The following is a 115,343-nucleotide window of genomic DNA, read 5'->3' as shown; positions in this document are numbered from 1 at the left end:
GACGCCCGCTTCAAGGTGAACCCGCCGCTGCGCCGCGACGAGGACGTGCTCGCCCTCCGCGAGGCCCTCGCCGACGGCACCATCGACATCGTCGCCACCGACCACGCGCCGCACCCGGTCGAGGCGAAGGACTGCGAGTGGGACGCCGCGGCGTTCGGCATGGTCGGCCTCGAGAGCGCGCTGAGCGTGGTGCACGCCGCCGTCGTCGAGGACGGGCGGATGAGCTGGTCCGACGTCGCGCGCGTGCTCTCCTCCGCCCCCGCCCGCATCGGCCGGCTCGACGGCTACGACCGCGGCCTCGCCGTCGGGGCCGTCGCGAACGTCGTGCTCTACGACCCGGAGGCGCGACGCCGCTTCTCCGTCGAGGACCTGCGCGGCCGCAGCGGCAACTCCCCGTACCTCGGTCGCGAGCTGCCGGGCCGCGTCGTCGCCACCCTCCACCGGGGCTTCCCGACCGTGCTGGACGGCGAGCTCGTCGACGCGGCGGTCGTCGCCGCCTCCGCGAAGGCCTCCCGTGGATAGGGCCGCGATCACGATCGTCATCGCCGCGGTCGTCGTCCTCGTCTTCGTCGGCATGCTGCTCTCCTGGCGCGCGCGGCGCCGCAGCTCGGCCGCCCTCGCGCCGGAGCCCGTGCCCGCGTCCTCGCTGGGCGCCGAGGTCGAGCGCGTCGACCTCCCGTACGTGGCCACGACCCGCTTCGAGCAGCCGCTCGAGCGTGTCGTGCTGCCGGGGCTCGGCTTCCGCGGCAACGCGGTGCTGCGCCTCCACGAGCGCGGCGTCGTGATCGCCCCCGTCGGCGAGCGCGAGACGGTGATCCCGGCCTCCCTCCTGCGCGGAGCGGGCCAGGGCAGCTACGTGATCGACCGCGTCGTCGAGGAGGGCGGCCTGCTCGTGATCTCCTGGTCGCCCCGCGGCGACGAGACCGTCGACAGCTACCTCCGCGTGGCCGAGCCCGCCCTCCGGGCGCACCTGGTCGCCGAGCTGCAGCGCCTCGCCGGCCCCCGTTCCTCCCCCTCCCACCCCGGAGCCGCCGACGGCGGCCCCGACACGACCCAGAAGGGCTCCTAGTCCGTGCCAACGACACGCCTCAGCACCGAACCCACCGCCGTCCTCGTCCTCGAGGACGGACGACGATTCCGGGGACAGGCCTACGGCGCCCGAGGCCGCACCCTGGGCGAGATCGTCTTCGCCACCGGCATGACCGGGTACCAGGAGACGCTGACCGACCCGAGCTACGCCGGCCAGATCGTCGTGCAGACCGCGCCTCACATCGGCAACACCGGGACCAACGACGAGGACATGGAGTCGCGCCGCATCTGGGTCGCCGGCTACGTCGTCCGCGACCCCTCCCGCGTCGTCTCCAACTTCCGCGCGCAGCGCTCCCTCGGCGACGACCTGGAGACCGACGGCATCGTCGGGATCTCCGGCGTCGACACCCGGGCGATCACCCGCCACATCCGCTCGGCCGGCTCGATGCGCGCCGGCGTGTTCTCCGGCGAGGACCTCGCCCTCCCCGAGGAGGAGCAGCTCGCGCTGGTCCTCGGCGGCCGGCAGATGCAGGGGCTCAACCTGTCCTCCTCGGTCTCGACCGACGAGCAGTACACGGTGCCCGCCCGCGGCGAGCGCGTCGGCTCGGTCGCGGTCATCGACCTCGGGGTGAAGACCTCGACGGTCAACTACCTCGCGGAGCGCGGCTTCGACGTGCACGTGCTGCCCGAGTCCGTGACCGCCGAGCAGGTGCTCGCGCTCGACCCGTCCGCGCTCTTCTTCTCCAACGGCCCCGGCGACCCCGATGCCTCGGACCGCCACGTCGAGCTGCTGCGCACCACCCTGCGCGCCGACCTGCCGTTCTTCGGCATCTGCTTCGGCAACCAGCTGCTCGGGCGCGCTCTCGGCTTCGGCACCTACAAGCTCCCGTTCGGCCACCGCGGGATCAACCAGCCCGTGCTCGACAAGCTCACCGGCCGCGTGGAGATCACCTCGCAGAACCACGGGTTCGCCGTGGACGCGCCGATCGAGGGCGAGCTGGACTCGCCCGAGGGCTTCGGCCGCGTCGAGGTCAGCCACTACTCCCTCAACGACTCGGTCGTGGAGGGCCTTCGCTGCCTCGACATCCCCGCCTTCTCGGTGCAGTACCACCCGGAGGCGGCGGCCGGCCCGCACGACTCCAACCACCTCTTCGACCGCTTCCGCGAGATGGTCGTGCAGCGCACGGCCGGGCGCGGGGCCTCGGAGCCCACCGACATCCCCACGACCAGCAGCATCGGAGAGCAGAAGTAATGCCGCGCAGGGAAGACATCCAGAGCGTCCTGGTCATCGGCTCCGGCCCGATCGTCATCGGACAGGCCGTCGAGTTCGACTACTCCGGCACCCAGGCCTGCCGCGTGCTGCGTGCCGAGGGGGTGCGCGTGATCCTCGTCAACTCCAACCCGGCGACGATCATGACCGATCCCGACTTCGCCGACGCCACCTACGTGGAGCCGATCACGCCCAAGGCGATCGAGGCGATCATCGCCAAGGAGAAGCCGGACGCCATCCTGCCGACCCTCGGCGGGCAGACGGCCCTGAACGCGGCCATCCAGCTGCACGACCTCGGGATCCTCGAGAAGTACGGCGTCGAGCTCATCGGCGCGAGCTTCGAGGCGATCAACCGCGGCGAGGACCGCCAGATCTTCAAGCAGCTGGTGCTGGACGCGGGCGCCGACGTCGCGAAGTCCTACATCGCGCACACCGTCGACGAGGCGATCGAGTACGCCGAGGACCTGGGCTACCCCCTCGTCATCCGCCCGTCGTTCACCATGGGCGGCCTGGGCTCCGGCTTCGCCTACACCCGCGAGGAGCTGGTGCGGATGGTCGGCGACGGCCTGCACCAGAGCCCCACCACCGAGGTTCTCCTGGAGGAGTCGATCCTCGGCTGGAAGGAGTACGAGCTCGAGCTCATGCGCGACACGGCCGACAACACGGTCGTCGTCTGCTCGATCGAGAACGTCGACCCCGTCGGCGTGCACACGGGCGACTCGATCACCGTCGCACCGGCGCTGACCCTCACCGACCGCGAGTACCAGAAGCTGCGCGACATCGGCATCCGGATCATCCGCGACGTGGGCGTGGACACCGGCGGCTGCAACATCCAGTTCGCGATCGACCCGGCGGACGGCCGGATCATCGTGATCGAGATGAACCCGCGCGTCTCCCGCTCCTCCGCCCTCGCCTCCAAGGCGACCGGCTTCCCGATCGCCAAGATCGCCGCGAAGCTCGCCATCGGCTACCGCCTGGACGAGATCCCGAACGACATCACCAAGGTGACGCCGGCGAGCTTCGAGCCGACGCTGGACTACGTGGTCGTGAAGGTCCCGCGGTTCGCGTTCGAGAAGTTCCCGGCCGCCGACAAGACGCTGACCACGACCATGAAGTCGGTGGGCGAGGCGATGGCGATCGGCCGCAACTACGCGCAGGCGCTGCAGAAGGCGCTCCGCTCGCTCGAGAAGCGCGGCTCGTCGTTCCACTGGGGCGCGCAGGAGCGCTCGGTCGAGGAGCTCCTCGAGATCGCGAGGACCCCGACCGACGGCCGCATCGTCACCGTGCAGCAGGCGCTGCGCCTGGGAGCCACGGTCGAGCAGGCGTTCGAGTCCACGAAGATCGACCCCTGGTTCCTGGACCAGATCGTGCTGATCAACGAGATCGCCGACCTGGTGCGCGAGCACGACGGCCTCGACGCCGGACTCCTCCGCCTGGCGAAGGACCACGGCTTCTCGGACGCGCAGATCGCCGAGCTCCGCGGGCTCGACGAGGCGGAGGTCCGCCGCACCCGCTACGCGCTGGACGTGCGCCCGGTCTACAAGACCGTCGACACCTGCGCGGGCGAGTTCCCGGCGCTCACGCCGTACCACTACTCCTCGTACGACGAGGAGACCGAGGTCGTCGCCGCCGACCGCCGCAAGGTCGTCATCCTGGGCTCCGGCCCCAACCGCATCGGCCAGGGGGTCGAGTTCGACTACTCCTGCGTGCACGCCTCGTTCGCGCTCTCGGACGCGGGCTTCGAGACGATCATGATCAACTGCAACCCCGAGACGGTCTCGACCGACTACGACACCTCGGACCGCCTGTACTTCGAGCCGCTGACTCTCGAGGACGTGCTCGAGGTCATCCACGCGGAGTCGCAGTCCGGCGAGCTCGTCGGCGTCGTCGTGCAGCTGGGCGGCCAGACGGCGCTCGGGCTCGCCGCGGGCCTCGAGGCGGCCGGCGTGCCCATCCTCGGCACCACCCCAGCGAACATCGACCTCGCGGAGGAGCGCGGCGCGTTCTCGCGGATCCTCGACGAGGCGGGGCTTCTCGCTCCGCGCAACGGCACCGCGACCGACCTCGACGGCGCCCGTGAGGTCGCGGTGGAGATCGGCTACCCGGTCCTCGTCCGTCCGTCGTTCGTCCTCGGCGGGCGCGGCATGGAGATCGTCTACGGCACGCCCCAGCTCGAGGACTACTTCGAGCGGATGGCCGGCGAGGGGATCATCGACGAGGCGCACCCGCTGCTGGTGGACCGCTTCCTGGACGACGCGATCGAGATCGACGTCGACGCGCTCTTCGACGGCGAGCAGCTCTACATCGGCGGCGTGATGGAGCACATCGAGGAGGCCGGCATCCACTCCGGCGACTCGGCGTGCACGCTCCCGCCGGTGACGCTCGGCCGCCGGCAGATCGACCAGGTGCGGGAGGCGACCCTCGCGATCGCGCAGGGCGTCGGCGTCCGGGGACTGCTGAACGTCCAGTTCGCGATCGGCCAGGGCGTGCTCTACGTGCTCGAGGCGAACCCCCGGGCCTCGCGCACCGTGCCGTTCGTGTCGAAGGCGCTGGGCATCCCGCTCGCGAAGGCCGCGTCGCGCCTGATGGTGGGCGAGACCATCGCCGCGCTGAAGGCCGAGGGCCTGCTGCCCGAGCGCGACGGCTCCGACGTCCCGATGGACTCTCCCATCGCGGTGAAGGAGGCGGTCCTGCCGTTCAAGCGCTTCCGCACCAAGGAGGGCCAGATCGTCGACTCGCTGCTCGGGCCCGAGATGCGCTCCACCGGCGAGGTCATGGGGATCGACCGCGACTTCCCGCGCGCCTTCGCGAAGAGCCAGGACGCCGCGTACGGCGGCATGCCGGCGAGCGGGACCGTCTTCATCTCGGTCGCCGACCGCGACAAGCGCTCGATCGTCCTGCCCGCGCTGCGCCTGCGCCAGCTCGGCTTCGACATCCTCGCGACCGAGGGCACGGCCGAGGTGCTGAACCGCAACGGGATCCAGGCCCGCGTGGTCCGCAAGTACAGCGAGACCGCCGAGGGCGACGCGCCCTCCATCGTCGAGCTGATCGCCCGCGACGAGGTCGACGTGGTGATCAACACGCCCAGCGGAGGAGCGACCCGCGCCGACGGCTACGAGATCCGCGCCGCCGCGGTCGCCGCGGACAAGCCGCTGTTCACCACGATCGCCCAGCTCGCGGCCGCGGTCGCCTCGCTCGACGCGGCGAACGAGCCCTTCGAGGTGACGAGCCTGCAGGACTACGCCCTGCGCCGCGCGGAGCGCACCGCGTGAGCGGCGGCGCGGCGGGCACCGCCTCCTTCGGCTCGCGCCTCGAGGCGGCGTTCGCCGCGCACGGCCGGCTCTGCGTCGGGATCGACCCGCACGCGTACCTGCTCGACGCGTGGGGCCTCGCCGACGACGCGGCCGGGCTCGAGAGCTTCGGCCGCACGGTCGTCGAGGCGGCGGCCGGCCGTGTAGGCGTCGTCAAGCCGCAGATCGCCTTCTTCGAGCGGCACGGCTCGGCGGGCTACGCCGCGCTCGAGCGCGTGCTCGCCGACGCCCGCGAGGCCGGACTGCTGGTGATCGCCGACGTCAAGCGCGGCGACATCGGCACGAGCGTCACCGCCTACGCCGAGGCGTGGCTCCGGCCCGGCTCGCCGCTCGAGGCGGACGCCATGACCGCCGCGGCCTACCAGGGGCTCGGCTCCCTCGAGGGGATGCTGACCCTCGCGGAGGAGGCGGGCAAGGGCGTGTTCGTCCTCGCAGCCACCTCCAACCCCGAGGCCCGTCCCGTGCAGCGCGCCCTCGTGCAGGACGGCGGCCGGGCGGGATACACCGTGGCACGCGCGGTCGTGGCGGACGTGGCATCCTGGAACGACGCTCACGCTCGCGCGTCGATCGGCTCGGTCGGCGTGGTGCTCGGCGCCACGGTCGCCCTGGGCGACTTCGGCATCGGCATCGACGAGCCGCTGCACCCCGCACTCCCGGTGCTCGCGCCCGGCTTCGGCCACCAGGGCGCGGCCGTCGCGGACGCGCAGCGGCTGTTCGGCGCGCTGAGCGCCGCCACCATCGTCAGCGAGTCGCGGAGCGTGCTCGGCGCCGGCCCCTCGGGGATCGCGGCCGAGATCACCCGCCGCGCGACCGACATCCAGGAGACCCTTGTCCGCTGAAACCGTCAGCCCCGATCCCGGCGCCTCCTCGCGCCCGGAGGCCGTGCGCCGTCCCTCGCCGCCCGAGGTCGACCGCCGCGCCGCCTCCGAGGCCGCGATCGCGGCGCGCCGTGCCCGCGCCGCCGTCAAGAAGGCCGTCGCCGCCGGACGCCGCCCCGCGACCGCCGTGCTCGCGGCGGCCCAGGCCGAGCCGCTCGGAGTCGAGGGGCGGATGCGCGTCAGCGAGCTGCTCCGCGCCGTGCCCGCGCTCGGCGTGGTCAAGACGCCCCGGGTGATGGACCAGCTGCGGATCGCCGAGTCGAAGCGCCTCGGCGGGCTCGGCCGGCGCCAGGTCGAGGGCCTGGCGTCGTTCCTGGAGGAGCGGGAGTCGCGGCAGCGCCGCCCCGGCCGCAACCGCCTGCTCGTCCTCGCCGGTCCGACCGCGGTCGGCAAGGGCACCGTGTCGACCTACATCCGCGAGAACTACCCGGACGTCCTGCTCTCGGTCTCGGCCACCACCCGGGCCCCGCGTCCGGGCGAGGTGGACGGCGTCAGCTACTACTTCGTCGACGACGCCGAGTTCGACCGGATGGTCGCGGCGGGGGAGTTCCTCGAGTACGCCGTCGTCCACAACGCTCACCGCTACGGCACGCCCCGCGGCCCCATCGACGCCGCGCTGGAGCAGGGCCGGCAGGTGATGCTCGAGATCGACATCCAGGGTGCCCGCCAGGTGCGCGAGCGGATGCCGGACGCGCGGCTGGTCTTCCTCCTGCCGCCGAGCTGGGACGAGCTGGTCCGCCGCCTGGTCGGCCGCGGCACCGAGAGCGCGGAGGAGCAGGAGCGCCGTCTGGCCACCGCGAAGGTGGAGCTGGCCGCGCAGGACGAGTTCGATTTCGCCGTCGTCAACAGCACCGTGCCCGAAGCGGCCCGCGAGGTCGTAGAATTGATGTCGCCTCGTGCCGACGGCGCGCCCGCTGACCCGGGCCGCTGAGACCGGGCCACCGACCACCTCCGGGCCGACGCCCCGGGTCCCACCGGGCACACGCCCCTCGGAGCCCGCGCGCCGTGTTGCTCCGGAGCCGCAGATCGGCGCTGATGCGCCTGCAAGGAGACACCCATGGCCAACAACCTCGGCATCATCGACCCGCCCATCGACGAGCTCCTCTCGAAGGTCGACTCCAAGTACGCGCTGGTGATCTTCGCCTCCAAGCGCGCCCGCCAGATCAACGACTACTACGCCGACCTCCACGAGGGCAGCCTGTTCGACAACGTCGGCCCGCTGGTCGACTCCACCATCGACGACAAGCCCCTCTCGGTCGCACTGCACGAGATCAACGAGGACAAGCTCGTCGCCAAGCCCCTCGCCGAGTAGTCCCCTCCGGGTGGGCTCCTCTCTCGAGGCCGGCCGACGGCTCAACGTCGTCGTCGGCATCACCGGCGGCATCGCCGCGTACAAGGCCGTCGGAGTCGTCCGCGCGCTGGTCCTCGCGGAGCACGACGTGCACGTCGTCGCGACCGAGGCCGCGCTGCGCTTCGTCGGCAAGCCCACCCTCGAGGCCATCTCGCGGAACCCGGTGCACACCGAGCTCTACGAGGGCGTCGCCGAGGTCCGGCACGTGGCCATCGGCCAGGCCGCCGACCTCATCGTGATAGCGCCCGCGACGGCGCACACGCTCGCCAAGCTCGCCGCCGGCCTCGCCGACGACCTGCTCGGCAACACGGTGCTCGCGAGCACCGCCCCGCTCGTGGTCGCCCCCGCGATGCACACCGAGATGTGGGCGAACGCCGCCACCGTCGCGAACACGGCGGTGCTCCGCTCCCGCGGCGTGCACGTCGTCGGCCCCGCGGTCGGCCGCCTCACCGGCGCCGACTCGGGCCCCGGCCGCATGGAGGAGCCCGAGACGATCGTGGCGGAGGCCCTCGCCGTCCATGCCCGCTCCGCCTCCGCCCGCCGCGACCTCGCGGGCGTGCGCGTCCTCGTGACCGCCGGCGGAACCCGCGAGCCCCTCGACCCGGTGCGCTTCGTCGGCAACCGCTCCAGCGGCAGGCAGGGCGTCGCGCTCGCGCTGGCCGCTGCGGCCCGGGGCGCGGAGGTCACCCTCCTCGCCGCGAACCTCGACGTGCCGGCGCCGGAGGGCGTCACGGTCCTCCCGGTGGGCACCGCGCTCGAGCTGCGCGAGGCCGCCCTCGCCGCGGCCACCGGCGCGGACGTCGTGATCATGGCCGCGGCCGTCGCCGACTACCGGCCCGCCGCGGTCGCCGACGCGAAGATCAAGAAGGAGCAGCAGGGCGACCGTCTCGTCCTCGAGCTCGTCAAGAACCCGGACGTCCTCGCCGAGATCTCCGCCTCCCGGCGGGAGGGGCAGATCGTCGTCGGCTTCGCCGCGGAGACCGAGCCGGACCGGGACGCGATGCTCGCGCTCGGCCGCGCCAAGATCGCCCGCAAGGGCTGCGACCTGCTCGTCCTCAACAGGGTGGGCTGGGCCGAGGGCTTCCAGAGCGACAGCAACGCCGTCGTGGTCCTCGATCGGGCCGGCGATATAGTTGGCGAGGCCTCGGGCAGCAAGGCGGAGGTGGCCGATCGCGTCCTCGACGCGGTCGTGCGCTAGCCCCGCCGGTCCGCCCGCCCAGGCGCCGATCGCCTGCCGCCCGGCATCGCGCCCGCCAGGCCACTCCCGGTACGAACGACCCCGGTCCGCACGAGCCGGGACGAGAAGAGAAGCATGACCTCCGGTCCCCTCCGCCTGTTCACCTCCGAGTCCGTCACCGAGGGCCACCCGGACAAGATCTGCGACCAGATCTCGGACCGCATCCTCGACGCCCTGCTCCGCGAGGACCCGCACAGCCGGGTCGCCGTCGAGACGCTGGTCACGACGGGGCTCGTGCACGTCGCGGGCGAGGTCTCCACGAGCGGCTACGTCGAGATCCCCAAGATCGTGCGCGACACGATCGTCGAGATCGGCTACGACTCCTCGGAGAAGGGCTTCGACGGCCGCTCCTGCGGCGTCTCGGTCTCGATCGGCCAGCAGTCGCCCGAGATCGCGGCGGGCGTCGACACGGCGCTCGAGGTCCGCTCCTCCGAGGCGGGCGAGGACGCCTTCGACCGCCAGGGCGCGGGCGACCAGGGCCTGATGTTCGGCTTCGCGACCGACGAGACCCCCGAATACATGCCGTTGCCGAGCTGGCTCTCGCACCGCCTCGCCGAGCGCCTGGCCGCCGTCCGCAAGTCGGGCGAGCTCGACTACCTCCGACCCGACGGCAAGACCCAGGTCACCATCGGCTACGACGGCACGACGCCGTCCACCATCGACACCGTCGTCCTGTCCACCCAGCACGCCGAGCACGTCAGCACCGAGACGATCCACGCGGACATCGCGGCGCACGTCATCCGCCCCGTCCTCGAGACGGTCGACCTCGACTCCTCCGCCGTGCGCCTGCTGATCAACCCGACGGGCCGCTTCGAGATCGGCGGCCCTCAGGGCGACGCCGGGCTCACCGGCCGCAAGATCATCGTCGACACCTACGGCGGAGCGTCCCGCCACGGCGGCGGCGCGTTCTCGGGCAAGGACCCGTCGAAGGTGGACCGCTCGGCCGCCTACGCCATGCGGTGGGTCGCCAAGAACGCGGTCGCCGCGGGGCTCGCCTCGCGGCTGGAGGTGCAGGTCGCCTACGCCATCGGCAAGGCGGCCCCGGTCGGCCTCTACGTCGAGACCTTCGGCACCGGCACCGTCTCCGACGAGACGATCACCGAGGCGATCCGCTCGGTCTTCGACCTGCGCCCGGCCGCGATCATCCACGCACTCGACCTGCTCCGCCCGATCTACGCGCAGACCGCGGCCTACGGCCACTTCGGCCGGGAGCTCCCCGACTTCACCTGGGAGCGCCTCGACCGGGTCGACGACCTGCGCTCCGCCGCGGGCCTCTCGTAGCGGGCGCGGCGGCGATGGCGACGAGCGGAGCCGTCGCGCGCGTGCTCCTGGACTCGCCCCTCCCGCAGCTCGACCGGCTCCTGGACTACGCGGTGCCGGAGGCGCTGCGCGGCGAGGTGGTTCCCGGCGTGCGCGTGCGGGTGCCGTTGCGGACCGGAGGCCGGATCGCCGACGCGTTCGTCGTCGAGACGGGGGAGGGGACCGAGCACGCCGGAGCGCTCAGCGGCATCGAGGAGCTGGTCTCGCCGCTCGTCGTGCTGACCCCGGAGGTCTGGGCCCTCGCCCGCCGGGTGGCCGACCGCGCCTCCGGGGGCGCGAGCGACGTGCTGCGCCTGGCCGTGCCGCGCCGCCACGTCCGCGTCGAGAAGGCGCGACTCGCCGCGGGTCCCGCTCCTGCGGCGCCCGCGGTCGAGGCGGGCGGCGTGACGGGCTACCCCGACGCCTCCTTCGTTGGACTCGCCGAGGGGGCCCGGCTGGCGGTCGGCGCCGTGCCGGCTCCGGTGAGGCTCGACTCGGGCGCGTGGGTCGGCGGCTGGGCCGTCACGCTCGCCGAGCTCGCCCGGGACACGCTCGCCGCGGGCCGCGACGCGATCCTGGCCGTCCCCGACTACCGCGACCAGGAGCAGCTGGAGCTCGCTCTCGCCGCCCTCGTCCCCGCGGAGGCGGTGGTGCGCCTCGATGCGCGGCAGAAGGGCGCCGAGCGCTACTCCGCCTTCGTCCGCTGCCTCGATCCCGGGCCGCGGGTCGTCGTCGGCAACCGCTCCGTCCTCTACGCGCCCTCCTCCGCCCTCGGCCTGATCGCGCTCTGGGACGACGGCGATCCGCTCTTCGCCGAGCCGCTCGCGCCCTACGCGCACGCGCGCGACGTCGCCCTGGTGCGGCAGGAGCAGAGCGGCGCCGGCCTCGTCCTGCTCGGCAACACGCGCACGGTCGAGGTCGAGCGGCTCGTCGAGATCGGCTTCGCGACCGAGGTGGAGCCGCGGCCGAGCCGCCGCCCGCACGTCGTGCCGACCGCCCAGCAGTGGGCGGCCGACGAGCACGACGCGGCAGCGCGCATCCCCTCCTCCGCCTGGCGGGAGGCGCGGAAGGCCCTCGACTCCGGTCCCGTGCTGGTCCAGGTCGCGCGCCCCGGCTACGCGCCGGTGGTCGCCTGCGCCCGCTGCCGGACCGTCGCACGCTGCAACCGCTGCCAGGGTCCGCTCGGCGTGCACTCCGAGGGCGGGCGGCCGAGCTGCGGCTGGTGCGGCCTGATCGCGGCCGACTGGACCTGCTCCGTCTGCCAGGCGACGGCTCTGCGCCTCGTCTCCCTCGGCGCGGGCCGCACCGCGGAGGAGCTCGGACGCGCCTTCCCGGGTGCCAAGGTGATCGTCGCCGACGGGCAGCGCCCCGTGCTCACCCTCCCCGACGAGCCCGCGCTCGTCGTGGCCACGCGCGGGGCGGAGCCGCGGGCCGACGGCGGCTACCACGCCGTCCTGCTGCTGGACGGCGAGCGGATGCTGGCCCGCGAGAGCCTGCGGGTCGCCGACGACGCGCTTCGCACCTGGTCGAACGCCGCGGCGCTGGCCCGCCCGGGCGCGCCGGTCCTCCTGGTCGGGGTCGGCGGTCGGCTCGCGACCGCCCTGGCGACCTGGCGGCAGGCCGAGTACCTCCGGGCCGAGCTCCAGGAGCGGCGCGCTCTGCGCTTCCCGCCCGCGGTGCGCCTGGCCACGGTGAGCGGCGACGCGCACGCGGTGGAGGAGGCGCTCGACGCGCTCGACGAGGACGACCGGCACGAGGTCCTCGGTCCTGTCGGGCTCGAGGACGGCTCCGTCCGGGCGATCGTCCGGTTCGACTACGCTCGCGGTGCGGATGTGGCCGCGCGCCTCCGCTCCGCCGTGATCCGCAACGCCACGCGCCGTCGTCGCCCGCCGACCACGCCCGGCCGCTTCCGGCCGGCCCCCCGGCTCCGGGTCCGTCTCGACGACCCCGACATCCTCTGACTCCCCAGGAGACCCCCGTGCGCCTCGTCTTCGCCGGCACGCCCGCCGCCGCCGTTCCGACCCTCCGCGACCTCGCCGCCTCCGCGCACGAGGTCGTCGCCGTGGTCACCCGGGAGGACGCCCCGGTGGGCCGCAAGCGCGTGCTCACCCCCTCGCCGGTCGCCGTCACGGCCGAGGAGCTGGGGATCCCGGTGATCCGGGCGAACCGCCTCGACGAGGACGTGACCGACCGGATCGCGGAGCTCGCCCCCGACCTCGGCGTGATCGTGGCCTACGGCGGCCTCGTCCGGCAGCGCCTGCTGGCGGTGCCGCGCCTGGGCTGGATCAACCTGCACTTCTCCCTGCTGCCGCGCTGGCGCGGGGCGGCTCCCGTCCAGCGGGCGCTGATGGCGGGCGACACGCGGATCGGCGCGAGCGTCTTCCAGCTGGTCGCCGAGCTCGACGCCGGTGACGTGTACGCCGAGCTCGCCGTCGACGCGGGGGAGCGCACCGCGGGCGAGCTGCTGACGGAGCTGGCCGGGAGCGGCGCCGGCCTCACCCTCGGCGTGGTCGACGCGCTGGAGGAGGGCACGGCCGTCGCTACTCCGCAGGCCGGAGAGGCGACCCCCGCTCCCAAGCTCGACGCCGCGGACGGCCGGATCGACTGGAGCCTCCCGACCGCGCGGGTCCTCGCGCTCGTGCGCGGAACGACTCCCGAGCCCGGAGCCTCGACCGCGGTGGGCGACGCGCGCCTCAAGGTGCTCGCGGTCCGCGCGGCCGAGGGGGACCTCGCTCCCGGCGTCGTCCGCCTCGACGCGGGGCGCGCCCTCGTCGGCACCGCGGACGGAGCGGTCGAGCTGGTCACCGTCCAGCCCGCCGGCAGGACCCCGATGGCCGGCGCCGCCTGGGCCCGCGGCCTGCGCGAGAGCACGGTGCTCGCATGAGCGCCCGTCGCGAGGCCGCTCCCGCCCGCCGGGTCGCCTACGACGTCCTGCTCGCGGTGAGCGGGTCGGACGCCTACGCCAACCTGGTCCTGCCCGCGCGGATCAGCGCCGCCGGCCTCTCGCCCGCCGACGCGGGACTGGCCACCGAGCTCTGCTACGGCACCCTGCGGATGTCCGGCTACTACGACCGCGTGATCGCCCTCGCGGCCGGCCGGTCCGTCGAGAGCATCGATGCGCCCGTGCTCGACGCGCTGCGCCTGGGCGTGCACCAGCTGCTCGCGACCCGCGTGGCCCCGCACGCCGCGGTGAACGAGAGCGTCGCGCTCGTCGCGGCCGGCTCCTCGCGGGGAGCGGTGGCCTTCGCCAACGCCGTGCTGCGCGCGGTCTCGCGCTCGAGCGCCGGCGAGTGGCGCGAGCGGGTCTCCGCGGCCGCGGTCTCCGGGGACGACCGGATCGCCGCGCTGAGCTCCCACCCCGTGTGGATCGTGCGCGCCCTGCGACGGGCGCTGGCGGCGGAGGGGGCGGCCGACGAGCTCGACGCGCTGCTCGCCGCCGACAACGCGGCTCCGCGCGTGAACCTGGTGGCTCTGCCGGGCCTGGCGTCTCCCGGCGAGATCGCCGACGCCGAACCCGACCGGTTCTCGCCGGTCGGCATGACCAGCACCGGCGGCGACCCGGAGGCGTTCCCCGCGGTGCACGAGGGCCGCGTGCGCGTGCAGGACGAGGGCTCCCAGCTCGCCGCTCTGGCGCTCTCCCGAGCACGGCCGGTCCGCCCGGGCGAGCGCTGGCTCGACCTGTGCGCGGGACCCGGCGGCAAGGCGGCGCTGCTCGCGGCGGAGGCGCGCGCAGGAGGGGCGGCGCTGCTCGCCAACGAGGTGGTTCCGGGCCGCGCGGGCCTGGTGCGGCAGGCGCTGGCCGCCGTCGATCCGTCGGTCGAGGTGCGCACCGGCGACGGGCGCGACCTGGGCGACGAGCAGCCGGGATCGTTCGACCGCATCCTCCTCGACGCGCCGTGCACCGGTCTCGGTGCGCTGCGGCGTCGGCCCGAGGCGCGCTGGCGCAAGTCCGCGGCCGACGTGGAGCCGCTGGCCGCCCTCCAGGGCGAGCTGCTCGACTCCGCGGTGAGGGCTCTCGCTCCCGACGGCCTGCTGGCCTACGTGACCTGCTCGCCGCACCTCGGCGAGACCCGGCGCGTGCTCGCCCTCGCGCAGGAGCGGCACGAGCTCGAGCTCGTCGACACGCCGGCCGCGCTGCGCGCGGTGACGGCGGACCCGCTCCCGCTGCCGGAGGGCACCCTCCACGTGCAGCTCTGGCCGCACCGACACGGCACCGACGCCATGTTCGTCCAGCTCCTCCGCCGCCGGCCCCTCGAGGCGGCGTCCGGAGACGCCTGACCCCTCCGGAGCGGGAACGCGCTCGGCCGGGCGGACGCGGAGGACGCTCCGATCTAGGCTGGAGGCATGCCCGCACGGATCAACCCCAGCATCCTCTCCGCCGACTTCGTGAACTTCGAGGCCGAGCTGCAGCGCATCGCCGGAGCCGACCTGGTGCACGTCGACGTGATGGACAACCACTTCGTGCCGAACCTCACCTTCGGGCTGACGATGGTCCAGCGCCTCCAGGACGTCTCGCCCCGGCCGCTCGACCTGCACCTGATGATCGACGACCCCGACCGGTGGGCCCCCGACTACGCCGAGACCGGCGCCTACTCCGTGACCTTCCACGCCGAGGCCGCGCGCGACGCCGTGGCACTCGCGCGGCGCCTGCGCGAGATCGGCTCGCGGGCGGGGATCGCGCTCAAGCCGGGCACGATGGTGGACGACTACCTCGACCTCCTGCCCGAGTTCGACCAGGTCCTCGTGATGACGGTCGAGCCCGGCTTCGGGGGCCAGTCCTTCATAGAGGAGACGATGCCCAAGCTGCGGACCCTCCGGAACGTGGTGGACCGCACCGGGCTCGACGTCTGGCTCCAGGTCGACGGCGGGATCGCTCCCGGCACGATCGAGATCGCAGCGGAGGCGGGAGCCGACACCTTCGTCGCGGGCTCCGCGGTCTTCGGCGCGGACGACCCGGAGGCCGCGATCGCGTCGCTGCGCGAGACGGCGACCGCTCACCTGCACCGGCACTGAGGTGGCCCGCGCCCGGCCGCCGTATAGACTTCCCCGGTGAAAACTTTCGACGACCTCTTCGCTGAGCTGGGCGAGAAGGCCGCCGCCCGTCCCGAGGGTTCGGGCACCGTCCGCGAGCTCGACGCCGGCGTGCACTTCATCGGCAAGAAGATCGTCGAGGAGGCCGCCGAGGTGTGGATGGCCGCCGAGTACGAGGGCGACGAGCGCACCGCCGAGGAGATCTCGCAGCTGCTCTACCACCTGCAGGTGCTCATGCTCGCCAAGGGACTGACGACGGCCGACGTCTACCGGCATCTGTGAGCCCCGCCCCGCTCGCCGGGGTGCGCCTCCGCTCCGCGCCGTCGCGCCCGCACGCTCCCCGAGGAGCCGTGCCGCCCCCTGAACAGCCGTCGAGTCATGAAGGACATCCCGTGACCACCACCCCCGCCCCGGCGCTCCTGCGCGTCGCCGTCCCCAACAAGGGCTCCCTCTCGGAGACCGCCGGTCAGATGCTCGCGGAGGCCGGCTACACCGGCCGTCGCGACCCGAAGGAGCTGCACGTCGTCGACGAGCGCAACGGGGTGGAGTTCTTCTACCTGCGCCCGCGCGACATCGCCACCTACGTCGGCTCCGGCGCTCTCGACGTCGGGGTCACCGGCCGCGACCTCCTGATCGACTCCGGCTCCGAGGCGCGCGAGATCGCGAGCCTCGGCTTCGCGAACTCCACCTTCCGCTTCGCCGGGCCCGCAGGCCGCTACGACGAGCTCGCGCAGATCGACGGCCTCCGCGTGGCGACCAGCTACCCGGGCCTCGTGGGCCGCTTCCTCCGGGAGCACGGCGTCGAGGTGACGCTGATCCGCCTCGACGGCGCGGTCGAGTCCGCGATCCAGCTCGGCGTCGCCGACGTCATCGCCGATGTCGTCGAGACCGGCACCACGCTCCGCAAGGCCGGCCTCGAGATCTTCGGCCCGGTCATCCTGGACTCGACCGCCGTCCTGGTCTCCGCCGCAGGGGAGCCCGAGGGCATCCCGGTGCTGCTGCGCCGCCTGCAGGGCGTGCTGGTCGCCCGCGAGTACGTGCTGCTCGACTACGACTGCCCCGTCGCGCTCCTGGAGAGCGCCACGGCGATCGCCCCGGGCTTCGAGTCCCCGACGGTCTCGCCGCTGCACGACGCCGAGTGGGTGGCCGTCCGCGTGATGGTGCCGCGCGCGGACATGAACCAGGTGATGGACCGCCTGTACGACCTGGGCGCCCGCGCGATCCTGGTCACCTCCATCCACGCCGCGCGCCTGTAGAGGGGGAGCCGATGAGTCTCGCCGTCCGCGTCATCCCCTGCCTCGACGTCGCCGCCGGCCGCGTCGTGAAGGGCGTCAACTTCCAGAACCTGCGCGATGCGGGCGACCCCGTCGAGCTCGCCCGCCTCTACTTCGAGCAGGGCGCCGACGAGCTGACCTTCCTCGACGTCACCGCCACGGTCGACGACCGCTCGACCACCTACGACGTGGTGCGGGCGACCGCCGAGCAGGTCTTCATCCCGCTCACGGTCGGCGGGGGCGTGCGCAGCGCCGAGGACGTCTCGCGACTGCTCGCGCACGGCGCCGACAAGGTGGGCGTCAACTCCGCCGCGATCGCCCGGCCCGAGCTCCTCGGCGAGATCGCCGACGTCTTCGGCGCGCAGGTGCTCGTGCTCTCGCTCGACGTCAAGCGGAGCGACGCCACGGCGTCCGGCTTCGTCGTCACCACTCACGGCGGACGCCGCGAGACCGAGCTCGACGCCCTGGCCTGGGCGGCCGAGGCCGTCGAGCGCGGCGCCGGGGAGCTGCTGGTCAACTCCATCGACGCCGACGGCACCAAGCAGGGCTTCGACCTCGAGCTGATCGCCGCGATGCGCGAGCTGAGCTCCGTGCCCGTCATCGCCTCTGGAGGCGCCGGTGCCGTCGAGCACTTCGCTCCGGCCGTCGGCGCGGGGGCCGACGCCGTGCTCGCCGCCTCCGTCTTCCACAATCGCGAGCTGACGATCGGCGACGTCAAGCGCTCGCTCGCGGCCTCCGGGATCGAGATCCGATGACCCCCGCCGAGCTCGACGCCGTCCTGGACCGCGCCGCCTTCGATCCGACCGGGCTCCTGCCCGCGATCATCCAGCAGCACGACACCCGCGAGGTGCTCATGATGGGCTGGATGGACCGCGAGGCTCTCCGGCGCACCCTCACCGAGGGCCGCGTCACCTTCTGGTCGCGCTCGCGCCAGGAGTACTGGCGCAAGGGCGACACGTCCGGGCACGCGCAGTACGTGCGGGGTGCCGCCCTCGACTGCGACGCCGACACCGTGCTGGTCCAGGTCGAGCAGATCGGCGCAGCCTGCCACACGGGCGAGCACGCCTGCTTCGACGTCGACCCCCTCGTGCCGTTCACCGGCCTCGGCCCGGCGGAGTGAGCATGAGCGGACGGCGGCTGAAGTACACGGCGATCCTCGGGGTCGTGCTGCTCGCCGCGCTCGAGCTGACCGCCTCCACCCAGACCTGGTCCACGCTGACCCTGGCCGCGATCGAGGGGGAGGGCCAGCGGATCGACGTGGCCGGGACCGTCGCCGCGCCCGCGCTCTCCGCCCTGGCGCTCGCGGGCCTCGCTCTCGCCGCGGCCCTCGCCATCGCCGGCCCCGTCTTCCGGATCGTGCTCGGTGTGCTCCAGGCCGTCCTCGGCGCCTCGGTGGTGCTCGCGGCCGCGACGGCACTGGGCGACCCCGTGCGCGCCGGCGCCTCGCTGGTCACGGAGGCGACCGCCATCGCGGGGGAGCAGTCCGTCGCCGCGCTCGTGGCCTCGTCCTCCGCGACGGCCTGGCCCGTCGTCGCCCTGGTCTGCGGCGTGCTCACCGCGCTGCTCGGGATCGGCGTCCTCGCGACCTCGCGCCGCTGGCCGGGAGCGGCGCGGAAGCGCGCGTCCCGCTTCGAGCCCGCCGACGGCTACGGCCACGGCGCGTCGACCGTGCAGACGGACGACGGCGACATCGACCCGGTCGTCTCGTGGGACGAGCTCTCGCGCGGCGACGACCCCACCTCGGGCCGCTGACACCGGCCGGGGTCGTGTCCGGCGGTCCGGCATCCCCGCCTCCTGCAGGCGGCTGCACAGGCGAGTCCGGGGCCGGGCGCTCAGGCGCCTCACGCTAGACTGCTCTGGTCCCGATGCACCCCCAGGAGGAGACCCATGAGCACCGAGCACGACGACGACAACCACGGCCACTCGCCCGCAGCGTGGACGGCCGTCGTCATCATGCTGGTCGGATTCACGATCGGCACGATCGCGTTCTGGTTCGACGTGCCCCTGGTGGTCTGGCTCTCGGCCGGCCTGGTCGTGGTGGGTCTGCTCGTGGGCATGGGCATGGCCAAGGCGGGCTACGGCGTCAACGGCGCGAAGGCGAACCCGAAGGCGCGCGCCTAGGTGCTCGCCGACCTCACCGCCGGCGCCCTGGCCGACGCGGCCCGGCGCCGCGAGAGCGCCCCGCTCGAAGCCGTCGAGCGCCGCGCGCTCGCCCAGGCGCCCGCCCTCGACGCCCTGGCCGCTCTGGCCCCCGCCGAGCGCGTCAGGATCATCGCCGAGGTGAAGCGCGCCAGCCCGTCGCGCGGAGCCCTCGCCGACATCCCCGTCCCCGCCGAGCTGGCCGGACAGTACGAGCTCGGGGGAGCGAGCGCGATCAGCGTCCTCACCGAGGAGCGCCGCTTCAAGGGGTCCCTCGCGGACCTCGAGGCGGTCCGCGAGCGCGTGTCGATCCCCGTCCTGCGCAAGGACTTCGTCGCCGAGCCGTACCAGGTCCTCGAGGCCCGCGCGGCCGGAGCCGACCTGGTCCTCCTCATCGTCGCCGCGCTCGAGCAGCCCCTGCTCGCCGAGCTGCACGCCCTCGTGCTCGAGCTGGGGATGACCCCGCTCGTCGAGACGCACTCGGCCGACGAGCTCGAGCGGGCCGCCGACCTCGGCGCGAGGCTCATCGGCGTGAACGCCCGCGACCTCTCCACCTTCCAGCTCGACCGCGACCTCTTCGGCCGCCTCTCCGAGCGCTTCCCCGACGACGCGGTGAAGGTGGCCGAGTCGGCCGTCCTCACCGCCGACGACGTCGCGCACTACCGCGGCTCCGGAGCCGACGTCGTCCTCGTGGGCGAGGCTCTCGTCACCGGCGGCGACCCCGTCTCCACCCTCGCCGGCTTCCTGGCGCACTGACCACTCCGATAGGCGGTACCCCCATGGCACTCCGGGATGAACTCGGCCCCTACTTCGGCGAGTTCGGCGGACGCTACGTCCCCGAGTCCCTCGTCGAGGCCCTCGACGAGCTGAGCGCCGAGTACGAGCGCACGAAGGTCGACCCCGCGTTCGCGGCCGAGCTGATGGAGCTGCACCGCAGCTACACCGGCCGTCCGTCGATCATCACCGAGGTGCCGCGGTTCGCCGAGCACGCCGGCGGAGCGCGGATCATCCTCAAGCGCGAGGACCTCAACCACACCGGCTCGCACAAGATCAACAACGTGCTGGGCCAGGCGCTGCTCACCAAGCGGATCGGCAAGACCCGCGTCATCGCCGAGACGGGAGCGGGCCAGCACGGCGTCGCGACCGCCACGGCCGCCGCCCTGTTCGGCCTCGACTGCGTGGTCTACATGGGCGAGGTCGACACCGAGCGCCAGGCCCTCAATGTCGCCCGCATGCGCCTGCTCGGCGCCGAGGTGATCCCCGTGACGACCGGCTCGCGCACCCTCAAGGACGCGATCAACGACGCGATGCGGGACTGGGTGACGAACGTGGGCACCACGAACTACATCTTCGGCACCGTCGCGGGCCCGCACCCGTTCCCGGCCCTCGTCCGCGACTTCCAGAAGATCATCGGCGAGGAGGCGCGCGAGCAGGTCCTCGAGCTCACCGGCTCGCTGCCCACCGCGGTCACCGCCTGCGTCGGCGGCGGCTCCAACGCGATGGGGATCTTCCACGCCTTCCTCGACGACCCCGAGGTCCGCCTCGTCGGCTTCGAGGCCGGCGGCGACGGGATCGAGACCCCCCGCCACGCGGCGACCATCAGCAAGGGCCGCCCCGGCGTCCTGCACGGCGCCCGCAGCTTCCTCCTCCAGGACGAGGACGGCCAGACCGTCGAGTCGCACTCGATCTCGGCCGGCCTCGACTACCCGGGCATCGGCCCGGAGCACGCATGGCTCTCGAGCATCGGCCGCGCCGACTACCGCGCGGTCACCGACTCGGCCGCGATGGACGCGCTCATGCTGCTCAGCCGCACCGAGGGGATCATCCCGGCGATCGAGTCCGCGCACGCGCTGGCCGGCACGCTGGAGCTCGGGCGCGAGCTCGGCCCCGAGGCCACCATCCTGGTCAACCTCTCGGGCCGCGGCGACAAGGACATGACGACCGCTGCGCACTACTTCGGCCTCATGGACCAGGGCGCGGTGCAGTCGTGAGCGGCCGCGGACCGAGCGTCGCCGAGACCGTCCGGCGCCGGAACGAGGAGGCGGCGGGCGCCCTGATCGGCTACCTCCCCGTCGGGTTCCCCGACCTGCCGACCAGCATCGACGCCGCCGTGGCCATGGCGGAGAACGGCGTCGACGCGATCGAGCTCGGTCTGCCCTACTCCGATCCGGTGATGGACGGACCCGTCATCCAGGAGGCGACCCAGGCCGCCATCGCGGGCGGCTTCCGCCTCCGCCACGGCTTCGAGGCCGTCCGCGAGATCCGGGCGCGCGTCGACGTGCCGGTCCTGGTGATGACCTACTACAACCCCGTCCTGCAGTACGGGGTCGAGCGCTTCGCCACTGATCTGGCCGAGGCCGGCGGGTCCGGCCTCATCACGCCCGACCTGATCCCGGACGAGGGCGCCGAGTGGCTCGCCGTCTCCGAGCGGCTCGGACTCGACCGCGTGTTCCTCGCGGCGCCGTCCTCGACGGACACGCGCCTGCGCCAGGCCGTCGACTCGAGCCGTGGATTCGTCTACGCGGTCTCGACGATGGGCATCACCGGCGCGCGCACCGACGTCGACTCCGCGGCCCGCACCCTGGTCGACCGCCTCCGCGCCGCCGGCTCCGAGAGCGCGTGCGTCGGCCTGGGCATCTCAACCGGCGAGCAGGTCGCCGAGATCCTCGCCTACGCGGACGGCGCCATCGTCGGATCCGCCCTGGTGCGGGCGCTGGCGTCCGGCGGGGTCGACGCGGTCGCCGAGACCTCCCGCGGCCTCGCCGAGGGCACCCGCCTGCGCTCCGCGCGCTGACACCCTCCCGCTACAATCGGGATGCCCACCGGGGCGCGGCAGAGCCGCGCCCGGGGGACCCCCTCCTTCGAAAGGTCGAGTACCGGTGTCCGTACCGCTGAGCATTCCGAGCCCCCCCGACGCGTGGAGTCAGTACGACCTCACGATCGGCACCTTCACGCTCGCGATCCACACCTACGCGCTCTGCATCCTCGCGGGGATCATCGTGGCGACGATCATGACGAACCAGCGCCTCAAGCGCCGCGGCGCGGAGCCGTGGGTCGTGCTCGACATCATCATCTGGGCCGTGCCGCTCGGCATCGTCGGCGCCCGCGCCTACCACGTGCTCACCCACCCCGGCGACTACTTCTACGACGGCGCCGACCCGTGGGAGGTCGTCCGCATCTGGAACGGCGGCAACGCCATCTTCGGCGGGCTGATCGGAGGCGCGGTCGGCGCGTTCATCGGCTGCCGCTGGACAGGAGTGCGGTTCTGGACCTTCGCCGACGCCCTCGCCCCCGGCATGCTCGCCGCGCAGGCGCTCGGGCGTCTGGGCAACTGGTTCAACCACGAGCTCTTCGGCCTGCCCACGACCCTGCCCTGGGGCCTCGAGATCGAGACCACCAACCCGGCCTTCCCCGTCGGCCTCCCGGCGGGCACGCTCTTCCACCCGACCTTCCTCTACGAGATCCTCTGGAACGTCGTCGGCATCGCGGTCATCCTCCTGCTCGAGCGCCGTCTCAAGCTGCAGTGGGGCACCGTCTTCGCCGCCTACCTGATCTGGTACGGGATCGGCCGCGTCTGGTTCGAGTCCATCCGGATCGACCCGAGCGAGTTCTTCTGGGGCATCCGCACCAACGTCTGGGCCGCGCTCATCGCCGTGGTCATCGGCCTGGTCCTCGTGGTGATCCAGAAGCGCGAGCACCCGGGCGCCGAGCCCTCGGCCTACCGGCCGGGTCGCGAGTGGACGCCCGCTCCGGCTGCGGTAGAATTCGAGGACGTCGAGTCCGACTCCGACGACACCACCACCCCTGCTTCCGGCACCGACGCCGAGAAGCCGGCGGTCTCCCGCACCTGACGGAGGTCGCGGAGCCTCCGCGACCGCCTCCCGGGTGCCCGACACCTCCACGACCGCCCCATCGCGGCGCAGCCACGAGCGCTGCCGCGGGCGGGTCGTCGTGCAGGCACCGCCGGCGGCGCGCGACGCTCGCGCCACGGCAGAACCCTGCGGCCCTCCCGATCGGGGAGCCGCTCCTCCTCCACCACCGCGGGCCAGTGACGTCCCGATCAGCCATCACCCCCGTGAGGACGGTTCCCATGGCCTCCGCCCAGCCCTCGACCCCGGCCCGCGCCGTGCCCTTCCTGGGCATGCCGCCGGCGCAGGGGATGTACGATCCGGCCGCCGAGAAGGACGCGTGCGGTCTCGCGATGGTCGCCACCATGCGCGGCACCGCCGGCCACGACATCATCGACGCCGCGCTGAACGCGCTGCGCAACCTCGAGCACCGCGGCGCCGTCGGCTCCGACGCGGGAACGGGCGACGGCGCGGGGATCATCACGCAGATCCCGGACGAGTTCCTCCGCGCGGTCGCTCCCTTCGAGCTCCCGCCGCTGGGCCAGTACGCGGTGGGCAACGCCTTCCTCCCGGTGGACGTGTTCGAGCGCGAGCGGGTCAAGTCGACGATCGCCGACATCGCCCGCGAGGAGAACCTCGCCGTGGTCGGCTGGCGCTCCGTGCCCGTGCAGCCCGACGAGATCGGCACGCTCGCCCGGGCCGCCATGCCGGCGATCGAGCAGCTGTTCATCCGGAGCGAGCTGACCGACGAGAGCGGCACGCCCCTCTCCTCCGTGCGCCTCGACCGTCTGACCTTCCGCCTGCGCAAGCGCGTCGAGCGCGAGCTCGAGGTCTACTTCATGTCGCTCTCGAGCCGCACGCTCGTCTACAAGGGCATGGTGACGACGCTCCAGCTGGAGCCGTTCTACCCGGACCTGTCCGACGAGCGCTTCGCGTCGAAGCTCGCGCTGGTGCACTCCCGGTACTCCACCAACACCTTCCCGTCGTGGCCGCTCGCTCAGCCGTTCCGGATGATCGCGCACAACGGCGAGATCAACACGGTGCAGGGCAACCGCAACTGGATGCGCGCGCGCCAGTCGCAGCTGAAGAGCCGCGAGCTGGGCGACCTGGCCCCGCTGTTCCCGATCGTCTCGCCCGGCCGCAGCGACTCCGCCTCGTTCGACGAGACCGTCGAGCTGCTCAACCTGGCCGGCCGGTCGCTCCCGCACGCGGTCATGATGATGGTGCCGGAGGCCTGGGAGAACCAGGACGGCGCGCTCGACCCGAAGCGCCGCGCGTTCTACGAGTACCACTCGATGCTCATGGAGCCGTGGGACGGCCCGGCCGCGATCGTCTTCACCGACGGCGAGCTCGTCGGCGCCACTCTCGACCGCAACGGGCTCCGCCCCGGCCGCTACGTCGTGACCGACGACGGGCTCGTGGTGCTCGCCAGCGAGATCGGCGTGCTCGACATCGACCCCGCGAAGGTGGTCCGCAAGGGACGCCTGCAGCCCGGCCGCATGTTCCTGGTCGACACCGAGCAGGGCCGCATCGTCGAGGACGAGGAGATCAAGGGGCAGCTCGCCGCCTCCGGTCCGTTCGAGGAGTGGCTCGAGAAGGGCCGCATCAACCTCAAGGACCTCCCCGAGCGCGAGCACATCGTGCACACGCCCGCCTCGGTCAACCGCCGCCAGCGCACCTTCGGCTACACCGAGGAGGAGGTCCGCCTCCTCCTGCTGCCGATGGCGCGCGCCGGTGCGGAGCCGCTCGGAGCGATGGGCTCGGACACCCCCGTGGCCGTCCTGTCCAAGCGCCCCCGCCTGCTCTTCGACTACTTCACGCAGGCCTTCGCGCAGGTGACGAACCCGCCGCTGGACTCGATCCGCGAGGAGGTCGTGACCTCGCTCCGCCTGGGCCTCGGCCCCGAGCGCAACCTGCTGACCGCCGGTGCCGAGCACGCGCGCCAGGTCGTCCTCGACTTCCCGGTCATCGACAACGACGAGCTCGCGAAGATCCAGCACATCGCGCCGCGCCCGCTGAGCCACATCACCACGACGATCCGCGGCCTGTACCGCGTCGACGCGGGACCCCGCGCGATGCAGGACCGCATCGACGAGATGTGCGACGAGGCCGACGAGGCCATCGCCGCGGGAGCGCAGTTCCTGGTGCTCTCGGACCGCGACTCCACCAAGGACCTCGCGCCGATCCCCTCGCTGCTGATGCTCGCCGCCGTGCACCACCACCTCATCCGCACCGAGAACCGGATGCGAGTGGGGCTCGTGGTCGAGGCGGGCGACGTCCGCGAGGTGCACCATGTGGCGACGCTCATCGGCTACGGCGCCTCCGCGGTCAACCCGTACCTGGCGATGGAGACCTGCGAGGACCTCGTCCGCAGCGGCATGCTGTCGGACGTCTCGCCGGAGAAGGCCGTGAAGAACGTGATCAAGGCGCTCGGCAAGGGCGTGCTGAAGATCATGTCCAAGATGGGCATCTCCACCGTGTCGAGCTACGCCGGGGCGCAGACCTTCGAGGCCGTCGGCCTCAGCCAGGCGTTCGTCGACCAGTACTTCACCGGCACCGTCTCGAAGCTCGGCGGCATCGGCATCGACGTCGTCGCCGAGGAGAACGCCGCGCGTCACCGCGCCGCGTACCCCGAGGACGGCGCGATCGTCGCGCATGAGCGCCTGGCGGTCGGCGGCGAGTACCAGTGGCGCCGCGACGGCGCCCCGCACCTGTTCAACCCGGACACGGTGTTCCGCCTGCAGCACTCGACGCGCAACCGCCGCTACGACGTCTTCCGCGAGTACACGAAGATGGTCGACGACCAGGCGAGCTCGCTGATGACCCTCCGCGGCATGTTCAAGCTCGACACCGCGGGGCGCACGCCGATCCCGATCGACGAGGTCGAGCCGGTCGAGGCGATCGTCAAGCGCTTCTCGACGGGCGCGATGAGCTACGGCTCCATCTCGCCGGAGGCGCACGAGACGCTCGCGATCGCGATGAACCGCCTCGGCGCCAAGTCGAACACCGGCGAGGGCGGCGAGGACACCGAGCGGCTGCTCGACCCGGAGCGCCGCTCCGCGATCAAGCAGGTCGCCTCGGGCCGCTTCGGCGTCACGAGCATGTACCTCACCCACGCGGACGACATCCAGATCAAGCTCGCCCAGGGCGCCAAGCCCGGCGAGGGCGGTCAGCTGCCGCCGACGAAGGTGTACCCGTGGATCGCGCGCACCCGGCACGCGACCGCCGGCGTCGGCCTGATCTCGCCGCCGCCGCACCACGACATCTACTCGATCGAGGACCTCAAGCAGCTGATCTTCGACCTCAAGCGGGCGAACCCGTCGGCGCGCATCCACGCGAAGCTGGTCAGCCAGTCGGGCATCGGAGCGGTCGCCGCCGGCACCGCGAAGGCCCTCGCCGACGTGATCCTCGTCTCGGGTCACGACGGCGGCACCGGCGCGAGCCCGGTGAACTCGCTCAAGCACGCGGGCACGCCCTGGGAGCTCGGCCTGGCCGAGACCCAGCAGACGCTGATGCTCAACGGCATGCGCGACCGCGTGGTCGTGCAGGTCGACGGCCAGATGAAGACCGGTCGCGACGTCGTCATCGGCGCGCTGCTCGGAGCCGAGGAGTTCGGCTTCGCGACGGCTCCGCTGATCGTCGAGGGCTGCATCATGATGCGCGTCTGCCACCTCGACACCTGCCCGGTGGGCGTCGCGACGCAGAACCCGGAGCTGCGCCAGCGGTTCTCCGGCAAGCCCGAGTTCGTCGTCAACTTCTTCGAGTTCATCGCCCAGGAGGTGCGCGAATACCTCGCGCAGCTCGGCTTCCGGAGCGTCGACGAGATCGTCGGCCACCGCGAGCTGCTCGACGTCGACCAGGCGATCGAGCACTGGAAGGCGAGCGGGCTCGACCTGACGCCGATCCTCGTCGGACCGGTCTTCACGGCGGAGGAGCCGCGCCGCCACGGCCGCGCGCAGGAGCACGAGCTCGAGCACCACTTCGACAACGAGCTGATCCGCCTCGCGGCGAACGTGCTCGACCACCGCGGCACCGTGCGGATCGAGCGCGAGATCAAGAACACCGAGCGCGCCGTCGGCACCATGCTGGGCCACGAGGTCACTGTCCGATTCGGCGAGAACGGCCTGCCGGCCGACTCCATCGTCGTGTCGCTCCGCGGCTCGGCCGGGCAGTCGCTCGGAGCGTTCCTCCCCGCCGGCATCACGCTGCGGCTCGAGGGCGACTCCAACGACTACGTCGGCAAGGGCCTCTCGGGCGGCCAGATCGTGGTGCGGCCGGACCGCCGCAGCACCTTCGACGCCTCGACGAACGTGATCGCGGGCAATGTGATCGGCTACGGGGCGACCCAGGGCACGATGTTCATCCGCGGGATGGTCGGCGAGCGCTTCCTGGTCCGCAACTCCGGCGCCACCGCGGTGGTCGAAGGAGTGGGCGACCACGCGCTCGAGTACATGACCGGAGGCCTGGCGGTGATCCTCGGCGAGACCGGGCGGAACCTCGGCGCCGGCATGTCGGGCGGCACGGCCTACATCCACGGCCTGCGCCGCGAGCTCGTGAACCGCGACGCGATCGCCTCCGGCGAGCTGACCCTCTCCGAGCTCGGCAGCGCCGACGTGGAGATCCTGCGCGATCTGCTCGAGCGGCACGTCGCGGAGACCGAGTCGACCCTGGCCCAGGGGATGCTCGACGATTTCGACGGAACGGTCTCGCGTTTCGTCAAGGTACTGCCCCGCGACTTCGCCGCGGTGCTCGCGACGCGCGCATCCGCTGTGGAGGAGGGGCTCGACCCCGACGGCGACGTCGTCTGGGGACGGATTCTGGAGGTGACCGGTGGCTGATCCCAAGGGGTTCCTGAAGGTGCAGGACCGGGAGCTGCCCAAGCGGCGTCCCGTGTCCGTCCGCCTGATGGACTGGAAAGAGGTCTACGAGCAGGGCGACTCCGCCGTGCTGCGCCGGCAGGCGGGCCGCTGCATGGACTGCGGCATCCCGTTCTGCCACAAGGGCTGCCCGCTGGGGAACCTGATCCCCGAGTGGAACGACCTGATGTGGCGCGGCGAGGGCCGCCAGGCGATCGAGCGCCTGCACGCGACGAACAACTTCCCGGAGTTCACGGGCCGGCTCTGCCCGGCGCCGTGCGAGTCGTCCTGCGTGCTCGGCATCAATCAGCCCGCCGTCACGATCAAGCAGATCGAGGTCTCGATCATCGATCAGGCCTTCGGCAACGACTGGGTGCAGCCGCACCCGCCGGAGCGCCTGACCGGCAAGACCGTCGCGGTCGTCGGCTCCGGCCCGGCGGGGCTCGCCGCCGCTCAGCAGCTCACCCGCGCCGGGCACACCGTCGCGGTCTACGAGCGCGACGACCGCATCGGCGGCCTCCTGCGCTACGGGATCCCGGACTTCAAGATGGAGAAGAAGCACCTCGAGCTCCGCCTGAACCAGATGAAGGCCGAGGGCACCCGGTTCCGCGCGGGCGTCGACATCGGCTCCGACATCACCTGGGACGACCTGCGGGCGCGCTACGACGCGGTCGTGGTCGCCACCGGCGCTCTCGTGCCGCGCGACCTGCCGATCCCGGGGCGCGACCTCGACGGCGTGCACTTCGCCATGGAGTACCTCGTGCAGTCGAACCGCGCGATCGCGGGCGACCGCGTCTTCGAGCAGATCTCGGCCGAGGGCAAGCACGTCGTCGTCCTGGGCGGAGGCGACACCGGAGCGGACTGCATCGGCACCGCCCACCGCCAGAAGGCCGCGTCGGTCACGAACCTGGCGATCGGGCAGCAGCCGCCGTCGCAGCGCCCGGACAGCCAGCCCTGGCCGATGGACCCGACCGTGTTCGAGGTCTCGAGCGCCCACGAGGAGGGCGGGGAGCGGATGTTCCTCGCGTCGACCGTGGAGTTCCTCGCGAACGAGGGCGGCGAGGTCCGCGCGGTGCGCGTGGCCGAGACCGAGTACCTCGATGGGCGCCGCGTCCCCAAGGCGGGCACCGAGCGCGAGATCCCGGCCGACCTGGTCCTGCTCGCCCTCGGCTTCACCGGCCCGGAGGCGGACCATCTCGGCCGTCAGCTCGACGTCCCCTTCACCGAGCGCGGCAACGTCGCGCGCGGCGACGCCTTCGAGACCTCCGTCCCCGGCGTCTTCGTGGCCGGCGACGCCGGGCGCGGCCAGTCCCTGATCGTCTGGGCGATCGCGGAGGGCCGCTCCGTCGCGGCCGAGGTCGACCGCTACCTCGAGGGCACGACCCAGCTGCCGGCGCCGGTCGGCCCCAACGACCGGGGCTTCACGCTCTAGTCCCCGGGACGCGATAGTCTCGGCCCGCCAGCAATCAGCTCACCCTCCCCGCTAACGACGCGCCTCCGGGCGCAGAACAACGGAGCACCCCCTCAATGAGACGAGCGAAAATCGTCGCCACCCTCGGCCCGGCAACGTCGTCGTACGAGACCATTCGTGCGATCATCGACGCCGGCGTGGACGTGGCCCGCATGAACCTCAGTCACGGAAGCTACGACGTCCACGAAGGCATCTACCGCATCGTGCGGAAGGCCGCGGACGACGCCGGGCGCGCGGTCGCGATCCTCGTCGACCTGCAGGGTCCGAAGATCCGCCTCGGCAAGTTCGAGGGCGGCCCGTACGCCCTCGCCGAGGGCGACGTCTTCACCATCACCACCGAGGACGTCCTCGGCACGCGCGAGCTCTCGGGCACCACGTTCAAGGGCCTCCCGGACGACGTGAACCCGGGCGACATGCTCCTCATCGACGACGGCAAGGTCGCTGTCCGCGTCACCGCCGTCGAGGGGCCCCGGGTCGTCACCGAGGTCGTCGTCCCCGGCAACGTCTCGAACAACAAGGGCATCAACCTGCCCGGTGTTGCGGTCAACGTCCCCGCCCTCTCCCAGAAGGACGAGGACGACCTCCGCTGGGCGATCCGCCTCGGCGCCGACATCATCGCCCTCTCCTTCGTGCGCAACGCCAGCGACATCGAGCGCGTGCACGAGATCATGGCGGAGGAGGGCCGCAAGGCTCCCGTCATCGCCAAGATCGAGAAGCCGCAGGCGGTCGACAACCTGCAGGAGATCATCGACGTCTTCGACGGCATCATGGTCGCCCGCGGCGACCTCGGCGTCGAGCTGCCCCTCGAGGCGGTGCCGATCGTGCAGAAACACGCCGTCGAGCTCGCCCGCCGCTGGGCGAAGCCGGTCATCGTCGCGACCCAGATGCTCGAGTCGATGATCGAGAGCCCCCGCCCCACGCGGGCCGAGGCCTCGGACGTCGCGAACGCCATCCTCGACGGCGCGGACGCGGTCATGCTCTCGGGCGAGACCAGCGTCGGAGCCTGGCCCGTCGTCACCGTGCAGACCATGGCCCGCATCGTCGAGTCCACCGAGGAGCACGGCCTGGAGCGCATCCCCCCGCTGGGCAGCAAGCCCCGCACCCAGGGCGGATCGGTCACGCTGGCCGCCGCCGAGGTCGCGGAGTTCGTCGAGGCGAAGTTCCTCTGCGTGTTCACGGAGTCGGGCGACTCGGTCCGCCGCATGACGCGCCTGCGCCACGGCATCCCGATCATCGGCTTCACCCCCGAGCCGGCCGTCCGCCGCCGCATGGCGCTGAACTGGGGCGTCCAGTCCTTCGTCACGCCGCGCGTCAACCACACCGACGCGATGTTCGCGCAGGTGGACGCGGTGCTGCTCCGCGAGGGCCTCGCCCAGGCGGGCGAGACCGTGGTCGTCGTCTCCGGATCGCCCCCCGGGCGCGCCGGCACGACGAACGACATGCGGGTGCACATCGTCGGCTCGTCCAGCTCGGCCGACAGGGCCGAGAACTGGGACCACTGAGTCCAGCACCCCCGGAGGGCCCGGTCGCGCGAGCGGCCGGGCCCTCCGGCGTTCCCCGGCGGTCCGCGTGGCGGGACGCGCCTCCGCGGGCGGATACCGTGGACCCATGCGACTCGGCGTGCTCGACATCGGCTCCAACACGGTCCACCTGCTCCTCGTCGACGCGCACCCCGGCGCCCGCCCGGTGCCCTACCGCTCGCACAAGCGGAGCCTCGCTCTCGTGGCGCACCTCGACGAGGCGGGGGAGATCACCGAGCGTGGCCAGCGCGAGCTGATCGCGTTCGTGATCGAGGCCGCCGAGGTCGCCCGCGAGCACCGCGCGGAGGACCTGCTGGCGTTCGCGACCTCGGCGATCCGCGAGGCCGGCAACGGCGCGGCGGTCCTCGACCGGGTCCGCGCCGAGACGGGCGTGCACCTCCAGGAGCTCGGCGGCGAGGCGGAGGCGTCGGCCACCTTCCTCGCCGTGCGCCGCTGGTTCGGCTGGGGCGCGGGCTCGATCCTGGACCTCGACATCGGCGGCGGCTCGTTCGAGCTCTCGATGGGCGTGGACGAGGTGCCCGAGCTCGCCGTGTCGGTCCCGCTCGGAGCGGGGCGGGTGACGCGGGACCTGCTGGTCGGCGATCCCGCCTCGGCCACGAGCGTGAAGGCCGCCCGGCGTCACGCCCGCGAGGTGCTCGCGGAGCCCGTCCGCGGCTTCCTCGCCCTGGGGCGCCCCGACCTGGTCGCAGGCACGTCGAAGACCTTCCGGTCTCTGGCGCGGATCACCGGCGCCGCTCCGAGCGCCGCCGGTCCGCTGGTGCGCCGCGAGCTGCACCTGGTCGACCTCCGGCTGTGGTCCGCCCGCCTCGCCGCGATCAGCGCGGCCGATCGCTCAGCGCTGCCCGGCGTCTCCGCTCTGCGGGCTCCGCAGCTGCTCGCGGGCGCTCTCATCGCGGAGGCGGCCATGGACGCCCTCGGCATCGAGACGCTGGTGATCTGCCCCTGGGCCACCCGCGAGGGGCTGATCATCCGCCGCTTCGAGCTGCTCGACGCGCAGATCCAGCGTGCGGACGTTCAGCTCAGCGCGATGCTGTAGGACAGCGACCGCCGGCCGCCCGGCTCGAGGACGATCTGGCGCGGCTTGTCGACGATGTCGCCGTCCCAGCCCTCGGGGGTCGGGACGCTCCGCCACGGCTCGAGGCAGACGAACGGGGCCCCGACGGGCTTCCACACGCCGACCACGTCGAAGTCCCCGGTGTCGACGACGATCGCGCGGGCGGCGCCGTCGGCCTCGAGCCGGAGGGTCCGCCGGCGCGGCTCGTCGAAGATCATCACGCCCTCCTCGAAGTGCGCGTCGTCCACTGTCAGGACCCCGTCCTCGAGCGGCGCCGGGTGGCGCGCCTCGAGCAGCAGGTTCTCCGGAGCGCGGCGGTACCCCTCCGGCTCGGGCTGCGCGAAGCGGATGCGGTGCTCGCCGCGGCCCTCGGGCAGCGGCAGCGCGAAGGCCGGGTGGTTCCCGAGCGAGAAGCCCAGCGGAGAGGGACCCCTGTTCTCGACGGTCTGGGTGATCCGGAGCGAGGCGCCGGTCACGGCGTAGGCGATGAGGAGCGTCCAGTCGAAGGGGAACACCGCGCGCGTGGCGTCGTCGCTCCGGAGCCGGAACACCGCCTCGTCCGCCGAGACGCCCGCGAGCTCGAAGACCCGGTCCCGCGCGAAGCCGTGCTGCCCCATCCGGTGGTCCGCGCCGTCGTGGTGCAGCGTGTCGCCGGGGAGGCGCCCGATGATCGGGAACAGGACGGGAGCGTGCCGGCGCCACTCCGGGCCGGCCTGCCACAGGTACTCGCGGCCCTCGTCGTCGCGGAGGGACGTCATCTCGGCCCCGGCGGTCGTCAGGGCGAGGCGCAGGCTCTCGCGGCCGAGGGTGAGGACGGTGGGCGCGGGGGAGTCGCTGCTGGTCATCCTCCGATTCTGCCCGTCACGGGGTGCGGGCGGGGGTGTCGGCGGCGCGTGGCAGCATGGGGCGGTGCCTCCCGAGTCGACCCCCTCCTCCTGGCGCGCCCGCGTCGGCGAGCTCAGCGGACCCCCCGAGGCCGAGTCGCCGACCGTCCTCACTTCGATCGGGCTGCAGTTCGAGCTGCGCCGGCTGGTGCGCCGGGCCGACGATCCGTGGCGGGCGCCGGCGAGCGAGCGCGTCACGGCGAAGACCTACGACCCCGACGAGCGCCGCGACCACCGTCTGGCCACCCGCCCCGCCGTCCGTGGGCGCGGGGGCGCCTGGAACCGCACCACCCTCACCTGGAAGTCGCTGAACTTCCAGACCCACCGGCTCTCGCTCGACCCCGCTCACCAGCGCTGGTTCGCCGAGTTCGCGGCTCTGCACCGCGCCACGCGCACAGTCCACCTCGGGCAGGACCCCGACTGGATCCACCTCGACGACTACGAGAGCCCGCTGCTCTGGCGGCTGCTCGAGCAGGCGCAGGCCGTCGGGATCCCGCTGCTCGCCCCGGAGAAGGGCGCGGTCCGCCTCGTCGGTCCCGCCCATGTGGCGGTGACGGTCTCGGCGGAGGCGGGAGGCCTGCGGCTGCGGCCCGTCCTGCGGATCGACGGCGCGGAGCACTTACCGGAGTCCGCGCGTCCGGTCGCCCGGCACGGCGTCTACGCGGTCGAGGGCGGCGATCCGTCCTCGCTCCTGCTCGCGCCCGCGTCCCTGCCCTTCGACGACGAGGAGCTGCGGCTCCTCGACCACCCCGAGGAGACGGAGGTCCCGGCGGAGGACGTGCCCGAGTTCGTCGGCGAGCACCTCCCCGCCCTCCGCGGCCGCGTCGCGGTGCGCGAGGAGGGCGTCGACCTCGTCCTGGACGATCCGGAGCCCCCGCGCCTGGTCTGCACGGTCTCGTTCGAGCCGCGGCGCGCCGTCAGGGTGGGCTGGCACTGGCGCCGCTCGCCCGATCGCGCGGGCGAGCTCGACGGCACGGCCGACGCGGCTCTCGAGCGCGCGGTGCTCCGCCGGGTGCGCTCGGTGCTCGGCGAGGCCGGGTCCGCTCTCGTGCCGGAGCCGGGGACGAGCGCGGTCCTGCGCGGGGCCGAGGCGGCGGTGTTCGTGGTGGAGCAGCTCCCGCAGCTGGAGGGGATCGGCGGGGTCCGGATCGAGCGCGAGGGCGCGGCCCCGGACTACCGCCTGCTGACCGGACCGCTCACGCTCACGATCACCGCGGTCGACACCGAGAGCGCCGACTGGTTCGACCTCGGCGTCGTCGTGACCATCGGCGACGCGACCGTGCCGTTCCTGCCCCTCTTCCGCGCTCTGGCCGCGGGCGGCGACCGCATCCGCCTGGTCGACCACTCCTACCTCTCGCTCGCGCACCCCGGCCTCGACCGGCTCCGGGAGCTGCTGACCCGGGGGGACGAGCTCGAGGAGTGGGAGACGGGACCGCGGCTCGGCCGGCACCAGGCCGGGCTGTGGAACGAGCTGGAGGAGCTCGCCGACGAGAGCGTCCCCTCCGACGCGTGGCGCGCCGTGCTCGACTCCGCGCTGGCCGCCGGGTCGCCGGAGGACGTGGAGCCGCCGGAGGGCCTGACCGCCCGGCTGCGTCCGTACCAGCGGGCGGGCTACGCCTGGCTCGTGCACCGCCTCCGTCACGGGCTCGGCGGGATCCTGGCCGACGACATGGGCCTCGGCAAGACCCTGCAGGCGCTGGCCATGATGCTCGACGCGGTCGAGGAGGCGGGCCGCGCCGGGATCCGCCGCGCGCCGTTCCTCGTGGTCGCCCCCACCTCGGTCGTGCCGGGCTGGCGCTCGGAGGCCGAGCGCTTCGCGCCCGCCCTGCGCGTCCACGTCGTCGCGAGCTCGCGGGAGGGCGCGCTCGACGCGATCCCGGCCGACGCGGACGTGGTCCTCACCAGCTACGCGGTCCTGCGCCTCGGCGGCGAGCGCTGGGCGTCGAGGACGTGGTCGGCGCTGATCCTCGACGAGGCCCAGTTCGTCAAGAACCCCGCCTCGCAGACGCACCGGGCCGCCCGCGGGGTCGGCGCGCCCGTCACGCTCGCGCTCACCGGCACACCGCTGGAGAACTCGCTCGACGAGCTCTGGGCGGTCCTCGCACTGGTGGCGCCCGGGCTCCTGCCGCCGCTGCGCCGCTTCCGCGAGGAGTACACCCGGCCGATCCTGCACGCGGAGGCGCCCGTCGGCATCGCCTCGCCCGATCTGTCCGAGGGACGGACCGTCAGCCACACCGAGGGCGCGCGCCGCCGCCTCGAGAGACTGCGCCGGCGACTGCGTCCGTTCCTGCTCCGCCGCACCAAGGAGGCGGTGGCGCCGGAGCTCCCCGAGAAGCAGGAGCAGACGATCGAGGTCGCGCTGACGCCCGCCCACAGGGTGCTCTACGACGGCTACCTCCAGCGCGAGCGGCGGAAGCTCCTGGGCCTGGTCGACGACCTCGACCGGCAGCGCTTCACGGTGTTCCGATCGCTCACCCTCCTGCGCCTGCTCGCGCTCGACGCGTCCCTGGTCGACCCGGCCTACCGGCACGTCCCGTCCGCGAAGCTCGACGTGCTCGTCGAGCAGCTCGACGACGTGATCGCGGAAGGCCGTCGGGCCCTCGTCTTCAGCACCTTCACCTCGTACCTGGAGCGGGCGGGGGAGCGGCTGCGTCGGCGCGGCATCCCGTTCGTGCAGCTCGACGGCTCCACGCGGGACCGCGCGGGAGTGATCGAGGAGTTCCGCTCGGGAGCCGCGCCCGTCTTCCTGATCAGCCTGAAGGCGGGCGGCACCGGGCTCACCCTCACCGAGGCCGACCACGTCTTCATCCTCGACCCGTGGTGGAACCCGGCGGCCGAGGCGCAGGCCGTCGACCGCGCGCACCGCATCGGCCAGGAGCGGCGGGTGAACGTGTACCGGCTGGTGGCGACGGACACGATCGAGGAGAAGATCGTGCGCCTCCAGGAGCGCAAGGGCCGCCTCAGCACGGCGGTGCTCGACGAGGGCGAGCTCTTCGCCCGGGCGCTGTCGGCCGACGACGTCCGCGAACTGCTGGCCGAGTGACCACGGCCCCACGAAGGGTGACAGAACGGCCAGCCGCGGCCCAGGATCCGAGCGCACACTGAGCGGATGAGACGCCGCCGCCCCCGCCCCCGCGCCGACTGGATCGTCGCCCTCGAGAAGGGCGACGACGCCGGGCTCTTCGGACCGGGCAGCGCGGTCTGGGCGGTCAACGGCGGCCTGCCCACGATGATCGCCGGAGTGCGGGCTCTGCTCATGCAGACCCTCCATGCCGGAGCGATGGCCGGTGTGCACGACCACTCCCGCTACCGCGAGGACCCGATGGGCCGCCTCGACAACACGGTCCGCTGGGTCCTGACCACCAGCTTCGGCGACACCGCCGCGGCGAGCGGAGCGGCGCGCTGGGTGACCGGCGTGCACGAGCGGATCGTCGGCTCCTACGAGGACGCCGGCGGGCGCGAGCGCTCCTACTCGGCGCAGGACCCCCGCCTGCTGCTCTGGGTGCACGACGCCTTCACCGACGCGTTCCTCGGCGCCCACGAGATCTGGGGCGGACGGATCCCCGGCGGCCCCGACGCCTACGTGCGCGAGTGGGCCGCCTCCGGCCGGCTGCTCGGAGTGCAGGATCCGCCCGAGAGCGTCGCGGAGCTCCGCGCGCAGCTCGCCGGATTCGCGGGCGAGCTCAAGCCCGACGCACGCGTGCACGAGGCGGTCGGCTTCCTCCGCGACATCCGGCTGCCGGGCGAGGCGGGCGTGGTCTACCCGCTGCTGTTCGCCGGCGCGGTCGCCTCGCTCAGCCCCGAGGTGCGGAGGCTCCTGGGCCTCCGGCGCCCGTGGTGGCCCGCGATCACGGCGAACCGCCTGCTGTTCGTGTTCCTGGGCCGGTATCTCGGCCGGGTCTCGCCGAGCGAGCAGGCCGCGATCGACCGCATCGCCGGCCTCGACCAGGTCCGCACCGGCGCCTGACGCTCTTCCCGTACACCTGTCCGGGAAGTGGTAGACTGACGTCGATGACTCCCGCCCGCCTCGCCTCCGTGCCCGCGGCGGAGTCCCCCTCGGCGCTCGGCTCCGCCGATCCGCGAGCCCGGCGCACCCGCCGCCGCGTGTTCGACGCGGTCGAGCGGCTCGTCATGCAGAGCGACGGCGAGAGGGCCGAGGGCATCGCGGTGAGCGACATCGTGCGCGAGGCCGGGATCAGCCGCAGCTCGTTCTACGCCCACTTCGACGACGCGGCGGGAGTCGCCTCCGCGCTGCTCCGCCAGGACCTCGTGGTCGCCGACGTCGCCGAGGGCGATCCCGCCGACCGCTCCGGAGCCGACGCCCTGCAGCGCGGCTACTCGCGGCTCGTCGAGCGGCTGGTCGACCGCCACGCCTTCCATGCCCGGCTCCGCGCGCGGGCCTCCGCCCGGGTCGCCTCCGACGACGCCGTGCTCGACACGGCGCTCGCCCTGCACCGCGAGGTGCTCGCCCGGGTCGACGTCCCCGCAGCGGTCGACCCCGAGCTCACCGCGGTCTTCGCGGCCGGCGGCGTCCTCTCCGTGGTCGGCGCCTGGCTCGCCGGCTCCCTCGACGGCACCGACGAGGAGCTGGTCGAGCACCTCGTCGCGCTGCTCCCGGCCTGGCTCGCCGCGGCGCCGCTGCGCCCCCTGGACTCCTCACTCCCACCACGCCCCACGACGAAAGGCACGACATGATGACATTCGAGGTCGGCGAGACCCTGGTCTACCCGCACCACGGAGCGGTGACGATCACCGGGCTCGAGAAGCGCTCGGTCAAGGGCGTCGAGAAGACGTTCATGACGATGAACGTGCACACCAGCGAGCTCACCATCACCCTCCCCGTCGAGAACGCCGAGCTCGTCGGCGTCCGCGAGATCATCGACGACGCCGGAGTCCAGGCGGTCTACGACGTCCTGCGCAGCGACGTCGCGGAGGAGGCCAGCAACTGGTCCCGCCGCTTCAAGGCCAACCAGGAGAAGATGGCCAGCGGCAGCGTGTACCGCGTCAGCGAGGTCGTCCGCGACCTGTGGCGCCGCGAGCAGGCGGGCGGCGTCTCGGCCGGCGAGAAGCGGATGCTCCTCAAGGCGCGTCAGATCCTCGTGTCGGAGCTCTCGCTCGCCCTGAAGGGCACCGACGAGGAGGCCTCGGCCAAGCTCGACGAGGTCCTCGCCTCGGCGATCTGACCCCGCGTCGCGGCGGGTCGGCTCACTCGGGCCGGCACGCCGCGATGATCCTCGCGGCGACCTCGTGCTGCGAGGCGGAGCCGTCGATCCGCACCAGGAGCTCGCGCTCGTCGTAGACCTCCGCCAGAGGAGCCGTCTCGCGCTCGTAGACCTCGATCCGGTTCCGCACCACCTCGGGGTCGTCGTCGGCGCGGTCCTGCTCCTGCGCCCGCACGTGCAGCCGTTCGAGGACCACGTCCGCGTCGGCCGTCAGCAGCACGACGCACGAGAGCGGCGTGCCCCGCTCCTCGAGGAGCTCCGCCAGCGCGTCCACCTGGGCGAGCGTGCGCGGGTAGCCGTCGAGGATGAACCCGTCCCGGGCGTCCTCCTCGGCGATGCGCTCGGCGACCAGGGCGTTCGTCAGCTCGTCCGGCACGTACTCGCCGGCCTCCACGAGCGCCCGCAGACGCCGTCCGAGGTCGGTGCCGTCGGCGACGTGCGCGCGGAACAGATCGCCGGTGGAGATCGCCGGCACCCCCAGCTCGCGCGACAGCACGGCCGCCTGGGTGCCCTTGCCCACGCCGGGCGGGCCCATCATGATGACGCGCATCGCTCGTCCTCCTCGGTGTCGTCAGGCGATGCTAGCGGTGCGGAGCGGGGTGGCCGGTGCACACCGCGCCCGTAGGCTGGCGGGACGAGCCGAGGAGGAGCGATGCCCGCAGCACCCGGGGCCGAGCAGGCCGCCGCCGATCTGGCCGCGCTCCTGCGCGAGGTCTCCGCCGAGCTCGACGCCCGCGGCATCGCCGACCAGGCCGTCGCCGAGCTGCGGACGCCGCGCGCGATCCTCGGCTTCCGCCGCAAGCCGGTGATGGCGCCGGTGACCCGCGCGTGGCGCCTCGGCGTGGTGCTCCTCGGACGCGAGGGCGAGCTCCTCGCGACGGGCTCGGTCACGCGTGCCGTCGCTCCGCTGCACGCCAACAACCAGTCCGAGTCGCAGGAGGCGCGCCGCGAGATCCGGCGCGCCGCCTTCGACGGTCCGTTCCAGGAGGGCGAGATCGTCAACTACGGCTGGCGGCGCCTCGCACTGGACGCCGCAGCGCTCGAGTCGGGCCAGGAGCCGCTGGCCCTGCGCGGCTCCGAGGTGCTCGTGCGCTGGGCGCCCGGTCTGGGCGAGCAGGGACTGATGCCGCTGCGCCGGTACCTGGCCGACCGCCTCGACCTCCTCGAGGCCGACTAGCGCCGGGTCACTCCTCCTCGGCCACCGGGTGGAACCACGGCGGGTAGACGGCGACGCGGGGAGAGGCGTCGATGCCCTCGAAGAGAGCCTTGACGCGGTTGCGGGCGGCGACCGACGCCACGCCGACCGTCGCGACGCCCTCGAGCGGGAAGCGCTCGGGCACGAGCGCCTCGGCGCTGCGCAGGGCCGGCTCGTCGACCAGGAGGCGCGCGAAGGTGCGCACGAGCGCGTCGCCCTCGGTGAAGCGCGTGAGGACGTGGGAGGCGTCGCCGTCGCTCAGGACCGGGGCGGAGGCGAGCGAGCCCACCAGGACGACGTACTGCGAAGCGGTGGTCTCGTGGGCGCTCGGCGACCAGTGCGGAGCGACCCGCTCGCCGCGCAGGTCGGCCCAGAGGGCGGCGTCGGGGGAGAGGAAGAAGGGCACGAAGCCGGCGACGCTGACGCCGTCCTTCACCTGCACGGCACGGCGGTGCTCGCGGGTGGTCTCGGCGCTGACGTCGATCGCGGGGCGCTCCTGGAGCTGCTGGTCCGCCAGGATCGCGCCGGCGGTGACGATCGCCTCGAGGTTGTCGAGGTGGGTGACGTGGTAGATCCGCTGCGCGGCGATGTCGACCTTCGGCAGGGGCTTCTCGCGCGCCGTGCCGCGGGCGGCGGCACGGGCGGTGGCCGCACGGGAGGTCCCGGGCACGCGCGCGGGGGCGCGGGTGGCACGGCCGACCTGCTCGGGGAGCTTCTTCGGGGTGCAGACGTCGCAGAGCGCGATGTCGAGGCCGTGGATGCATTCGGTGGGCACTCTGGATTCCTTCTGCGCGCGGGCTCGGGGTTCCGCCGCAGGGACGACGTTACGCGACCGGGGCCCTCGCGCGTCCCGGCGGCGGGGATCTGCGGAGCCGCGGCGTCCGCCCGGGCATCCTCTGGGAGGCGCCGGAGCACCGCTCCCCGCCGCGTAGCGTGAGCGGGATGAAGCGCGTGCCGCCCGCCGAGGGCCAGGAATCCGTCTGGGACTACCCGCGACCCCCGAGGGTCGAGACCACCACCGAGCACGTGGTCGTGCGGCTGGGTGGCGTCGTCGTCGCCGAGACCCGTGACGCTCTCCGCGTCCTCGAGACGAGCCACCCTCCCGTCTACTACCTCCCCGTGTCCTCGTTCGCGCCCGGGGCGCTCGAGCCCGCGCCCGGCCGCAGCATCTGCGAGTTCAAGGGCGCGGCCTCCTACCTGACCGTGCGCGGGGGAGGAGGAGCGGTCGCGGAGGCGGCGGGCTGGACGTACCCCGAGCCGATGGCCGGCTTCGAGGCCCTGGTCGACACCGTCGCCCTCTACCCCGGCCGGATGGACTCCTGCACGGTCGACGGCGAGGCGGTCCAGCCGCAGCCGGGCGACTTCTACGGCGGCTGGATCACCTCGCGCGTGGTCGGTCCGTTCAAGGGCTCGCCGGGCACGATGTTCTGGTGAATCAGACGGGGGAGGGCGGACCGAGCGGGTCCTGGACGAGGACCGCTCGTGCGGCGTCGATCCCCGAGGCCTCCAGCGTCCATTCCGGCCGCACCAGGGTCTCCGGTGTGACGCGGAACCGCAGCTCCTCGACCGACATACCGTCCGGACCGACGATCCGGTGCGTCCCGTTCGGCCGGTAGCCGAGGGCCTCCGAGACCCGGATCGAGCGGGTGTTCCAGGCGAGAGCGGCGCTCTCGGCGACCTCGGCTCCGAAGTGGTCGAAGGCGAGGAGGAGCACGGCGGCGCGCATCTCCCGCCCGAGGCCGCGGCCCTGCGCCGAGCGGGTGAGCCACGAGCCCGAGGTCAGGGTGCGGGTGGCGGCGAAGGACTCGGCGACCACGTCCTGGCAGCCGACGACCCGGCCGTCCTCGACCACGGCGAACGCGACGCGCCACGACTCCCGCGTCGTCTGCGCGCGCTGCGACCAGTGGAAGCGGGCGAGCTCGCCGGGCAGGCGCTCCGCCGGCGCCTCGGCCCAGGGGGAGGGGAACGGCGAGCGGCCGCTCTCGTGCACGCCCGCGAGGGCTGCCTCGGCGAGAGGGCCGAGGTCGGCGTCGCGGACCGGATGCAGCTCGAGCCGCGGCGTGCGCAGCTCCAGCGAGAACAGGGGCCAGGGGTCGGTGCTCATCCGACGACGCTAGCGAGCGGAGGCGCGCACCGCGCGACCAGGCGGGTACCGGTGGTGGGACTCGAACCCACAAGCCCTCTCGGACAGAGCATTTTGAGTGCCCCGCGTCTGCCATTCCGCCACACCGGCTCATCACCAGCCCGTCGAGAATACCGTAGGCTCATCGGCGTGACTGACCAGGAACCCTCGTCGACCGCACCCCGTCGGGTCGTCGTCGCCGAAGACGAATCCCTCATCCGCCTCGACATCGTGGAGATCCTCCGCGACAACGGCTTCGAGGTCGTCGGCGAGGCCGGCGACGGCGAGACCGCTGTGGCCCTCGCCACCGAGCTGCGCCCCGATCTCGTCATCATGGACGTCAAGATGCCCCAGCTCGACGGCATCTCGGCGGCCGAGCGCCTCTCGAAGGCGCACATCGCGCCCGTCGTCCTGCTCACCGCCTTCAGCCAGAAGGAGCTCGTCGAGCGCGCCAGCGAGGCCGGAGCGCTCGCCTACGTCGTGAAGCCCTTCACGCCCAACGACCTGCTGCCCGCGATCGAGATCGCCCTCTCGCGGTACGCCCAGATCCTCACCCTCGAGGCCGAGGTCGCCGACATGGTCGAGCGCTTCGAGACCCGCAAGCTCGTCGACCGCGCCAAGGGCCTGCTCAACGAGAAGATGGGGCTCACCGAGCCCGAGGCGTTCCGCTGGATCCAGAAGGCCTCCATGGACCGCCGGCTCACCATGCACGACGTCGCGCAGGCGATCATCGAGCAGCTGAGCACGAAGAAGGCCTAGCGCGAGGCCGGGCCCGAGGGCCCACGGCCTCAGGGCCAGAGGCGGGTGCGCTCCCACGGGGAGCCGCCCGCCTCCGTCGTTCCCGGGCGGTACTCGAGACGGGTGTGATCCTGCTCCGGCGCGGTCGAGCCCTGCCAGAACTCGATGCGCTCGGGCACGACGCGGTAGACGGCCCACTCCCGGTCGAGCGTCGCGGGCGAGCAGCCCACGGCGACGCTGGTCTGGAGCGTGACGAGGCCGAAGTCCTGCGCGCTGCGCATCGGCTCGCTCTGGCGTCCGACGAGCAGGGCGGTGCGAGCGGCCTCGGAGCGGCGGCGGAAGTCGTCGGCCGACTCCTGCGCGGAGGCGCGCTCGACCCGGCCCTCGACCCGGACCTGACGGCCCTGGACCGGCCAGAAGAAGGTCAGCGCGGCGTGCGGGTTCTCCTCCATGGCGCGTCCCTTGGGGCTGGTGGCATGGGTGGAGAACGCCCAGCCCGCCTCGTCGATCTCGCGCAGCACGAGCACGCGCGCCGAGACGGTGCCGTCGTCGGAGGCGGTGGAGAGCGTGGCGCCGTGGGGGAGGAGCTGGCCCGCGTCCTTCGCCTCCTCGAGCCACTGCGCGAACAGCTCGAGAGGATCGGCCGGAGCCGCCTCCGCATCGAACGAGGGCAGCTCGGAGGGCATGGACGGGAGGCTCTTGAGGAGATGGCGAAGGCTCATCCGCTCAGTGTCGCCCTTCGGGCACCACCGGGCACAGTCGCGCGCCGTCGCTTGACAGTGCCGCTCGCCGCGGTGCCGGGTCCCCGAGCGTCGCGGCCGACCGGTCGATCTCGTGTCGCTCGCAGGCGCGGGCGGTCCCGACGGCGGTCGCGGTCCTGGGCGCGGTCCTCGCGCACCGCTCCCGCGAGGGGGACCCGTCCGCTCCCGTCAGCGGGCGTCGCGGATGATGTTGGTGATCCGCACGGTGGAGAGGCGGCGCCCCTCCTGGTCGCACACGACGATCTCGTGGGTGGTGAGGGTGGAGCCCAGGTGGATCGCGTCGCAGGTGGCGATCACGAAGCCCGAGTGGACCGACCGGCTGTGGCTCGCGTTCAGCTCGATGCCCATCGCCAGGCGGCCCGCGCCGGCGTGCACGTTCGCCGCGATCGAGCCCATCGACTCGGCGAGCACGACGTGCGCGCCGCCGTGCAGGATGCCGACCGGCTGCCGGTTGCCCTCGACGGGCATCGAGGCCACCGAGTGCTGCGGGGTGAGCTCGTGCCAGAGGATCCCCATCCGCTCGGCGAGCTCGCCCATGCCGCGGCCGATCCCGGCGACCAGGTCGAGCGCGGGCGGGCGGATCCAGGCGGTCGTGGTGGGGGTCGGCTCGGTCACGTCGCTCCTCGCGCTGGAGCCTCGGAGCGGCCCTGACCGGCGGGCGCGAGCGGGCCGATCCGGTGTCGGAGGCGCTGTGTAGTCTGGCCCTGTGTCAGATCCGGAACAGCCTACCCTCCTGCTCGTCGACGGCCATTCCCTGGCGTTCCGGGCGTTCTACGCGCTCCCGGTCGACAGCTTCCAGACCCGCGAGGGCCAGCACACGAACGCCATCCACGGCTTCCTCTCGATGCTGATCCTGCTGCTGAAGAACGAGAAGCCGACCCACCTCGGCGTCGCGTTCGACATCTCCCGCTACTCGTTCCGCACCCGCGAGTACCCGGAGTACAAGGGCACCCGCGGCGAGACGCCGCCCGAGTTCAAGGGCCAGGTCCCCCTCCTCGAGGAGGCGCTGCACGCCATGAACATCCGGACCGTGTCGAAGGAGGACTTCGAGGCCGACGACATCCTCGCGACGCTCGCGCGCCAGGGGGCCGAGGCCGGCTTCCGCGTGCTGGTCGTCTCGGGCGACCGCGACACCATCCAGCTGGTGACCCCGGACGTGACCCTGCTCTACCCCTCCACCCAGGGCGTCTCGCAGCTCACCCGCTACGACCGCGACAAGGTGTTCGAGAAGTACGGCGTCGAGCCGCACCAGTACCCCGAGATCGCCGCCCTCGTCGGCGAGACGAGCGACAACCTGCCCGGCGTCGACAAGGTCGGCCCCAAGACGGCCGCGAAGTGGGTCAACCAGTACGGAACGGTCGCCGACATCATCGCCCACGCCGACGAGATCAAGGGCGTGGTCGGCGAGAAGCTGCGCGAGCAGAAGGAGAACGCGCTCCGCAACCGCCGCCTCAACCGGCTGGTGACGGACGTCGAGCTCCCCCTCGGCCCGCACGATCTGACGCGCCGTCCGATCGATCCCGACGCGGTCCGCGAGATCTTCAGCCGCCTCGAGTTCAAGACCCTGCAGGAGCGGGTCCTCACGATCGCCGCGGAGGAGGGCGTCGACGGCGCTGCCGCGGCCCTGGCGGGCGACGTGGTCACGACCTCCGCACCCGCCGTCCGCACCCTGGTCGACGAGGAGCTCGCGCACTGGCTCGACCGCGTGTCGGCGAAGGGCACCGCGCCCGTCGCCGTGCAGGTCCTGCTCGGAGCCGGCGGGCTCGAGGGTGTGGGTCTCGCGGTCGAGAAGGAGACGGCGTTCGTCCCGTGGGCCGCCGAGCGGCCCGACTACACCGCGCTCGAGCAGTGGCTGGCCGGGCCCGCCCCCAAGTACTTCGCCGACGCGAAGCCCCAGATCAAGGCGCTGCGGAGGGCCGGACTCCCCGTCGCGGGGCTCGCGTTCGACACCCGCGTCGCCTCCTGGCTGGTGCAGCCCACCGGGCACCCGGCCACGCTCGCGGCGCAGGTCGCGCAGCACCTCGACGAGGCCATGGCGCAGGGCGACCCGAACCAGCTGGTCCCCACCGTCGAGCCGATGGGGCCCGCCACCGAGGCCTGGTACGCGTACCGGCTCGTCGCTCCGCTGCGCGAGCGGCTGGGCGAGGGGATGCTCTCGGTGCTCGTCGACATCGAGCTGCCGATCGTCCAGGTCCTCGCGACGATGGAGCTCACCGGCGTCGCGATCGACGCGGACGTGCTGGCGCGCCTCCGCGCCGAGCTGACCGTCTCGGCCGCCGACCTCGCGAGCCGCGCGTTCGCCGAGATCGGCCACGAGATGAACCTCGGCTCGCCCAAGCAGCTGCAGCAGGTCCTCTTCGAGGAGCTCGACATGCCGCGCACCCGGGCCACGAAGACGGGCTACACCACCGACGCCTCCGCCCTCGCAGACCTGCAGGAGTCCCACCCGCACCCGTTCCTCGGGCTGCTCCTCGAGCACCGCGACGCGACCAAGCTCAAGCAGATCATCGAGACGCTCGAGAAGTCGGTCACCGCCGACGGCCGGATCCACACCAGCTACGACCAGACCGGCACGGCCACCGGCCGGATCTCCTCCAACGACCCGAACCTGCAGAACATCCCCGTCCGCAGCGAGGTGGGCCGCCGCATCCGCACCGCCTTCGTCCACGGAGCGGACGCGAGCACCCTCCTCACCGCCGACTACTCGCAGATCGAGATGCGGATCATGGCGCACCTCTCCGGGGACGCCGGGCTGATCGAGGCCTTCCACTCCGGCGAGGACCTGCACCGCTTCGTCGGATCGCGGATCTTCGGCGTCGATCCGGGCGACGTCACCTCGGCCATGCGCAACAAGGTCAAGGCGATGTCGTACGGCCTCGCCTACGGCCTGAGCGCCTTCGGCCTGTCGAAGCAGCTGCGCATCTCGAGCGCCGAGGCGAAGCAGCTGATGACCGACTACTTCGTCCGCTTCGGCGCGGTGCGCGACTACCTCCGCAGCGTCGTCGAGCAGGCCCGCGAGACCGGCTACACCGAGACGATCTTCGGTCGCCGGCGTCCCTTCCCCGACCTGCAGAGCGCGAACCGCGTCCTCCGCGACAACGCCGAGCGGGCGGCGCTCAACTCGCCGATCCAGGGCTCGGCCGCCGACATCATGAAGCGGGCGATGATCGGCGTGCAGGCCGACCTCGACGAGCAGGGGCTCGGCTCGCGGATGCTCCTCCAGGTGCACGACGAGCTCATCTTCGACGTCGCCCCCGGCGAGGAGGAGCCGCTCGAGGCCATCGTCCGCGGCCGGATGGCGGGAGCCGCCGACCTGAGCGTCCCGCTCGAGGTGCAGGTGGGCCACGGGTCCGACTGGGACGTCGCCGCGCACTGAGCCGGCCGCAGCGCACTGAGCCGGCCGCAGCGCCTGGCTAGGCTCGGAGGCATGAGCACCGACACCCCCCGCGAGCCCACCGCCGTCGACGCCGTCGCCGAGCGCTGGGTCGACACGCTCGTCGACCTCGACCCCACCCTCGGCACCGCGATCGGACGCAGCGGCGCGAACGGCCGTCTGGGCGACTACTCGCCGGCCGGTCTCGAGCAGGCCCGGGCGGCGACCGCCTCGGCCCTCGCCGAGCTCGAGGCCGCCGACCCCGTGGACGACGTCGACCGCGTCACGGCCGCCGACCTCGGCGCCGAGCTCCGGCTCTCCTTGGAGGGGCACGACGCCGGTCTGCCGCTGCGGGACCTCAACGTGATCGCGTCCCCGGCGCAGGAGCTGCGCGACGTCTTCGACCTGATGCCGACGGACGAGGTCGCCGACTGGGAGGCGGTCGCCGAGCGGCTGCTGGCCGTGCCGGCCGCCCTCGAGGGCTACGCGGAGACCCTGCGCGAGGGGATCCGCACCGGCGTGGTCCCCGCCCGCCGCCAGGTCGAGCTCGTCGCCGAGCAGGCGCGGAAGATCGCCGCTCCCCGCGGGTTCTTCGCCGAGCTGGCCGCGGAGGCCGCTCCCGCCGCCGGATCCCTGCCCGCGTCGCTCGCTCAGCGACTGGAGGACGGCGCCCGCCGCGCCTCGGCCGCCTACGGGTCGCTCGCGCAGTTCCTCCGGGGCGAGCTCGCCCCCGCCGCGACCGAGCAGGACGCCGTCGGCCGGGAGCTGTACGCGCTGCACTCCCGCCGCTTCCTCGGCGCTGTCGTCGACCTCGACGAGACCTACGAGTGGGGGATCGAGGAGCTGGCCCGCATGACGTCCGAGCAGGAGGCGATCGCGCGCGAGATCCTGCCCGGCGCCTCCGTCGCCGAGGCGATCGCCCACCTCGAGGCGGACCCGGCCCGCACTCTGCACGGCGTCGACGCTCTGCAGGCCTGGATGCAGGAGACGAGCGACCGCTCCGTCCGCGAGCTCGCCGGCACCGCCTTCGACATCCCGGAGGAGGTGCGCCGCCTCGAGTGCAGGATCGCGCCGACCCAGGAGGGCGGCATCTACTACACCGGTCCGAGCGACGACTTCTCGCGCCCGGGGCGGATGTGGTGGTCGGTCCCGGCCGGAGTCACCGAGTTCGCCACCTGGCGGGAGCTGACCACGGTCTACCACGAGGGCGTCCCGGGCCATCACCTGCAGATCGGCCAGGCCGTCCACAACCGCGCCCGCCTCAACACCTGGCGCCGTCAGCTCGCCGGGACCTCCGGCCACGCCGAGGGCTGGGCGCTCTACGCGGAGCGGTTGATGGAGCGCTTCGGCTACCTCGACGACCCGGCCGACCGCCTGGGCATGCTCGACGGCCAGCGGATGCGCGCGGCGCGCGTCGTGCTGGACATCGGCGTGCACCTCCAGAAGCCGATGCCGGGCTCCGGCACCGTCTGGACCGCCGAGTCGGCCCTCGACTTCATGCGGGCCAACGTGAACATGGACGACGCGTTCGTGCGCTTCGAGGTGAACCGGTACCTCGGCTGGCCGGGGCAGGCTCCGTCCTACAAGATCGGGCAGCGGATCTGGGAGCAGCTGCGCGACGAGGCGGAGGCGCGCGAGGGCGCCGCGTTCTCGCTCGCGGCCTTCCACCGGAGGGCGCTCGACCTCGGCGGCGTCGGTCTCGACACCCTCCGCTCCTCCCTCGCCGGCTGACTCCGGAACCCGCGCCTGGACGGGCGCGGCGAGATTGCCGTGCGCCTCCCGGGGCGTCTAAGCTGGGGTGTCACATCTGTGGCGCCGCCGTGCCCGCGGCGCGCGAGGAAGGCCGGTCCTCCGGCCGGCCGAGCGCGGCTCCCGGGCCGGAGGCACATCCCTCACCACCGCAGTGGTCACCACTCCGCCGAGCCGCGAGGCCCGCGGGCGGCCGCCGCCCGAGACCCATCCATCCTGGAGCATCCCTTAATGACAACCGCAACGACCGACAAGGCAACCAAGCAGGTCGCGATCAACGACATCGGGTCTGCTGAAGACTTTCTTGCCGCGGTCGAAAAGACTCTGAAGTTCTTCAACGACGGAGACCTCATCGAAGGCACCGTCGTGAAGATCGACCGCGACGAGGTCCTCCTCGACGTCGGCTACAAGACCGAGGGCGTCATCCCCTCGCGCGAGCTCTCCATCAAGCACGACGTCGACCCCTCCGAGGTCGTCAACGTGGGCGACAGCGTCGAGGCCCTCGTCCTCCAGAAGGAGGACAAGGAGGGTCGCCTGATCCTGTCCAAGAAGCGTGCGCAGTACGAGCGCGCGTGGGGCGACGTCGAGAAGATCAAGGAGTCGGACGGCGTCGTCACCGGCTCGGTCATCGAGGTCGTCAAGGGCGGTCTCATCGTCGACATCGGCCTCCGCGGCTTCCTCCCGGCCTCGCTCATCGAGCTGCGCCGCGTCCGCGACCTCACGCCGTACCTCGGCCAGGAGATCGAGGCGAAGATCCTCGAGCTCGACAAGAACCGCAACAACGTGGTCCTGTCGCGTCGCGCGCTCCTCGAGCAGACCCAGTCCGAGAGCCGCACCACGTTCCTGAACAACCTGCACAAGGGTCAGGTCCGCAAGGGCGTCGTGTCGTCGATCGTCAACTTCGGCGCGTTCGTCGACCTCGGCGGCGTCGACGGTCTCGTCCACGTCTCCGAGCTCTCCTGGAAGCACATCGAGCACGCCTCCGAGGTCGTCGAGGTGGGCCAGGAGGTCACCGTCGAGATCCTCGAGGTCGACCTCGACCGCGAGCGCGTGTCGCTCTCGCTCAAGGCGACCCAGGAGGACCCGTGGCAGGTCTTCGCCCGCACCCACGCGATCGGACAGGTCGCGCCGGGCAAGGTCACGAAGCTGGTCCCGTTCGGTGCCTTCGTCCGCGTCGCGGACGGCATCGAGGGCCTCGTCCACATCTCCGAGCTGTCGGGCAAGCACGTCGAGCTCGCCGAGCAGGTCGTGTCGGTCGGCGAAGAGGTGTTCGTCAAGGTCATCGACATCGACCTCGACCGTCGCCGCATCTCCCTCTCGCTCAAGCAGGCGAACGAGAACGTCGACCCCGAGGGCACCGAGTTCGACCCGGCGCTCTACGGCATGGCCACGGAGTACGACGACCAGGGGAACTACAAGTACCCCGAGGGCTTCGACCCCGAGACCAACGAGTGGCGCGAGGGCTTCGAGTCGCAGCGCGAGGCCTGGGAGCTGGAGTACGCCGCTGCTCAGGCGCGCTGGGAGGCCCACAAGGCCCAGGTCGCCAAGTCGCAGGAGGAGGCGGCCACCGTCTCCGAGGGCGTCTCGGTCGGCGCCGGCTTCACCAGCGAGTCGACCACCGGCGGCACCCTCGCCGACGACGAGTCGCTCGCCGCGCTCCGCGAGAAGCTGTCCTCGAACAACTGATCGCGAGCACATCGCATCGAACGGCCGGTCCCCTCGGGGGCCGGCCGTTCGGCGTTCCGGGAGACGGCGCTGGGTAGGGTGGCCGGGTGCATCTCGTCGCCCTCACCGGAGGCATCGCCTCGGGCAAGTCCACCGTCGCCCGCCGTCTCGCCGAGCACGGAGCGGTGGTGGTCGACGCCGACGTCCTCGCGCGCGAGGTCGTCGAGCCGGGGGAGCCGGCGCTGGCGGCGATCGCCGAGCGCTTCGGCCCGTCCGTGATCCGCGCGGACGGCGCGCTCGACCGTCCGGCGCTCGGCGCGATCGTCTTCTCGGACGCGGCGGCCCGCGCCGACCTCAATGCGATCACCCATCCGGCGGTGACGCTCCGCTCGCAGCGGCTGTTCGCGGAGGCCGCCGAGGCGGACCCGGACGCGGTGGTCGTCTACGACGTCCCCCTCCTGGCCGAGGGCCGTGGAGCGGGGGAGTTCGACGAGGTGGTCGTCGTACACGCGCCGCAGCACCTCCGCATCGAGCGTCTCGTCGCCCTCCGCGGACTGACCGAGGAGGAGGCACGTGCGCGGGTCTCGTCGCAGGCGAGCGACGAGGAGCGCCTCGCCCTCGCCGACGTCGTGATCGACTCCTCCGGCACGCTGGAGGAGACGCTCGCTCGGACCGACGCGCTGTGGGAGCGGCTCGCCCGCTGACGGTCCCTCCCCGACACCCGCCCTCGTGACCGAACGGCCCGGCCGGAGAGCGCACCCCCGTTCGCCGCCAGCGCACGCGCCGTCCGGTGTCGGTTGTCGCGGCTACGCTTCGAACCATGGAGCCAACCCGTGCCGTGCACCCGTTCGAGGTCATCAGCGAGTACAAGCCGAGCGGTGACCAGCCCGGCGCGATCGCCGATCTGAGCGCCCGCATCAACGCCGGCGAGACCGATGTCGTCCTGCTGGGCGCCACCGGGACCGGCAAGTCCGCGACCACGGCCTGGCTCGTCGAGGCCGTGCAGCGCCCCACGCTCGTGCTCGCGCACAACAAGACCCTCGCCGCGCAGCTCGCCAACGAGTTCCGCGAGCTGTTCCCCAACAACGCCGTCGAGTACTTCGTCTCGTACTACGACTACTACCAGCCCGAGGCCTACGTCCCGCAGACCGACACCTTCATCGAGAAGGACAGCTCGGTCAACGCCGAGGTCGAGCGGCTGCGCCACTCCACCACGAACTCGCTCCTGAGCCGCCGCGACGTGATCGTGGTGTCGACCGTCTCCTGCATCTACGGCCTCGGCCAGCCCGAGCAGTACCTCGAGGCGATGGTGGCGCTCCAGGTCGGCCAGCGGGTCGACCGGGACCGCCTCATCCGCAAGTTCGTGTCGATGCAGTACGCGCGCAACGACGTCGACTTCGCCCGCGGCACCTTCCGGGTGCGGGGCGACACGATCGAGATCATCCCGATGTACGAGGAGCTCGCGATCCGGATCGAGATGTTCGGCGACGAGATCGAGGCGCTCTACACGCTCCACCCGCTCACCGGCGACATCGTCCGGAAGCTCGACTCCGTGTCGGTCTTCCCCGGCTCGCACTACGTCGCCAGCCAGGACGTCATGCACCGTGCGATCGACACCATCCAGCAGGAGCTCGAGGTGCGCCTGGCCGACCTCGAGAAGCAGAACAAGCTCCTCGAGGCGCAGCGCCTGCGGATGCGCACGACCTTCGATCTCGAGATGATGCAGCAGATCGGATTCTGCTCCGGCATCGAGAACTACTCCCGCCACATCGACGGCCGCGAGTCGGGCGAGGCCCCGCACTGCCTGCTCGACTACTTCCCGGACGACTTCCTCGTCGTGATCGACGAGTCGCACGTGACGGTGCCGCAGATCGGTGCGATGTACGAGGGCGACGCCTCCCGCAAGCGCACGCTGGTCGAGCACGGCTTCCGCCTGCCCTCGGCGATGGACAACCGGCCCCTGAAGTGGGAGGAGTTCAAGTCTCGCGTCGGCCAGACCGTCTACCTCTCGGCGACTCCGGGCCGCTACGAGATGGGCATCGCCGACGGCATCGTCGAGCAGATCATCCGCCCGACCGGCCTGATCGATCCCGAGATCGTCGTCAAGCCGACGAAGGGCCAGATCGACGACCTGCTCGAGGAGATCAAGCGCCGCACCGAGCGCGACGAGCGCGTGCTCGTCACGACGCTGACGAAGCGCATGGCCGAGGAGCTCACCGACTTCCTCACGGAGGCCGGCGTCCGGGTCCGCTACCTGCACTCCGACGTCGACACCCTGAGGCGCGTCGAGCTCCTCTCGGAGCTGCGAGCGGGCGTGTACGACGTCCTGGTCGGCATCAACCTGCTGCGCGAGGGGCTCGACCTGCCCGAGGTCTCGCTCGTGGCGATCCTCGACGCCGACAAGGAGGGCTTCCTCCGCTCGTCCACGTCGCTCATCCAGACGATCGGCCGTGCGGCGCGCAACGTCTCGGGCGAGGTCCACATGTACGCCGACAAGGTGACGGACTCGATGCGGCTCGCGATCGACGAGACCGACCGCCGACGCGAGAAGCAGGTCGCCTACAACCTCGACCACGGCATCGACCCGACGCCGCTGCGGAAGAAGATCGCCGACATCACCGACGCCCTCGCCCGCGAGGGGGCCGACACCGCCAAGCTGCTCGCCGGGCGCGACGCCAAGAAGAAGAGCCCGACGCCGAACCTGCGCCGTCAGGGTCTCGCCGCGAACGGCGGCAACGACCTCGAGGCGATCATCTCCGACCTCAACGGGCAGATGCTCCAGGCGGCGGGCGAGCTCAAGTTCGAGCTCGCGGCCCGGCTGCGGGACGAGGTCCAGGAGCTCAAGCGCGAGCTCCGCCAGATGGAGAAGGCCGGGCACCTGTCCTGATCGGGGGCGCTGATCCGCAAGGGGAGGGGCCCGCGGATCAGCGCCCAGCGAACGCCACGGGCGATGTCGGTGGCTCCGCATACACTTTCGGAGTGTCGATCCTGAACGCCGTTACGGACCCCTCCTCCACCCCCTCTCCCTCCTTCCACCGCTTCGTCTCCTCGCTCGACGAGTCGTCCTCGAAGCTGGTGGTGAGCGGCGCGCGGGTGCACAACCTGCAGAACGTCGACCTCGAGATCCCGCGCGACTCGATGGTGGTGTTCACCGGTCTCTCGGGCTCGGGCAAGTCCTCCCTGGCCTTCGACACGATCTTCGCGGAGGGCCAGCGGCGCTACGTCGAGTCCCTCTCCGCGTACGCCCGCCAGTTCCTCGGGCAGGTGGACCGGCCGGACGTCGACTTCATCGAGGGCCTCAGCCCCGCGGTCTCGATCGACCAGAAGTCGACGAACCGCAACCCGCGCTCCACCGTCGGCACGATCACCGAGATCTTCGACTACATGCGTCTGCTGTGGGCGCGCATCGGCGTCCCGCACTGCCCCATCTGCAGCGAGCGGATCTCCGCGCAGACCGTGCAGCAGATCGCCGACCAGCTGATGGAGCTCGAGACCGGTACCCGCTACCAGATCCTCAGCCCCGTCGTCTCCCAGAAGAAGGGCGAGTTCGTCGACCTCTTCAAGGAGCTGACCGCGGGCGGCTACTCCCGCGCCATGGTGGACGGGAAGCTCGTCCAGCTGAGCGAGCCGCCGGTGCTCAAGAAGCAGTACAAGCACGACATCTCCGTCGTGGTCGACCGGCTCGTGGCCGGCCCCGACATCCTCGGGCGCCTCACCGACTCGCTCGAGACGGCCCTGCGGCTCACCGACGGCATCGTGCAGATCAACTACGTCGACGGCGAGGGCGACGGCGCCTGGACCACCTACTCCGAGAAGCTGTCCTGCCCCAACAACCACCCGATCTCGCTGACCGAGATCGAGCCGCGGACCTTCTCCTTCAACGCGCCCTTCGGCGCCTGCCCGGAGTGCTCGGGCCTCGGCACGCGCATGTCGGTCGACGACGAGCTGCTGCTCGGCGACCCCGACCTGAGCATCGCCGAGGGCGTCATCATCCCCTGGACCACCCAGGGCAAGGGCTTGTTCCAGTACTACGAGAAGCTGCTCGACGGCCTCTCCCGCGACCTCGGCTTCACGCTCACCACCCCGTGGAAGCGCCTCAGCACCGAGGTGCAGCAGGCCGTCCTCCACGGCGACAACTTCGAGGTCAAGGTCAAGTGGAAGAACCGCTACGGCCGCGAGATGAGCTACACCTCGGGCTTCGAGGGCGTCGTGCCCTACATCGAGCGCCAGTTCGTCCAGGCCGAGACCGACGTCCAGCGCACCCGCTGGTCCGAGTTCCTCCGCGAGGTGCCCTGCCCCGTGTGCAAGGGCTCCCGCCTGAAGCCGGAGGTGCTCGCCGTGCTCGTGCACGGGGCGAGCATCGCGGACGTGGCCGACCTCAGCCTCGGCGACGCCCAGGACTTCATGAGCCGGCTCGAGCTGACCGACCGCGAGGCGCACATCGCCGCGCAGGTGCTGCGCGAGATCCGCGCGCGCATCGACTTCCTCATCGAGGTCGGGCTCAACTACCTCAACCTCTCGCGCGCCGCCGCCTCCCTGTCGGGCGGCGAGGCGCAGCGCATCCGCCTGGCGACCCAGATCGGCTCCGGGCTGACCGGCGTGCTCTACGTGCTCGACGAGCCGAGCATCGGCCTGCACCAGCGCGACAACCGCCGCCTGATCGACACCCTCATCAAGCTGCGCGACCTGGGCAACACGCTGATCGTGGTCGAGCACGACGAGGACACCATCCGCACCGCCGACTGGATCGTCGACATCGGCCCGGGCGCCGGGGTCAACGGCGGCAAGGTCGTGCACTCCGGCTCCTACGAGTCGCTGCTCGAGAACACCCACTCGCTCACCGGCGACTACGTCTCGGGCCGCAAGGCGATCGAGGTCCCGAAGAAGCGGCGGAAGATCGACCGCAAGCGGATGATCAAGGTCGTCGGGGCGAACGCCAACAACCTCCGCAAGGTCGACGCGGAGTTCCCGCTCGGCACGTTCGTCGCGGTCACCGGGGTCTCCGGCTCCGGCAAGAGCACCCTCGTGAACGACATCCTCTACCGCGTGCTCGCCAACCAGCTCAACGGCGCCCGCAAGGTGCCGGGCAAGCACACGCGCGTCACCGGCCTCGAGAACCTCGACAAGGTCGTGCACGTCGACCAGAATCCGATCGGCCGCACGCCGCGCTCGAACCCCGCCACCTACACGGGCGTGTTCGACCGCATCCGCAACCTCTTCGCCGAGACCACCGAGGCGAAGGCGCGGGGGTACCTGCCCGGCCGCTTCAGCTTCAACGTCAAGGGCGGCCGCTGCGAGGCCTGCTCGGGCGACGGCACCATCAAGATCGAGATGAACTTCCTGCCCGACGTCTACGTCGCGTGCGAGGTCTGCGGGGGAGCGCGCTACAACCGCGACACCCTGACCGTGCACTACAAGGGCAAGAACATCGCCGAGGTGCTCGACATGCCGATCGCCGAGGCGGCCGACTTCTTCGAGCCCATCACGGCGATCCACCGCTTCCTCCGCACGCTGGTGGAGGTGGGCCTCGGCTACGTCCGCCTCGGGCAGAGCGCGACCACGCTCTCCGGCGGCGAGGCGCAGCGCGTCAAGCTGGCGACCGAGCTCCAGCGCCGCTCCAACGGCCGCAGCGTCTACGTGCTCGACGAGCCGACGACGGGCCTGCACTTCGAGGACGTCCGCAAGCTCCTCCTCGTCCTCAACGGCCTGGTCGACAAGGGCAACACGGTGATCACCATCGAGCACAACCTCGACGTCATCAAGTCGGCCGACTGGCTGATCGACATGGGTCCCGAGGGCGGCGCCGGCGGCGGACAGGTGGTCGCGGTGGGCACCCCCGAGCACGTGGCGAAGGTCGAGGGCAGCCACACCGGCATGTTCCTCGCCGAGATCCTCGGCTGACGCGAGCGAGAGGCATGGCGCAGACAGTCGACTTCCGGCCGAAGCCGGGTGAGATCCCGACCCTCCCGGGCGTGTACCGCTTCACGGACGCCCGGGGGCGGGTGCTCTACGTGGGCAAGGCCAAGAACCTCCGCGCGCGGCTGAGCAACTACTTCGCCCCGCTGCCGAGCCTGCACGAGCGCACCCGGCGGATGGTCACCTCGGCCTCCGGCGTCGAATGGACCGTCGTCGGCACCGACGTCGAGGCCCTGCAGCTCGAGTTCACCTGGATCAACGAGTTCGATCCACCCTTCAACGTCAAGTTCCGCGACGACAAGTCCTACCCCTACATGGCGGTGACGCTCGGCGACGAGGCCCCGCGGGTGATGGTCACGCGGAACGCCAAGATCAGGAAGGCCCGCTACTTCGGGCCCTACCCCAAGATCTGGGCGATCCACGAGACGATCGACCTGATGATCAAGGCGTTCCCGATCAGGACCTGCAACGACTCCAACTACAAGCGCGCCATGCAGAGCGGCAAGCCCTGCTTCGCGTCGCAGATCGGCCGCTGCGGCGGGCCCTGCTCCCACCGCGTCACCTTCGCCGAGCACCGCGAGATGGTCGACCGCTTCGTCGCCTTCATGGGCAGCCACGACCGCCGGATGATCGGCGAGCTCGAGAAGGAGATGCGCGAGGCCGCGGCGGCGATGGAGTACGAGCGCGCGGGGAAGCTGCGCGATCAGGCCGCCGCCCTCGACGCGGTCCTCGCCAAGAGCGCGGTCGTGCTCAAGGACAACGTGGACGTCGACCTCTACGCGATCGTCCACGACGAGCTCGCCGCCTCCGTGCAGCAGTTCCGGGTCCGCGGCGGGCGCATCCGCGGCGAGCGGGGCTGGGTCGTCGACAAGGAGCTCGACATGAGCACGGCGGAGCTCGTCGACACGGCCCTCCAGGCCGCCTACGAGACCGGCGACGTCCCGCCCCGGGAGGTCGTCGTGCCGGAGCTGCCCGAGGACACCGAGGCGCTCGAGGAGTGGCTGAGCGGACTGCGCGGCACGAACGTGCGCCTCCGAGCGGCCCAGCGCGGAGACAAGGCCGCCCTCCTCGAGACGGCGACGCAGAACGCGAAGCACTCGCTGATGCTCTACAAGACCCGCCGCTCCGCCGACTTCACCGCTCGGACGCAGGCTCTGGAGGACATCCGCGACGCCCTCGGCATGAGCGAGGCGCCGCTCCGGATGGAGTGCTACGACGTCTCCCACCTCAGCGGCACCAACATCGTCGCCTCGATGGTGGTCTTCGAGGACGGGCTCGCGCGGAAGGACCAGTACCGGCGGTTCTCCATCGCGGAGTCGACGGACGACACCGAGTCGCTGTACCAGGTGCTCACCCGCCGCCTCGCCTACCTCCGCGAGCCGGTCGAGCCCGCGGCGGTCGACCCCGAGACCGGCGAGGCCAAGCGGCGCAAGTTCTCGTACCCCCCGCAGCTGCTGATCGTCGACGGCGGCCAGCCGCAGGTCGCGGCGGCGCAGCGCGCGCTCGACGAGTCCGGGGTGACCGGCATCACCCTCTGCGGGATCGCCAAGCGCCTCGAGGAGATCTGGCTGCCGGACTCCGACTTCCCCGTCATCCTGCCGCGCAACAGCGATGCGCTCTTCCTCTTCCAGCGCATCCGCGACGAGGCGCACCGCTTCGCGATCACCCACCAGAGGACGCGTCGCAAGCGCGACATCTCGTCGCAGCTGGCCGAGGTGCCCGGGCTCGGAGGCACGCGAGTCCGCGACCTGCTGAAGCACTTCGGATCCGTCGCCCGGCTCCGCGAGGCGGGCGAGGCCGAGATCGCCGAGGTCAAGGGGATCGGCCCGACGCTGGCGGGCGCGATCCACGCGCACCTGCATCCGGACGGGTCCGCCGTCGGGGGCACGCCCTAGGCTGGAGGCCCGCGCTCCGGGGGAGAGCGGCCGGTGCCCGGCACCGAGGACACGAGCAGACACGAGCACGGAGAGCGCATGAGCACGGAGAGCGAGCAGCAGGACGTGCTGATCGTCACGGGGATGTCCGGAGCGGGCCGGTCCACGGCCGCGAACGCGCTGGAGGACCTCGGCTGGTACGTCGTCGACAACCTGCCGCCGCAGATGCTGCGCCCGCTGGTCGACCTGGCGCAGCGTGCAGGGGACACGCTGCCGAAGATCGCGGCGGTCGTCGACGTCCGCGGACGCGACTTCTTCGAGGACCTCGGCGACATCGTCCGCGAGCTGCGCGCCGGGGTCGACCTCCGAGTGGTGTTCCTCGAGGCCACCGACGCCGCGCTCGTCCGTCGCTTCGAGCAGGTGCGCCGTCCGCACCCGCTGCAGGGCCGGGGGACCCTCCTCGACGGCATCTCCGCCGAGCGGACGCGCCTCGCTCAGCTGCGGGAGTCGGCCGACATCGTCATCGACACCTCGGACCTCAACATCCACCAGCTGGCCACCAGCATCACCGAGCGCTTCGCCGAGGCCGGCCGCGCGGGCCTCCAGGTCACGGTGATGAGCTTCGGCTTCAAGTACGGGCTGCCGACGGACGCCGACATGGTGGCCGACGCGCGGTTCCTGCCGAACCCGTACTGGATCCCTGAGCTGCGTCCGCACACGGGTCTCGACGAAGAGGTGAGAGACTACGTGCTGGCCCAGCAGGGCGCCGAGGAGTTCATCGACTCCTACTCCCGGGCCCTGCGCCCCGTGCTCGACGGCTACCAGCGCGAGAACAAGCGCCACGCGACCATCGCGATCGGCTGCACGGGAGGCAAGCACCGCTCCGTCGCGGTCGCGGGCCGTGTCGCGGCCCGTCTGGCCGAGCTGCCGGGCGTCGCCGTCAATGTGGCGCACCGCGACCTCGGCCGAGAATGATCCCCGCGCGCTCAGCCGCGCACCCGACGTAAGGAAGACTCCGTGGCCCTCACCGCAGACGTCAAGGGCGAACTGGTCGCGATCGTCTCGCGCAAGAACACCGTCCGTGCCGCCGAACTGGCGACCATCCTCCGCTTCTCCGGAGGACTGCACATCATCTCCAACCGCCTCGCGGTCGAGGTCGAGCTCGACTCCGCCCCGCTCGCGACCCGCGTGCGCCGCGACCTCGCCGAGCTGTACGGCGTCCGCAGCGAGGGCAGCATCGTCTCGGCCGGCGGATCCCGGAGGACCACGAGCTGGCTGGTGCGCGTCGTCGAGGGCGGGGACACCCTCGCCCGGCAGACCGGCCTCCTCGACCAGCGGGGCCGGCCCGTCCGCGGCCTGCCCAACCGCCTCACGACCGGCTCCCGCGAGGAGCTCGCCGCCCTGTGGCGCGGCGCCTTCCTCGCCCAGGGCTCGCTGACCGACCCGGGCCGCTCCGCGGCGCTCGAGATCGTCTGCCCCGGCAACGAGGCGGCCATGGCGATCGTCGGAGCCGCCGGACGCCTGGGAGTCCAGGCCAAGTCCCGCGAGGTTCGCGGCGTCCACCGGGTCGTCATCCGCGACGGCGAGAGCATCAGCGCGATGCTCACCCTGATGGGCGCGACCGCGACCGTCGCGAGCTGGGAGGAGCTGCGCCAGCGCCGCGAGGTGCGGGCGACCGCGAACCGCCTCGTCAACTTCGACGACGCGAACCTCCGCCGCTCCGCCCAGGCCGCCGTCGCGGCGTGCGCCCGTGTCGAGCGCGCGATGGAGATCCTGGGCGACGACATCCCCGAGCACCTCCGCTACGCCGGGCGCCTGCGCCTCGCGCACCGCGACGCGAGCCTCGACGAGCTCGGCCACCACGCCGATCCGCCGATGACGAAGGACGCCGTCGCCGGCCGCATCCGCCGCCTCCTCGCGATGGCCGACAAGCGCGCGTCCGACCTCGACATCCCGGGCACCGACGCGAACCTCCCGGCCGAGCTGCAGGACCTGTAGGCCCGGCCGCACGGCGCGCCCCGCCCGGCGAACGCTGAGTGTCTCCTGGTCGAACAGCGCAAGCCCTCCGAACGCGGTGGGGCCCCCTCGCTAGACTGATCAAGTCGCTCAGGACACTCCCGGCCCTCCTCCTCCGCCTCGCGGAGGACGCCGAGACGCCGGCGGGTCGCACGGGAGCGACGACCACGAACAGGAGATCGCACATGGCTGACTACACGCTCGCCGAACTGCCCTACGACTACTCGGCCCTCGAGCCGAACATCAGCGGGCGGATCATGGAGCTCCACCACGACAAGCACCACGCGACGTACGTGGCCGGGGCGAACACCGCCCTCGCCTCGCTGCAGGAGGCTCGCGACAGCGAGAACCTCGCGAACGTGAACAAGCTCCAAAAGGACCTCGCCTTCAACCTCGCCGGTCACGTGAACCACACCGTGTTCTGGAACAACCTCTCGCCGGACGGCGGCGACAAGCCCGTCGGCGAGCTCGCCGCGGCCATCGACGACAACTTCGGGTCGTTCGACAAGTTCCGCGCCCACTTCACCGCCTCGGCCCTCGGCATCCAGGGCTCCGGCTGGTCGATCCTCGCCTGGGACTCGCTCGGCGAGAAGCTCATCATCGAGCAGCTCTACGACCACCAGGGCAACCTCGCCGCGGCGACCGTCCCGGTCCTCCTCCTCGACATGTGGGAGCACGCCTTCTACCTCGACTACGTCAACGTGAAGGCCGACTACGTCAAGGCGTTCTGGAACATCGTGAACTGGGCCGATGTGTCCGCGCGCTTCGAGAAGGCCCGCGAGAAGACTTCGGGCCTGCTGCTACTGTCGTAGCGATCTCGGCGTCCCGGGCCCCGCGCCCGGGACGCCCTGTCGTCGGCTTCCACCCCTCCACTGCACCGTCGAGGTGCCTTTCCTCACCAGGAGATATCTGTGTCCGTCAAGATCGGCATCAACGGCTTCGGCCGTATCGGCCGTAACTTCTTCCGTGCAGCCCTCGCCAAGGGCAGCGACCTCGAGATCGTCGCGGTCAACGACCTCACCGACAACAAGGCCCTCGCGCACCTCCTGAAGTACGACTCCATCACGGGCCGCCTCGACGCGACCGTCGAGCTCGACGGCGACCGCATCGTCGTCAACGGCAAGCCGATCATCGTCCTCGAGGAGCGCGACCCCGCGAACCTCCCCTGGGGCGAACTGGGAGTCGACGTCGTCATCGAGTCGACCGGCCGCTTCACCAAGTCGGAGGACGCGCGCAAGCACATCACCGCGGGTGCCAAGAAGGTCATCGTCTCCGCTCCCGCCACCGGCAGCGACGTCGCGACCCTGGTCCTCGGCGTGAACGAGAACACCTACGACCCCGCGACGCACGACATCATCTCGAACGCGTCCTGCACCACGAACTGCCTCGCGCCGCTCGCCAAGGTGCTGCTCGACAACTTCGGCATCGAGCGCGGCCTGATGACCACGGTCCACGCGTACACCGCCGACCAGAACCTCCAGGACGGCCCGCACAGCGACCTGCGTCGCGCCCGCGCCGCCGCCGTCAACATCATCCCGACCTCGACCGGTGCCGCCAAGGCGCTCGGCCTGGTCATCCCGGAGCTCGTCGGCAAGCTCGACGGCTACGCCCTCCGCGTCCCGGTCCCGACCGGCTCGATCACCGACCTCACCGTCGAGCTGACCAAGCCCGCCACCGTCGAGGAGATCAACGCGGCGTACAAGGCGGCCTCCGAGGGAGACCTCAAGGGCATCCTCAAGTACACCGAGGACCCGATCGTCTCGAGCGACATCGTGACCGACCCGCACTCGTCGATCTTCGACGCGGGCCTCACGAAGGTCATCGGCAGCCAGGTCAAGGTCGCCTCCTGGTACGACAACGAGTGGGGCTACTCCAACCGCCTCGTCGACGTCACCGAGTTCGTCGCCGGCAAGCTCTAAGGGCTGCGCGCAGTGACGCTCCGCACTCTGGACTCACTGGGCTCCCTCGCAGGCACGCGCGTCGTCGTCCGCTGCGATCTGAACGTCCCCCTGAAGGACGGAACGATCACGGACGACGGCCGCGTGCGCGCGTCGGTGCCTACGCTCCAGCGTCTGGTCTCCGAGGGCGCCCGAGTCGTGGTCGTGAGCCACCTTGGGCGCCCCGAGGGGAAGCCCGAGGCGAAGTACAGCCTCGCTCCCGTCGCCGCCCGCCTCGGCGAGCTGCTCGACGCTCCGGTGGCCTTCGCCGGGGACACCGTCGGGGAGGCGGCCTCGGCCGCCGTCGACGCCCTCGAGGACGGCCAGGTCGTCGTCCTCGAGAACCTCCGGTTCAACGCCGGCGAGACGAGCAAGGACGAGGTCGAGCGCCGCACCTTCGCCGAGAAGCTGGCCGCCTACGGCGACGCCTTCGTCTCCGACGGGTTCGGCGTCGTGCACCGCAAGCAGGCGAGCGTCTACGAGCTCGCCGAGCTTCTCCCCAGCGCCGCCGGCACGCTGATCGCGGCCGAGCTCGAGGTGCTGGAGCGGCTCACCGAGAAGCCCGAGCGCCCCTACGCGGTCGTCCTCGGCGGCTCGAAGGTCTCGGACAAGCTCGGCGTGATCGAGCACCTGCTGCCGAAGGTCGACTCGATCCTCATCGGCGGCGGAATGCTCTTCACCTTCCTCAAGGCCCAGGGCCACGAGGTCGGCGCCAGCCTGCTGGAGGCGGACCAGGTCGACACCGTGCTCGGCTACCTCGCGAAGGCGAAGGAGCTGGGCGTGGAGATCGTCCTGCCGACGGACGTCGTCGTGGCGTCGGAGTTCGGCCCCGACGCCGAGCACCAGGTCGCCTCGGCCGACGCGATCGAGGGCACGCCCTTCGGTGAGAAGGGCCTCGGCCTCGACATCGGACCGGACACCGCCGCGCACTTCGCCGAGATCATCGCGGCGTCCGAGACGGTGTTCTGGAACGGCCCCATGGGCGTCTTCGAGCTCGAGCCGTTCGCGGCGGGCACCAAGACCGTCGCCCAGGCGCTCACCGAGGTCGACGGTCTCAGCGTCGTCGGCGGAGGCGACTCCGCCGCGGCCGTCCGCGCCCTCGGGTTCCGCGACGACCAGTTCGGCCATATCTCGACGGGAGGCGGAGCGAGCCTCGAATTCCTCGAGGGCAAGCGCCTCCCCGGACTGGAGGTCCTCGGATGGTAGACACCGCCGCCCGCACCCCGCTCATCGCCGGCAACTGGAAGATGAACCTGGACCACCTCCAGGCCATCGCCTTCGTGCAGAAGCTGGCGTGGAGCCTCAAGGACGCCGATCACGACTTCGACGGCGTCGAGGTCGCGGTGTTCCCGCCCTTCACAGACCTCCGGCCCGTGCAGATCCTCGTCGACTCGGACAAGCTGCCGCTCAAGTACGGCGCGCAGGACGTCTCGAAGTTCGACAGCGGCGCCTACACCGGTGAGATCTCGGGTCAGTTCCTGAAGCAGCTCGACTGCGACTACGTGATCGTCGGCCACTCGGAGCGTCGCACGCTCCACGGCGAGACGGACGCGGACATCGCCGCCAAGTCGGCTGCGGCCGTCAATCACGGCGTCGCTCCGATCATCTGCGTCGGCGAGACCGCGGAGGACCTCGAGAAGCACGGCCCGTCGGCCGTGCCGGTCGCCCAGTTGAAGGAGGCCCTCACCGGCCTGCCCGCGGACGCCGACCTCGTCGTCGCCTACGAGCCGGTATGGGCCATCGGCTCCGGACAGGCCGCGACGCCCGAGCAGGCCCAGCAGGTCTGCAAGGCGCTCCGCGGAGTCGTCGCCGACGTCCTCGGCGCCGACACCGCCGCGAAGACCCGCATCCTCTACGGCGGCTCCGTGAAGTCCGGCAACATCGCCGGCTTCATGCGCGAGCCCGACGTCGACGGAGCACTCGTCGGAGGCGCCAGCCTCCAGGTCGACGAGTTCGCGGCGATCGCACGATTCCGGAACCACGTCGGGGTCTGAGCTGCTGCGACGAGAGGGCGGGCCCATCGGGCCCGCCCTCTCGTCGTCCACGCCGCTCCCTGCGCGGCGTGGCGCGGTCGGCTTCGCGACGGGGCGCGGTTCCGGGAGCGGGATGCGTCCGGCTACGTCGATCCGCTGGAACGCGGATCACCGGTTCGCCTCGGAAGATCCCACACCGGCTTCGCGCGTTGGCCGGTGCGGGGCTGTCGGCTCGTCGCGGGGTGTCGTCCGAGAGCGCGGCGCGTTCGGCTCGATCGATCCGAAAGTGCGTGGATCACAGGCTCGCGGTCCGGCGACTGGAGAGGTTGTCGAGGGCACCGCGACGAGGCCACCCGCTGCGCCCCTCGACGGACACTCGTATACATCGCCCCGAACACGGGACGACGCATTCCTCGCGGATTCGCAGGCGCCGTTATACTCGTCGGGGCGCGCAACGCGCCAGAACTTCGAAAGGTACCGCGTGGACATCCTCCAGGTCGTGCTCCAGGTCATCCTGGGCATCACGAGCCTCCTGCTCACCATGCTGATCCTGCTCCACAAGGGGCGCGGCGGCGGTCTGTCCGACATGTTCGGGGGCGGAGTCACCTCCAACCTCGGCGCGTCGGGCGTCGCTGAGCGCAACCTGAACCGCATCACCGTGATCCTGGGCGTCGTCTGGCTGGCCTGCATCGTGGTGCTCGGACTCATCACCAAGTTCACCACCGGAGCATAGGGGTACTCGCAATGGCATCAGGCGGCAGTGCAATCCGCGGTTCGCGCGTCGGCGCAGGACCCATGGGCGAGCAGGACCGGGGCTTCCACGCGGAGCGCGTCGCGGTCTCCTACTGGGACGCTCTCGGCAATGAGACGGTGCGCCACTTCTCGGCGGCCCTCCCCGAGGACGAGATCCCCGAGGTGATCGACTCCCCGCAGTCCGGTCTCCCCGCGGGCCGCGACCGGGCGAACCCGCCCCAGGTCGCGAAGACCGAGCCCTACAAGACGCACCTCGCCTACGTGAAGGAGCGCCGCACCGAGGCCGAGGCGGCTCAGCTCCTCGAGGAGGCGCTGCAGCAGCTGCGCGCCCGACGAGGCACCGCGACCCCGTCCTGATCCTCACCGGACGACGAACGACGGAAGGCCCGCCCCCTCGGGGGCGGGCCTTCCGTCGTTTCCGGACCGTGCTCAGTAGCTCGGAGCGATGAGCGACTCGGGGACCTCGGCCGCTGCCTCCTGGTCGACGAAGAACACCGTGCGCTTGCGACCGAACGCGCCCGACGCGGGCACCTCGTTCGTGCTGGCACCCGCGAGCGCGAGACCCAGGGCCGAGGCCTTGTCGGCGCCGGCGAGCACCATCCAGATGCGGTCCGACTGGTTGATCAGCGGCAGCGTGAGGGTGAGGCGCTCGGGCGGCGGCTTCGGAGAGTTGCGGACGACGAGGACGCCGGGCGTCGTGGAGCGGATCGCGGAGCGCTCGGGGAACAGCGACGCGATGTGCCCGTCCGGCCCGACGCCGAGGAAGGTGATGTCGAAGCGCGGGTAGTCGCGCCCCTCGGAGGCGTGCTCGCGCAGCTCCGCGTCGTAGGCAGCGGCGGCGCCGTCGAGGTCCAGGCCCTCGTCCGAGGCCGGGTAGGAGTGCACGTTCGCCGCCGGCACATCGAGGACGCTGAAGAGGTCCCCGGCCTGGACGTCGTTGCGGTCCTCGTGGCCGCGGGGCACCCAGCGCTCGTCGCCCCACCAGAAGTGCACGCGCGACCAGTCCACGTTGCCGGCGGCGGAGGAGGAGCCGATCTCCTTGAGCGTGGCGGCTCCCATCGTCCCTCCGGTGAGCACGACGTTCGCCGAACCCAGGTCGTCGAGGACGTCGATCGTCTTGGTGAGGAACCGGGCGGCGACCGAGCCGGCGAGGGTCTGCTTGTCGCGGTGGACCAGCACGCGGCGTTCGGTGGTCATCTCAGGGGACTCCTTCGGGTTCGGGTGCCGATCGGCGGGGTTCGGCTCCGTGTCGGGAAGCTCTGAGGTGCGGGCGCCCTGGACGGGCGCCCACACCTCAGGAGGCGCTGCGGGCCTCGGCCTTCTCAGTGAGCATGTCGACCCCGCGCGAGATCACTTCACCGTACAGGTCATCCGGGTCGAGTCGGCGCAGCTCCTCCGCCAGGCAGTCCCGGAGGCTGCGGCGGGGGAGCGAGATGTCGTGGACCGGCTGATCGGGCTGAGTGAGCGTCGCGACGTTGGGCACCGAGCGCTCGAGCTCGATCACTCCGGAGTCGCGGATGAGCCGCACGCCGTGGATCCCGCTGGACCCGGTGGCGCTGATCGTGAGCTCGTGGTCGACGGGGATGTCGAGCTCGAGCTGCAGCCAGGCGGCGAGCAGGATCGTCGAGGGCGAGTCGGCCGCGCCTGAGACCTCGACGGCCGTGATCGGCTCGTAGGGCGGCTGGTCGAGCACGGCGGCGAGCTGCGCGCGCCAGAGGGTGAGGCGGGTCCAGGCGAAGTCGGTGTCGCCGGGGGCGTAGGTGGAGGCGAGGTGGTGCAGCGCGTCCGCCGGGTTCGACTGGGCCGACGCGTCGGTGATCCGCCGGGTGGCGATCCGGCCGATCGGGGACGCGGAGGCGTTGTCCGGAGCGCTGTTCGGCCACCAGGCCACGACGGGGGCGTCGGGGAGGAGGAGGCCCGTGACCAGGCTCTCCTCGTCCTCGGCCGCGTCCCCGTAGGGACGGAGCACGACGACCTCGCTCGCGCCGGCGTCGCCTCCGACCCGGATCTGCGCGTCGACCCGCGCCGTCGCGTCGACCGGGACCGTGGTGGTGCCGTCGTCCTTCGAGACCACGATGACGCGCATCGGGTGCTCGCGGGACGCGTCGTTCGCGGCTTCGATGGCCTCCTCCTCGTGACCCCGGGAGGTCGCGATGATGAGGGTGAGGACGCGGCCGAGGGCGACGGCGCCGCCCTCCTCGCGGATCTTGACGAGGGTCTTCGAGACCTCGCTCGTCGTGGTGTCGGGCAGATCGACGATCATGGACGCCTCCAGGTGCGGCCGTCGCGGGCGAGGAGCTCGTCGGCGGAATCGGGGCCCCATGTTCCGGGGCGGTACTGCTCGGGCTGGCCCTGCGTGGCCCAGAACTCCTCGATCGGGTCGAGGATCTTCCAGGACAGCTCGACCTCCTCGTGCCGGGGGAAGAGCGGCGGCTCGCCCAGGAGGACGTCGAGGATGAGGCGCTCGTAGGCCTCGGGACTCGCCTCGGTGAACGCGTGGCCGTAGCCGAAGTCCATCGTCACGTCGCGCACCTGCATGCCGGCGCCGGGCACCTTCGAGCCGAATCGCATGGTGACGCCCTCGTCGGGCTGGACGCGGATGACGAGCGCGTTCTGGCCCAGCGACGTGGTCTGGCTCTCGGCGAAGAGCTGCTGCGGTGCCCGCTTGAACACGACCGCGATCTCGGTGACGCGGCGGCCGAGGCGCTTGCCGGCCCGCAGGTAGAACGGCACGCCGGCCCAGCGTCGGGTGCCGATGTCCAGGCGCATGGCGGCGTAGGTCTCGGTGGTCGAGGTGGGGCTCATGCCGTCCTCCTCGAGGAAGCCGAGCACCTTCTCGCCGCCCTGCCAGCCGCCGGCGTACTGCCCGCGGGCGGTCGCGGTGGAGAGGTCGGCGGGGAGGCGGACGGCCGCGAGGACCTTCTCCTTCTCCGCACGGAGGTCGGCCGCGTCGAACGAGATCGGCTCCTCCATGGCGGTCAGGGCGAGCAGCTGCAGCAGGTGGTTCTGGATGACGTCGCGCGCCGCTCCGATGCCGTCGTAGTAGCCCGCGCGCCCGCCCACGCCGATGTCCTCGGCCATGGTGATCTGCACGTGGTCGACGTAGTTCGAGTTCCAGAGCGGCTCGTACATCATGTTGGCGAAGCGGAGGGCCAGGATGTTCTGGACCGTCTCCTTGCCGAGGTAGTGGTCGATCCGGAAGACGGAGTCGGGCGGGAAGACCGACTCGACGACGTCGTTCAGCTCGCGGGCCGTCTTCAGGTCGCTGCCGAACGGCTTCTCGATGACGACGCGGCGCCACTGGCCGTCCTTCTGCTCGGCGAGGCCGGAGCTGCGCAGCTGCTCGGTGACCTGCGGGAAGGACTTCGGGGGGATCGAGAGGTAGAAGGCGAAGTTGCCGTTCGTGCCGCGCTCGCGGTCGAGGTCGTCGACGGTCGTCTTCAGGCGGGCGAACGCCTGGGGGTCGTCGAACTCGCCCTGCACGAACCGGATGCCCTGCGCGAGCTGCGCCCAGACCTCCTCGTGGAACTCGGTGCGGGCGTGCTTCTTCACGGAGTCGTGGACGACCTGCTCGAAGTCCTGGTCGTCCCAGTCGCGCCGGGCGAATCCGACGAGGGCGAAGCCGGGGGGCAGGAGGCCGCGGTTGGCGAGATCGTAGACCGCGGGCATGAGCTTCTTGCGGGAGAGGTCGCCGGTCACGCCGAAGATGACGAGGCCGCTGGGCCCGGCGATCCGGTTCAACCGGCGGTCGAAGCTCAACCTCAGCGGGTTGAACTCGGGGGTGATGTCCACAGACATGTGCAGTGTCCTTCTGTGTGCCGGTGGGACCGGCGCACTGCTATCGGTGAGGGAGGGGGAGGAGCGGGCGGGCCCGGCTGCTGCCCCGGGAAGTGGTCGCGGGACGACCGCGGGCACGCCGCCGCGCGCTCGAGAGCGCAACGGCGGCGTGCCCGTCGGATCAGGTGTTGAGGGCCTCGAAGAGCGCCTCGAGGTCGGCCTCGGGGTCGGTCAGCGTAAGGGTCAGCACCGGCCGGCCGTGCTCGGCGAGCACGCTCGCGTCGCCGGCGGCCTGCGCCAGGATGAGCTGGCCGAAGGTGAACGGGCTGTCCGGGATCTCGAGGTCCACGTCGGAGCGCTCGGTGATCTGGAGGAACACGCCGGTCGGGGCCCCGCCCTTGTGGTACTGCCCGGTCGAGTGCAGGAAGCGCGGGCCCCACCCGAAGGTGACGGGGCGCTGGGCCTGCGCGGCGAGGAGGTCGCGCACGCCCTCGAGCTGCGGGAGCGCGAGGCGGTCGACGTACGCCTGGATCGAGACGTAGCCGCCGTCGCCCAGCTGGGCGAGGAGGCGGTCGACAGCGGCGGCGACGGTCGAGACGCCCTCGGTGACGCTGCTGCTGCCGGTGACCTCGATGCCCGCGTCGGTGAACGCGGGCGCCTCGGGCTCGGGGCGCTTCTCGAGCAGGGCCCGGGTCGCGACCTTCGCCGACTCGACGTCGGGCTGGTCGAACGGGTTGATGCCCATAAGGCGACCCGCGACGGCGACGGCGTACTCCCACGTCAGCATCTGAGCGCCGAGCGAGCCGGAGAGGAGGATCTCGCCCTCGTGGCGGTCGCGCGGGAACAGGTGCAGCGCCGTGGCGTCCTCGACCAGGCGGACGACCTGCACGTCGGGCAGGTCCTCCGAGAGCTCGGGGGCCAGCGTGCCGAGGACGACGGGGAGGATGCCCGTGCCGTCCTTGCCGGTGGACTCGGCGATGAGCTGCTCCGCCCAGTCGGCGAAGCCGACGATGTCGGTCCCGTCGGCGACGATCGCGAGCTTGTCGCGGCGCGGGCTGGTCGCGGCGATCGCCGCTCCGAGGATCAGGCCCGGGTTCTCGGGGGAGTCCACGGCGAGCCCGAGGGAGGCCTCGGCCGCCTCGTCGAGGAGGGCCTCGATGTCGGCGCCGGCGAGCCCGGACGGCACGAGGCCGAACGCGGAGAGCGCCGAGAAGCGCCCGCCGATGTTCGGGTCGGCGTTGAACACGCGGTAGCCGGCCTCGCGGGAGGAGGTGTCGAGGGGCGAGCCCGGGTCGGTCACGATGACGATGCGGTCGAGCGGATCGATGCCCGCCTCCGTGAACGCCTTCTCGTAGGCCTTCTTCTGGCTCGCGGTCTCGACGGTCGAGCCGGACTTCGAGGAGATGACGACCGCGGTCGACGCGAGCCGGTCGTTCAGGGCGGCGAGCACCTGGCCGGGCGCCGTCGAGTCGAGCACGGTGAGCTCGACGCCGGCGGTGCGGGTGATGACCTCGGGCGCGAGGGAGGAGCCGCCCATGCCGCCGAGGACGATGTGGTCGACGCCCTTGGCCTGGAACTCCTCGCGCAGGGCGAGGATCTGGGGGATCAGGGGGCGGGAGACGGTGGTCGACTCGGTCCACCCGAGGCGCTTGGCCGCCTCCTCCTCCGCCGCGGCGCCCCACAGGGTGGGGACCTGGGCGGTGATGCCGGACGCGACCTCGTCGGCGACGAGCTCCGGGACGACGCGGTCGACGGCCTTCTCGGCGTCTCCGCTGACGTGGATCTGGATGGCCATGATCAGGCCTGCGCCTTCGCGCCCTCGAGCGCCGCGGTGACGGTGTCGAGCAGCTCGTTCCAGGAGACGATGAACTTCTCCACGCCCTCCTTCTCGAGCAGCTCGGTGACGTCGGCGTACGAGACGCCCTGCGCCGCGACGGCGTCGAGGACGGCGTTCGCGTCGGCGTACGAGCCGGTGACGGTGTCGCCGGTGATGACGCTGTGGTCGAAGGTCGCCTCGAGGGTCTTCTCGGGCATCGTGTTGACCACGCCGGCCGCGACGAGCTCGGTCACGTAGAGGGTGTCGGGGAGGTCGGTCGACTTGACGCCGGTCGAGGCCCAGAGGGGGCGCTGGCGGTTGGCGCCGGACTCCTGGAGCAGCAGGGCGCGCTCGGTGGCGAACGCCTCGACGAAGACCTCGTAGGCCAGCTGCGCGTTGGCGACGCCGGACTTGCTCTTGAGGGCGCGGGCCTCGTCGGTGCCGACGGCCTCGAGGCGCTTGTCGATCTCGGTGTCGACGCGCGAGACGAAGAACGAGGCGACGGAGTGGATGGTCGACAGGTCGATGCCGGCGTCCTTGGCCTTCTCGAGGCCGGCCAGGTACGCGTTGATGACGGCGCGGTAGCGGGCGAGCGAGAAGATCAGGGTGACGTTCACCGAGATGCCGGAGCCGATGACCTCCGTGATGGCCTCGAGGCCCTCGACGGTCGCGGGGATCTTGATCATCGCGTTGGGGCGGTCGACCTTGGCCCAGAGGGCCTTGGCCTGCTCGATGGTGCCCTGGGCGTCGTGCGCCAGGCCGGGCTCGACCTCGATCGACACGCGGCCGTCGTAGCCGTTGGTCGCGTCGTAGATCGGGCGGAAGATGTCGGACGCCGCGGCGACGTCGTCGGTGGTGATCTCGAAGACGGCGTCGGTCACCGAGGTGCCGGCGGAGGCGAGCTCGCGCACCTGGGCGTCGTAGGACTCGCCGTTGGTCAGGGCCGCGGCGAAGATCGTGGGGTTCGTGGTGACTCCGACGACGTTCTTCTCCTCGATGAGCTTCTGCAGCCCTCCGGTGGAGATGCGCGAGCGGGAGAGGTCGTCGAGCCAGATGCTGACGCCGGCGGCGGAGAGCTCTGCGGTGGGGGTGTTCTCGGTCATGTCTCTTCTTCTTCTGCGTAGGTGGTGCGTGGTGTGAGGGGGAGCCGCTGCTCCGACGGCGAAGGCCGCGTCCGTGGTGGACGCGGCCTTCGGGTCAGGAGGCTGCGAGCGACTCCTTGGCGGCGGACAGTGCCGCCTCGGTGGTGATCCCGAACTCGCGGAACAGGGTCTTGTAGTCGGCCGAGGCGCCGAAGTGCTCGATCGAGACGGAGCGGCCGGCGTCGCCGACGTACTTCTGCCAGCCCAGGCTCAGGCCGGCCTCGATCGAGACGCGCGCCTTCACCGAGGAGGGCAGGACCTTCTCGCGGTACTCGGCGTCCTGCTCCTCGAACCACTCGAGGGACGGAGCCGAGACGACGCGGGCGTTGACGCCCTCGCTCCTCAGGGCCTCGCGCGCCTCGACGGCGATCTGGACCTCGGAGCCGGTCGCGATGAAGATCACGTCCGGGGTGCCGCCCGGCGCCTCGGCCAGGATGTAGGCACCACGGGCGACGTTCGCGGCGGAGGCGAAGGTCTCGCCCTCCGCGTCGCCCTCGCCGCGCTCGAACACCGGGATGTTCTGACGGGTGAGCGCGAGGCCGGCGGGGCCCTCGCGGCGCTCGAGGATGGTCTTCCAGGCGTAGGCGACCTCGTTCGCGTCGCCGGGGCGGACGATGTCCAGGCCCGGGATCGCGCGGAGGGTCGACAGCTGCTCGACCGGCTGGTGCGTCGGGCCGTCCTCGCCGAGCGCCACGGAGTCGTGGGTCCAGACGTAGATGGCCGGCGCCTTCATGAGCGCGGCGAGACGGACCGCCGGGCGCATGTAGTCGGAGAAGATCAGGAAGGTGCCGCCGAAGGGGCGGGTGTTGCCGTGCAGGACGATCCCGTTGAGGATCGCGCCCATGGCGTGCTCGCGGATGCCGAAGTGCAGCACGCGGCCGCCCTTCTTCCCGGTCCACTCGTGGGTCGAGAACTCCGTCGGGACGAAGGAGCCGGCTCCCTCGATCGTCGTGTTGTTCGACTCGGCGAGGTCGGCGGAGCCGCCCCACAGCTCGGGGATCACGCCGGCGAGGGCGTTGATGACCTTGCCGGACGCGGCGCGGGTCGAGACCTCCTTGCCGGGCTCGAAGACGGGGAGCGCCTCCTGGACGCCCTCGGGCAGCTCGCCCGAGAGGACCCGGTCGAGCAGCTCCTTCTTCTCGGGGTTCGCGGACGCCCAGGCGGCGAGCTGCTCGTCCCACTCGGCGTGCTGGGCCTGGCCGCGCTCGACGGCCTTGCGGGTGTGCTCGATGACCTCGTCGGCGACGTCGAAGGTCTTCTCGGGGTCGAAGCCGAGCACCTCCTTGAGTCCGCGGAGCTCGTCGGCGCCCAGGGCGGAGCCGTGGATCTTGCCGGTGTTCTGCTTCTTCGGCGACGGCCAGCCGATGATGGTGCGCAGGATGATGAGCGACGGCTTGTCGGTCTCGCCCTTCGCGGCCTCGATCGCGGCGTGCAGCTCGGCGACGTCCTCGTGGTACTCGCCGGTCTTCTTCCAGTCGACGACCTGGACCTGCCAGTCGTAGGCCTCGTAGCGCGCCTTGACGTCCTCGGTGAAGGCGATGTTGGTGTCGTCCTCGATCGAGATCTGGTTGGAGTCGTAGATGACGACCAGGTTGCCGAGCTTCTGGTGGCCGGCCAGGGAGGAGGCCTCGCTGGTGACGCCCTCCTGCAGGTCGCCGTCGCCGGCGATCACGTAGACGAAGTGGTCGAACGGGGAGGTGCCCGCGGCGGCCTCCGGGTCGAACAGGTCGCGCTCGAAGCGCGAGGCGTAGGCGAAGCCCACGGCGGAGGCGAGGCCCTGGCCGAGCGGTCCGGTGGTGATCTCGACGCCGTCGGTGTGGCCGTACTCCGGGTGGCCCGGGGTCTTCGAGCCCCAGGTGCGCAGCGCCTTGAGGTCGTCGAGCTCGAGTCCGTAGCCGCCCAGGTAGAACTGGACGTACTGCGTCAGCGAGGAGTGGCCGACCGACAGGATGAACCGGTCGCGGCCGATCCAGGTCGCATCGGACGGATCGCGGCGCATGACCTTCTGGAACAGGAGGTAGGCGGCGGGCGCGAGGCTCATGGCGGTTCCGGGATGGCCGTTGCCGACCTTCTCGACCGCATCCGCGGCGAGAACCCTCGCCGTGTCGACTGCCTTCTCGTCAATGGATTCCCATTGCAGTTCTGACACTTGGTACTGACCCTTCTCGAGACGTGGGGCAGACGGGGACCGTCCGCCCTCTCGCATGGTGGAGCACGCCGCATGACGACTTCGACACGATGCTCCGGCGACGACCCTCTCGGCCCCGTGCCGACGATCGTCGGGCGGGCTCGGGTGCGTGCCGGGCGCTCTGGCGAGCAGTCCCGAGTATACGGAGGGGGGTGCGCCGCCGACCGGGGGTTGCGTGGTCGCATATGTCTGCGTCCGATTGGACAAGCGTGCACGCCGGGCCCGGCTCCCGGACGGGCGCATTACACTCGTTCGGGATCATCGAATCGTTAGAGGAGCAATGGACGCAGTCGTGGAGACCACCGCCGTCGAGCGGGACGGGGCGTCGCCGACGACCCTCTCGCGCAAGGTGAAGGCCTTCGTCGCTCTGACGAAGCCGCGCGTGATCGAGCTGCTCCTCGTGGTGACCGCTCCGACGATGATCCTGGCGCAGGGCGGGATCCCCAATCTGCTGCTGGTCCTCAACGTCCTGATCGGCGGCGCCCTGAGCGCCGGGTCCGCGGGCGCGTTCAACTGCTACTTCGACCGCGACATCGACCGGATCATGAACCGGACGAAGAACCGGCCGCTCGTGACCGGGGAGATCTCGGACCGGTCCGCGCTCGTCTTCGCGACCACGATCGGCGTCCTGTCGATCGTCTGGCTCGGCCTCACGGCCAACTGGCTCTCCGCGGGCCTCTCGCTCGCCGCGATCCTGATCTACGTCGTGTTCTACACGCTCTTCCTCAAGCGCCGGACGCCGCAGAACATCGTGTGGGGCGGCATCGCGGGCTGCATGCCGGTGCTGATCGGCTGGGCGGCGGTCACCGGCTCGCTCGACTGGGCCCCCGTCATCCTCTTCTCCGTCATCTTCCTCTGGACGCCGCCGCACTACTGGCCGCTGTCGATGAAGTACCGGGACGACTACCAGGCCGCCGGCGTGCCGATGCTGGCCGTCGTGCGCGGACGCACGATCGTCGGGCTCCAGGTCATCCTCTACGCCTGGGCCACCGTCGCCTGCTCGCTCCTGCTGATCCCCGTCGCCGGCATGGGGGTGCTCTACACGGTGGTCGCGCTCGGCAGCGGAGTCTGGTTCATCGCCGAGACGCACCGCCTCTACAGCCTCGCGATCCGTCACGAGCACGTCTCGCCGATGCGGGTGTTCCACGGGTCCATCGGATACCTCACCCTGCTCTTCCTCGCCGTCGGCATCGACCCGCTGCTCCCCTTCTGATGGTGACGCCGTTCTCCTTGCTCGCCGAGCGGGTGACCCTGGGTCCGCGCGCACTGCGCTGGGGGACCACCGCGGCGCTCGTCGCGAGCATCCTGATCATCTTCTTCGGGGGCGTCGTCCGGCTGACCGGCTCTGGCCTCGGCTGCCCCACCTGGCCGGCGTGCGAGCCGGGCTCGCTCACCTCGACCCCCGAGCTCGGGATCCACGGCTTCATCGAGTTCACGAACCGCGCGTTCACCGGCGTCCTCGTGGTCGCGGTGGGCTGGGCGATCACGGCCGCGCGCCTGCAGAAGCCGCGCGACCGCACCATGACCCGGCTCGCCTGGTCGCAGTTCTGGCTCGTCGTCGCGAACGCCCTCGCGGGCGGCGCGACCGTCCACTCGGGCCTCAACCCGTACATCGTGGCCGGGCACTTCGTTCTCGCCATCGCCCTCCTCACCACCACCGCACTGACGTGGCACCGCGCCCACCGCTCGCAGTCCGTGGCCTTCGAGCCGGACCGCGCGACGCGGGCGCTCAGCATCGGGCTCGTCGGCCTGACGCTCCTCGTGATCCTCGTGGGGACCCTCGTGACGGGAACCGGCCCGCACGCCGGCGACTCCGCGGAGGTGCCCCGCATGCAGTTCCACTGGGAGAGCGTGACCGTCGTGCACGGCGTGCTCGGCACAGCGGTGCTCGTCGTGGGCGCCGCGCTGCTCCTGCGCCTGTCGCGGGCGGCGGGCTCGGAGCTCGCCCGGCGGCGCGTGATCGCCTTCCTCGTGGTCGTCGTGCTGCAGGCGCTGGTCGGGGTCGTGCAGTCGCTCACCGCGCTGCCCGAGACGCTCGTCGCGGTGCACCTCCTCGGCTCGGCGCTCATCTGGGTCGGCGCGGTCCGCGTGCTGCTCGACGTGAACCCGAGGCTGTTCACCGTGCGCGCCCAGCGCCGGGACGCCGCCCAGGAGCTCCAACCCGCCGCCTGACCGCGGGCTCCGGCTCGGCGGAGAGCAGGTGCCGCCGGAGGCGCAGGAGCACGCGGGGGAGCGTCCGCAGCGGGAGGTCGGCCGCGATCGCGCGGGCGAGAGGGCCGAACGCCCGCGCGGGTCCGGTCGGCAGGCCGGCGCCCACCAGTGCGGTCACGAGTCGTGCGGGGATCGGGGTCGATGCGTCGTTCGTCATGGCGGAACCGAATCACGGACCACCGACACCGGTATGGCCATGCGCGTCTGGATGCGCGTCACCGGTGCCCGGCCGACACCCAGGTGCGGAGGTTCCCCTGAACGGCGGACGCCGGTAGAATGAGAAGCTGGTCACGGTTCGACGCACCCTGCGCACGTGATCCGCACACGGCCCGATGGAGCGCCGACGCACACCTCCGGAATCCAGGGACGCACATCATCCGCTCCGCGCATCAGATCGATCGCGCGACCGGCCGGAGAGCACCCGCGGGCCACCCCCGGGGGAATGACTCCGGGACCCGACCGGTTAGCAGTGGGTAGGAAACGAGGTACACATGTCAGACATCCTGATCGACCGCCCCGAGCTCGAGAGCCTGGGCGTCTACGAGTTCGGCTGGTCCGACTCGGACTCCGCCGGAGCCTCCGCACGACGCGGCATCTCGCCCGAGGTCGTCTCCGACATCTCCGCGCTCAAGAACGAGCCCGCCTGGATGCGCGACCGCCGCATGAAGGCCCTGAAGCTCTTCGAGCGCAAGCCCATGCCGACGTGGGGCGCCGACCTGTCGGACATCGACTTCGACAACATCAAGTACTTCGTCCGCTCCACCGAGAAGCAGGCGCAGACCTGGGACGACCTCCCGGACGACATCAAGAACACGTACGAGAAGCTCGGCATCCCGGAGGCGGAGCGCCAGCGCCTCGTCGGCGGTGTCGCGGCCCAGTACGAGTCCGAGGTCGTCTACCACCAGATCCGCGAGGACCTGGAGGAGCAGGGCGTCATCTTCATGGACACCGACACGGCGCTGCGCGAGCACCCCGAGATCTTCGAGGAGTACTTCGGCACCGTCATCCCCGCGGGCGACAACAAGTTCGCGGCGCTGAACACCGCGGTCTGGTCCGGCGGCTCCTTCGTGTACGTCCCCAAGGGCGTCCACGTCGACATCCCGCTGCAGGCCTACTTCCGGATCAACACCGAGAACATGGGCCAGTTCGAGCGGACCCTGATCATCGCGGACGAGGACAGCTACGTCCACTACATCGAGGGCTGCACGGCTCCGATCTACAAGTCGGACTCGCTGCACTCGGCCGTGGTCGAGATCATCGTGAAGAAGAACGCCCGCGTGCGCTACACGACGATCCAGAACTGGTCGAACAACGTCTACAACCTCGTCACCAAGCGCGCGATCGCGCACGAGGGCGCGACGATGGAGTGGATCGACGGCAACATCGGCTCCAAGGTCACGATGAAGTACCCGTCGATCTTCCTGGTCGGCGAGCACGCCAAGGGCGAGACCCTCTCCGTCGCGTTCGCGGGCCCGGGCCAGCACCAGGACGCCGGCGCGAAGATGGTCCACATGGCGCCGTACACGCAGTCGTCGATCGTCTCGAAGTCGATCGCCCGCGGCGGCGGTCGCGCCGGATACCGAGGCGAGGTCCGGGTGGACGCGAACGCGCACCACTCGGCGAACACCGTGCGCTGTGACGCGCTCCTGGTCGACACCATCTCGCGCTCCGACACCTACCCGGCGATCGACATCCGCGTCGACGACGTTCAGCTCGGCCACGAGGCGACGGTGTCGAAGGTCAGCGAGGAGCAGCTCTTCTACCTGATGTCGCGCGGCCTGCCGGAGGACGAGGCGATGGCCATGATCGTCCGCGGCTTCATCGAGCCGATCGCGCGCGAGCTGCCCATGGAGTACGCCCTCGAGCTGAACAAGCTCATCGAGATGGGGATGGAGGGCAGCGTCGGTTGACGCCCGCCTCCCCCCTCGAAGGGGCGCCCGGACGGGGCACCCCGCACCCATCGAAAGGAACCACCGCCAGATGACGGTCCCCACGAGCGCCGCGACCCCCGAGATCGACGGCGCGGCCGCCGCTGAGCGCCTGGGCATCAGCGCCCACTCCGACGGGGCGTTCACGCCCGTGCAGACGCGCTCCGAGCGCTTCGCGTCGGCCGACGTCGAGGCCTTCGAGGCCGTCACCGGCCGCGAGATCGCCTGGAAGCTGACGCCCGTCGCCCGCCTCGGCGATCTGATCGACGGCGCGCTCGACGGCTCGCCCGCCCCCCTCGAGCACGCGGCGGTGGACGGTGTCGACGTCTCGTGGGTCGGCCGCGACGACCAGCGGATCGGCACCGCCGGCCTCCCCGAGGACCGCGCCGCCGCGAACGCCTGGTCGAGCTTCGAGAAGGCCCTCGCCGTCCGCGTGACGGGAGAGGACGAGAAGGTCGCCACCCTCGTCCGCTCGGGCCTCGGCTCCGCACCCCGCGCCGCGCACACGATCATCGAGGCGGCGCCCTACGCCCGCGCCGTCGTCGTGCTGCAGAACGAGGGGGAGGCCTCCCTCGCGGAGAACGTGGAGATCCTCGTCGGCGAGGGCGCGCAGCTCACCGTCGTCACCGTGCAGGAGTGGGCGGACGACGCCCGGCACCTGGCCAACCACTTCGTGCGGGTCGGACGCGACGCGAAGGTGAAGCACATCGTGGTCACCCTCGGCGGCTCCATCGTCCGGGTGAACCCCTCGGCGCACCTCGTCGAGCGCGGAGCGGACGGCGAGCTCTTCGGCCTGTACTTCGCCGACGGCGGCCAGCACCTCGAGCAGCAGGTGTACGTCGACCACGACGCCCCCGACACCCGCAGCCGCGTGACCTACAAGGGCGCGCTGCAGGGCGAGGGCGCGCGCACCGTCTGGATCGGCGACGTCCTGATCCGCAACAGCGCCACCGGCACCGACAGCTACGAGCAGAACCGCAACCTCGTCCTCTCGGACGGCACGCGCGCCGACTCCATCCCGAACCTCGAGATCGAGACCGGTGACATCGCCGGAGCGGGGCACGCCTCGGCGACCGGCCGCTTCGACGACGAGCAGCTCTTCTACCTGCAGTCCCGCGGCATCCGTGAGGACGAGGCGCGACGCCTGGTCGTGCGCGGGTTCCTCAGCGAGATCGTGCAGCAGATCAAGGTCGCCGAGCTCGAGGACCGCCTGCAGCTCGCGATCGAGGCGGAGCTCGCCGGCAGCGCCGGCCAGACCGGCTCCTCCCGCGGAGCGGCGGTCCCCGCATGAGCAACGCCGCGATGATCTGCTCGGTCTCCGAGCTGATCCCCAACCAGGCCATGCGGGTCGAGGTCGACGGAGTCGCGATCGCGGTCGTGCAGGACTCCGCCGGCGAGATCCACGCCATCGGCGACACCTGCACCCACGGCGAGATCTCGCTCTCCGAGGGCTTCGTCGAGGGCGACAGCCTAGAGTGCTGGGCGCACGGCTCCCAGTTCTCCCTCCGCACCGGCACCCCCCTGAACCTCCCGGCCTACGAGCCGGTCCCCGTCTTCGTCGTCGAGATCATCGACGGCGACGTCTACATCGACCCGACCGTCACGAAGGAAGTCTGAATGTCCGTTCTCCAGATCAGCGATCTCCACGTCAGTGTCGAGACCGAGCAGGGGACCAAGCAGATCCTCCGCGGTGTCGATCTCACCATCAACCAGGGTGAGATCCACGCGATCATGGGCCCCAACGGGTCCGGCAAGTCCACCCTCGCGTACACGATCGCGGGACACCCGAAGTACCACGTCGACGGCGGCTCGATCACCCTCGACGGCGTCGAGGTCCTCGACATGTCCGTCGACGAGCGCGCCCGCGCGGGCCTCTTCCTCGCCATGCAGTACCCGGTCGAGATCCCCGGTGTGACCAACACCAACTTCCTCCGCACCGCCAAGACCGCGATCGCCGGCGAGGCGCCCGCGATCCGCACGTGGACGAAGGACGTCAAGTCGGCGATGGCGAACCTCCGCATGGACTCGTCCTTCGCGGCGCGCAACGTCAACGAGGGCTTCTCGGGAGGTGAGAAGAAGCGCAACGAGATCCTCCAGCTCGAGCTGCTCGCCCCGCAGTTCGCCGTCCTCGACGAGACCGACTCCGGCCTGGACGTCGACGCGCTCAAGATCGTGTCGGAGGGCGTCAACCGCGCCCACCAGAGCACCGGTCTCGGCGTGCTGCTGATCACGCACTACACGCGGATCCTGCGCTACATCCAGCCCGACTTCGTCCACGTCTTCGTCGCCGGCCGCGTCGCCGAGCAGGGCGGCAAGGAGCTCGCCACCCGGCTCGAGGACGAGGGCTACGACCGCTTCCTGACCTCGGCGACGGTCTGATCATGGCGGTCACCACTCTCGAGCCGAAGCTCTTCGACCAGGTCGAGGAGGCCCTCAAGGACGTGATGGATCCCGAGCTCGGGGTCAACGTGGTCGACCTGGGACTCATCTACGATCTGGGCTGGGACGACGAGAACGACGCCCTCGTCATCCACATGACCCTCACCTCGGCGGGCTGCCCGCTGACCGACGTGCTCGAGGAGCAGACCGCCGAGTCGCTCGACGGCATCGTCGAGGCGTTCCGGATCAACTGGGTCTGGATGCCGCCGTGGGGTCCCGACCGGATCACCGAGGACGGGCGCGACATGATGCGCGCACTCGGCTTCTCGATCTAGCCGCTGCACACCGACGCCGAAGGGCCGGGAGGAGTCGTCCTCCCGGCCCTTCGGCGTTCCTGTCGTCTTCAGCCTGTCGCAGTCCGTCGTGGAGTCGGAACGGCCGCGCGGGACGGCTCCGGAGTCCGGGGCCGTCGTCGCCCCCGCCGGTCGAGTCGGTGGAGGTGCCCACCGAGGTCGAGCAGGAGGACCGGGCGGCTCGACCTCTGCCGGACGCCCGAAGGGCCGGGAGGAATCGTCCTCCCGGCCCTTCGGCGTCCGTGCGACCGCTCAGCGCGAGCGGCGCGAGAGCATCGCCCAGGTGGTGGGGAGCAGCGCGGCGGCGACCAGCGCCTTGAGCGCGTCGCCGACCAGGAAGGGCACGAGTCCCGCGGAGAGGACGGAGCCGAGGTCGGCGGGCAGCCCCAGCGAGGCGAGGGCGGCGGCCAGCCAGGGCAGGCCGACGAGGTAGATGGTGGCGGTGCCGGCGAGGAAGGTCACCAGCGTGCCGAGGACGCGACGGTCCCACTGCCGCTGGGCGAGCCACCCGGTGACGATCGACGCGAGGACGAAGCCGACGATGTAGCCGCCGGTGGGACCCGCGAGGACCGCCCAGCCGTGCGAGCCCTCGGTGAAGACCGGGGCGCCGAGAGCGCCGACGAGCGCGTACACGAGCATGGAGAGCGCGCCGCGGAGTGCGCCGAGCGTCGTGCCGACCAGGAGGACCGCGAAGGTCTGGCCCGTGAAGGGGACCGGCCACATCGGGATGAACAGCTGCGCCATCGCTGCGGTGAGACCTGCACCCGCGAGCACCAGCAGGGCGTCGGTCGCGACGGAGCGGGTGACGAGCCGGTCGGCGAGGACCGGGCGCGGGAGGGCGGAAGAGGAAGGGGACATGGGTGATCTCCGAGAGTCCTGGTCGCCCGAGAGCGAGGAGCGAGCGCGTCCGCGGTGAGCGGACGTGGATCCGCCCCGCGGCTCAGGAAATATACTAGGGGGCTGCCGCATCGCGGCCCCTTGCCCCACTCCTCCCGAACCGAACGCCATTTCTTGGCGGGAACGGACAGCACTGTGCTCAGCGTGCACGACCTCGAACTCCGAGTCGGCGCCCGACTCCTGATGGAGAACGTCTCCTTCCGGGTGGGCGACGGCGACAAGGTCGGCCTCGTCGGCCGCAACGGGGCGGGGAAGACGACGCTGACCAAGGTCCTCGCGGGCGACCTCATCGCCTCGAAGGGCACGGTCGACCGCGGCGGCGAGATCGGCTACCTCCCTCAGGACCCGCGCTCCGGCGACCCGGAGGAGCTCGCGCGCACCCGCATCCTCGACGCCCGCGGGCTGGGGCAGCTGGTGCTCGGCATGCAGGAGGCGACGGTCGCGATGTCGAGCAGCGACACCTCCGTGAGCGAGGCCGGCATGAAGAAGTACGGCAACCTCACGGATCGCTTCCTCTCCCTGGGCGGATACGCGGCTGAGGCGGAGGCCGCGTCGATCGCGAGCAACCTCAACCTCCCCGACCGGATCCTCGACCAGCCGCTCAAGACGCTCTCCGGTGGCCAGCGGCGCCGCATCGAGCTCGCGCGCATCCTCTTCTCCGACGCGAGCACGCTGATCCTCGACGAGCCGACGAACCACCTCGACGCCGACTCCGTCGTCTGGCTCCGCGAGTTCCTCAAGAACTACCGCGGCGGCTTCATCGTGATCAGCCACGACATCGAGCTGGTCGGCGAGACCGTGAACCGCGTCTTCTACCTCGACGCCAACCGCCAGGTCATCGACGTCTACAACATGAACTGGAAGAACTACCAGCGCCAGCGCGCCGCCGACGAGGAGCGCCGCAAGAAGGAGCGGGTCAACGTCGAGAAGAAGGCCGGCGCCCTCCAGCTGCAGGCCGCGAAGTTCGGCGCGAAGGCCTCGAAGGCCGCAGCGGCGCACCAGATGGTCGCGCGTGCCGAGCGCATGCTCAGCGGGCTCGAGGAGGTCCGCGCGGTCGACCGCGTCGCGAAGCTCCGGTTCCCGACCCCGTCCGCCTGCGGTCGCACCCCTCTGCAGGCTCAGAACCTGTCGAAGAGCTACGGCTCGCTCGAGATCTTCACCGCCGTCGACCTCGCGATCGACCGCGGCTCCAAGGTCGTCATCCTGGGGCTCAACGGAGCGGGCAAGACGACGCTCCTGCGCATCCTGGGCGGTGTCGACCAGCCCGACACCGGAGTGATCGAGGCCGGGCACGGCCTCCGGATCGGCTACTACGCGCAGGAGCACGAGACGATCGACGTCAAGCGCTCGGTGCTCGAGAACATGGTCTCCTCCAGCCCGAACCTCACCGAGACCGAGGCCCGCCGGGTCCTGGGCTCGTTCCTGTTCACCGGCGACGACTCGCACAAGCCGGCCGGGGTCCTCTCCGGCGGGGAGAAGACCCGTCTCGCCCTGGCGATGATCGTGGTCTCGGGCGCGAACGTGCTCCTGCTCGACGAGCCCACCAACAACCTCGACCCCGCGAGCCGCGAGGAGATCCTCGACGCGCTCGCGCACTACGAGGGCGCGGTCGTCCTGGTCAGCCACGACGAGGGAGCCGTCGAGGCGCTGAACCCCGAGCGCGTCCTGATCATGCCGGAGGGCACCGAGGACCACTGGGCGGCCGACTACCTCGACCTGATCACGCTCGCCTAGCGGGCGTCGAGCAGCTCGTCCTCGACCTCGGAGTCGCTGCGGCCGCGGCGTCGGCGGCGCTCCTCGCGCCGCTCCTCGGCCGCGACGACCTCGGGGTCGTCGGCGTTGCGGATGCGGTACTCGTGGCGGATCGCCCAGCCGAGCCCGCCGAAGCCCATGACGGCGAACAGCACCCACTGGATGGCGTAGCTGATGTGCAGGCCCTCGTCGGCGACCGGCTTGATCGCGGCCAGCGGGGGAGCGTCGACCGGCGCCGGCGCCTCGGCGACCAGCAGGCCGTACGCCGAGGTCCGCAGGGGCTCGTCCAGCTGCGTCGACAGGTCGTCGAGCTGGATCGTGGCGATCTGGCCGGCCGGTGCGGAGCGTCCGTCGATCCGTCCCTCCGCGGGCTTGAGGCGGGCGACGACGGTCACCTCCCCCTCGGGCGGCGCGGGGATCGCGTCGGGGGAGTCCTGGGTCGAGCCGACGGGGACCCAGCCGCGGTCGACGACGAACACGCTGCCGTCGTCGAGCCGCAGCGGCGTCAGGATCTCGAAGCCGGGGTTGCCGTTGTAGGGCCGGTTGCGGACGAGGGTCTGCCCCTGCGTCTCGTAGACGCCGGTGACCTCGACCGGGCGGTACTCGAGCGCGTCGTCCCACGTGGAGTCGGCGGGGAGCAGCCCGTCGAGCGCCACCGGGTCGGCGGTCCAGTTCGCGGTGACCAGCCGGTTGGTCGAGGCGGCCTGGTCGAGCCGCGCGACCTGCCAGCGCGAGAGCAGCACGCAGGCGACGGCGAAGACGATCGCGAGAGCGAGGTAGCCGAACCAGCGTCGCGAGAAGACGAAGCGCCAGGAGGGACGGGGCGCGTCGCCGCTCATCGTTCCGCTCCGCGATCGACCGTGTAGAGCGGCTTCACCTCGAGCGGGAAGTCGCGGGCGAGGAGGAACTCGCGCAGGAACTCCAGGTGCTCGCCGCAGGCCAGCCAGGTCTTCCGACGGTCCTCCGCGTGGATCCTCGGGTTCCGCCACTCGATCGCGAACGTCGCCGTCCGCGGGCAGCCCGCTCGGGAGCAGGCGTGCGCGTCGGGGACCCGGCCGAGCGGGATCACGTCCGGTCTCCCCGCGGGTCGCCGCCCTCGGGGCCGGTCGGCGCCTCGGAGTCGGGGGCGGGGGGCGGCGGGACCGGCCGGGAGAGGACGATCGCACCCGGCCGCTCGACGTTGCCGCGCTCGCCCGCACTGCCGACGTTGGCCAGCACGACGGCGAAGTAGGGCAGGACCACGGCGCCGATGGCGAAGAACAGCAGCCACCAGCCGTGGGCGAAGAGCAGGCAGATGACGCAGAGCATCCTGATGCCCATGGCGACCGAGTACTTGATCGCGCGGGAGCGCCGCTCGGCGCTCGGCGACGGCGGTAGGGAGGTGAGTGTCTCGCGTGGTTTCACAGCCCTGCAAGCCTACGTCGCGGCGGGCGGGTGCAGGCCGGGAGGGCCTCATCCCGGAATCTGTTGCGCGACGCGCCTCTAGGATGTACGGGTCGCCCGGCGCCGCACGAGCGCCGGCAGGAGGGACACCATGACCACGCCGCGCACCGTCCTCGTCACCGGGGGCAACCGGGGGATCGGCTTCGCCATCGCCCAGGAGTTCGTGGCCGCCGGTCACCGGGTCGCCGTGACCGCGCGCTCGGGATCCGGTCCGGAGGGCTCTCTCACCGTCGTCGCGGACGTGACCGACGCCGCCTCCGTCGACGCCGCGTTCACGCAGGTCGAGGCGGAGCTGGGCCCGGTCGAGATCCTGGTGGCGAACGCGGGCATCACCCGCGACACCCTGCTGCTGCGCATGACGGAGGAGGACTTCACGTCCGTCGTCGACACGAACCTCACCGGGGCGTTCCGCGTCGTCAAGCGCGCATCGAAGGGGATGCTCAAGCAGCGCTTCGGTCGCGTCGTCCTCATCTCCAGCGTGGTCGGCCTCTACGGGTCGCCGGGCCAGATCAACTACTCCTCGTCGAAGGCCGCCCTCGTGGGCTTCGCCCGCTCGCTGACCCGCGAGCTCGGCGCCCGCAACATCACCGCCAACGTCGTCGCTCCCGGCTTCATCGAGACCGACATGACCGCGGAGCTCTCGCCGGAGCAGCAGGCGGAGTACCGGAAGAGCATCCCGCTCGCCCGCTACGGCACCGCTGCCGAGGTCGCGAAGGTCACGCGCTGGCTGGCCGGCGACGAGGCCGCGTACATCTCGGGTGCCGTGATCCCGGTCGACGGCGGCCTCGGGATGGGCCACTGACCGATAAGCCCTGGGCTTATATCCGACGGATATAAGCTCTAGGCTTATGCGATGACCTCCTCCGATGTCGTCGCCGTGCTCCTGGACCTGGTGACCTCCCGCTCCCTCGTCGACCGCGCGGGTGCTCAGCGCGAGATCGAGCGGGGCTTCGCCGAGGTGGAGGCCGCGGTCCCGGCGATCCAGCCCCTGCACCCGACGGTCGGCGACGAGTTCCAGGCGATCTACCCCTCCGTCCACGCCGCACTCCGGGCGACGCTGCAGGCGCGCCTCTCGCTCCCGGCCGGCGTCGACTGCCGCGCGGGCATCGGCCTGGGCGAGGTGCGGGTGGTCGGGTCGGGGATCGCGGGGGACCTCGAGGACGGGTCCGGCTGGTGGCGCGCGCGCGAGGCCATCGATCGCGCCCACGCGCTCGAGGACGGTGCCGTGCCCACGGCCCGCGGATGGTTCGTCGCCGGGGACGCCGACGGGGACTCCGGCGAGGCGGCCGTCAACGCCTACCTCCTCTCCCGCGACGCGCTGGTCGGAGCGCTCAGCGCGCGCGATCGCCGACTCGTGCTGGGGAGCCTGCGCGGAGCGTCGCAGAAGGAGCTGGGCGAGCAGGAGTCGATCTCGCAGCCCGCCGTCTCGCAGGCGCTGCGGCGCGCGGGAGCGGGCGCGCTCCTCGCCGGCGCGCGCCTGCTGGAGGAGACGTGCTGACGGTGCTGCTGCTCGCCGTGATCGGCCTCGGCGACCTCGCGCGCACGCACCTCCGCCGCCGTGCGGCCCTCCTCGCGATCCCCGTGCTCGCCGCCGCAGCCGTGACCGCAGCGCTCCTCGTCGGAGTCCCGCCGCTCGGTGCGGCGATCGTCGTCGTCCTGGCCGGAGCCTGGCTGCTGACGACCACGACCGTCGAGAACGCGCGGCCGCCAGGGGGTCTGCGTCCGGCCGTCGCCCTCGTCGCGGCGGTCCTGGTGCTGACCGCTGTCGACCGCGCAGTCGGCGTCCCGACGGGGCCGCTCGCGCCGACCACCGTCGCGAGCACGCTCCCTCCGATCGAGCAGCTCGCTCTGGCGGTCGGAGCCGGGCTCTTCCTGCTGGAGAGCGGCAACGTGATCGTGCGGGCGGCGCTGTTCCGCGAGCTCCCGCAGGCCGAGCCCGCGCCGCGTCCGCGCTGGAGCGAGCGGTTCGCGCGGCGGGAGCCGGCCGACGCCCGCCTGCCGGACCTCCAGGGCGGGCGCACGATCGGACCGCTGGAGCGGCTGCTGATCGCCGGTCTCACGCTCGCCGGAGCGATCGGCCTCGCCGGTGCTGTGCTCGCGGCCAAGGGGATCGTGCGCTTCCCCGAGATCTCCCGCGACGGCGGCAGCGGCGAGAAGGCGGAGTACTTCCTGGTGGGCTCGCTCGTCAGCTGGGCGCTGGCGCTCGGCTGCGCCGGACTCGTCGCGATCGCGGGCCGCTGACCTTCCTGAGGCCGGGGGAGGCGGGCCTCAGCCGCGGAGGCCGAGGACAGGCAGCAGCTGCGACAGGTCGAGGCCGCCGACGACGAGGTCGGCGCGCTCGCGCACCAGGGGCTTGGCGTTGAAGGCGACCGCGAGGGAGGCGACCGCCATCATCTCCAGGTCGTTCGCACCATCGCCGACGGCGATCGTGCGCTGCGGCGGGACGCCCGAGACCGCCGCCCACTCGCGGAGCGCCTCCGCCTTGGCCGCGGCGTCGATGACCGCCCCGTCGACCGCTCCGGTCAGCAGGCCGCCCCCGCAGCAGAGGCGGTTGGCCCGGACGAAGTCGAGGCCGAGCGCACCGGCGACCGGGTCGAGGACCTCGTGGAACCCTCCGGACACCACACCGATGCGGCCGCCGGCGGCGTGGACGCCGGCCACGAGCTCGGCGGCGCCGGGTGTGACGCGGACGCCCGAGCTCACACCGGGGAGCACCGACTCCGGGACCCCGGCGAGAGTGGCGACCCGCTCGCGGAGGCTCTCGCCGAAGTCGAGCTCGCCGCGCATCGCCCGCTCCGTGACGGCGGCGACGCGCTCCTCGGAGCCGGCGTGCACCGCGAGGAGCTCGATCACCTCGTCCTGGAGGAGGGTGGAGTCCGCGTCGAGGACGACGAGGAAGCGGGCAGGCGTCGCAGGACGCTCACTCATGGGCCGGTCCGATCGGTCGGGTGGGCGCGCCGGGGCGCAGAGCTCGACCCGCGGGGGTGCTACGGGTGGACGACGACGCCCTTGCCGACGACGGTGATGCCCGACTCGGTGACGGTGAACCCGCGCTCGCGATCGCGGTCGTGGTCCACGCCGACTCGAGCACCGGGCTCGACGACGACGTCCTTGTCGAGGATAGCGCGGACGACCAGCGCGTCCGGGCCGATGCGGACCTTGTCGAAGACCACCGAGTCGGTGACCGTCGCGTTCGACTCGATGACCGTCCAGGGCCCGACGACGCTGCGCTCGATGTGCGCGCCCGAGATCACGGTACCGAGCGAGACGACCGAGTCGACCGTCGATCCCATGTTGCCCTTGCCGTCGCGGACGATCTTGGCCGGAGGGGAGTTCAGCTGCGACGAGAAGATCGGCCACTGCTGGTTGTAGAGGTTGAAGACCGGCAGCGCCGAGATGAGGTCCTGGTGGGCCTCGAAGAAGGAGTCGATGGTGCCGACGTCCCGCCAGTAGTAGCGGTCGCGGTCGGTCGAGCCGGGGACGTCGTTGAGCTTGAGGTCGTAGACGCCGGCCTCGCCGCGCGCGACGAAGTCCGGGATGATGTCGCCGCCCATGTCGTGGTCCGACGTGGAGGACTCGCCGTCGCGGATGACCGCGTCGATCAGGGCGTCCGCGTCGAAGACGTAGTTGCCCATGGAGGCGAGGACCTCGTGCGGGGAGTCGGCCAGGCCGACGGCGTCCTTGGGCTTCTCGAGGAACTCGGAGATCATCGTCGGGACGATGCCGTCGCCCGCCTCGTCACCGGCGAGCTGGATGACGCCGAACTGGTCCGCGAGCTCGATCGGCTGGCGGATGGCCGCGACGGTCGCCTTCGCACCGGACGCGATGTGCGCGTCGATCATCTGCGAGAAGTCCATCCGGTAGACGTGGTCGGCGCCGACCACGACGACGATGTCGGGCTTCTCGTCGCGGATCAGGTTGAGGCTCTGCAGGATCGCGTCGGCCGAGCCGCTGAACCAGCGCTTGCCCAGGCGCTGCTGCGCGGGGACCGAGGCGACGTAGGAGTTCAGGAGCCCGGAGAGGCGCCAGGTCTGCGAGACGTGGCGGTCGAGCGAGTGCGACTTGTACTGCGTCAGCACGACGATCTGGGTGAGACCGGAGTTGATCAGGTTGGACAGCGCGAAGTCGATCAGCCGGTACTGCCCGCCGAACGGCACCGCGGGCTTGGCCCGGTCCGCCGTGAGGGGCATGAGGCGCTTTCCCTCGCCGCCGGCGAGGACGATGCCGAAGATCTTCTTTGACTGCATGGCACCACAGTAGGGGCTCGGGCTTCCCCGTGGACCCCGGCTGTCGCCGGGGGAGCGCCCTGTACTACGGTTCGGGGGTGCGAGTCGATCTGCTGACCAAGGAATACCCGCCCGAGGTGTACGGGGGAGCCGGTGTCCACGTGGCCGAGCTCACCAAGGCGCTGCGCAGCGACCTGGAGGTCGTGGTGCGCTGCTTCGGCGCGCCGCGCGAGGAGGAGGGCACGTTCGCGTACTCCGTCCCCGCGGAGCTCGCCGAGGCGAACGGCGCGCTGCAGACCCTCGGGGTCGACCTGCAGATCGCGCAGGACGCGGCGGGGGCCGACCTGGTCCACTCCCACACCTGGTACGCCAACGACGCGGGGCGTCTCGCCCAGCTCCTGCACGGCATCCCGCACGTGGTCTCGGCGCACAGCCTCGAGCCGCTGCGTCCGTGGAAGGCCGAGCAGCTCGGCGGCGGCTACCGCGTCTCGAGCTGGATCGAGCGGGAGGCGTACGAGAACGCCGACGCCGTGATCGCGGTGTCCGGCGGCATGCGCGAGGACATCCTCCGCTCCTACCCGGCCCTGGACCCGGCGAAGGTCCACGTGGTCTACAACGGCATCGACCTCGACGCCTGGCACCCGGTCGAGGACGAGGCCGTCCTCGCCGAGCTGGGCATCGACCCCTCGCGCCCCTCCGTGGTCTTCGTCGGCCGCATCACCCGGCAGAAGGGCCTGCCCTACCTGCTCCGCGCCGCCGCGACCCTGCCTCCCGAGGTGCAGCTCGTGCTCTGCGCGGGCGCCCCCGACACCCCCGAGATCATGGCCGAGGTCACCTCCCTCGTCCGCAGCCTCCAGGAGGAGCGCACCGGCGTCGTCTGGATCGACCGGCATCTGCCGCGCCACCAGCTCTCCGCGGTCCTGACGAACGCGACCACGTTCGTCTGCCCCTCGATCTACGAGCCCCTCGGCATCGTCAACCTCGAGGCGATGGCCTGCGGTGCGGCGGTCGTCGGGACGGCGACCGGCGGCATACCGGAGGTCGTCGACGACGGCGTGACCGGCCGTCTCGTCCCGATCGAGCAGGTCACCGACGGCACCGGCACCCCCGTGGACCCGGAGCGCTACGTCGCCGACCTGGCCGCCGCCCTCGCCGAGGTCGTCGCCGACCCGGAGACGGCGAAGCGGATGGGCGCCGCGGGCCGCGAGCGCGCGCAGAGCCACTTCAGCTGGACGCAGATCGCGCGGGACACCCGGGCGATCTACGACTCGCTCGTCTGAGCCTCCCGGCCGCCTCCTTTAGAATGGCTCCCATGCCCAGCGTTGTCTCGTTCGTCGATGTGTCCTTCGTCCGGAACGGCAAGCGGATCCTCGACCACGTGTCGTGGGACGTGGCCGAGGACGAGCGCTGGGTGATCCTCGGCCCCAACGGGGCGGGCAAGACCTCGATCCTGCAGATCGCCGCCGCGCAGAACTACCCCTCGACCGGTGCCGCGCACCTGCTCGAGGAGACCCTCGGCCGGGTCGACGTGTTCGAGCTGCGCCCGCGCATCGGCTACGCCTCGACCGCGATGGCGCGCCGCCTCCCGGCCGGCGAGAGCGTGCTCGACGTCGTGATGACCGCCGCCTACGCCGTCACCGGCCGCTGGAACGAGGGCTACGACGCGATCGACGAGCGCCGCGCCCGCCGCGTGCTGTCCGAGTGGAAGCTCGAGCACCTCGCCGAGCGCACCTTCGGGACGCTCTCGGACGGCGAGCAGAAGCGCGTCCAGATCGCCCGCGCGATCATGACCGACCCCGAGCTGCTCCTGCTCGACGAGCCGGCCGCGAGCCTCGACCTCGGCGCCCGCGAGGAGCTCGTCCAGCTGCTGGGCGGCTTCGCGAAGGACCCGGCGTCGCCCGCGATCGTGATGGTGACCCACCACGTCGAGGAGATCCCCGACGGCTTCACCCACGCCCTGCTCCTCCGCGACGGAGCGGTGGTGGCGGCGGGCCCGCTGGCCGAGTCCCTGACCGAGGCGACGCTCGCCGAGACCTTCGGGCTCGACATCGCTCTCACCCGCGAGAACGGGCGCTTCTCGGCCCGCGCCCGCGGCTGACCCCGGCTCCGGGGTCCGGGCGCGGCGCGACTTCTGCGCGCGCTTTCGGTCTGGTATTCTCGGTAGCTGGTTCGGGCCCGTTCGCGGTGCGCCCGCCCTCATCCACCCGTTCCCGTCGACGACAGGTGCGGTTCAGGACCATCGACGACAGGACACGACCATGAAGACCGACATCCACCCCGAGTACTCCGCGATCGTCTTCCGCGACCTCGCGTCCGGTGAGACCTTCCTCACCCGCTCGACCGCGAAGAGCAGCAAGACGATCGAGCTCGACGGCGTGACCTACCCCGTCATCGACGTCGAGATCTCCTCCGCCTCGCACCCGTTCTACACGGGCAAGCAGCGCATCATGGACTCGGCCGGCCGCGTCGAGAAGTTCAACAGCCGCTACAAGAACTTCGGCAAGTAGCACTCCTCGAAGGGCCCTCGACCTCACGGTCGGGGGCCCTTCGTCGTTCCCGCGGGGCGGTCCTCAGTAGCGGTAGAAGCCCTCTCCGGTGGCCGTTCCGAGGCGGCCGCGATCGAGGTATTCCGTCTTCAGGTGGGCGGCGAACGCCTGGGAGGCCTCGTCCGGGGCCGCGGCGGCGATGTTGTAGGCGGTCCGCAGACCGACGACGTCGAAGATCTGGAAGGGTCCGAGCGGGGCGCCGGTGCCGATCCTCCAGGTCTTGTCGATGGTCTCGTAGTCGGCGTAGCCGCCCATGAGCAGCCCCGACGCGGCGTTGAGGAGCGGCACCAGCAGCGAGTTCAGGACGTAGCCGGCCTTCTCCTTCTGCAGCCTGATGGGCTCGAGGCCGCTGGAGACGGCGAACTCCACGATGGCGTCGACCACGGCGGGGTCCGTGTCCGTCGTCCCCATGATCTCGGCCGTGTTCTGCGCCCAGACGTGGTTGGCGTAGTGCAGCGCGAGGAACCGGTCGGGTCGGCCGGTTGAGGCCTTCAGGTCGCTGGGGAGCAGCGTGGACGAGTTGGTCGCGAAGACCGTGCGCTCGGGAGCGAGCGCACCCAGGCGGCCGTACAGCTCCTGCTTCAGGCCCAGGTCCTCGGGGACAGCCTCGATCACGAGGTCGGCGTCGGCGACAGCCTCCGCGAGGTCGGAGGTGAGGCGGAGGGAGTCGAGCGCCTCCTGCGGTCCGCCGGCGACGCCGCCGGGCACCGACTCGTAGACGCCCGCGAGACCGCGGAGCCGCTCGCGCGCCGACTCGAGGACGTCGTCGGAGAGGTCGTAGACGGTGACGGCGAAGCCGTGGAAGGCCGACTGGAAGGCGATCTGGGAGCCGAGCACTCCGCTGCCGAGGACGGTGACCGTGCGGATCGTGGGCATGACTTCTCCTTGCGAGAGGGGGGAGGGGGAACACGTGCTCACCCGATCCCACAGCGCCGCGGTCCGCGGAGCGAGGGCTTGCGCCGACGGGCGGGCCGTGGCCGTCGGGGAGCCGGCGCGGTAGCGTCCCGGCATGGTGTCCTTCGCCGACAAGCCGATCCTGCCGTTCACGACTCCTGAAGAGTGGGACGCCTACCTCCGCGGCGAGCCCGACCCGGACGGAGTCCGGCTGAAGCTGCGGAAGAAGGCCGCCGTCGATCCGGGGATCACCTACGCCGAGGCGCTCGACATCGCGCTCTGCCACGGCTGGATCGACGGTCAGGCGGGAGCCTTCGACGAGCAGTTCAAGCTCCAGGCCTTCACCCCGCGGCGTCGCGCTAGCCCGTGGTCCAAGGTCAACCGCGATCACGTCGCACGGCTGCTGGCGGAGGGCCGGATGCTGCCGGGCGGGCTGGCCGAGGTCGAGCGGGCACGCGCCGACGGGCGCTGGGACGCGGCCTACCGGCAGCGCGATGCGGAGGTGTCGGACGACTTCCAGCGGGCGCTCGACGCGGATCCGCAGGCCCTGGCCTTCTTCGCGACCGTCGGCGGGCAGAAGCGCTTCGCGTTCCTCTTCCGCCTCTCGCAGCTGAAGCGGGCGGCGACGCGGGAGCGGCGGATCGCGGAGTACGTGGCGCTCCTGCGCGAGGGGCGCACGCTGACCTGAGGGGTCAGTGGCGGACCGGCCAGCCCCCGTCGGCGACGAAGGACTCGTCGCGGACGCGGCGCATGTACTCCTGGAAGGACTCGGCCTGGGTGCGGCACCAGTCGACCTGGAGCGCGTGCAGGGCCTCCGCGCCGACTCCGAGCTCGTCGGCGAAGGCGCGGCCCAGCGCCTGGGCGACCCGACCCGCCGCGATCGCGTCCGCGCCCGCGTCGTGCGCCTCGGTGAGGGCGACGCCGTAGTGCTCGGCGGCGAGGGTCAGGGTGCGCTTGCCCTTGCGGTAGCGGTCCACCGCCTTGTCGATCACGAGCGGATCGACGACGGGGCTCGGGTCGAGCAGCACGGGCACGCCCCAGCGGCGCGCCTCGTGGGCGAGGAGCGAGAGGTCGTAGGGGGCGTTGTAGACGACGACCGGGATGCCGCGGGCGAGGAGCGAGCGCAGCGCCTCGGAGATCTCGGCCACGACCTCGCCGGCGGGGCGGCCGTGCGCGCGGGCGTGCTCGGTGCTGATCCCGTGGACGGCGGAGGCGCCGGCCGGGATCTCGACCTCGGGATCGGCGAGCCAGGTCGTGCCCTCGATCGGCTCGCCCGCCGCGTCGATCACGCCGACGTGCGCGGTGACGATGCGGCTCGTGCGGACGTCGATGCCGGTGGTCTCGAGGTCGAACACGGCCAGCAGGTCGAACCACCGCGCCCCTTCGGAGGGGACGAGCTCCTGCTCGGCGTCGTCGAACAGCATCGGCTCGGTCTGCGTCTCGGTCGTTCCGGTGGTGCTCACGCCGACAGCCTAAAGGGGGCCTCCGACATCGGCCGGAGGCCCCTCGGCGTGCTGCCGGGTCAGCGGGCCTCGTGCGCCTTGGCGACGTGGAGCCAGAAGAAGCCCTGCGTGCCGAGCGTCATCGTCAGCGTGCCGTCGTCCGAGAATCCGGGGAAGCGGCCGCCGCCGAACAGGTCGCTCAGCGTCGATCCGGGGTTCTCCGGGTCGGTGATCGTGACCGAGACCGGGTTGTGGTTGAAGCTGAAGACGCAGAGCACCTCCTCGGGCTGGTCGCCCATCTCGGAGCCCGAGCCGGCGTAGTCCCGCACGAAGGCGAGCACCGACTCGTGGTCCGTCTCGAGGACGCGCATCGACCCGAGGCCGAACGCCGGGTGGCCGCGGCGCACGTGCAGGACGTTCCGCATCCAGTGCAGCAGGGAGCGGGACTGCGCCAGCTGCGCCTCCACGTTGACCTGGTTGTAGTGGTAGACGAGCGACTGGACGATCGGCTGCACGAGCTTGCCGGGGTCGGCGGCCGAGAAGCCGGCGTTCCGGTCGGGCGTCCACTGCATCGGCGTGCGCGACGCGTCGCGGTCGTTGAGCCAGATGTTGTCGCCCATGCCGATCTCGTCGCCGTAGTACAGGAACGGGCTGCCGGCGAGGGAGAAGAGCAGGGCGTTGATCAGCTCGAGCTCGGCGCGCGAGTTGTCCAGAAGCGGCGCGAGCCTGCGGCGGATGCCGATGTTGGAGCGCATCCGCGGGTCGTAGGCGTACCAGCCGTACATGGCCTGGCGGTACTCCTCGGACACCATCTCGAGCGTGAGCTCGTCGTGGTTGCGGAGGAACACGCCCCAGGCGGCGCCGCTGGGGATGTCGAACGTCTCGGAGAGCACCTTCTTCAGCTCGTTCGCCGTCTGCGCGCGGAGGGAGTAGAAGATGCGCGGCATGACCGGGAAGTCGAACGCCATGTGGCACTCGGGCTCCTCCTCCGTGCCGAAGAACGCGGCGACCTCCCGCGGCCACTGGTTCGCCTCGGCGATCAGGATGCGGCCGGGGTAGTCGCGGTCGACCATGGTGCGGAGGTTCTTGATGAACTCGTGGGTGGGCGGCTCGCCCTCTCCGTTGCCCTCGTCGGACTCGTAGAGGTAGGGGATCGCGTCGAGCCGGATGCCGTCGACGCCGAGGTCGAGCCAGAACTTGACCACGTCGTGGATCGCCTCGTGCACGGCGGGGTTCTCGAAGTTGAGGTCCGGCTGGTGCGAGAAGAAGCGGTGGAAGTAGAACTGGCGGCGCTCGGCGTCGAAGGCCCAGTTCGAGTCCTCGGTGTCGACGAAGATGATGCGGATGTCCGGCCACTTGTCGTCGGTGTCGTTCCAGACGTAGAAGTCGCCGTAGGGGCCCTCGGGGTCGGACCGGGACTGCTGGAACCACTCGTGCTGGTCGCTGGTGTGGTTGAGCGGGAAGTCCATCACGATGCGCATGTTGCGCTCGTGGGCCTTCCGGACGAGGTCGCGGAAGTCCTCCATCGTGCCGAACTCGGGGAGGATCGCCTTGAAGTCGGAGACGTCGTAGCCGCCGTCGCGCAGAGGTGACATGTAGAACGGCGGGAGCCAGAGGGCGTCGATCCCGAGCCACTGCAGGTAGTCGAGCTTGGAGGCGAGCCCGTTGATGTCGCCGGCGCCGTCGCCGTTGGAGTCGTAGTACGACCGGATCATCACCTCGTAGAACACCGCCCGGCGGTACCACTGGGGGTCGAGGGCGAGTCCGGGGAGTTGGATCGGCGACGTGAAGCTCACGGTGCTCCTTCTGCTGCTGCCTGAGCGGATGACCGTCTCGCGAGACGGGTGGGCGGTGCGCCGTGTTGCGAGCGCGTGATCATGCTCCCGGCTCGGATCGAGGCCACGCAAGGCGTTGCGGCCAGATCTTCGACGGGCTTTCCCTACGATAAGGAACGCGATGACCACTCCCTCCCCCTACGCCTCCGATCTCGGCCGTGTCCCCGTCCGCGAGGCCGCGGTGGACGTCGCCGGATCCCGCACCGCCTACTGGACCTACGGCGCTCCGGACGCCTCGACCGTCCTCGTGCTGGTGCACGGGTTCCGCGGCGAGCACCACGGCCTCGAGCCCGTCGTCGCCCGTCTGCTCGCCGGGGGAGCGGACGTGCGGGTCGTCGCTCCCGACCTGCCCGGCTTCGGCGCCTCGACCCCGATGACGCGCCTGCCGCACGACGTGGACGGCTACGCCTCCTGGCTCGGCTCCTTCCTCGACACGCTGGGGCTCCGCGGCGAGGCGGCCGTCCTCGGCCACTCCTTCGGCTCGATCGTCGCGGCCGCGGCTGTCGCCGACGGGCTGCCCGCTCCGCTCCTGGTGCTGGTCAACCCGATCGGCGCGCCCGCCCTGCAGGGTCCCCGCGGCGTCCTGACCAGGCTCGCCGTCCTCTACTACCGGCTCGGCGCGCTCCTGCCGGGGCCCCTCGGACACCGCCTGCTCAGCGACCCGCTGATCGTGCGGGTGATGAGCCTGGCGATGGTGAAGACGAAGGAGCCGGCGCTGCGACGCTTCGTGCACGACCAGCACGACCGCTACTTCAGCGCCTTCGCCTCCCGCGACACGGTCCTCGAGGCGTTCCGCGCCTCCGTCTCGCACGACGTCGGCGAGTACGCCTCCCGGATCGGCGTGCCGACGCAGCTGATCGCCGCGGCGCAGGACGACATCACTCCGCTCCCGGCGCAGTACCGCCTGCTCGAGAGGCTGCCGCACGCCCGCCTGCACGTCATCGACGGAGTCGGCCACCTGATCCACTACGAGACGCCGGACGAGGCCGCCGCCGTGCTGCGGACGGCCCTCGAGGAGGGGATCGACCGATGAGGATCGTCGTCGACTGCCGGTACACCCGGCTCGAGCGGCACGACGGGATCAGCCGCTACACCGCGGAGCTCGTCCGCGAGCTCGCGAAGCTGCACGACGTGACCATGCTGATCAGCGACCGCCGCCAGCTCGCGATGCTCCCGTCGCTCCCGTGGGAGCGCGTGACCGGGCCGACCAGCCCGTTCGAGCCGTTCGTCGCGCTGCTGGTGAACCGGCTGCGGCCCGACGTGGTCTTCTCGCCGATGCAGACCATGGGCTCGCTCGGCCGCCGCTACCGGCTCGTCCTGACCGTGCACGACCTCATCTACTACCGCCACCGCACTCCGCCGCGCGACCTGGCCGCTCCCGTGCGCGCGCTCTGGCGGCTCTACCACCTCGCCTGGTGGCCGCAGCGGAGGCTCCTCCAGCGCGCCGACGCGGTCGTCACCGTCTCGGAGACGACCCGCGACCTGATCCGCTCCCACCGCCTCACCACCCGGCCGGTGGTCGTCGTCCCGAACGCGGCGACCGAGCCCGACGAGGCGAGCGCTGCTCTGGCGGGATCGCTGCCCGACCGGTCGGCCGCGCGCTCGCTCGTCTACATGGGCTCGTTCATGCCCTACAAGAACGTCGAGACGCTCGCGCGCGCGATGCGGCTGCTGCCCGACTACGAGCTGCACCTGATGAGCCGAGCGAGCGACGAGACCGTCGAGACGCTCCGGGCCCTGGCGCCGACCGCGAAGCTGGTGTTCCACCAGGGGGCGCCGGACGCGGAGTACCGCGCGGTGCTCGCGCGGGCGACCGCTCTCGTGACGGCGAGCAGGGACGAGGGCTTCGGGATCCCGCTGGTCGAGGCGATGGCGCTCGGGACGCCGGTCGTGGTGAGCGACATCCCGATCTTCCGCGAGATCGCCCAGGACGCCGCCGTGTACGTCGACCCGTCGAGCGCGAAGGGCATCGCGGACGGTGTGCGGTCGCTCGAGGACGGCGCCGTGTGGCGGACGCACTCGGCCCGGGCGAGGGAGCGGGCCGCGGCCTTCTCCTGGCGCGACTCCGCCCGGGTGCTCTTCGGGCTCCTGCAGGACCTCGGCCGGCGCTGACGCGGTCCGGCGATCGGACCGCCTCCGGGAGGCGGGCCGTCAGGCTCCCGGGGCCGGGCTGAGCACGTCGTCGAGGTCGACGTCCGCCACGACCACGTCGCCGGAGTCGTCGACGCCGACGATGCGCAGTGCCCCGTCGACGATCGCGAAGTCGTGCCGGGAGCCGTTGCCGACCGAGACGCCGTGCACGGGGAGGTCCTCGCTGCTGAGCGCGCGGATCAGGCTGCCGATGACCGCACCGTGCGTGGCGACGACGACGGACGCGTCGGGGAAGCGCTCGGCCACCTCGAGCAGCGCGGCGGTCGCCCGCTCGACGACCTCGGCGCGGGTCTCGCAGCCGGGGATCGGCGCGCGCTCGATGCCTCCGGGGAAGCGCTCGGCGAGCTCGGGACCGGTCATCCCCTCCGCCTCGCCGTAGGCGCGCTCGGCCAGGCCCGGCACCGCCAGCGGCTCGTCGAGTCCGAGACCGCGCGCAATGATCGCTCCGGTGTCGAAGGCGCGCTGCAGCGGACTGGCGACCACCGCGTCGAAGCGCCGTTCGGCGAGCAGCCGCGCCGCCGCCCGCGCCTGGGCGCGCCCGGTCGCGTTGAGCGGGATGTCGCTCCTGCCCTGGATGCGCCGGGCGGCGTTCCAGTCGGTCTGGCCGTGGCGGACGAGGGTGAGCTGGGTCACAGGGGCCTCTCGGGAGGTCGGGTGCGGAGCGGGCGGGAGCTCAGAGGGCGGCGGTGCGGCGCGCGGGCAGGCGCTCGGCGAGCTCGCGGAGCACCTCGCTGGTGCCGCCGTCGATCTTGATGCTCGCGCGCGAGTCACCCTTGGTGGTGCCGCGGTTGACGATCACGATCGGCATCCGGGCGCGACGGGCGATCTCGAGGAAGCGGATGCCGGAGTTGACCACGAGCGACGAGCCGGCCACGAGCAGGGCGTCGGCGCCCGCGACGATGGCGCGCGCCTCCTCGAACCGCTCGGTCGGGATGAACTCGCCGAAGAAGACGATGTCCGGCTTCAGGATCCCGCCGCAGACCGTGCACTCGGGGACGGTCATCGCCGAGACGTCGTGGACCTCGGCGTCGCCGTCGGGGTTGAGGGAGGAGACGTCGGGGTCGTCGAGCCAGGGGTTGAGCGCCTCGATCCGCTCGGCCACCGCGTCGCGGGCGAAGTACTGGCCGCAGGTCATGCAGCGCACACGGTCCGCCGAGCCGTGCAGATCCACGACGCGGCGCGAGCCGGCCCGGACGTGCAGGCCGTCGACGTTCTGGGTGACGACGCCCGTGAGCAGGCCGCGCTCCTCGAGCCGGGCCAGGGCCCGGTGGCCGTCGTTGGGGAGCGTGCTGGTGAAGCGGCGCCAGCCGAGCTGGCTGCCGGCCCAGTACCGGCGGCGGTAGTCGGGATCGGCGACGAACTGGGAGTAGGTCATCGGGCTGCGCACCGGTGCCCCGGCTCCGCGGTAGTCGGGGATGCCCGAGTCGGTGCTCATGCCCGCGCCGGTGACGGCGGCGATGCGGCGCCCGCTGAGGAGTTCGACGGCCTGCTCGACCGCGAGCGCCTCGGGGCCCTCGGCGACCGGTGTCGGACTCGACTCCATCCGCGCCTCCTTCGAGGGCCGTTCGAGCGGCCCCCGACGAGTTTAGTCCGCGCCGTGCCCTAGATTGCCGGGATGCCGATCGTGCACATCACCGACCTCGACCACCCGCTCCTCGCCGACTACCACCGCCTCACCGACGTGGCGCTGCGGCGGGTGCTGGAGCCGGAGGGCGGTCTGTACATCGCCGAGTCGGCCAAGGTGATCGAGCGGGCGCTCGACGCCGGGCACCGTCCCCGCTCGGTCCTGGTGCAGGAGAAGCGGCTGCCGGACGCGGCCGGGGTGCTCGAGCGTCACCCCGAGGTGCCGGTCTTCGTGGCGCCGGATCCGCTGATCGAGGAGCTGACCGGATTCCACCTCCACCGCGGAGCGCTCGCCTCGATGCACCGTCCGCCGTTGCGGCCGATGGCCGAGCTGCTGGAGGGCGCGCGCCTCGTCGTGATCCTGGAGGACCTGGTCGACCACACCAACGTCGGCGCCGTCTTCCGCGCCGCGGCCGGCATGGGCGCGGACGCGGTGCTCGTGACGCCGCGGTGCGCGGACCCCCTGTACCGGCGCAGCGTCCGGGTGAGCATGGGAACGGTCCTGCAGGTGCCGTGGACGCGCACCCCCGAGTGGGCACCGGCTCGCCGCGCTCTGGAGGAGGCCGGGTTCTCGGTCGCCGCCCTGGCGCTCGCTCCGGACGCGGTGCCGCTCGACGAGTACGCGGCGGCTCGCCCCGAGCGCGTCGCGATCGTCCTGGGCGCCGAGGGGGACGGGCTCAGCCGCGCGGCGCTGGACGCCTCGGACACCGTCGTCACCATCCCGATGCTGCACGGCGTCGACTCGCTCAACGTGGCCTCGGCGAGCGCCGTCGCACTGTGGGCGCTGACCCGCGGGCGCTGACCGCCCGGCTCCGGCGCTCGGCGGCCCCGCGGTGACCTGCTGCTGACGCTCCCGACGCTGGATCGGGGTCGGTGCCGCGCGTCACCCGCCGCGTCCGACGACGGGGCGGCGTCCGGGACGGGTGAGAGGCTCGCCCGTACGATGACGGGGTGACCTCCCCGACCCGATCCGACGACGCCCTCGACCTGTTCGGGGAGCCCGCCGCGCCGGAGCCGCGACCGCGTCGACGGCGCGGGGCGGTCGTCGCCGGTCTCGTCGCCGCGACCGTGCTGGTCGGCGGAGGCGGTGCCTACGCGACCAACGCGGCGACCGCGGAGCTGCCGACGGCGAGCGCCGTCGCGGTGGACCCCGTCTCGAGCACCGTCGACGCGCCCGCTCTGGCCTGGCCTGCCTACGGCTCCGGCGCCGTGGCGGCCGTGGGCATCGACGGGACGGAGGAGGACGGGCTGCTCGCCCGCTACGGCTCCACCGGAACCGTGCCGACGGGGAGCATCGCCAAGGTCGTCACCGCTCTCGTCGTCCTCGCGGCGAAGCCGATCGCGGCGGGGACGGACGGGGAGACCATCACCTTCACGAGCGCGGACGTGCAGTACTACAACGACACCCTGGCCGAGAACGGCTCGAACGCTCCGGTCACCGCGGGTCTGCAGCTGACCGAGCGGGAGGCGCTGACCGCCATGATGCTCCCGTCCGCGAACAACTACGCGAAGTCGCTCGCGATCTGGGCGTACGGCTCGGAGGACGCCTTCCTCGCCGCGGCGCGCGGCTGGCTCGACGGGCAGGGGCTCGAGCGGACCTCCCTCGCCGACACCAGCGGGCTCTCGCCGGCGACGGTCAGCACGACGGCCGAGATGGTGCGCCTGGGCGAGCTGCTGATCGCGGACCCGGTGCTCGCTCCGATCGTCGCGATGCCGACCGCGGTCATCCCGGGGGTCGGCGAGGTCGACAACACCAACTCGCTCCTCGGCCGCTCGGGAGTGGACGGGATCAAGACGGGGACGACCGACGAGGCGGGGTCGTGCCTGCTGTTCTCGCTCGACTCGACCGTCGAGGGCCGGCCGGTCACCCTGGTCGGCGTGGTGGTGGGCGCGCGTACGCACCCGCAGCTCGCCGCGGACGTGCTGACCCTCGTCCCGACCGTCGAGGCGGGCTTCCGGACCGTCCCGCTGACCGTCGAGGGGCAGGAGTACGGCACTCTCACGAGCGCGTGGGGGGAGACGGCGACGGCCGAGACCGCGGAGGCGCGGTCCGTGCTGGTGTGGGGCGCGGTCTCGACGACGACCACGGTCGCCCTCGATCCGCTCGAGACCGTCGCCGACGGTGAGCGCGTGGGGACCGCCGTCGTCGACGTCAACGGCACCCCGTACGAGCTTCCCCTCGTCGCCGACGGGTCGATCGAGGACCCGGGCTTCGCCTGGCGCCTCGGCCACCCGGCCGAGCTGTTCGGCTGAGCGCGGGGCGAGCCGCCGCCTCCCGGGAGCGGATCAGGCCAGGGGATCCGTGGCCCGGTCGTCGATGATCCGCACGCCCGCGGTCGCGATGTCCTCGGCGACCTCCTCCGGCGTCGCGTTGCCCGACACGACCGAGCCCGGCTCCGAGGCCGCGGGATCGGTGCTCCAGCGCTCGGCGGAGGGCCGCTTGGCGGTGATGAAGTCGCCGGAGGACTGGTGGCGGACGCGGCGCAGCACCCACGGCACGAGGTACTCCCGCGCCCACTGGATGTCCTCCGTGCGGGCGGCACGCCAGGTGCGGGCGTGCAGCGGCTCCGGGGCCAGGGGGCGCAGGTCGTCCTCGACGTTCAGCGACTCGAGGACCATGCGCGCGACCTCGTGGTGGCCGTGCGGGTTGAGGTGCAGGCGGTCCGGCGCCCACATCCGCACGTCCTGGATCTCCTGGAGGGACCACTGGTCGGCGACGATGCAGTCGTACCGCTTGGCCAGCGCCCGCAGGTTCTCGTTGTAGATCGCGACCTTCCCGCGGATCCGCCCGAACACGGGGGAGAAGCCCACATCCACTCCGGTGAAGAGGACGACGGTCGCCCCGTCGGAGCGGAGCCGGGCGAGGCCCGACTCGAAGCGGGACGCGATGTCGTCGGGGTCGGTCCCCGGGCGGATGACGTCGTTCCCGCCCGCGGAGATGGTGATGAGGTCGGGGCGCAGCTCCAGGGCGGGCTCGACCTGCTCGTCGACGATCTGCTGCAGGAGGCGGCCGCGCACCGCCAGGTTGGCGTAGGCGAAGTCCTCGTTCTGGCTGCCCAGGACCTCCGCCACGCGGTCTGCCCAGCCGCGGTGCCCGCCGGGGCTGCCGGGCTCGGGATCGCCGATCCCCTCGGTGAAGGAGTCGCCCAGGGCGACGTAGCGGGACCACGGATGACGCTGCTCGACCATCCCTCCATCATGCTCCGCACCCGGCCGCCGGTGGCACGGCGCGACACGCCGTGCGCCTCCCGGCGGGCCGCGGAGACCGAGCCGCTGTCGGAGGCGTCGGCTAGATTCGGTCCACGTGAACAGTCCCTCGAGCTTCGGTCATCAGGTCGGCACCTCCGCCGCTGAGCACCTGTCCCCGTCGTTCCCGGGCAGGGCACCGTGGGGTACCGCGAACAAGCTCCGCGCCTGGCAGGCGGAGGCGCTCGAGGCCTACTTCCAGCACGAGCCGCGCGACTTCCTGGCCGCCGCGACCCCGGGCGCGGGCAAGACCACCTTCGCGCTGCGGCTGGCCGCCGAGCTGCTGCACAACCGCACGGTCGACCGGATCACCGTGGTCGCTCCGACGGAGCACCTCAAGCGCCAGTGGGCCGAGGCCGCGCACCGCGTCGGCATCCGCCTGGACCCGACCTTCACCAACCGCATGGGCCGCCACGCCCGCCACTACCACGGCGTCGCCGTCACCTACGCGCAGGTCGCCGTCCGCGCCGAGCTCCACCGCGAGCTCACCCTGTCCGGCCGCACCCTCGTCATCCTCGACGAGGTGCACCACGCCGGCGACGCCCTCAGCTGGGGCGACGCGGTGCGCGAGGCCTTCGAGCCCGCGGTCCGCCGGCTCTCGCTGACCGGGACGCCGTTCCGCTCGGACACGGCGGCGATCCCGTTCGTCAGCTACCTGCCGGACGAGGAGGGCATCCGCACCTCGCTCACCGACTACGCCTACGGCTACGGCCGCGCGCTCGCGGACGGCGTCGTCCGGCCGGTGCTGTTCATGGTCTACGCCGGGCAGATGCGCTGGAAGTCGAAGGCCGGCGACGAGATGGAGGCGCGGCTCGGCGAGGGCAACACCAAGGACATCACCTCGCAGGCCTGGCGGACCGCGCTGGACCCGAAGGGCGACTGGATCCCCTCGGTCCTCCGCGCCGCCAACACCCGCCTCACCGAGGTGCGGCGCGCCGTGCCCGACGCCGGCGGCCTGGTCATCGCGACCGACCACTACACCGCGCGCGCCTACGCCGCGATGCTCCGCGAGATAAGCGGCGAGACCGTCACCGTCGTGCTCTCCGACGAGAAGGAGGCGAGCGACCGGATCGAGGAGTTCGCGAAGGACACCAGTCGCTGGATGGTCGCGGTCCGCATGGTCTCCGAGGGCGTCGACGTGCCGAGGCTCGCCGTCGGCGTCTACGCGACATCGGCGTCGACTCCGCTGTTCTTCGCCCAGGCGATCGGCCGCTTCGTGCGCGCGCGGCGCCGCGGCGAGACCGCCTCGGTGTTCCTCCCGAACGTGCCCGGCCTGCTCGCGCTGGCGGGCTCGATGGAGCTGCAGCGCGATCACGCCCTCGACCGCAGGACCTCCGACGACGAGGAGTACCCCGAGGCCGACCTGATGGCCGACGCCGAGCGCAGCGAGAAGGCGTCCTCGGATCTCCTGGAGGAGGGCCGCTTCGAGTCGATCGGCTCGGCCGCCACCTTCGACCGCGTCGTCTACGAGGGCGCCGAGTTCGGGATGGAGGTCGAGGTCGAGAGCGAGGAGGAGCTCGACTTCATCGGCCTGCCGGGGCTCCTCGAGCCCGACCAGGTGCGGGAGCTCCTCCAGCACCGGCAGCAGCGGCAGGCCAAGCGCGCCGGCAGCCGCGCGGGGGCGGCGGCCCCGGCCGAGCCGGTGAGCGAGATCCCGGCACCGCTCTACCGCACGCTCAAGGAGCAGCGCAGCCTGCTCAACTCCCTGGTCGGCCTGTGGGCACGGGGGACGGGCGAGTCGCACGGCCAGGTGCACACCGAGCTGCGCCGGCTCTGCGGCGGACCCGCGGTGGCGCAGGCGAGCGTGACCCAGCTGCAGGCGCGGATCGATCTCCTGCGGCGCAGGCTCGGCTCGCACTGATCGCGGTGCGGCGCCCCGGTCCGTGGCGACGTGGCCCTGACGACGGGGCCGATCGCTGCTCCCGCCCAGCCCGGCCGGCCCCTCCGCGTGCGCCGGACAGTCCCTCCGGCGCGTTCTAGCCGATGCACCCGGCGCGGCGCCAGCCCTCCCCGGCGGACCGGGCGCGACCGTACTGTTCGAGCGTGACCCACCGGAACGACCTGCCCGCTCACGCGCCCGCAGGACGAACCGGACGGCGGTTCCGGCCGCCGGTCGTGACCACCGGAGGAGGACCGCGCGATGAGCGCTGACCGTCAGGGGAATGCTCGAGACACGCTCGCTAAGCTGAGCAGTCGGTCCGTCGCGGAAGTGACGGACCATCACCCCCGACGTCGGGCATCCGCAGACCGCACATCGGCGTCTCCCGGACTGCCCGAGAACAATCCCCTGAGGAGTCTCGTGGAGACCTGGCCCGGAACCGCCTACCCGTTGGGCGCGACGTTCGACGGAAGCGGCACGAACTTCGCCCTGTTCAGTGAGATCGCCGAGCGCGTCGAGCTGTGCCTCTTCGAGGAGGACGGCACCGAGACGCGCGTCGAGATCCAGGAGTCGGACGCCTACGTCTGGCACTGCTACCTTCCGCAGGTCCAGCCGGGCCAGCGCTACGGCTTCCGCATCCACGGACCGTACGACCCCGATGCCGGCCACCGCTGCAACCCGAACAAGCTGCTGCTGGACCCCTACGCGAAGGCGATCTCGGGGGAGATCGACTGGGACCAGTCCCTCTTCTCGTACACCTTCGGCGACCCGGACTCGACGAACGACGAGGACTCGGCGCCGCACATGATGATGGGCGTCGTCATCAACCCCTTCTTCGACTGGGCCGGTGACCGCCGCCCGCGCACCTCCTACGACAGCACCGTGATCTACGAGGCGCACGTGAAGGGGCTCACCAAGACGCATCCCGACGTGCCGGAGGAGCTCCGCGGCACCTACGCCGGAGTCGCCCACCCCGCGGTGATCGACCACCTCAAGCACCTGGGCGTCTCGGCGATCGAGCTCATGCCCGTGCACCAGTTCGTGAACGATTCGACGCTGATGGACAAGGGCCTCTCGAACTACTGGGGCTACAACACGATCGGCTTCTTCGCTCCGCAGAACACCTACTCCTCCACGGGCGACCAGGGCCAGCAGGTCCAGGAGTTCAAGAGCATGGTGAAGGCGCTCCACGCTGCCGGCATCGAGGTCATCCTCGACGTGGTCTACAACCACACGGCGGAGGGCAACCACCTCGGCCCCACGCTGTCGTTCCGCGGCATCGACAACGAGGCGTACTACCGCCTCGTCGACGACGACAAGCGCTACTACATGGACTACACCGGCACCGGGAACACCCTGAACGTGCGCCACCCGCACTCGCTCCAGCTGATCATGGACTCGCTGCGCTACTGGGTGACGGAGATGCGCGTCGACGGCTTCCGCTTCGACCTCGCCTCGGCGCTGGCACGCGAGTTCTACGACGTCGACCGGCTCTCCACCTTCTTCGAGCTCGTCCAGCAGGACCCGGTGGTCTCGCAGGTGAAGCTGATCGCCGAGCCGTGGGACGTCGGGCCGGGCGGCTACCAGGTGGGCAACTTCCCGCCCCAGTGGACGGAGTGGAACGGCAAGTACCGCGACACGGTCCGCGACTTCTGGCGCGGCGAGCCGTCGACGCTGGGGGAGTTCGCCTCCCGCCTCACCGGCTCGGCCGACCTCTACGCGCACTCGGGCCGCTACCCGGTCGCCTCGATCAACTTCGTCACGGCGCACGACGGCTTCACCCTCCGGGACCTGGTCTCGTACAACGAGAAGCACAACGACGCCAACGGCGAGGACGGCAACGACGGCGAGTCGCACAACCGCTCCTGGAACCACGGCGTGGAGGGGCCCACGGACGACCCGCGGGTGCTCGCGCTCCGGGCGCGCCAGCAGCGGAACTTCCTCGCGACGATGCTGATCTCCCAGGGCGTTCCGATGATCCTCCACGGCGACGAGCTGGGCCGGACCCAGAACGGCAACAACAACACCTACGCCCAGGACAGCGAGCTGACCTGGATCGACTGGGCGCACGCCGACCGGCCGCTGCTCGAGTTCACCGCGGCGCTCATCCGCCTGCGCGCCGAGCACCCGACCTTCCGACGCATGCGCTTCTTCGACGGCCGCCCCGTCCTGCGCGGCGACGGCGAGCCCCTGCCCGACATCGTCTGGTTCACCGCTGCCGGCACCGAGATGTCCCCGTCCGACTGGGACTCCGGTCTCGGCCGATCGGTGGGCATCTACCTCAACGGCAACGGGATCCGCGAGCGCGACCAGCGCGGACGCCCCGTCACCGACGACAGCTTCCTCCTGTACTTCAACGCCGACGACGTCGACGTCGAGTTCGCGATCCCGAGCGACGAGTACGCGCTCGAGTGGAGCGTCCTCGTCGACACCGCCGGCGCCGAGGCGGACTCGATCCCGCGTCCGGCGGGGGCGGTGCTCACCGTCCAGGCGAAGTCGCTCGTCATCCTCCAGGAGCACAGCACCCCCGAGCCCGAGGTCGACCACTCGGTCGCCGCCTCGCTCGCGTCCCTGGCCGCCACCTCGGCCATCCCGATCGTCTCCTCGACGGGACCCACCAGCCCCCACGCCGAGTCGACCGACTCCGCGACCGCACCCTCGACAGGAGCCTGACGTGCGTCTGCCCGCCTCCACCTACCGCCTCCAGATCCGGTCGGCGTTCGACCTCGACGACGCCGCCCGCGTCGCCGACTACGTGCGCGCGCTCGGAGCGGACTGGCTGTACTTCTCGCCGCTGCTGAAGGCCGAGCCCGGCTCGGACCACGGCTACGACGTGGTGGACCACACCGAGGTCGATCCCGACCGCGGTGGCGCGGCCGGCCTGGCGAACGCCTCGGCCGCGGCGCGGGCGGAGGGCCTCGGCGTCCTCATCGACATCGTCCCCAACCACATGGGCGTCGCGACCCCGAGCGAGAACTCGTGGTGGTGGGACCTGCTGAGGAACGGGAAGTCCTCCCGCTACGCCACCGCCTTCGACATCGACTGGGAGGCGGGGGGCGGGAAGCTGCGCGTGCCGATCCTCGGCGACGGTGCGAGCGAGGGAGACAGCGACAGCGAGCTCGACGCGCTCGAGGTCGTCGGCGACGAGCTGCACTACTACGAGAACCGCCTGCCGATCGCGCCCGGCACCGCCGAGCCCGGCGACTCCGGCCGCACGGTGCACGAGCGCCAGAGCTACGAGCTCGTGAACTGGCGCCGCGCCGACGCCGAGCTGAACTACCGCCGCTTCTTCGCGGTGAACACCCTCGCCGCCATCACGGTCGAGCGGCCCGAGGTGTTCGACGCCTCGCACGCCGAGATCGTCCGCTGGTTCACCGAGGGGCTCGCTGACGGCCTGCGCGTCGACCACCCGGACGGCCTGGCCGACCCGGGCGGATACCTCGACGACCTGGCCCGCGCGATCGGCGGCGCCCCGGTCTGGGTCGAGAAGATCCTCGAGGGCGACGAGGAGCTCCCGCCGCACTGGGCGACCGTCGGCACCACGGGCTACGACGCCCTGGCCGACGTCGACCGCATCCTGGTCGACCCCGACGCCCGCCCCGTGCTGGAGGGCCTCGACGCCGAGCTCACGGGAAAGGGCGCCCCGCTGCAGTGGGCCGACCTCATCCACGACACCAAGCGCGGCATCGCCGACGGCATCCTCCGCTCCGAGGTCCTGCGGCTGGCCCGCCTGATCCCCGGCATCGAGGGAGCGGACGACGCGCTGGCGGAGCTCCTGGCGACCTACCCGGTCTACCGCAGCTACCTCCCCTACGGAGCGGAGCACCTCGAGCACGCCCGCGTCGACGCCGTGCGCCGCCGTCCCGAGATCCGCGCGACCATCGACGAGGTCGCCGCGGCGCTCGGCGAGACCGGCACGCCGGTGTCCGTGCGCTTCCAGCAGACCTCCGGCATGGTGATGGCGAAGGGCGTCGAGGACACGGCGTTCTACCGCTTCAGCCGCCTCACCTCGCTGAACGAGGTCGGAGCGGACCCGGACGAGTTCGCGATCGACCTGGTCGAGTTCCACCGCCGCCAGGCCGTGCGCCAGGCCTCGTTCCCCGCCTCGCTCACCACGCTCTCGACCCACGACACGAAGCGCGGCGAGGACACCCGTGCCCGCATCACCGCACTGGCCGAGGACCCGGAGGCGTGGGCGGCGACGCTCCGCGAGCTCCACGACCTCGTCGGCTTCGGCGACGGCCCGATCGAGCACCTGCTCTGGGAGGCCGTCGTGGGGACCTGGCCCGCCAGCCGCGAGCGCCTGCACGCCTACGCCGAGAAGGCGTCGCGCGAGGCCGACGACTCGACGCACTGGACCGCTCCTGACGAGCAGTTCGAGAAGCGGATGCACGCGGCGATCGACGCGGCGTTCGACGAGCCCGCCGTCCGCCGGCTGGTCGAGCAGACCGTCGAGCGGGTGTCGGCCGCCGGCTGGTCGAACGGCCTCGCCGCGAAGCTCGTGCAGATCACCGCCCCGGGCATCCCGGACGTCTACCAGGGCAGCGAGCTCTGGGAGACCTCCCTCGTCGACCCGGACAACCGCCGCGAGGTCGACTTCGGGCAGCGTCGAGCGCTGCTGGAGCGGATCGACGGCGGCTGGAAGCCCGCGATCGACGCCGAGGGAGCCGCGAAGCTCCTCGTCATCTCGCGCGCCCTCCGGCTCCGCCGCGACCGCCCCGAGCTGTTCACCCGCTATGCCGCCGTCCCCGCGATCGGGCCCGCCGCCGAGCACGCGATCGCCTTCGACCGCGGCGGCGCGCTGACCGTCGCGACCCGGCTCCCCGAGGGCCTCGCCGCTTCGGGCGGGTGGAACGGCACGGTCGTGGTCCTGCCCGGGCACCCGATGGAGGACGTCCTCACCGGCCGCACCTTCGCGGGAGGAGTGACTCCGGTCGCCGAGATCCTCGCCGACTACCCCGTGGCACTGCTCGCCCCGGTCTCCTGACCGGTTCCGCCACCGCACCGCAGACCGATCCGACCCCTCCTGGAGACAGCAGTGATCAGCACGACTCCCTACCGCTACGCACTCCCGACGACCGGGCCCGAGCGGTTCGACGTCTGGGCCCCCGAGGCCTCGACGGTCGAGCTCCTTCTCGGCGACGACTCGTCGCTGACGATGACCCGCCACGGAGACGACGGATGGTGGCGGGCGCCCGCGTCGGCTCCGGCCACCGGCGAGGTCGACTACGGGTACCGGGTGGACGGCAGTGGTCCGCTGCCGGATCCCCGCTCGCGCCGCCAGCCGAAGGGCGTGCACGAGCTCTCGCGCACGTTCGACCCCTCGGCGCACGAGTGGGGCGACTCCGCCTGGACCGGGCGCGAGCTCGCCGGCGCCGTCATCTACGAGCTGCACCTCGGCACGTTCACACCCGAGGGCACCCTGGACGCGGCGGGGGAGCGCTTCGAGCACCTGCGCTCGATCGGCGTGGACTTCATCGAGCTGCTGCCGGTCAACGCGGTGAACGGAACGCACAACTGGGGCTACGACGGCGTCCTCTGGTACGCCGTGCACGAGCCGTACGGCGGACCCGAGGCGTACCAGCGCTTCGTGGACGCCGCCCACCGTGCCGGCCTCGGCGTGGTCCAGGACGTCGTCTACAACCACCTCGGCCCGAGCGGCAACTACCTGCCGGAGTTCGGCCCGTACCTCAAGAACGAGAAGGCCAACACCTGGGGCAGCTCGATCAACCTCGACGGCGAGGGTTCGGACACCGTCCGCGGGTACATCATCGACAACGCTCTGATGTGGCTGCGCGACTACCACGTCGACGCCCTGCGCCTGGACGCGGTGCACGCCCTCTCGGACGAGCGGGCCGTGCACGTGCTCGAGGAGATGGCGAGCGAGGTGGCCGTGCTGTCGGCCCACGTCGGGCGCCCTCTGACGCTGATCGCCGAGTCCGACCTCAACGACCCGACGCTGATCACTCCGCGGGAGGCGCACGGCTACGGGCTCGACGCGCAGTGGAGCGACGACTTCCACCACGCGGTCCATGTCGCGCTGACCGGGGAGACCACGGGCTACTACGAGGACTTCGCGCCGCTCGGCGCCCTCGCGAAGGTGCTGACCCGGGGCTTCTTCCACGACGGCACCCTCTCGACGTTCCGCGGCCGTCACCACGGCCGTCCGGTGGACACCGAGCACATGCCGACCTGGCGCCTGGTGGTCTGCAGCCAGAACCACGACCAGATCGGCAACCGGGCGGTCGGCGACCGTCTGACGGCGTCCCTCGACGAGGGCCGTCTCGCGATCGCCGCTGCTCTGACGCTGCTGGGCCCTTTCACTCCCATGCTGTTCATGGGCGAGGAGTGGGCGGCGTCGACCCCGTGGCAGTTCTTCACCTCGCACCCGGAGAAGGATCTGGGCGAGGCGACGGCGAAGGGCCGCATCGAGGAGTTCGCGAAGATGGGCTGGGACCCGGAGGTCGTGCCCGACCCGCAGGACCCGGAGACGTTCCTGCGCTCGCGGCTCGACTGGTCCGAGGTCGGGGAGGGGCGTCACGCCCGCACCCTCGAGGTGTACCGCGAGCTGGCGGTGATCCGCCGCCGCTACCCCGAGCTGACGGACCCGCGCTTCGGGTCGCTCCGCGTGGAGTTCGACGAGGAGGCCCGCTGGCTTACTCTCGGCCGCGGTCGGGTGACCGTGGCGATCAACGTCGGCGAGTCCGCCGCCCGCATCGCCCTGCCGGAGGTGGCGGAGACGCTGCTCGGCGTCGGGGAGTACGCGGTGCAGCCCGGGGACACCGAGGTGGATCTCGGCGCCTCCTCGCTGCTGGTGACGCTGAGCGCCTGAGCGCCTGAGCACCTGAGCTCCGTGGCGGCAGGCTGTTCAGGTGGCCGGCCGCCGATGTCCTGAACGGCCGCCTGGGGCCCGAGCGCTCAGAGCGTGACCGCGGCGTACTCCGTCGCGGTCACGACCCGCACTCCCTCGTCGTGGACGAGCAGGAGCGCGCGGAGGGGGATGGCCCGCTTGTGGCACGCCGCCGCCAGGTGACGGGCGAGGACCCGATCGGTCTCGCCGAGGAAGGCGCGCCCGGGACGTTCCAGGGCGAAGGCGAGCGAGCCCACGTCCTGGTGCGCCACGGCCTTGGCGAGGGTGGCGACGATCCGCTCGGTCTTCTCCTCGTCGGGGTGCACGGGGAGTCCGTCCACCGGGTAGAGGATCGGCAGCTGCACGCCGTCGCGGTCGAGGAAGATCGGCCACAGGGCCCGGCGGTAGGCCGGTCCGATCAGCGAGGAGACGCGCTCGCGCAGCTCGCGGTCGTTCAGGAGCGGCGCATCGAGGTGCGGAGCGGGGGCGGCGTGGTCGAGAGTGGTCATGGTGTCGCTTTCTCGTGGGGCGAGCGGGCGGTGCCGCTGAGGGGTCATCGGAAGTTGCGGGAGGTGGTGCGAGCGCCGACCTTGAGGGTCTCGAACCTGTCGGCGATGAGGTTCGTCACCCCCTCGTCGGAGCGCTCGAGGATCCCCCTGACCAGCAGGGCGGGTGCCTCGCGGGCCACGCGGCGGTAGCGGTTCCATACTCCGACGGAGCAGATCACGTTGAGGATCCCGTGCTCGTCCTCGAGGTTGAGGAAGGTCACTCCACCGGCTGTGGAGGGACGTTGGCGGTGGATCACGACCCCGCCGACCTCGATCCGGGTCCCCGAGGGGATGGCGGGGAGATCGGCCGAGGAGCGGGCGCCGCGGCGAGCGAGTCCCTCGCGGAGGTGGCGCAGCGGATGGTCGTCGGGCGAGATGCCGGTGGCCCAGAAGTCGAAGACCACGCGCTCCTGAGGGGAGAGCATCGGCAGGAGCGGGGGCTGCACGACGACCGTGGAGCCGGCGAGGAACTCCTCGCGGTCGCCTGCGGCGGTGCCGGCCTCCCAGAGCGCCTGCCGGCGCTGCAGACCGAGCGAGTCGAAGGCGCCCGCGGCGCCGAGGGCCTCCAGCTGAGCCGCGGTCGTGCCGACCCGACGCGAGAGGTCGGCCATGCTCGCGTAGGGTCCGCCGCGTTCGCGCTCGGCGACGATGTGCTCGGCGAGCGCGGTGCCGATGCCCTTCACCCCGGCCAGCCCGAGCCTGATCACGAAGCCGCTGTCGCGCCTGTGGTCGTCCGTGTGGAAGTGCTCGGTGCGGTCGAACAGTCCCGTGGGCGGCTGATCGGCGCGGAGGCAGTCGTCGCTCCCGTAGGCGGCGCCGCTCCTCCGGCGTGCGGGGGCATCCTCCTTCGCCTCGAGCCCAGGAGGCGCCAGGGAGCGGTTGACGTCGGGCGAGACGACCTCCACTCCGTGACGCCGGGCATCGGCGACCAGGGTGTGCGGGGCGTAGAAGCCCATGGGCTGCGCCCTGAGCAGCGCGGCGGTGAACGCGGCGGGGTAGTGCAGGCGGAGCCAGGCGCTCGCGTAGACCAGCAGGGCGAAGCTGATCGCATGGCTCTCGGCGAAGCCGAAGTTCGCGAAGGCCTGGATCCGGAGGTAGATGTCGTCCGCGACCTCGCCCGTGATGCCGTTGCGGGCCATCCCCTGGTAGAGCCGCTCGCGGAGGGTCTCGATCTTCTCGGTGCCGCGCTTGGACCCCATCGCCCGGCGCAGCAGGTCGGCGTCCTCCGCGTTGCAGTCGCCGACGGCCACGGCCACCTGCATGAGCTGCTCCTGGAAGAGCGGCACGCCGAGGGTGCGCTTGAGCGGCGTCACGAGGAGGGGGTGCTGGTACGTCACCGGCTCCTCGCCGAGCTTGCGGCGGATGTAGGGATGGACCGCACCGCCCTGGATGGGGCCGGGGCGGATGAGCGCTACCTCGATCACCAGATCGTAGAAGCGGCGCGGCTGCAGCCGGGGGAGGGTGCCCATCTGCGCCCGGCTCTCGACCTGGAACACCCCGATCGAATCGGCGCGGCAGAGCTGGTCGTAGACGCCCTTCTCCTCCCGGGGGAGGGTGGAGAGGTCCCACTTCTCGCCGACGTGCTCGGCGACGAGGTCGAACGTGTACTGCAGGGCGGCGAGCATCCCGAGCCCGAGGAGGTCGAACTTGACCAGGCCCATCCAGGCGCAGTCGTCCTTGTCCCACTGCAGGACGGTGCGGTCCTCCATCCGGGCGGGCTCGATCGGGCAGACCTCGCCCACAGGCCGGTCGGTCAGCACCATGCCGCCGGAGTGGATGCCCAGGTGCCGGGGCGTGCCCAGCACCCGGGTGGTCAGGGCGACCACGTCCTCGGGGATGTCGTGGTCGGTGCTCTCGGTGACGGACCCCCACCGCTCGACCTGCTTCGACCAGCCGTCCTGCTGCCCGGCGCTGTATCCGAGGGCCTTGGCCATGTCGCGCACGGCGAACTTGGGCCGGTAGGTGATGACGTTGGCGACCTGGGCCGCGTTCAGACGTCCGTACTTCCGGTAGACGTACTGGATCACCTCCTCGCGCCGCTCCGAGTCGAAGTCGACGTCGATGTCGGGCTCCTCGTCGCGGATGCTGGAGAGGAACCGCTCGAACGGCAGGTCGTAGAAGATCGAGTCGACCGCCGTGATGCCCAGGACGTAGCAGACCGCCGAGTTGGCGGCCGAGCCGCGTCCCTGGCAGAGGATGCCGTTCCGCTTGGCGTAGTGGACGATGTCGTGGACGATCAGGAAGTAGCCCGGGAAGTCCTTCTGCTCGATCACCGCGAGCTCCTTCTCGAGGCGCGCGAGGACGTCGGCGTCGGCGCGGGGGTACTTGGCCGGCACGGCCTCGCGCACGAGCTCGCGCAGCCAGCTCATCGAGGTGTGCCCCTCGGGGACCTCCTGGCGCGGCAGCCGGGGCCGGACTCGGCCGAGCTCGAAGGCGATCTCGTCGGCGACGCGCACCGTGTTCTCCACGGAGCCGGGGTAGCGGCCGAAGCGCTCGGCCATCTCGGCGCCGGAGCGCAGGTGGGCGCCGCCCGCTGCGGGGAGCCACCCGTCCATCTCGTCGAGGCTCCGGCGTGCTCTGACCGCGGCGAGGGCCGTCTGGAGGGGGCGCTCCTCCGGCCGGGCGTAGTGCACGTTCCCGGTGGCGACCGTCCGCAGCCGGAGCTTCTCGGCGATCGCCGCCAGCTGGTCGTTGGCGCGCGAGGCGAGGGGATCCCCGTGGTCGTACAGCTCCACGAGGACGTTGGCGGGACCGAAGAGCCGGACGAGCTCGCGGACCTCCTGCTCGGCCGCGGCCACTCCTGCGGCGGCGAGCGCTTGACGGACCGCTCCCTTGCGGCAGCCCGTCAGCACGATCCAGTGGCCGTCGGCGGCGCGCGCGAGCTCCTCGAGGTCGTAGCTCGGCTTGCCCTTCTCGGCTCCGGCGAGCTGGGCGGTGGTGATCGCACGGGCGAGGCGGTGGTAGCCCTCCTCGCGGCGCGCGAGGACGAGCAGGTGGGTCCCCTCCGGATCGGCGACCCCGTTCTGAGGCGAGGTGAGCCCGATCGAGAGCTCGGCTCCGAAGGCCGTGCGGACGGCGTGCCCCTGCGCGGCCTCGGCCATCCTCACGATGCCGTAGAGGCCGTCGTGGTCGGTGAGCGCGAGAGTGTCGATGCCGAGCCGGACCGCCTCCTCGACCAGCTGTTCCGGCTTGCTCGCCCCGTCGAGGAAGCTGAAGTGGGAGTGGGCGTGCAGCTCGGCGTAGGGCACCGGATGAGCCGGCGGCCGGACGTCGTCCCCTGCCACGTAGGCGGGGCGCTTGTGCGACCAGGCCGGACTGTCGCCGCCGTCGCCCCGGACGACCGTGCCGTCGGCGCGCTTGCCGCTGGAGAGGCGGCGCTCGAACTCCGACCAGGGGATCGGTGGGTTGTTCCAGCCCATCGGGGCTCCTTCGGTGCTCGTTCGCGGTGGTGGAGGGATGCTCCGGTTCAGTCGTAGCGGGCCTCTGCGGCCCAGACCCCGTCGAGGCAGAGCAGCAGCCAGGCGACACCGGCGGCGTCGACCACCTGGAAGCGGTCGTAGCGGACGGCGGTGCTCGGATCCCACCAGCGCTCGTCGATCGGCCAGGGACCCGCCCATCCGGCGAGGGGCTCCAGGCGTGCCTGAGAGGTCCCGGGGGTGAAGTAGGCGGGCACGGAGCTGAGGGCGCCGCGCTCGTCGACCGCGACGGGTTCGCCCCTCGATCCGCAGACCAGCACGGCCGCGGGCTCCGCGAAGACCGTCGGCGGGAGGGGCGGCGGCAGGGAGCCGGGCCAGGGCAGGGTCCTCGGCCGTGCGTCGCCCGGCTCCCGGTCGCCCCAGGGGATCAGGTGCTGGCGGTCGCGGAGGGATCGACCCCCTCCGATCGACGCGGTCATCACGGCCTCGTGCCCGAGCATGCTCTGCACGCGGCTCAGCCCGTGGTGGACGCGCTCCTCCGGAGCGGTGCCCCAGAGACCCTGCTCGTGGTTGCCGATCGCGTCGACCGCCTCGGGCTCGACGCACAGCCGCGAGATCGGCGCTCCGAGACCGGTGTCGATCTCCCCGCTGCCCTGCAGCTGCCAGCGGACCCGGTCGAGCACGTCGCCCGGGGTGAACCATCTCGGGTGCAGCCAGCTCCGGGAGGAGACCTCACCGCGCTCGCTGACGACCTCGATGCGGATGGCGGTCGCGACCAGCTGTGCGCGGGTGAGCCCGGCGACGAACTCCTCCGCGGGGACGCGGAAGGCGAAGGCGGCCTGGTCGATGCGGTCCAGAGGGGGCTCGAACTCCATCGCCCGGTCGAGACGCTCCGGCGGGAGCCGGGGCACCACCGTCTCCGACTCCGCACCGGCGGCGAGGAGGTGCGCGTGGGCGCCCTCCGGTCCGAACCGGGCGGCGACGTCCTCGCGAGGGAGGGCGGCGAAGGCGCCGAGGGTGCTGACGCCGAGTCT

At 71.9% G+C, this 115,343-nt stretch carries 99 protein-coding genes and 1 tRNA gene (2 of these 100 cut by a window edge); 72 read left to right on the top strand and 28 right to left on the bottom strand.

From position 1 onward, the window contains the following. The 27 genes from C5C63_RS02370 to C5C63_RS02245 all read left to right on the top strand — a co-directional run. A protein-coding gene (locus tag C5C63_RS02370) for a dihydroorotase (RefSeq protein WP_104325429.1) crosses the window boundary here: on the top strand, positions 1-522 show its end. 855 nt of this gene lie to the left of the window's left edge; the window shows 522 of its 1,377 coding nt (coding positions 856-1,377); its start codon lies beyond the left edge, outside the window; the stop codon is at positions 520-522. Continuing rightward, entirely contained in the window at positions 515-1,069 is a 555-nt protein-coding gene (locus tag C5C63_RS02365) for a hypothetical protein (protein WP_104325428.1), read from the top strand. Before C5C63_RS02370 ends, C5C63_RS02365 begins: the two co-directional genes overlap by 8 nt. A 3-nt stretch (positions 1,070-1,072) precedes the next feature. After that, positions 1,073-2,281 (top strand): glutamine-hydrolyzing carbamoyl-phosphate synthase small subunit, encoded by a 1,209-nt coding sequence (gene carA / locus C5C63_RS02360; protein WP_104295340.1) that lies wholly within the window; start codon positions 1,073-1,075, stop codon positions 2,279-2,281. Then, the gene (gene carB / locus C5C63_RS02355; RefSeq protein WP_104221829.1) at positions 2,281-5,571 is read left to right on the top strand and encodes a carbamoyl-phosphate synthase large subunit; all 3,291 of its coding nucleotides are present in this window, start codon (positions 2,281-2,283) and stop codon (positions 5,569-5,571) included. The genes carA and carB overlap by 1 nt, the downstream gene beginning before the upstream one ends. Beyond that, on the top strand, positions 5,568-6,449 hold the full coding sequence (gene pyrF, locus C5C63_RS02350; RefSeq protein WP_104232667.1) for an orotidine-5'-phosphate decarboxylase: 882 nt from the start codon (positions 5,568-5,570) through the stop codon (positions 6,447-6,449). Before carB ends, pyrF begins: the two co-directional genes overlap by 4 nt. A 43-nt stretch (positions 6,450-6,492) precedes the next feature. Continuing rightward, positions 6,493-7,419 (top strand): guanylate kinase, encoded by a 927-nt coding sequence (gene gmk, locus C5C63_RS02345; protein ID WP_104354723.1) that lies wholly within the window; start codon positions 6,493-6,495, stop codon positions 7,417-7,419. Between the two features lie 126 nt (positions 7,420-7,545). Further along, positions 7,546-7,800 (top strand): DNA-directed RNA polymerase subunit omega, encoded by a 255-nt coding sequence (gene rpoZ / locus C5C63_RS02340; RefSeq protein ID WP_104221835.1) that lies wholly within the window; start codon positions 7,546-7,548, stop codon positions 7,798-7,800. A 10-nt stretch (positions 7,801-7,810) separates the two neighbouring features. After that, positions 7,811-9,037, top strand: a complete 1,227-nt coding sequence (gene coaBC, locus C5C63_RS02335) for a bifunctional phosphopantothenoylcysteine decarboxylase/phosphopantothenate--cysteine ligase CoaBC (protein ID WP_104292131.1) — start codon at positions 7,811-7,813, stop codon at positions 9,035-9,037. 114 nt (positions 9,038-9,151) lie between these two features. After that, a complete protein-coding gene (gene metK / locus C5C63_RS02330) occupies positions 9,152-10,357 on the top strand; it encodes a methionine adenosyltransferase (RefSeq protein ID WP_104221839.1) in 1,206 nt (401 codons plus the stop codon). A 14-nt stretch (positions 10,358-10,371) separates the two neighbouring features. Beyond that, the gene (locus C5C63_RS02325; protein ID WP_104232664.1) at positions 10,372-12,336 is read left to right on the top strand and encodes a hypothetical protein; all 1,965 of its coding nucleotides are present in this window, start codon (positions 10,372-10,374) and stop codon (positions 12,334-12,336) included. Between the two features lie 17 nt (positions 12,337-12,353). Then, positions 12,354-13,259 carry a methionyl-tRNA formyltransferase gene (locus tag C5C63_RS02320; RefSeq protein WP_104232663.1) on the top strand — a complete coding sequence of 302 codons (906 nt, stop codon included), beginning with the start codon at positions 12,354-12,356 and terminating at the stop codon, positions 13,257-13,259. Beyond that, the gene (locus tag C5C63_RS02315; RefSeq protein ID WP_104232662.1) at positions 13,256-14,653 is read left to right on the top strand and encodes an RsmB/NOP family class I SAM-dependent RNA methyltransferase; all 1,398 of its coding nucleotides are present in this window, start codon (positions 13,256-13,258) and stop codon (positions 14,651-14,653) included. The genes C5C63_RS02320 and C5C63_RS02315 overlap by 4 nt, the downstream gene beginning before the upstream one ends. A 66-nt stretch (positions 14,654-14,719) precedes the next feature. Beyond that, positions 14,720-15,388: a ribulose-phosphate 3-epimerase gene (gene rpe, locus C5C63_RS02310; protein WP_104325427.1), complete on the top strand. Its 669-nt coding sequence runs from the start codon at positions 14,720-14,722 to the stop codon at positions 15,386-15,388. Positions 15,389-15,424: 36 nt separating this feature from the next. After that, a complete protein-coding gene (locus tag C5C63_RS02305; protein ID WP_055791842.1) occupies positions 15,425-15,688 on the top strand; it encodes a phosphoribosyl-ATP diphosphatase in 264 nt (87 codons plus the stop codon). Positions 15,689-15,798: 110 nt separating this feature from the next. Further along, positions 15,799-16,662: an ATP phosphoribosyltransferase gene (gene hisG / locus C5C63_RS02300; protein WP_104232660.1), complete on the top strand. Its 864-nt coding sequence runs from the start codon at positions 15,799-15,801 to the stop codon at positions 16,660-16,662. Between the two features lie 11 nt (positions 16,663-16,673). Then, positions 16,674-17,435, top strand: a complete 762-nt coding sequence (hisF, locus tag C5C63_RS02295; RefSeq protein WP_104325426.1) for an imidazole glycerol phosphate synthase subunit HisF — start codon at positions 16,674-16,676, stop codon at positions 17,433-17,435. After that, positions 17,432-17,800, top strand: a complete 369-nt coding sequence (gene hisI / locus C5C63_RS02290; protein ID WP_104292126.1) for a phosphoribosyl-AMP cyclohydrolase — start codon at positions 17,432-17,434, stop codon at positions 17,798-17,800. Before hisF ends, hisI begins: the two co-directional genes overlap by 4 nt. Before the next feature lie 2 nt (positions 17,801-17,802). Next, positions 17,803-18,432, top strand: a complete 630-nt coding sequence (locus tag C5C63_RS02285) for a Trp biosynthesis-associated membrane protein (RefSeq protein ID WP_104292125.1) — start codon at positions 17,803-17,805, stop codon at positions 18,430-18,432. Positions 18,433-18,567: 135 nt separating this feature from the next. Further along, positions 18,568-18,801 carry a DUF6704 family protein gene (locus C5C63_RS02280; protein ID WP_104221860.1) on the top strand — a complete coding sequence of 78 codons (234 nt, stop codon included), beginning with the start codon at positions 18,568-18,570 and terminating at the stop codon, positions 18,799-18,801. After that, entirely contained in the window at positions 18,802-19,575 is a 774-nt protein-coding gene (trpC, locus tag C5C63_RS02275) for an indole-3-glycerol phosphate synthase TrpC (RefSeq protein ID WP_104221862.1), read from the top strand. Between the two features lie 23 nt (positions 19,576-19,598). Next, positions 19,599-20,810 (top strand): tryptophan synthase subunit beta, encoded by a 1,212-nt coding sequence (trpB, locus tag C5C63_RS17210; RefSeq protein WP_104225310.1) that lies wholly within the window; start codon positions 19,599-19,601, stop codon positions 20,808-20,810. Then, the gene (gene trpA, locus C5C63_RS02270; RefSeq protein WP_104232657.1) at positions 20,807-21,613 is read left to right on the top strand and encodes a tryptophan synthase subunit alpha; all 807 of its coding nucleotides are present in this window, start codon (positions 20,807-20,809) and stop codon (positions 21,611-21,613) included. The genes trpB and trpA overlap by 4 nt, the downstream gene beginning before the upstream one ends. 85 nt (positions 21,614-21,698) lie before the next feature. Further along, positions 21,699-22,670 carry a prolipoprotein diacylglyceryl transferase gene (gene lgt / locus C5C63_RS02265; RefSeq protein ID WP_258065369.1) on the top strand — a complete coding sequence of 324 codons (972 nt, stop codon included), beginning with the start codon at positions 21,699-21,701 and terminating at the stop codon, positions 22,668-22,670. Positions 22,671-22,909: 239 nt separating this feature from the next. Next, positions 22,910-27,505, top strand: a complete 4,596-nt coding sequence (gene gltB / locus C5C63_RS02260) for a glutamate synthase large subunit (RefSeq protein WP_104232656.1) — start codon at positions 22,910-22,912, stop codon at positions 27,503-27,505. Further along, positions 27,498-28,955: a glutamate synthase subunit beta gene (locus C5C63_RS02255; protein WP_104221867.1), complete on the top strand. Its 1,458-nt coding sequence runs from the start codon at positions 27,498-27,500 to the stop codon at positions 28,953-28,955. Before gltB ends, C5C63_RS02255 begins: the two co-directional genes overlap by 8 nt. Before the next feature lie 95 nt (positions 28,956-29,050). Then, complete coding sequence (gene pyk / locus C5C63_RS02250) at positions 29,051-30,496, top strand: pyruvate kinase (RefSeq protein ID WP_104221869.1); 1,446 nt, start codon at positions 29,051-29,053, stop codon at positions 30,494-30,496. Between the two features lie 106 nt (positions 30,497-30,602). Beyond that, entirely contained in the window at positions 30,603-31,571 is a 969-nt protein-coding gene (locus C5C63_RS02245) for an exopolyphosphatase (protein ID WP_104325425.1), read from the top strand. Here C5C63_RS02245 and C5C63_RS02240 read toward each other — a convergent pair. Continuing rightward, the gene (locus C5C63_RS02240; protein WP_104325424.1) at positions 31,550-32,434 is read right to left on the bottom strand and encodes an aldose 1-epimerase family protein; all 885 of its coding nucleotides are present in this window, start codon (positions 32,432-32,434) and stop codon (positions 31,550-31,552) included. The genes C5C63_RS02245 and C5C63_RS02240 overlap by 22 nt on opposite strands. 64 nt (positions 32,435-32,498) lie before the next feature. Here C5C63_RS02240 and C5C63_RS02235 point away from each other — a divergent pair, with 64 nt between their 5' ends. From C5C63_RS02235 to C5C63_RS02220, 4 genes are all read left to right on the top strand, one after another. Beyond that, positions 32,499-35,516, top strand: coding sequence for a DEAD/DEAH box helicase (locus tag C5C63_RS02235; protein WP_146086343.1), 3,018 nt, complete (start codon positions 32,499-32,501; stop codon positions 35,514-35,516). Between the two features lie 66 nt (positions 35,517-35,582). Further along, a complete protein-coding gene (locus tag C5C63_RS02230; RefSeq protein ID WP_104221875.1) occupies positions 35,583-36,440 on the top strand; it encodes an oxygenase MpaB family protein in 858 nt (285 codons plus the stop codon). A gap of 44 nt (positions 36,441-36,484) precedes the next feature. Next, positions 36,485-37,168, top strand: a complete 684-nt coding sequence (locus tag C5C63_RS02225) for a TetR/AcrR family transcriptional regulator (protein WP_104221877.1) — start codon at positions 36,485-36,487, stop codon at positions 37,166-37,168. Continuing rightward, the gene (locus C5C63_RS02220) at positions 37,168-37,656 is read left to right on the top strand and encodes a CarD family transcriptional regulator (protein ID WP_068257183.1); all 489 of its coding nucleotides are present in this window, start codon (positions 37,168-37,170) and stop codon (positions 37,654-37,656) included. Before C5C63_RS02225 ends, C5C63_RS02220 begins: the two co-directional genes overlap by 1 nt. A gap of 22 nt (positions 37,657-37,678) precedes the next feature. Here C5C63_RS02220 and C5C63_RS02215 read toward each other — a convergent pair whose 3' ends face one another. After that, positions 37,679-38,245, bottom strand: coding sequence for an adenylate kinase (locus C5C63_RS02215; RefSeq protein ID WP_104325422.1), 567 nt, complete (start codon positions 38,243-38,245; stop codon positions 37,679-37,681). A 102-nt stretch (positions 38,246-38,347) separates the two neighbouring features. On the opposite strand from C5C63_RS02215, the gene C5C63_RS02210 reads away from it, so the two are divergent. After that, complete coding sequence (locus tag C5C63_RS02210) at positions 38,348-38,872, top strand: hypothetical protein (RefSeq protein ID WP_104232649.1); 525 nt, start codon at positions 38,348-38,350, stop codon at positions 38,870-38,872. 7 nt (positions 38,873-38,879) lie between these two features. Here the strand turns inward: C5C63_RS02210 and C5C63_RS02205 are convergent, their stop codons facing one another. Further along, on the bottom strand, positions 38,880-39,665 hold the full coding sequence (locus C5C63_RS02205; RefSeq protein ID WP_181067718.1) for a DarT ssDNA thymidine ADP-ribosyltransferase family protein: 786 nt from the start codon (positions 39,663-39,665) through the stop codon (positions 38,880-38,882). Positions 39,666-39,832: 167 nt separating this feature from the next. On the opposite strand from C5C63_RS02205, the gene C5C63_RS02200 reads away from it, so the two are divergent. Beyond that, the gene (locus C5C63_RS02200; protein WP_104325421.1) at positions 39,833-40,324 is read left to right on the top strand and encodes a DUF427 domain-containing protein; all 492 of its coding nucleotides are present in this window, start codon (positions 39,833-39,835) and stop codon (positions 40,322-40,324) included. 1 nt (position 40,325) lies between these two features. Here C5C63_RS02200 and C5C63_RS02195 read toward each other — a convergent pair whose 3' ends face one another. Together C5C63_RS02195 and C5C63_RS02190 are read right to left on the bottom strand one after the other, a co-directional pair. Continuing rightward, positions 40,326-40,994, bottom strand: a complete 669-nt coding sequence (locus C5C63_RS02195) for a GNAT family N-acetyltransferase (protein WP_104325420.1) — start codon at positions 40,992-40,994, stop codon at positions 40,326-40,328. A 46-nt stretch (positions 40,995-41,040) separates the two neighbouring features. Next, a tRNA-Leu gene (locus C5C63_RS02190) sits at positions 41,041-41,123 on the bottom strand. 39 nt (positions 41,124-41,162) lie between these two features. Between C5C63_RS02190 and C5C63_RS02185 the strand changes: the two genes are divergently transcribed. Continuing rightward, the gene (locus tag C5C63_RS02185; RefSeq protein ID WP_104221889.1) at positions 41,163-41,771 is read left to right on the top strand and encodes an ANTAR domain-containing response regulator; all 609 of its coding nucleotides are present in this window, start codon (positions 41,163-41,165) and stop codon (positions 41,769-41,771) included. 29 nt (positions 41,772-41,800) lie between these two features. Here the strand turns inward: C5C63_RS02185 and C5C63_RS02180 are convergent, their stop codons facing one another. Together C5C63_RS02180 and C5C63_RS02175 are read right to left on the bottom strand one after the other, a co-directional pair. Next, positions 41,801-42,472 (bottom strand): pyridoxal 5'-phosphate synthase, encoded by a 672-nt coding sequence (locus C5C63_RS02180; RefSeq protein WP_104232645.1) that lies wholly within the window; start codon positions 42,470-42,472, stop codon positions 41,801-41,803. 207 nt (positions 42,473-42,679) lie between these two features. Next, a complete protein-coding gene (locus C5C63_RS02175; protein WP_374954090.1) occupies positions 42,680-43,126 on the bottom strand; it encodes a PaaI family thioesterase in 447 nt (148 codons plus the stop codon). A 91-nt stretch (positions 43,127-43,217) separates the two neighbouring features. Here C5C63_RS02175 and polA point away from each other — a divergent pair, with 91 nt between their 5' ends. From polA to C5C63_RS02100, 15 genes are all read left to right on the top strand, one after another. Then, complete coding sequence (gene polA / locus C5C63_RS02170; RefSeq protein ID WP_104325419.1) at positions 43,218-45,887, top strand: DNA polymerase I; 2,670 nt, start codon at positions 43,218-43,220, stop codon at positions 45,885-45,887. A 51-nt stretch (positions 45,888-45,938) separates the two neighbouring features. Continuing rightward, the gene (locus C5C63_RS02165; protein WP_104232643.1) at positions 45,939-47,615 is read left to right on the top strand and encodes a DUF885 domain-containing protein; all 1,677 of its coding nucleotides are present in this window, start codon (positions 45,939-45,941) and stop codon (positions 47,613-47,615) included. 249 nt (positions 47,616-47,864) lie between these two features. Continuing rightward, positions 47,865-49,319 (top strand): 30S ribosomal protein S1, encoded by a 1,455-nt coding sequence (gene rpsA, locus C5C63_RS02160; protein ID WP_104225298.1) that lies wholly within the window; start codon positions 47,865-47,867, stop codon positions 49,317-49,319. 86 nt (positions 49,320-49,405) lie between these two features. After that, entirely contained in the window at positions 49,406-50,002 is a 597-nt protein-coding gene (gene coaE / locus C5C63_RS02155) for a dephospho-CoA kinase (RefSeq protein WP_104325418.1), read from the top strand. Positions 50,003-50,118: 116 nt separating this feature from the next. Continuing rightward, a complete protein-coding gene (gene uvrB / locus C5C63_RS02150) occupies positions 50,119-52,185 on the top strand; it encodes an excinuclease ABC subunit UvrB (RefSeq protein WP_104221901.1) in 2,067 nt (688 codons plus the stop codon). 188 nt (positions 52,186-52,373) lie between these two features. After that, entirely contained in the window at positions 52,374-55,199 is a 2,826-nt protein-coding gene (uvrA, locus tag C5C63_RS02145; RefSeq protein WP_244229661.1) for an excinuclease ABC subunit UvrA, read from the top strand. Between the two features lie 14 nt (positions 55,200-55,213). Continuing rightward, positions 55,214-57,109, top strand: coding sequence for an excinuclease ABC subunit UvrC (uvrC, locus tag C5C63_RS02140; protein ID WP_104232640.1), 1,896 nt, complete (start codon positions 55,214-55,216; stop codon positions 57,107-57,109). Between the two features lie 78 nt (positions 57,110-57,187). Further along, entirely contained in the window at positions 57,188-58,063 is an 876-nt protein-coding gene (gene rapZ / locus C5C63_RS02135; protein ID WP_097166020.1) for an RNase adapter RapZ, read from the top strand. A 42-nt stretch (positions 58,064-58,105) separates the two neighbouring features. Next, positions 58,106-59,086, top strand: coding sequence for a DNA-binding protein WhiA (whiA, locus tag C5C63_RS02130; RefSeq protein ID WP_104237489.1), 981 nt, complete (start codon positions 58,106-58,108; stop codon positions 59,084-59,086). Between the two features lie 203 nt (positions 59,087-59,289). Further along, entirely contained in the window at positions 59,290-59,916 is a 627-nt protein-coding gene (locus C5C63_RS02125; protein ID WP_104221907.1) for a superoxide dismutase, read from the top strand. A gap of 99 nt (positions 59,917-60,015) precedes the next feature. Continuing rightward, positions 60,016-61,023 carry a type I glyceraldehyde-3-phosphate dehydrogenase gene (gene gap, locus C5C63_RS02120; protein ID WP_104221909.1) on the top strand — a complete coding sequence of 336 codons (1,008 nt, stop codon included), beginning with the start codon at positions 60,016-60,018 and terminating at the stop codon, positions 61,021-61,023. Positions 61,024-61,035: 12 nt separating this feature from the next. Beyond that, positions 61,036-62,247 (top strand): phosphoglycerate kinase, encoded by a 1,212-nt coding sequence (locus C5C63_RS02115; protein ID WP_104325417.1) that lies wholly within the window; start codon positions 61,036-61,038, stop codon positions 62,245-62,247. Then, the gene (tpiA, locus tag C5C63_RS02110) at positions 62,241-63,035 is read left to right on the top strand and encodes a triose-phosphate isomerase (protein ID WP_104221913.1); all 795 of its coding nucleotides are present in this window, start codon (positions 62,241-62,243) and stop codon (positions 63,033-63,035) included. Before C5C63_RS02115 ends, tpiA begins: the two co-directional genes overlap by 7 nt. Positions 63,036-63,495: 460 nt before the next feature. Continuing rightward, entirely contained in the window at positions 63,496-63,747 is a 252-nt protein-coding gene (secG, locus tag C5C63_RS02105) for a preprotein translocase subunit SecG (RefSeq protein WP_104221915.1), read from the top strand. Between the two features lie 11 nt (positions 63,748-63,758). Then, on the top strand, positions 63,759-64,124 hold the full coding sequence (locus C5C63_RS02100) for an RNA polymerase-binding protein RbpA (protein WP_055791968.1): 366 nt from the start codon (positions 63,759-63,761) through the stop codon (positions 64,122-64,124). Between the two features lie 72 nt (positions 64,125-64,196). On the opposite strand, the gene pgl is transcribed toward C5C63_RS02100, so the two are convergent. The 6 genes from pgl to tkt all read right to left on the bottom strand — a co-directional run bounded on the left by pgl (position 64,197) and on the right by tkt (position 72,651). Next, positions 64,197-64,964: a 6-phosphogluconolactonase gene (gene pgl / locus C5C63_RS02095; RefSeq protein ID WP_104295330.1), complete on the bottom strand. Its 768-nt coding sequence runs from the start codon at positions 64,962-64,964 to the stop codon at positions 64,197-64,199. Between the two features lie 97 nt (positions 64,965-65,061). Beyond that, positions 65,062-66,030 carry a glucose-6-phosphate dehydrogenase assembly protein OpcA gene (locus C5C63_RS02090; protein WP_104325416.1) on the bottom strand — a complete coding sequence of 323 codons (969 nt, stop codon included), beginning with the start codon at positions 66,028-66,030 and terminating at the stop codon, positions 65,062-65,064. Further along, the gene (zwf, locus tag C5C63_RS02085) at positions 66,027-67,565 is read right to left on the bottom strand and encodes a glucose-6-phosphate dehydrogenase (protein ID WP_104325415.1); all 1,539 of its coding nucleotides are present in this window, start codon (positions 67,563-67,565) and stop codon (positions 66,027-66,029) included. Before zwf ends, C5C63_RS02090 begins: the two co-directional genes overlap by 4 nt. Before the next feature lie 160 nt (positions 67,566-67,725). Next, positions 67,726-69,339: a glucose-6-phosphate isomerase gene (locus C5C63_RS02080; protein WP_104325414.1), complete on the bottom strand. Its 1,614-nt coding sequence runs from the start codon at positions 69,337-69,339 to the stop codon at positions 67,726-67,728. A 2-nt stretch (positions 69,340-69,341) separates the two neighbouring features. Continuing rightward, the gene (gene tal / locus C5C63_RS02075) at positions 69,342-70,463 is read right to left on the bottom strand and encodes a transaldolase (protein WP_104325413.1); all 1,122 of its coding nucleotides are present in this window, start codon (positions 70,461-70,463) and stop codon (positions 69,342-69,344) included. 94 nt (positions 70,464-70,557) lie between these two features. Further along, a complete protein-coding gene (tkt, locus tag C5C63_RS02070; protein WP_104221926.1) occupies positions 70,558-72,651 on the bottom strand; it encodes a transketolase in 2,094 nt (697 codons plus the stop codon). Between the two features lie 319 nt (positions 72,652-72,970). Between tkt and C5C63_RS02065 the strand changes: the two genes are divergently transcribed. The 7 genes from C5C63_RS02065 to C5C63_RS02035 all read left to right on the top strand — a co-directional run bounded on the left by C5C63_RS02065 (position 72,971) and on the right by C5C63_RS02035 (position 79,543). Further along, a complete protein-coding gene (locus tag C5C63_RS02065) occupies positions 72,971-73,903 on the top strand; it encodes a heme o synthase (protein WP_104232635.1) in 933 nt (310 codons plus the stop codon). After that, on the top strand, positions 73,903-74,862 hold the full coding sequence (locus C5C63_RS02060; protein WP_104232634.1) for a heme A synthase: 960 nt from the start codon (positions 73,903-73,905) through the stop codon (positions 74,860-74,862). The genes C5C63_RS02065 and C5C63_RS02060 overlap by 1 nt, the downstream gene beginning before the upstream one ends. A 530-nt stretch (positions 74,863-75,392) precedes the next feature. Further along, a complete protein-coding gene (gene sufB / locus C5C63_RS02055; protein ID WP_104221933.1) occupies positions 75,393-76,811 on the top strand; it encodes a Fe-S cluster assembly protein SufB in 1,419 nt (472 codons plus the stop codon). Positions 76,812-76,881: 70 nt separating this feature from the next. Further along, positions 76,882-78,120 (top strand): Fe-S cluster assembly protein SufD, encoded by a 1,239-nt coding sequence (gene sufD, locus C5C63_RS02050; RefSeq protein WP_104292110.1) that lies wholly within the window; start codon positions 76,882-76,884, stop codon positions 78,118-78,120. Further along, positions 78,117-78,446, top strand: a complete 330-nt coding sequence (locus tag C5C63_RS02045; RefSeq protein ID WP_077222834.1) for a non-heme iron oxygenase ferredoxin subunit — start codon at positions 78,117-78,119, stop codon at positions 78,444-78,446. The genes sufD and C5C63_RS02045 overlap by 4 nt, the downstream gene beginning before the upstream one ends. Then, the gene (sufC, locus tag C5C63_RS02040) at positions 78,447-79,208 is read left to right on the top strand and encodes a Fe-S cluster assembly ATPase SufC (protein ID WP_104221937.1); all 762 of its coding nucleotides are present in this window, start codon (positions 78,447-78,449) and stop codon (positions 79,206-79,208) included. It abuts the gene before it with no gap. 2 nt (positions 79,209-79,210) lie between these two features. After that, on the top strand, positions 79,211-79,543 hold the full coding sequence (locus C5C63_RS02035) for a metal-sulfur cluster assembly factor (RefSeq protein ID WP_104221939.1): 333 nt from the start codon (positions 79,211-79,213) through the stop codon (positions 79,541-79,543). 270 nt (positions 79,544-79,813) lie between these two features. Here the strand turns inward: C5C63_RS02035 and C5C63_RS02030 are convergent, their stop codons facing one another. Further along, positions 79,814-80,419 (bottom strand): biotin transporter BioY, encoded by a 606-nt coding sequence (locus C5C63_RS02030; RefSeq protein WP_104232632.1) that lies wholly within the window; start codon positions 80,417-80,419, stop codon positions 79,814-79,816. Between the two features lie 174 nt (positions 80,420-80,593). On the opposite strand from C5C63_RS02030, the gene C5C63_RS02025 reads away from it, so the two are divergent. Continuing rightward, the gene (locus C5C63_RS02025) at positions 80,594-82,192 is read left to right on the top strand and encodes an ABC-F family ATP-binding cassette domain-containing protein (protein WP_104221943.1); all 1,599 of its coding nucleotides are present in this window, start codon (positions 80,594-80,596) and stop codon (positions 82,190-82,192) included. Here the strand turns inward: C5C63_RS02025 and C5C63_RS02020 are convergent. From C5C63_RS02020 to C5C63_RS02010, 3 genes are read right to left on the bottom strand one after another with little or no spacing between them, the layout of a single operon-like run. After that, positions 82,189-83,049 carry an SURF1 family protein gene (locus C5C63_RS02020; protein ID WP_104232631.1) on the bottom strand — a complete coding sequence of 287 codons (861 nt, stop codon included), beginning with the start codon at positions 83,047-83,049 and terminating at the stop codon, positions 82,189-82,191. The two genes, C5C63_RS02025 and C5C63_RS02020, sit on opposite strands and share 4 nt — an antisense overlap. After that, on the bottom strand, positions 83,046-83,279 hold the full coding sequence (locus tag C5C63_RS02015) for a hypothetical protein (RefSeq protein WP_104225286.1): 234 nt from the start codon (positions 83,277-83,279) through the stop codon (positions 83,046-83,048). Before C5C63_RS02015 ends, C5C63_RS02020 begins: the two co-directional genes overlap by 4 nt. Beyond that, the gene (locus C5C63_RS02010) at positions 83,276-83,614 is read right to left on the bottom strand and encodes a DUF3099 domain-containing protein (RefSeq protein ID WP_104232630.1); all 339 of its coding nucleotides are present in this window, start codon (positions 83,612-83,614) and stop codon (positions 83,276-83,278) included. The genes C5C63_RS02015 and C5C63_RS02010 overlap by 4 nt, the downstream gene beginning before the upstream one ends. Before the next feature lie 130 nt (positions 83,615-83,744). Between C5C63_RS02010 and C5C63_RS02005 the strand changes: the two genes are divergently transcribed. Genes C5C63_RS02005 through C5C63_RS01995 form a run of 3 tightly spaced genes read left to right on the top strand, consistent with a single transcriptional unit; the run spans position 83,745 to position 85,894 of the window. Further along, entirely contained in the window at positions 83,745-84,455 is a 711-nt protein-coding gene (locus C5C63_RS02005) for a beta-ketoacyl-ACP reductase (protein WP_104232629.1), read from the top strand. A gap of 51 nt (positions 84,456-84,506) precedes the next feature. Further along, positions 84,507-85,151, top strand: coding sequence for a SatD family protein (locus C5C63_RS02000; protein ID WP_104221954.1), 645 nt, complete (start codon positions 84,507-84,509; stop codon positions 85,149-85,151). Then, the gene (locus C5C63_RS01995; RefSeq protein ID WP_104292109.1) at positions 85,145-85,894 is read left to right on the top strand and encodes a hypothetical protein; all 750 of its coding nucleotides are present in this window, start codon (positions 85,145-85,147) and stop codon (positions 85,892-85,894) included. The genes C5C63_RS02000 and C5C63_RS01995 overlap by 7 nt, the downstream gene beginning before the upstream one ends. A 27-nt stretch (positions 85,895-85,921) precedes the next feature. On the opposite strand, the gene serB is transcribed toward C5C63_RS01995, so the two are convergent. Both serB and C5C63_RS01985 read right to left on the bottom strand, forming a co-directional pair. Beyond that, positions 85,922-86,581, bottom strand: a complete 660-nt coding sequence (gene serB / locus C5C63_RS01990) for a phosphoserine phosphatase SerB (RefSeq protein ID WP_104225283.1) — start codon at positions 86,579-86,581, stop codon at positions 85,922-85,924. Positions 86,582-86,640: 59 nt separating this feature from the next. Continuing rightward, a complete protein-coding gene (locus tag C5C63_RS01985) occupies positions 86,641-87,900 on the bottom strand; it encodes a glucose-1-phosphate adenylyltransferase (protein WP_104257559.1) in 1,260 nt (419 codons plus the stop codon). A gap of 77 nt (positions 87,901-87,977) precedes the next feature. On the opposite strand from C5C63_RS01985, the gene glgA reads away from it, so the two are divergent. The 3 genes from glgA (at position 87,978) to C5C63_RS01970 (ending at position 90,386) form a co-directional block, all read left to right on the top strand. Next, a complete protein-coding gene (gene glgA, locus C5C63_RS01980) occupies positions 87,978-89,159 on the top strand; it encodes a glycogen synthase (protein WP_104325412.1) in 1,182 nt (393 codons plus the stop codon). 32 nt (positions 89,160-89,191) lie between these two features. After that, positions 89,192-89,977: an ABC transporter ATP-binding protein gene (locus C5C63_RS01975; RefSeq protein ID WP_104221964.1), complete on the top strand. Its 786-nt coding sequence runs from the start codon at positions 89,192-89,194 to the stop codon at positions 89,975-89,977. A 160-nt stretch (positions 89,978-90,137) separates the two neighbouring features. After that, on the top strand, positions 90,138-90,386 hold the full coding sequence (locus C5C63_RS01970) for a type B 50S ribosomal protein L31 (protein ID WP_068253003.1): 249 nt from the start codon (positions 90,138-90,140) through the stop codon (positions 90,384-90,386). A 63-nt stretch (positions 90,387-90,449) separates the two neighbouring features. Here the strand turns inward: C5C63_RS01970 and C5C63_RS01965 are convergent, their stop codons facing one another. Then, a complete protein-coding gene (locus C5C63_RS01965; RefSeq protein WP_104325411.1) occupies positions 90,450-91,301 on the bottom strand; it encodes a 3-hydroxyacyl-CoA dehydrogenase in 852 nt (283 codons plus the stop codon). Positions 91,302-91,434: 133 nt separating this feature from the next. Here C5C63_RS01965 and C5C63_RS01960 point away from each other — a divergent pair, with 133 nt between their 5' ends. Further along, positions 91,435-92,007, top strand: coding sequence for a YdeI family protein (locus tag C5C63_RS01960; protein ID WP_104267329.1), 573 nt, complete (start codon positions 91,435-91,437; stop codon positions 92,005-92,007). Between the two features lie 4 nt (positions 92,008-92,011). On the opposite strand, the gene C5C63_RS01955 is transcribed toward C5C63_RS01960, so the two are convergent. Both C5C63_RS01955 and treS read right to left on the bottom strand, forming a co-directional pair. Further along, positions 92,012-92,743 carry a 3'-5' exonuclease gene (locus C5C63_RS01955; RefSeq protein ID WP_104325474.1) on the bottom strand — a complete coding sequence of 244 codons (732 nt, stop codon included), beginning with the start codon at positions 92,741-92,743 and terminating at the stop codon, positions 92,012-92,014. Positions 92,744-92,841: 98 nt separating this feature from the next. Continuing rightward, a complete protein-coding gene (treS, locus tag C5C63_RS01950) occupies positions 92,842-94,557 on the bottom strand; it encodes a maltose alpha-D-glucosyltransferase (protein WP_104221970.1) in 1,716 nt (571 codons plus the stop codon). A 160-nt stretch (positions 94,558-94,717) separates the two neighbouring features. On the opposite strand from treS, the gene C5C63_RS01945 reads away from it, so the two are divergent. Both C5C63_RS01945 and C5C63_RS01940 read left to right on the top strand, forming a co-directional pair. Further along, complete coding sequence (locus tag C5C63_RS01945) at positions 94,718-95,629, top strand: alpha/beta fold hydrolase (protein WP_104257556.1); 912 nt, start codon at positions 94,718-94,720, stop codon at positions 95,627-95,629. Further along, positions 95,626-96,708: a glycosyltransferase family 1 protein gene (locus tag C5C63_RS01940; protein WP_104225279.1), complete on the top strand. Its 1,083-nt coding sequence runs from the start codon at positions 95,626-95,628 to the stop codon at positions 96,706-96,708. Before C5C63_RS01945 ends, C5C63_RS01940 begins: the two co-directional genes overlap by 4 nt. Before the next feature lie 39 nt (positions 96,709-96,747). Here C5C63_RS01940 and C5C63_RS01935 read toward each other — a convergent pair whose 3' ends face one another. After that, positions 96,748-97,380: a histidine phosphatase family protein gene (locus C5C63_RS01935; protein WP_104257555.1), complete on the bottom strand. Its 633-nt coding sequence runs from the start codon at positions 97,378-97,380 to the stop codon at positions 96,748-96,750. Positions 97,381-97,420: 40 nt separating this feature from the next. Then, positions 97,421-98,290, bottom strand: a complete 870-nt coding sequence (locus C5C63_RS01930) for a Sir2 family NAD-dependent protein deacetylase (protein ID WP_104250355.1) — start codon at positions 98,288-98,290, stop codon at positions 97,421-97,423. A 72-nt stretch (positions 98,291-98,362) separates the two neighbouring features. On the opposite strand from C5C63_RS01930, the gene C5C63_RS01925 reads away from it, so the two are divergent. Continuing rightward, positions 98,363-99,172, top strand: a complete 810-nt coding sequence (locus tag C5C63_RS01925) for an RNA methyltransferase (RefSeq protein ID WP_104232619.1) — start codon at positions 98,363-98,365, stop codon at positions 99,170-99,172. A gap of 149 nt (positions 99,173-99,321) precedes the next feature. Continuing rightward, positions 99,322-100,623 carry a D-alanyl-D-alanine carboxypeptidase family protein gene (locus C5C63_RS01920; protein WP_104292104.1) on the top strand — a complete coding sequence of 434 codons (1,302 nt, stop codon included), beginning with the start codon at positions 99,322-99,324 and terminating at the stop codon, positions 100,621-100,623. A gap of 33 nt (positions 100,624-100,656) precedes the next feature. Here the strand turns inward: C5C63_RS01920 and C5C63_RS01915 are convergent, their stop codons facing one another. Further along, the gene (locus tag C5C63_RS01915; RefSeq protein WP_104325410.1) at positions 100,657-101,559 is read right to left on the bottom strand and encodes an SGNH/GDSL hydrolase family protein; all 903 of its coding nucleotides are present in this window, start codon (positions 101,557-101,559) and stop codon (positions 100,657-100,659) included. 115 nt (positions 101,560-101,674) lie between these two features. Here C5C63_RS01915 and C5C63_RS01910 point away from each other — a divergent pair, with 115 nt between their 5' ends. The 4 genes from C5C63_RS01910 to treZ all read left to right on the top strand — a co-directional run bounded on the left by C5C63_RS01910 (position 101,675) and on the right by treZ (position 110,327). Continuing rightward, positions 101,675-103,477, top strand: coding sequence for a DEAD/DEAH box helicase (locus C5C63_RS01910; RefSeq protein ID WP_104292102.1), 1,803 nt, complete (start codon positions 101,675-101,677; stop codon positions 103,475-103,477). Positions 103,478-103,915: 438 nt separating this feature from the next. After that, the gene (gene glgX, locus C5C63_RS01905; protein WP_104232615.1) at positions 103,916-106,168 is read left to right on the top strand and encodes a glycogen debranching protein GlgX; all 2,253 of its coding nucleotides are present in this window, start codon (positions 103,916-103,918) and stop codon (positions 106,166-106,168) included. A 1-nt stretch (position 106,169) separates the two neighbouring features. After that, a complete protein-coding gene (gene treY / locus C5C63_RS01900; protein ID WP_104325409.1) occupies positions 106,170-108,482 on the top strand; it encodes a malto-oligosyltrehalose synthase in 2,313 nt (770 codons plus the stop codon). Between the two features lie 51 nt (positions 108,483-108,533). Continuing rightward, on the top strand, positions 108,534-110,327 hold the full coding sequence (gene treZ / locus C5C63_RS01895) for a malto-oligosyltrehalose trehalohydrolase (protein ID WP_258065368.1): 1,794 nt from the start codon (positions 108,534-108,536) through the stop codon (positions 110,325-110,327). Positions 110,328-110,413: 86 nt separating this feature from the next. On the opposite strand, the gene C5C63_RS01890 is transcribed toward treZ, so the two are convergent. The 3 genes in view from C5C63_RS01890 to C5C63_RS01880 are tightly spaced (at most 47 nt apart) and all read right to left on the bottom strand, a layout consistent with a single transcriptional unit that may run on beyond the window. Beyond that, positions 110,414-110,854 (bottom strand): hypothetical protein, encoded by a 441-nt coding sequence (locus C5C63_RS01890; RefSeq protein ID WP_104221992.1) that lies wholly within the window; start codon positions 110,852-110,854, stop codon positions 110,414-110,416. A 44-nt stretch (positions 110,855-110,898) separates the two neighbouring features. After that, positions 110,899-114,312, bottom strand: a complete 3,414-nt coding sequence (locus C5C63_RS01885) for an error-prone DNA polymerase (RefSeq protein ID WP_104292100.1) — start codon at positions 114,310-114,312, stop codon at positions 110,899-110,901. A gap of 47 nt (positions 114,313-114,359) precedes the next feature. Then, a protein-coding gene (locus C5C63_RS01880) for a DNA polymerase Y family protein (protein WP_104292099.1) crosses the window boundary here: on the bottom strand, positions 114,360-115,343 show its 3' portion. The gene runs 615 nt beyond the window's last position; only the last 984 of its 1,599 coding nucleotides appear in the window; its start codon lies beyond the right edge, outside the window; it ends in the stop codon at positions 114,360-114,362.

Source organism: Rathayibacter sp. AY1B8, from assembly GCF_002932775.1.
Classification (GTDB): Bacteria; Actinomycetota; Actinomycetes; order Actinomycetales; family Microbacteriaceae; genus Rathayibacter.
Note: the sequence above shows the minus strand (reverse complement) of the source record. Positions and strands in the feature narration are given on the sequence as shown.

Bases quoted from the DNA above. Each gene is read 5' to 3' on its own strand.
- carB (WP_104221829.1), top strand. From the start codon at position 2,281: ATGCCGCGCAGGGAAGACATCCAGAGCGTCCTGGTCATCGGCTCCGGC.
- rpoZ (WP_104221835.1), top strand. From the start codon at position 7,546: ATGGCCAACAACCTCGGCATCATCGACCCGCCCATCGACGAGCTCCTC.
- metK (WP_104221839.1), top strand. From the start codon at position 9,152: ATGACCTCCGGTCCCCTCCGCCTGTTCACCTCCGAGTCCGTCACCGAG.
- C5C63_RS02325 (WP_104232664.1), top strand. From the start codon at position 10,372: ATGGCGACGAGCGGAGCCGTCGCGCGCGTGCTCCTGGACTCGCCCCTC.
- C5C63_RS02315 (WP_104232662.1), top strand. From the start codon at position 13,256: ATGAGCGCCCGTCGCGAGGCCGCTCCCGCCCGCCGGGTCGCCTACGAC.
- rpe (WP_104325427.1), top strand. From the start codon at position 14,720: ATGCCCGCACGGATCAACCCCAGCATCCTCTCCGCCGACTTCGTGAAC.
- hisF (WP_104325426.1), top strand. From the start codon at position 16,674: ATGAGTCTCGCCGTCCGCGTCATCCCCTGCCTCGACGTCGCCGCCGGC.
- hisI (WP_104292126.1), top strand. From the start codon at position 17,432: ATGACCCCCGCCGAGCTCGACGCCGTCCTGGACCGCGCCGCCTTCGAT.
- C5C63_RS02285 (WP_104292125.1), top strand. From the start codon at position 17,803: ATGAGCGGACGGCGGCTGAAGTACACGGCGATCCTCGGGGTCGTGCTG.
- C5C63_RS02280 (WP_104221860.1), top strand. From the start codon at position 18,568: ATGAGCACCGAGCACGACGACGACAACCACGGCCACTCGCCCGCAGCG.
- trpB (WP_104225310.1), top strand. From the start codon at position 19,599: ATGGCACTCCGGGATGAACTCGGCCCCTACTTCGGCGAGTTCGGCGGA.
- gltB (WP_104232656.1), top strand. From the start codon at position 22,910: ATGGCCTCCGCCCAGCCCTCGACCCCGGCCCGCGCCGTGCCCTTCCTG.
- pyk (WP_104221869.1), top strand. From the start codon at position 29,051: ATGAGACGAGCGAAAATCGTCGCCACCCTCGGCCCGGCAACGTCGTCG.
- C5C63_RS02245 (WP_104325425.1), top strand. From the start codon at position 30,603: ATGCGACTCGGCGTGCTCGACATCGGCTCCAACACGGTCCACCTGCTC.
- C5C63_RS02240 (WP_104325424.1), bottom strand. From the start codon at position 32,434: ATGACCAGCAGCGACTCCCCCGCGCCCACCGTCCTCACCCTCGGCCGC.
- C5C63_RS02230 (WP_104221875.1), top strand. From the start codon at position 35,583: ATGAGACGCCGCCGCCCCCGCCCCCGCGCCGACTGGATCGTCGCCCTC.
- C5C63_RS02225 (WP_104221877.1), top strand. From the start codon at position 36,485: ATGACTCCCGCCCGCCTCGCCTCCGTGCCCGCGGCGGAGTCCCCCTCG.
- C5C63_RS02220 (WP_068257183.1), top strand. From the start codon at position 37,168: ATGACATTCGAGGTCGGCGAGACCCTGGTCTACCCGCACCACGGAGCG.
- C5C63_RS02215 (WP_104325422.1), bottom strand. From the start codon at position 38,245: ATGCGCGTCATCATGATGGGCCCGCCCGGCGTGGGCAAGGGCACCCAG.
- C5C63_RS02210 (WP_104232649.1), top strand. From the start codon at position 38,348: ATGCCCGCAGCACCCGGGGCCGAGCAGGCCGCCGCCGATCTGGCCGCG.
- C5C63_RS02200 (WP_104325421.1), top strand. From the start codon at position 39,833: ATGAAGCGCGTGCCGCCCGCCGAGGGCCAGGAATCCGTCTGGGACTAC.
- C5C63_RS02195 (WP_104325420.1), bottom strand. From the start codon at position 40,994: ATGAGCACCGACCCCTGGCCCCTGTTCTCGCTGGAGCTGCGCACGCCG.
- C5C63_RS02180 (WP_104232645.1), bottom strand. From the start codon at position 42,472: ATGAGCCTTCGCCATCTCCTCAAGAGCCTCCCGTCCATGCCCTCCGAG.
- C5C63_RS02165 (WP_104232643.1), top strand. From the start codon at position 45,939: ATGAGCACCGACACCCCCCGCGAGCCCACCGCCGTCGACGCCGTCGCC.
- rpsA (WP_104225298.1), top strand. From the start codon at position 47,865: ATGACAACCGCAACGACCGACAAGGCAACCAAGCAGGTCGCGATCAAC.
- uvrB (WP_104221901.1), top strand. From the start codon at position 50,119: ATGGAGCCAACCCGTGCCGTGCACCCGTTCGAGGTCATCAGCGAGTAC.
- uvrC (WP_104232640.1), top strand. From the start codon at position 55,214: ATGGCGCAGACAGTCGACTTCCGGCCGAAGCCGGGTGAGATCCCGACC.
- rapZ (WP_097166020.1), top strand. From the start codon at position 57,188: ATGAGCACGGAGAGCGAGCAGCAGGACGTGCTGATCGTCACGGGGATG.
- C5C63_RS02125 (WP_104221907.1), top strand. From the start codon at position 59,290: ATGGCTGACTACACGCTCGCCGAACTGCCCTACGACTACTCGGCCCTC.
- tpiA (WP_104221913.1), top strand. From the start codon at position 62,241: ATGGTAGACACCGCCGCCCGCACCCCGCTCATCGCCGGCAACTGGAAG.
- C5C63_RS02100 (WP_055791968.1), top strand. From the start codon at position 63,759: ATGGCATCAGGCGGCAGTGCAATCCGCGGTTCGCGCGTCGGCGCAGGA.
- pgl (WP_104295330.1), bottom strand. From the start codon at position 64,964: ATGACCACCGAACGCCGCGTGCTGGTCCACCGCGACAAGCAGACCCTC.
- C5C63_RS02090 (WP_104325416.1), bottom strand. From the start codon at position 66,030: ATGATCGTCGATCTGCCCGACACCACGACGAGCGAGGTCTCGAAGACC.
- zwf (WP_104325415.1), bottom strand. From the start codon at position 67,565: ATGTCTGTGGACATCACCCCCGAGTTCAACCCGCTGAGGTTGAGCTTC.
- C5C63_RS02080 (WP_104325414.1), bottom strand. From the start codon at position 69,339: ATGGCCATCCAGATCCACGTCAGCGGAGACGCCGAGAAGGCCGTCGAC.
- tal (WP_104325413.1), bottom strand. From the start codon at position 70,463: ATGACCGAGAACACCCCCACCGCAGAGCTCTCCGCCGCCGGCGTCAGC.
- C5C63_RS02065 (WP_104232635.1), top strand. From the start codon at position 72,971: ATGGACGCAGTCGTGGAGACCACCGCCGTCGAGCGGGACGGGGCGTCG.
- C5C63_RS02060 (WP_104232634.1), top strand. From the start codon at position 73,903: ATGGTGACGCCGTTCTCCTTGCTCGCCGAGCGGGTGACCCTGGGTCCG.
- sufB (WP_104221933.1), top strand. From the start codon at position 75,393: ATGTCAGACATCCTGATCGACCGCCCCGAGCTCGAGAGCCTGGGCGTC.
- sufD (WP_104292110.1), top strand. From the start codon at position 76,882: ATGACGGTCCCCACGAGCGCCGCGACCCCCGAGATCGACGGCGCGGCC.
- C5C63_RS02045 (WP_077222834.1), top strand. From the start codon at position 78,117: ATGAGCAACGCCGCGATGATCTGCTCGGTCTCCGAGCTGATCCCCAAC.
- sufC (WP_104221937.1), top strand. From the start codon at position 78,447: ATGTCCGTTCTCCAGATCAGCGATCTCCACGTCAGTGTCGAGACCGAG.
- C5C63_RS02035 (WP_104221939.1), top strand. From the start codon at position 79,211: ATGGCGGTCACCACTCTCGAGCCGAAGCTCTTCGACCAGGTCGAGGAG.
- C5C63_RS02030 (WP_104232632.1), bottom strand. From the start codon at position 80,419: ATGTCCCCTTCCTCTTCCGCCCTCCCGCGCCCGGTCCTCGCCGACCGG.
- C5C63_RS02020 (WP_104232631.1), bottom strand. From the start codon at position 83,049: ATGAGCGGCGACGCGCCCCGTCCCTCCTGGCGCTTCGTCTTCTCGCGA.
- C5C63_RS02005 (WP_104232629.1), top strand. From the start codon at position 83,745: ATGACCACGCCGCGCACCGTCCTCGTCACCGGGGGCAACCGGGGGATC.
- C5C63_RS02000 (WP_104221954.1), top strand. From the start codon at position 84,507: ATGACCTCCTCCGATGTCGTCGCCGTGCTCCTGGACCTGGTGACCTCC.
- serB (WP_104225283.1), bottom strand. From the start codon at position 86,581: ATGAGTGAGCGTCCTGCGACGCCTGCCCGCTTCCTCGTCGTCCTCGAC.
- C5C63_RS01985 (WP_104257559.1), bottom strand. From the start codon at position 87,900: ATGCAGTCAAAGAAGATCTTCGGCATCGTCCTCGCCGGCGGCGAGGGA.
- C5C63_RS01975 (WP_104221964.1), top strand. From the start codon at position 89,192: ATGCCCAGCGTTGTCTCGTTCGTCGATGTGTCCTTCGTCCGGAACGGC.
- C5C63_RS01970 (WP_068253003.1), top strand. From the start codon at position 90,138: ATGAAGACCGACATCCACCCCGAGTACTCCGCGATCGTCTTCCGCGAC.
- C5C63_RS01965 (WP_104325411.1), bottom strand. From the start codon at position 91,301: ATGCCCACGATCCGCACGGTCACCGTCCTCGGCAGCGGAGTGCTCGGC.
- C5C63_RS01960 (WP_104267329.1), top strand. From the start codon at position 91,435: ATGGTGTCCTTCGCCGACAAGCCGATCCTGCCGTTCACGACTCCTGAA.
- C5C63_RS01955 (WP_104325474.1), bottom strand. From the start codon at position 92,743: ATGCTGTTCGACGACGCCGAGCAGGAGCTCGTCCCCTCCGAAGGGGCG.
- C5C63_RS01945 (WP_104257556.1), top strand. From the start codon at position 94,718: ATGACCACTCCCTCCCCCTACGCCTCCGATCTCGGCCGTGTCCCCGTC.
- C5C63_RS01940 (WP_104225279.1), top strand. From the start codon at position 95,626: ATGAGGATCGTCGTCGACTGCCGGTACACCCGGCTCGAGCGGCACGAC.
- C5C63_RS01930 (WP_104250355.1), bottom strand. From the start codon at position 98,290: ATGGAGTCGAGTCCGACACCGGTCGCCGAGGGCCCCGAGGCGCTCGCG.
- C5C63_RS01925 (WP_104232619.1), top strand. From the start codon at position 98,363: ATGCCGATCGTGCACATCACCGACCTCGACCACCCGCTCCTCGCCGAC.
- C5C63_RS01915 (WP_104325410.1), bottom strand. From the start codon at position 101,559: ATGGTCGAGCAGCGTCATCCGTGGTCCCGCTACGTCGCCCTGGGCGAC.
- C5C63_RS01890 (WP_104221992.1), bottom strand. From the start codon at position 110,854: ATGACCACTCTCGACCACGCCGCCCCCGCTCCGCACCTCGATGCGCCG.
- C5C63_RS01885 (WP_104292100.1), bottom strand. From the start codon at position 114,312: ATGGGCTGGAACAACCCACCGATCCCCTGGTCGGAGTTCGAGCGCCGC.